The organism is Polaribacter sp. Hel1_33_78, from assembly GCF_900106075.1.
Taxonomy (GTDB): Bacteria; Bacteroidota; Bacteroidia; order Flavobacteriales; family Flavobacteriaceae; genus Polaribacter.
Genome location: NZ_LT629794.1, coordinates 288,358 through 403,700 on the forward strand (window position 1 = coordinate 288,358; position 115,343 = coordinate 403,700).

General features: G+C 32.0%; 91 protein-coding genes and 1 tRNA gene (2 of these 92 only partly in view). 52 read left to right on the forward strand and 40 right to left on the reverse strand.

The genetic code is table 11. The features are described 5' to 3' along the window. From BLT88_RS01405 to BLT88_RS01435, 7 genes are all read left to right on the forward strand, one after another. On the forward strand, positions 1–1,370 hold the 3' portion of the coding sequence (locus tag BLT88_RS01405) for a rubredoxin (RefSeq protein WP_036784244.1). 64 nt of this gene lie to the left of the window's left edge; 1,370 of the gene's 1,434 nt are visible here — the last part of the coding sequence; its start codon lies beyond the left edge, outside the window; its stop codon occupies positions 1,368–1,370. 58 nt (positions 1,371–1,428) lie between these two features. After that, entirely contained in the window at positions 1,429–2,160 is a 732-nt protein-coding gene (locus tag BLT88_RS01410) for a Crp/Fnr family transcriptional regulator (protein ID WP_231960044.1), read from the forward strand. 323 nt (positions 2,161–2,483) lie between these two features. Next, complete coding sequence (locus tag BLT88_RS01415; RefSeq protein ID WP_091952519.1) at positions 2,484–3,869, forward strand: CmpA/NrtA family ABC transporter substrate-binding protein; 1,386 nt, start codon at positions 2,484–2,486, stop codon at positions 3,867–3,869. A 22-nt stretch (positions 3,870–3,891) separates the two neighbouring features. Continuing rightward, positions 3,892–4,998 (forward strand): ABC transporter permease, encoded by a 1,107-nt coding sequence (locus BLT88_RS01420; protein WP_091952521.1) that lies wholly within the window; start codon positions 3,892–3,894, stop codon positions 4,996–4,998. Positions 4,999–5,075: 77 nt separating this feature from the next. Continuing rightward, positions 5,076–5,936 (forward strand): ABC transporter ATP-binding protein, encoded by an 861-nt coding sequence (locus BLT88_RS01425; RefSeq protein WP_091952523.1) that lies wholly within the window; start codon positions 5,076–5,078, stop codon positions 5,934–5,936. Beyond that, the gene (locus BLT88_RS01430; protein ID WP_036784233.1) at positions 5,933–6,763 is read left to right on the forward strand and encodes an ABC transporter ATP-binding protein; all 831 of its coding nucleotides are present in this window, start codon (positions 5,933–5,935) and stop codon (positions 6,761–6,763) included. The genes BLT88_RS01425 and BLT88_RS01430 overlap by 4 nt, the downstream gene beginning before the upstream one ends. 121 nt (positions 6,764–6,884) lie before the next feature. Further along, entirely contained in the window at positions 6,885–8,159 is a 1,275-nt protein-coding gene (locus tag BLT88_RS01435; RefSeq protein ID WP_091952525.1) for an alginate export family protein, read from the forward strand. A gap of 130 nt (positions 8,160–8,289) precedes the next feature. Here BLT88_RS01435 and rsmI read toward each other — a convergent pair whose 3' ends face one another. Further along, positions 8,290–8,961: a 16S rRNA (cytidine(1402)-2'-O)-methyltransferase gene (gene rsmI, locus BLT88_RS01440; protein ID WP_091952527.1), complete on the reverse strand. Its 672-nt coding sequence runs from the start codon at positions 8,959–8,961 to the stop codon at positions 8,290–8,292. Positions 8,962–8,963: 2 nt separating this feature from the next. Continuing rightward, positions 8,964–9,323, reverse strand: coding sequence for a cupin domain-containing protein (locus BLT88_RS01445; protein WP_036784224.1), 360 nt, complete (start codon positions 9,321–9,323; stop codon positions 8,964–8,966). 181 nt (positions 9,324–9,504) lie between these two features. On the opposite strand from BLT88_RS01445, the gene aspS reads away from it, so the two are divergent. The 4 genes from aspS to BLT88_RS01465 are packed head-to-tail and all read left to right on the forward strand — an operon-like array spanning position 9,505 to position 14,420. Further along, positions 9,505–11,259 carry an aspartate--tRNA ligase gene (aspS, locus tag BLT88_RS01450; RefSeq protein WP_091952528.1) on the forward strand — a complete coding sequence of 585 codons (1,755 nt, stop codon included), beginning with the start codon at positions 9,505–9,507 and terminating at the stop codon, positions 11,257–11,259. A 45-nt stretch (positions 11,260–11,304) separates the two neighbouring features. Continuing rightward, positions 11,305–12,009, forward strand: coding sequence for a DUF6503 family protein (locus BLT88_RS01455; RefSeq protein WP_091952529.1), 705 nt, complete (start codon positions 11,305–11,307; stop codon positions 12,007–12,009). 2 nt (positions 12,010–12,011) lie between these two features. Then, positions 12,012–13,787, forward strand: a complete 1,776-nt coding sequence (locus BLT88_RS01460; protein WP_091952530.1) for a chloride channel protein — start codon at positions 12,012–12,014, stop codon at positions 13,785–13,787. Positions 13,788–13,832: 45 nt separating this feature from the next. Continuing rightward, on the forward strand, positions 13,833–14,420 hold the full coding sequence (locus tag BLT88_RS01465) for a hypothetical protein (RefSeq protein ID WP_231960046.1): 588 nt from the start codon (positions 13,833–13,835) through the stop codon (positions 14,418–14,420). A 12-nt stretch (positions 14,421–14,432) separates the two neighbouring features. Here the strand turns inward: BLT88_RS01465 and BLT88_RS01470 are convergent, their stop codons facing one another. Further along, positions 14,433–14,963, reverse strand: coding sequence for a hypothetical protein (locus BLT88_RS01470; protein WP_091952532.1), 531 nt, complete (start codon positions 14,961–14,963; stop codon positions 14,433–14,435). Next, positions 14,956–15,936 (reverse strand): glycerophosphodiester phosphodiesterase, encoded by a 981-nt coding sequence (glpQ, locus tag BLT88_RS01475; protein WP_091952534.1) that lies wholly within the window; start codon positions 15,934–15,936, stop codon positions 14,956–14,958. The genes BLT88_RS01470 and glpQ overlap by 8 nt, the downstream gene beginning before the upstream one ends. A gap of 33 nt (positions 15,937–15,969) precedes the next feature. Here glpQ and BLT88_RS01480 point away from each other — a divergent pair, with 33 nt between their 5' ends. Both BLT88_RS01480 and hflX read left to right on the forward strand, forming a co-directional pair. Continuing rightward, positions 15,970–16,209: a hypothetical protein gene (locus tag BLT88_RS01480; RefSeq protein WP_091952536.1), complete on the forward strand. Its 240-nt coding sequence runs from the start codon at positions 15,970–15,972 to the stop codon at positions 16,207–16,209. 372 nt (positions 16,210–16,581) lie between these two features. Continuing rightward, a complete protein-coding gene (hflX, locus tag BLT88_RS01485; RefSeq protein ID WP_091952537.1) occupies positions 16,582–17,793 on the forward strand; it encodes a GTPase HflX in 1,212 nt (403 codons plus the stop codon). Positions 17,794–17,890: 97 nt separating this feature from the next. On the opposite strand, the gene BLT88_RS01490 is transcribed toward hflX, so the two are convergent. The 6 genes from BLT88_RS01490 to BLT88_RS01515 all read right to left on the reverse strand — a co-directional run bounded on the left by BLT88_RS01490 (position 17,891) and on the right by BLT88_RS01515 (position 22,292). Next, positions 17,891–19,006, reverse strand: a complete 1,116-nt coding sequence (locus BLT88_RS01490) for a CNNM domain-containing protein (protein ID WP_091952539.1) — start codon at positions 19,004–19,006, stop codon at positions 17,891–17,893. 108 nt (positions 19,007–19,114) lie between these two features. After that, a complete protein-coding gene (locus tag BLT88_RS01495; RefSeq protein WP_091952541.1) occupies positions 19,115–20,020 on the reverse strand; it encodes a DUF3078 domain-containing protein in 906 nt (301 codons plus the stop codon). Positions 20,021–20,078: 58 nt separating this feature from the next. Beyond that, positions 20,079–20,936 (reverse strand): DUF3078 domain-containing protein, encoded by an 858-nt coding sequence (locus tag BLT88_RS01500; RefSeq protein WP_091952542.1) that lies wholly within the window; start codon positions 20,934–20,936, stop codon positions 20,079–20,081. A 49-nt stretch (positions 20,937–20,985) separates the two neighbouring features. After that, complete coding sequence (locus BLT88_RS01505) at positions 20,986–21,495, reverse strand: DUF2480 family protein (RefSeq protein ID WP_036784201.1); 510 nt, start codon at positions 21,493–21,495, stop codon at positions 20,986–20,988. 38 nt (positions 21,496–21,533) lie between these two features. Then, on the reverse strand, positions 21,534–21,854 hold the full coding sequence (locus BLT88_RS01510; RefSeq protein ID WP_036784199.1) for a DUF59 domain-containing protein: 321 nt from the start codon (positions 21,852–21,854) through the stop codon (positions 21,534–21,536). A 12-nt stretch (positions 21,855–21,866) separates the two neighbouring features. Next, positions 21,867–22,292: a SufE family protein gene (locus BLT88_RS01515; protein ID WP_091952544.1), complete on the reverse strand. Its 426-nt coding sequence runs from the start codon at positions 22,290–22,292 to the stop codon at positions 21,867–21,869. 180 nt (positions 22,293–22,472) lie between these two features. On the opposite strand from BLT88_RS01515, the gene BLT88_RS01520 reads away from it, so the two are divergent. Continuing rightward, positions 22,473–23,399, forward strand: coding sequence for a PfkB family carbohydrate kinase (locus tag BLT88_RS01520; protein WP_091952545.1), 927 nt, complete (start codon positions 22,473–22,475; stop codon positions 23,397–23,399). A gap of 65 nt (positions 23,400–23,464) precedes the next feature. Next, the gene (locus BLT88_RS01525) at positions 23,465–25,363 is read left to right on the forward strand and encodes a hypothetical protein (protein ID WP_091952547.1); all 1,899 of its coding nucleotides are present in this window, start codon (positions 23,465–23,467) and stop codon (positions 25,361–25,363) included. Positions 25,364–25,480: 117 nt separating this feature from the next. Here the strand turns inward: BLT88_RS01525 and BLT88_RS01530 are convergent, their stop codons facing one another. Together BLT88_RS01530 and fbp are read right to left on the reverse strand one after the other, a co-directional pair. After that, positions 25,481–26,089, reverse strand: a complete 609-nt coding sequence (locus tag BLT88_RS01530) for a superoxide dismutase (protein ID WP_091955609.1) — start codon at positions 26,087–26,089, stop codon at positions 25,481–25,483. Positions 26,090–26,339: 250 nt separating this feature from the next. Next, positions 26,340–27,350 carry a class 1 fructose-bisphosphatase gene (fbp, locus tag BLT88_RS01535; RefSeq protein ID WP_091955610.1) on the reverse strand — a complete coding sequence of 337 codons (1,011 nt, stop codon included), beginning with the start codon at positions 27,348–27,350 and terminating at the stop codon, positions 26,340–26,342. Positions 27,351–27,530: 180 nt separating this feature from the next. Here fbp and BLT88_RS01540 point away from each other — a divergent pair, with 180 nt between their 5' ends. From BLT88_RS01540 to BLT88_RS01555, 4 genes are all read left to right on the forward strand, one after another. Further along, positions 27,531–28,010, forward strand: coding sequence for a GNAT family N-acetyltransferase (locus BLT88_RS01540; protein ID WP_091952548.1), 480 nt, complete (start codon positions 27,531–27,533; stop codon positions 28,008–28,010). Between the two features lies 1 nt (position 28,011). Next, positions 28,012–29,265 carry an aspartate kinase gene (locus tag BLT88_RS01545; protein ID WP_091952550.1) on the forward strand — a complete coding sequence of 418 codons (1,254 nt, stop codon included), beginning with the start codon at positions 28,012–28,014 and terminating at the stop codon, positions 29,263–29,265. 54 nt (positions 29,266–29,319) lie between these two features. Further along, entirely contained in the window at positions 29,320–31,125 is a 1,806-nt protein-coding gene (locus BLT88_RS01550; protein WP_091952551.1) for a lysophospholipid acyltransferase family protein, read from the forward strand. A 141-nt stretch (positions 31,126–31,266) separates the two neighbouring features. After that, entirely contained in the window at positions 31,267–31,620 is a 354-nt protein-coding gene (locus tag BLT88_RS01555) for a phage holin family protein (protein ID WP_091952553.1), read from the forward strand. Here the strand turns inward: BLT88_RS01555 and BLT88_RS01560 are convergent. From BLT88_RS01560 to polA, 4 genes are all read right to left on the reverse strand, one after another. Beyond that, a complete protein-coding gene (locus BLT88_RS01560; RefSeq protein WP_091952555.1) occupies positions 31,617–32,576 on the reverse strand; it encodes an L-threonylcarbamoyladenylate synthase in 960 nt (319 codons plus the stop codon). The two genes, BLT88_RS01555 and BLT88_RS01560, sit on opposite strands and share 4 nt — an antisense overlap. A 39-nt stretch (positions 32,577–32,615) precedes the next feature. Beyond that, entirely contained in the window at positions 32,616–34,292 is a 1,677-nt protein-coding gene (locus BLT88_RS01565) for an RluA family pseudouridine synthase (RefSeq protein ID WP_091952557.1), read from the reverse strand. 167 nt (positions 34,293–34,459) lie between these two features. After that, positions 34,460–34,837, reverse strand: coding sequence for a hypothetical protein (locus tag BLT88_RS01570; RefSeq protein WP_091952558.1), 378 nt, complete (start codon positions 34,835–34,837; stop codon positions 34,460–34,462). Positions 34,838–34,846: 9 nt separating this feature from the next. Beyond that, positions 34,847–37,693 (reverse strand): DNA polymerase I, encoded by a 2,847-nt coding sequence (gene polA / locus BLT88_RS01575; protein WP_091952560.1) that lies wholly within the window; start codon positions 37,691–37,693, stop codon positions 34,847–34,849. 327 nt (positions 37,694–38,020) lie between these two features. On the opposite strand from polA, the gene BLT88_RS01580 reads away from it, so the two are divergent. Together BLT88_RS01580 and BLT88_RS01585 are read left to right on the forward strand one after the other, a co-directional pair. Further along, positions 38,021–39,244 (forward strand): metallophosphoesterase, encoded by a 1,224-nt coding sequence (locus tag BLT88_RS01580; RefSeq protein ID WP_091952561.1) that lies wholly within the window; start codon positions 38,021–38,023, stop codon positions 39,242–39,244. Positions 39,245–39,331: 87 nt separating this feature from the next. Further along, complete coding sequence (locus tag BLT88_RS01585) at positions 39,332–39,625, forward strand: co-chaperone YbbN (protein WP_036784158.1); 294 nt, start codon at positions 39,332–39,334, stop codon at positions 39,623–39,625. 90 nt (positions 39,626–39,715) lie between these two features. Here BLT88_RS01585 and BLT88_RS01590 read toward each other — a convergent pair whose 3' ends face one another. Then, positions 39,716–42,832: a DUF2723 domain-containing protein gene (locus BLT88_RS01590; RefSeq protein WP_091952563.1), complete on the reverse strand. Its 3,117-nt coding sequence runs from the start codon at positions 42,830–42,832 to the stop codon at positions 39,716–39,718. A gap of 170 nt (positions 42,833–43,002) precedes the next feature. On the opposite strand from BLT88_RS01590, the gene BLT88_RS01595 reads away from it, so the two are divergent. Further along, positions 43,003–43,074: transfer RNA gene (locus tag BLT88_RS01595), tRNA-Gln, on the forward strand. A 62-nt stretch (positions 43,075–43,136) separates the two neighbouring features. Here BLT88_RS01595 and thrC read toward each other — a convergent pair. The 4 genes from thrC to BLT88_RS01615 form a co-directional block, all read right to left on the reverse strand. After that, entirely contained in the window at positions 43,137–44,420 is a 1,284-nt protein-coding gene (thrC, locus tag BLT88_RS01600; protein WP_091952565.1) for a threonine synthase, read from the reverse strand. An 85-nt stretch (positions 44,421–44,505) separates the two neighbouring features. Beyond that, a complete protein-coding gene (locus BLT88_RS01605; protein ID WP_091952567.1) occupies positions 44,506–45,429 on the reverse strand; it encodes a homoserine kinase in 924 nt (307 codons plus the stop codon). A gap of 4 nt (positions 45,430–45,433) precedes the next feature. Continuing rightward, positions 45,434–47,872 carry a bifunctional aspartate kinase/homoserine dehydrogenase I gene (thrA, locus tag BLT88_RS01610; protein ID WP_091952575.1) on the reverse strand — a complete coding sequence of 813 codons (2,439 nt, stop codon included), beginning with the start codon at positions 47,870–47,872 and terminating at the stop codon, positions 45,434–45,436. A gap of 316 nt (positions 47,873–48,188) precedes the next feature. Continuing rightward, positions 48,189–49,754 carry a hypothetical protein gene (locus BLT88_RS01615; protein WP_036784146.1) on the reverse strand — a complete coding sequence of 522 codons (1,566 nt, stop codon included), beginning with the start codon at positions 49,752–49,754 and terminating at the stop codon, positions 48,189–48,191. A 131-nt stretch (positions 49,755–49,885) separates the two neighbouring features. Here BLT88_RS01615 and BLT88_RS01620 point away from each other — a divergent pair, with 131 nt between their 5' ends. The 8 genes from BLT88_RS01620 to BLT88_RS01655 all read left to right on the forward strand — a co-directional run bounded on the left by BLT88_RS01620 (position 49,886) and on the right by BLT88_RS01655 (position 61,338). Beyond that, positions 49,886–51,061 (forward strand): 2-isopropylmalate synthase, encoded by a 1,176-nt coding sequence (locus BLT88_RS01620; RefSeq protein WP_052107500.1) that lies wholly within the window; start codon positions 49,886–49,888, stop codon positions 51,059–51,061. A 122-nt stretch (positions 51,062–51,183) separates the two neighbouring features. Further along, positions 51,184–52,305, forward strand: a complete 1,122-nt coding sequence (gene leuB / locus BLT88_RS01625) for a 3-isopropylmalate dehydrogenase (RefSeq protein WP_036784143.1) — start codon at positions 51,184–51,186, stop codon at positions 52,303–52,305. A gap of 461 nt (positions 52,306–52,766) precedes the next feature. Then, a complete protein-coding gene (ilvD, locus tag BLT88_RS01630; protein ID WP_091952577.1) occupies positions 52,767–54,443 on the forward strand; it encodes a dihydroxy-acid dehydratase in 1,677 nt (558 codons plus the stop codon). Positions 54,444–54,490: 47 nt separating this feature from the next. Continuing rightward, on the forward strand, positions 54,491–56,224 hold the full coding sequence (gene ilvB, locus BLT88_RS01635) for a biosynthetic-type acetolactate synthase large subunit (protein WP_091952579.1): 1,734 nt from the start codon (positions 54,491–54,493) through the stop codon (positions 56,222–56,224). Between the two features lies 1 nt (position 56,225). After that, positions 56,226–56,756 carry an acetolactate synthase small subunit gene (gene ilvN / locus BLT88_RS01640; RefSeq protein ID WP_036784135.1) on the forward strand — a complete coding sequence of 177 codons (531 nt, stop codon included), beginning with the start codon at positions 56,226–56,228 and terminating at the stop codon, positions 56,754–56,756. 10 nt (positions 56,757–56,766) lie between these two features. Continuing rightward, positions 56,767–58,242 (forward strand): ketol-acid reductoisomerase, encoded by a 1,476-nt coding sequence (ilvC, locus tag BLT88_RS01645; RefSeq protein WP_091952581.1) that lies wholly within the window; start codon positions 56,767–56,769, stop codon positions 58,240–58,242. A gap of 76 nt (positions 58,243–58,318) precedes the next feature. Continuing rightward, on the forward strand, positions 58,319–59,581 hold the full coding sequence (gene ilvA / locus BLT88_RS01650) for a threonine ammonia-lyase IlvA (RefSeq protein WP_091952583.1): 1,263 nt from the start codon (positions 58,319–58,321) through the stop codon (positions 59,579–59,581). A 164-nt stretch (positions 59,582–59,745) separates the two neighbouring features. Next, positions 59,746–61,338 (forward strand): NADP-dependent glyceraldehyde-3-phosphate dehydrogenase, encoded by a 1,593-nt coding sequence (locus BLT88_RS01655; protein WP_091952585.1) that lies wholly within the window; start codon positions 59,746–59,748, stop codon positions 61,336–61,338. 110 nt (positions 61,339–61,448) lie between these two features. Here BLT88_RS01655 and BLT88_RS01660 read toward each other — a convergent pair whose 3' ends face one another. Then, positions 61,449–62,276: a universal stress protein gene (locus BLT88_RS01660; RefSeq protein WP_036784125.1), complete on the reverse strand. Its 828-nt coding sequence runs from the start codon at positions 62,274–62,276 to the stop codon at positions 61,449–61,451. 176 nt (positions 62,277–62,452) lie between these two features. On the opposite strand from BLT88_RS01660, the gene rimP reads away from it, so the two are divergent. The 3 genes from rimP to infB all read left to right on the forward strand — a co-directional run bounded on the left by rimP (position 62,453) and on the right by infB (position 67,089). Continuing rightward, positions 62,453–62,914 carry a ribosome assembly cofactor RimP gene (gene rimP, locus BLT88_RS01665; protein ID WP_091952587.1) on the forward strand — a complete coding sequence of 154 codons (462 nt, stop codon included), beginning with the start codon at positions 62,453–62,455 and terminating at the stop codon, positions 62,912–62,914. 11 nt (positions 62,915–62,925) lie between these two features. Continuing rightward, positions 62,926–64,182: a transcription termination factor NusA gene (gene nusA / locus BLT88_RS01670; protein WP_036784121.1), complete on the forward strand. Its 1,257-nt coding sequence runs from the start codon at positions 62,926–62,928 to the stop codon at positions 64,180–64,182. Between the two features lie 63 nt (positions 64,183–64,245). Further along, a complete protein-coding gene (infB, locus tag BLT88_RS01675) occupies positions 64,246–67,089 on the forward strand; it encodes a translation initiation factor IF-2 (RefSeq protein WP_091952589.1) in 2,844 nt (947 codons plus the stop codon). Between the two features lie 74 nt (positions 67,090–67,163). Here the strand turns inward: infB and BLT88_RS01680 are convergent, their stop codons facing one another. Then, complete coding sequence (locus tag BLT88_RS01680) at positions 67,164–67,532, reverse strand: SPOR domain-containing protein (RefSeq protein ID WP_036784117.1); 369 nt, start codon at positions 67,530–67,532, stop codon at positions 67,164–67,166. Positions 67,533–67,728: 196 nt separating this feature from the next. On the opposite strand from BLT88_RS01680, the gene BLT88_RS01685 reads away from it, so the two are divergent. The 13 genes from BLT88_RS01685 to BLT88_RS01745 all read left to right on the forward strand — a co-directional run bounded on the left by BLT88_RS01685 (position 67,729) and on the right by BLT88_RS01745 (position 84,174). Further along, positions 67,729–69,030 (forward strand): cytochrome c3 family protein, encoded by a 1,302-nt coding sequence (locus BLT88_RS01685; RefSeq protein WP_091952591.1) that lies wholly within the window; start codon positions 67,729–67,731, stop codon positions 69,028–69,030. Positions 69,031–69,112: 82 nt separating this feature from the next. Beyond that, complete coding sequence (locus tag BLT88_RS01690; protein ID WP_091952592.1) at positions 69,113–72,169, forward strand: TAT-variant-translocated molybdopterin oxidoreductase; 3,057 nt, start codon at positions 69,113–69,115, stop codon at positions 72,167–72,169. A 22-nt stretch (positions 72,170–72,191) separates the two neighbouring features. After that, positions 72,192–73,655, forward strand: a complete 1,464-nt coding sequence (nrfD, locus tag BLT88_RS01695; RefSeq protein WP_091952594.1) for an NrfD/PsrC family molybdoenzyme membrane anchor subunit — start codon at positions 72,192–72,194, stop codon at positions 73,653–73,655. 2 nt (positions 73,656–73,657) lie between these two features. Further along, positions 73,658–74,185 carry a DUF3341 domain-containing protein gene (locus BLT88_RS01700; protein WP_091952596.1) on the forward strand — a complete coding sequence of 176 codons (528 nt, stop codon included), beginning with the start codon at positions 73,658–73,660 and terminating at the stop codon, positions 74,183–74,185. 10 nt (positions 74,186–74,195) lie between these two features. Next, positions 74,196–74,744: a cytochrome c gene (locus tag BLT88_RS01705; RefSeq protein ID WP_172824226.1), complete on the forward strand. Its 549-nt coding sequence runs from the start codon at positions 74,196–74,198 to the stop codon at positions 74,742–74,744. Between the two features lie 27 nt (positions 74,745–74,771). Next, entirely contained in the window at positions 74,772–76,229 is a 1,458-nt protein-coding gene (locus BLT88_RS01710; RefSeq protein WP_091952597.1) for a quinol:cytochrome C oxidoreductase, read from the forward strand. Between the two features lie 37 nt (positions 76,230–76,266). After that, positions 76,267–77,277, forward strand: a complete 1,011-nt coding sequence (locus BLT88_RS01715; RefSeq protein WP_091952599.1) for a cytochrome c oxidase subunit II — start codon at positions 76,267–76,269, stop codon at positions 77,275–77,277. A 31-nt stretch (positions 77,278–77,308) separates the two neighbouring features. Next, positions 77,309–79,090, forward strand: coding sequence for a cbb3-type cytochrome c oxidase subunit I (locus BLT88_RS01720; RefSeq protein WP_091952600.1), 1,782 nt, complete (start codon positions 77,309–77,311; stop codon positions 79,088–79,090). A gap of 134 nt (positions 79,091–79,224) precedes the next feature. Then, positions 79,225–80,247 (forward strand): Holliday junction branch migration DNA helicase RuvB, encoded by a 1,023-nt coding sequence (ruvB, locus tag BLT88_RS01725; protein ID WP_091952602.1) that lies wholly within the window; start codon positions 79,225–79,227, stop codon positions 80,245–80,247. A 64-nt stretch (positions 80,248–80,311) separates the two neighbouring features. Beyond that, the gene (locus BLT88_RS01730; protein WP_091952604.1) at positions 80,312–82,039 is read left to right on the forward strand and encodes a SulP family inorganic anion transporter; all 1,728 of its coding nucleotides are present in this window, start codon (positions 80,312–80,314) and stop codon (positions 82,037–82,039) included. An 85-nt stretch (positions 82,040–82,124) separates the two neighbouring features. Further along, a complete protein-coding gene (locus tag BLT88_RS01735) occupies positions 82,125–83,531 on the forward strand; it encodes a rhodanese-like domain-containing protein (protein ID WP_091952606.1) in 1,407 nt (468 codons plus the stop codon). Between the two features lie 5 nt (positions 83,532–83,536). Beyond that, on the forward strand, positions 83,537–83,902 hold the full coding sequence (locus tag BLT88_RS01740) for a rhodanese-like domain-containing protein (RefSeq protein ID WP_036784089.1): 366 nt from the start codon (positions 83,537–83,539) through the stop codon (positions 83,900–83,902). Further along, complete coding sequence (locus BLT88_RS01745; RefSeq protein WP_231960048.1) at positions 83,884–84,174, forward strand: heavy-metal-associated domain-containing protein; 291 nt, start codon at positions 83,884–83,886, stop codon at positions 84,172–84,174. The genes BLT88_RS01740 and BLT88_RS01745 overlap by 19 nt, the downstream gene beginning before the upstream one ends. 137 nt (positions 84,175–84,311) lie before the next feature. Here BLT88_RS01745 and BLT88_RS01750 read toward each other — a convergent pair whose 3' ends face one another. After that, positions 84,312–86,654 carry a TonB-dependent receptor gene (locus tag BLT88_RS01750; protein WP_091952608.1) on the reverse strand — a complete coding sequence of 781 codons (2,343 nt, stop codon included), beginning with the start codon at positions 86,652–86,654 and terminating at the stop codon, positions 84,312–84,314. 367 nt (positions 86,655–87,021) lie between these two features. On the opposite strand from BLT88_RS01750, the gene BLT88_RS01755 reads away from it, so the two are divergent. Then, on the forward strand, positions 87,022–87,414 hold the full coding sequence (locus BLT88_RS01755) for a hypothetical protein (RefSeq protein ID WP_091952610.1): 393 nt from the start codon (positions 87,022–87,024) through the stop codon (positions 87,412–87,414). On the opposite strand, the gene arfB is transcribed toward BLT88_RS01755, so the two are convergent. The 4 genes from arfB to BLT88_RS01775 all read right to left on the reverse strand — a co-directional run bounded on the left by arfB (position 87,411) and on the right by BLT88_RS01775 (position 89,839). Then, the gene (gene arfB, locus BLT88_RS01760; protein WP_091952611.1) at positions 87,411–87,815 is read right to left on the reverse strand and encodes an alternative ribosome rescue aminoacyl-tRNA hydrolase ArfB; all 405 of its coding nucleotides are present in this window, start codon (positions 87,813–87,815) and stop codon (positions 87,411–87,413) included. The genes BLT88_RS01755 and arfB overlap by 4 nt on opposite strands. Continuing rightward, positions 87,816–88,472 carry an AAA family ATPase gene (locus BLT88_RS01765; protein WP_036784079.1) on the reverse strand — a complete coding sequence of 219 codons (657 nt, stop codon included), beginning with the start codon at positions 88,470–88,472 and terminating at the stop codon, positions 87,816–87,818. After that, on the reverse strand, positions 88,433–89,065 hold the full coding sequence (gene pnuC, locus BLT88_RS01770) for a nicotinamide riboside transporter PnuC (RefSeq protein ID WP_091952613.1): 633 nt from the start codon (positions 89,063–89,065) through the stop codon (positions 88,433–88,435). Before pnuC ends, BLT88_RS01765 begins: the two co-directional genes overlap by 40 nt. A gap of 147 nt (positions 89,066–89,212) precedes the next feature. Further along, positions 89,213–89,839, reverse strand: coding sequence for a 4'-phosphopantetheinyl transferase superfamily protein (locus BLT88_RS01775; protein WP_091952614.1), 627 nt, complete (start codon positions 89,837–89,839; stop codon positions 89,213–89,215). 64 nt (positions 89,840–89,903) lie between these two features. Between BLT88_RS01775 and ahcY the strand changes: the two genes are divergently transcribed. The 3 genes from ahcY to BLT88_RS01790 all read left to right on the forward strand — a co-directional run bounded on the left by ahcY (position 89,904) and on the right by BLT88_RS01790 (position 98,270). After that, positions 89,904–91,217, forward strand: a complete 1,314-nt coding sequence (gene ahcY, locus BLT88_RS01780; RefSeq protein WP_091952616.1) for an adenosylhomocysteinase — start codon at positions 89,904–89,906, stop codon at positions 91,215–91,217. A gap of 280 nt (positions 91,218–91,497) precedes the next feature. Continuing rightward, the gene (locus BLT88_RS01785; protein WP_091952618.1) at positions 91,498–92,928 is read left to right on the forward strand and encodes a DASS family sodium-coupled anion symporter; all 1,431 of its coding nucleotides are present in this window, start codon (positions 91,498–91,500) and stop codon (positions 92,926–92,928) included. 428 nt (positions 92,929–93,356) lie between these two features. Then, positions 93,357–98,270 carry an Ig-like domain-containing protein gene (locus BLT88_RS01790; protein WP_091952620.1) on the forward strand — a complete coding sequence of 1,638 codons (4,914 nt, stop codon included), beginning with the start codon at positions 93,357–93,359 and terminating at the stop codon, positions 98,268–98,270. 309 nt (positions 98,271–98,579) lie between these two features. On the opposite strand, the gene BLT88_RS01795 is transcribed toward BLT88_RS01790, so the two are convergent. The 9 genes from BLT88_RS01795 to lpdA form a co-directional block, all read right to left on the reverse strand. Then, positions 98,580–100,115 (reverse strand): YifB family Mg chelatase-like AAA ATPase, encoded by a 1,536-nt coding sequence (locus BLT88_RS01795; RefSeq protein ID WP_091952621.1) that lies wholly within the window; start codon positions 100,113–100,115, stop codon positions 98,580–98,582. A gap of 52 nt (positions 100,116–100,167) precedes the next feature. After that, positions 100,168–102,747 (reverse strand): phosphoenolpyruvate carboxylase, encoded by a 2,580-nt coding sequence (locus BLT88_RS01800; RefSeq protein WP_091952623.1) that lies wholly within the window; start codon positions 102,745–102,747, stop codon positions 100,168–100,170. A gap of 104 nt (positions 102,748–102,851) precedes the next feature. Continuing rightward, positions 102,852–103,226 (reverse strand): hypothetical protein, encoded by a 375-nt coding sequence (locus tag BLT88_RS01805; protein WP_143741121.1) that lies wholly within the window; start codon positions 103,224–103,226, stop codon positions 102,852–102,854. A 109-nt stretch (positions 103,227–103,335) separates the two neighbouring features. After that, positions 103,336–105,303, reverse strand: coding sequence for a protein-disulfide reductase DsbD (locus BLT88_RS01810; RefSeq protein ID WP_091952626.1), 1,968 nt, complete (start codon positions 105,301–105,303; stop codon positions 103,336–103,338). Further along, complete coding sequence (tilS, locus tag BLT88_RS01815; protein WP_091952627.1) at positions 105,303–106,619, reverse strand: tRNA lysidine(34) synthetase TilS; 1,317 nt, start codon at positions 106,617–106,619, stop codon at positions 105,303–105,305. Before tilS ends, BLT88_RS01810 begins: the two co-directional genes overlap by 1 nt. A 22-nt stretch (positions 106,620–106,641) precedes the next feature. After that, on the reverse strand, positions 106,642–107,463 hold the full coding sequence (locus BLT88_RS01820) for an alpha/beta hydrolase (protein ID WP_091952629.1): 822 nt from the start codon (positions 107,461–107,463) through the stop codon (positions 106,642–106,644). Between the two features lie 2 nt (positions 107,464–107,465). Next, positions 107,466–107,699: a hypothetical protein gene (locus BLT88_RS01825; RefSeq protein WP_036788497.1), complete on the reverse strand. Its 234-nt coding sequence runs from the start codon at positions 107,697–107,699 to the stop codon at positions 107,466–107,468. A gap of 92 nt (positions 107,700–107,791) precedes the next feature. Then, positions 107,792–109,132, reverse strand: a complete 1,341-nt coding sequence (locus BLT88_RS01830; protein WP_091952630.1) for an anthranilate synthase component I family protein — start codon at positions 109,130–109,132, stop codon at positions 107,792–107,794. A gap of 79 nt (positions 109,133–109,211) precedes the next feature. Further along, positions 109,212–110,612: a dihydrolipoyl dehydrogenase gene (gene lpdA, locus BLT88_RS01835; RefSeq protein WP_091952632.1), complete on the reverse strand. Its 1,401-nt coding sequence runs from the start codon at positions 110,610–110,612 to the stop codon at positions 109,212–109,214. Positions 110,613–110,747: 135 nt separating this feature from the next. On the opposite strand from lpdA, the gene BLT88_RS01840 reads away from it, so the two are divergent. Both BLT88_RS01840 and BLT88_RS01845 read left to right on the forward strand, forming a co-directional pair. Further along, positions 110,748–111,221 carry a heme-binding domain-containing protein gene (locus BLT88_RS01840; protein ID WP_091952633.1) on the forward strand — a complete coding sequence of 158 codons (474 nt, stop codon included), beginning with the start codon at positions 110,748–110,750 and terminating at the stop codon, positions 111,219–111,221. Between the two features lie 6 nt (positions 111,222–111,227). After that, positions 111,228–112,460: a glycosyltransferase gene (locus BLT88_RS01845; RefSeq protein WP_091952635.1), complete on the forward strand. Its 1,233-nt coding sequence runs from the start codon at positions 111,228–111,230 to the stop codon at positions 112,458–112,460. 32 nt (positions 112,461–112,492) lie between these two features. Here BLT88_RS01845 and BLT88_RS01850 read toward each other — a convergent pair whose 3' ends face one another. The 3 genes in view from BLT88_RS01850 to BLT88_RS01860 are tightly spaced (at most 60 nt apart) and all read right to left on the reverse strand, a layout consistent with a single transcriptional unit that may run on beyond the window. After that, on the reverse strand, positions 112,493–114,508 hold the full coding sequence (locus tag BLT88_RS01850; RefSeq protein ID WP_091952637.1) for a M3 family metallopeptidase: 2,016 nt from the start codon (positions 114,506–114,508) through the stop codon (positions 112,493–112,495). A 60-nt stretch (positions 114,509–114,568) separates the two neighbouring features. After that, positions 114,569–115,048 (reverse strand): 5-(carboxyamino)imidazole ribonucleotide mutase, encoded by a 480-nt coding sequence (gene purE, locus BLT88_RS01855; protein ID WP_091952640.1) that lies wholly within the window; start codon positions 115,046–115,048, stop codon positions 114,569–114,571. A gap of 2 nt (positions 115,049–115,050) precedes the next feature. Then, positions 115,051–115,343 carry the 3' portion of a 5-(carboxyamino)imidazole ribonucleotide synthase gene (locus BLT88_RS01860; protein ID WP_091952642.1) on the reverse strand. It continues 865 nt past the right edge of the window, so the window shows 293 of its 1,158 coding nt (coding positions 866–1,158); its start codon lies off the right edge, out of view; the stop codon is at positions 115,051–115,053.

The window sequence follows — 115,343 nt, forward strand, 5'->3', positions numbered from 1 at the left end:
ATATTTGCGATTCTGTCGAAAGTTTAGGGTTAAAAACGATTTCTTTTGGATCTAGACAAGATATTTTATTGCCTAAAAAAGTACAACGAGATGATCTTACTCAATTTGATAAACTAAAAATTGTAGAAATTGATGAAACTGGTGTAGAAAATATTGTTTCCTCTTATGTTTGTGCAGATATTTTTCCAAGTACTTCTTGGTTAACAGGAGATAGATACTTGTATATTTTAGAGCAATTTCGTTCTAAATCAAAATTGAAAATCAATATTACAGATCCAAAACAACGTTTAGTTCCATTGTTTACAGGACATATTAATTTTATTGCTTCAGAACACGAAGATTATTGGTATTTGTATGTGAGACTTCCAGATTGGAAAAAAACAAAAATGTATCCTGCATTAATTTATAGTTGGGATTTAGATAAAATTGAAGCTGCAATTGAAGATATTCTTCAGGAAGAACCAGAAACTATAGAAACTATTTTTGAGTTGGTAAGTGATGCAGTTGATACCAATAATAGAACCGTAGATAAACCTTTAGAAGTGCCTTTTTACCCTTTTCCATATTTTGAAGGAATGAATAAAATTGGAATGGATAAATATTGGTTGGGTTTGTATTGGAGAAATAACAAATATGACATCTCTTTTTTAAAGGAAATGTGCGAATTATGTTCAGAAAATAAGATTGGTAAAATTTCTATAACTCCATGGAAATCATTTGTAGTAAAAGGAATACCGAAAGAATCTAAATTAATATGGGAGAAATTTTTAGGTAAAAGAGGTATTAATGTTAGGCACTCAATGTTAGAATTAAACTGGCATTTGCCAGTTTCTAATAAAGATGCGTTAAATCTTAAGAAATATTTGGTTTCTAATTTCGATCAAAATGATATTAGTACATATGGTTTAACCTTTGGAATTACAGATTACAGCAAGTCTTTTTATTATTTTACATCTATTGTTGTTGAAAAAAATAAACAACCAGAAATGATTGGTAATTTTAAAACAAGAGATACCTATAATTTGTTGTATGCAAAAAATTTTGATCCAAATACGAGAGATTATATCTTACATGTACAAGATGTAGATAAGGTAGAATTACCAGGTTTATTAATGGAGTTAAGTCAACTTTATTTTGATCAGTTAGGAAATGAAAAAGAAGAAGAAATAGTAATTAAAGTAAAGAAAAAAACTACAAAATTAGAAGTCTATCAATGTCAAGATTGCTTAACAATTTATGATGACAGTTTTGGAGATATTACTCAGAATATACCACCAAAAACTATGTTTTCTGAATTGCCAGTATCTTATGAGTGTTCTCTATGTGAAGCTTCTAAAAACTATTTTAAGAAAATAGTATTAGTAAAATAAACAAAAAAAAATAACTTTAATTACAAAAGAATAAGAATTGATGTTACATCAAAATATAGTGTCAAATAATACAAGAAAAGTGGTTACAGACTTCTCTTGCGCTTCTTGTGTTAATGCTAATTGTCTGATAAATAAAAATTTAAATTATCTTTCCAATTCAGCTTTTGTTAAAAATAAGAAAACCTTAAAATGTAAGAAAGGGCAGCAATTTATTATGGAAGGAGCTTCTGTAAATGGATTGTTTTTTATTATTAAAGGAACTGTAAAGGTTTTTAGAACAGGTATTAATGGTAGAGAACAGATTGTGCGTTTTGCTAAAGAAGGAGAAATTATTGGGCACAGAGGTTTTGGTACAGAAGAATATTATTCTATAGGAGCTATTGCTTTACAAGATGCAATATTATGTTATTTCTCTAAAGATTATTTACAAGAAACTCTGTTAGAAAATCCTAAATTTTCTTATGATATGATGCTTTTTTATGCCAATGAACTAAACAAAAGCGAATCTAAAGTAAAGTCTATTTCTCAAATGACGGTTCGCGAACGTGTTATCGACACCTTATTATACATCAACAGAAAGTTTGGTAATTTAGGTGTTTTTTTAAACTTACCTCTTAGTAGAAAAGAATATGCAGATTATGCAGGAACTACGGAAGAGCAGGTTATCAGAATATTTTCTGTACTTAAAAAAGAAGATCTTATTACGGCAAAAGGAAAAAAAATTGGCATTAATAACCTTCAAGCTTTAAAGAACGAAATTAGTGAACATAACTACTATTTAGATTCATAAATAATATATTCTTGTTATTTCCGTGAAAACGAGAGCCCAAAATAAGTTTACAAAAAGACCTTTCAGTATTTATTAATTAGAAAGGTTTTTTTGCGCGTAGAAATAATCTAAAAAAATAACTAAGTATAAAATATAAGTAGTTTTATTTTATTTTAAATATTTGTATATCAAAAACTTAATATATAAATATGTTTTTTAATAGTTTTTAATATGTTTTAAAAAGAGGTTTGTTTATGGTTAATCCCATAAGTTAAAACTATGTCTGGGTATATATTTGTCAAAAAATAAGTATTAATACTTAGATTAATAAAAACTTACTAAAAATGAAATCTCTATTTAAAAAATCAACTTACATTTTACCTGCAGCAATGTTACTATTTGCTTGTGGAGGTAAAGAAACTAAAAAGACAACAGCAGCTGTTGAAGCAAAAACATCAAAAACAAAAACATTAGAAATTGAAAAACCACAATTAACTTTTGGTTTTATCAAATTAACAGATATGGCTCCTTTGGCAATTGCTAAAGAAAAAAGTTTTTTCGAAGACGAAGGGTTGTTTGTTTCTGTTGAAGCACAATCTAACTGGAAAAATATTTTAGACCGTGTTATTGATGGTCAATTAGATGGTTCGCATATGTTAGCAGGTCAGCCAATTGCTGCAGGAGCAGGTTTTGGTCGTCAAGCAAAATTAGTTACTACTTTTTCTATGGATTTAAATGGAAATGCAATTACAGTTTCTAATGATGTTTGGTCTAAAATGAAATCTCATGTGCCAAAAGATAAAGATGGTAAGCCAGTTCATCCAATAAAAGCAGAAGCTTTAAAACCAGTTATTACTGAGTATAAAAATTCTGGAAAAGCATTTAAAATGGGGATGGTTTTTCCTGTATCAACTCATAATTATGAAATTAGATATTGGTTAGCAGCAGCAGGAATCAATCCTGGAATGTACACAAAAGAAAATGTACAAGGACAAATTGATGCTGAGGTTTTATTATCTGTAACCCCTCCGCCACAAATGCCAGCAACGTTAGAAGCAGGTACCATTCATGGATATTGTGTTGGTGAACCTTGGAATCAACAAGCTGTTTTTAAAGGGATTGGAGTTCCGGTTGTGACAAATTATGATATCTGGAAAAACAACCCAGAGAAAGTATTTGTAATGACTCAGAAATTTATTGATGAAAATCCAAATACAGCAATTGCAGTTACTAAAGCTTTAATTAGAGCTGGTAAGTGGTTAGATGAACCAACAAACAGAAAAGAAGCGGTAAAAATCTTATCAATGTCACAATATGTTGGTGCGCCAGAAGCAGTTTTAGCAAATTCTATGACAGGTACTTTTGAGTTTGAGAAAGGAGATAAACGTGATATGCCAGACTTTAATGTATTCTATAAATACAATGCAACATATCCTTTTTATTCTGATGGAATTTGGTTTTTAACACAAATGAGAAGATGGGGACAGATACCTGATGCAAAAACTGCAGATTGGTATGCAAGTACAATTAAAGATATTTACAGACCAGATATCTGGAAAAAAGCAGCAGCTCTTTTAGTAGCTGAAGGAAACATACCTGCTACAGATATTCCTATGACCGATGGTTATAAGCCAGCAACAGCAGATTTTATTGACGGAACAATTTACGATGCAAAAGATCCTTTAGGATACATCAATAGTTTCAAAATAGGAAATAAAGACAAAAAATAACAATACCCCAGAAAATAATATTATGAAAGCAAGTTTAACACTAGGGAAGGTTTCTAATTTTATAGGATTAGGTTTTTTTACAACATTAAAAGATCTGTTTATAGGAAAACTAGAAAAAGAAGAATTTAAAAACTTTTTACGCAAGACTATAGTGCCACTTGCTTCCATTTTATTATTTATTGGTTTGTGGCATTTAGGAGCAAAGTCTTTATACAATATTGAGGCAGAATTTAAAATAGAAAAGGCTTTGGCAGATCAAGGTCAAGTTGCAGCAGATGCTTTAAAAGTTTGCATTGCTTCCGGTGAATCTAGTTGTGAACCAAATACATTGCCGTCTCCTGTTCAAGTTTGGAAATCGTTTCAATCTTTGTTAAGAGATCATAATATTATTACTGCAGATAAAGCTGCTTTTATAGAAAAGACAACAGTTTTAAATGCCAAAAGAGTCGCTGAAGGTAAAAATGCAATTACCTATACGGGAAGGCCTTCTTTTGTAGATCAAATTTTTAGAAGTTTACAAACAGTATTTGCTGGTTTTTTATTGGCGTTATTAATCGCTGTTCCCTTAGGAATTTTTATAGGATTGAGTCCAACATTAAAAAGTTCATTTAACTGGTTTATTCAAATTTTTAAACCAGTATCACCAGTTGTTTGGTATTTGTTAGTTTTTATGATTGTAAAAACATTGTTGATTGATTCTAATGAAGACAGTTCATTTACAATCTCATTTATAAGTGTTGGTTTATGCTCTATGTGGGCTACTTTGGTCAATACAGCAATGGGCGTTTCTTCTGTAGATAAAGATTATATAAACGTTGCAAAAGTTTTGAAATTAGGCACTTTTCAGAAAATTTTTAAAGTAGTATTACCCTCTTCCTTGCCATTAATTTTTACAGGATTAAAAATTACATTATCAGTGGCTTGGATGGTTTTAATTGCGATTGAACTTTTGGCACAGAGTCCTGGTTTGGGGTTGTTTGTATGGGAGGAATTTCAAAATGGAGCAAATGATTCTAACGCAAAAATTATTGTTGCCATGTTTGTAATTGGTATTATAGGTTTTTTATTAGATAGATTAATGTTAACGATACAAAATTGGGTTTCTTTTGATAAAACAAATGCAATATAAATGTGTAATTCTATAAAGATTAAATTGTAAAATAAAAAAATTCAATATAAAAAGATTCAATAATTAAATATTATAAAATGGCATATTTAGAATTAAATAATATTTACAAAACCTATGGTCAAGGGGATAGGGAAACAGAAATATTATCTAACATAAACTTGAAAATAGAAGAGGGAGAATTTGTCGCTATTGTTGGTTTTACCGGAAGTGGAAAAACAACTTTAGTAAACCTAATAAATGGTTTGTTAGCGCCTACAAGTGGTGAAGTTTTATTTAAAGGAGAGTCCGTGATTGGTGCAAGTCATGAACGGGGAGTTATCTTTCAAAATTATTCCTTACTGCCTTGGTTAACAGTTGAACAAAATGTCTTTATGGCTGTAAAAGAAGCTTTTCCACAGAAATCTAAATTGGAGTTAAAAACGATTGTTTCTGACTATGTAGAAATGGTGAGTTTAACACCAGCTATGCATAAAAGACCAAAAGAATTATCTGGAGGAATGCGTCAAAGGGTTGCCGTTGCAAGAGCTTTGGCAATGAAACCAGAGATGATAATTATGGATGAACCTTTAGGAGCTTTAGATGCTTTAACTCGCGGGAATTTACAAGATGAAATCTTAAATATTTGGGGTAAAGACAAAAGAACAGCGCTATTAATTACCAATGATGTAGATGAAGGAATTTATATGGCGGATAGAATTATTCCTCTTCGCCCAGGTCCAAGAGCAACTTTAGGACCAGAATTTAAAATTGATTTAGATCGTCCAAGAGATAAAACGGAAATGAACGATAATCCTAATTTTAAGAAAACAAGAAATGCTATTATTGAGTATTTGATGGATATTGGGAATGAGAGAAAATCTGAAGCTAAGGAAGAATTTATATTGCCAGATTTGCGTCCGAAAGATTTTGTTAATCAGTTTAAATATGGAATGATATGAGCACTATATTAGAACAAAAAAAAGCTAAAATCATTACTAATAATAGACTGTTTCATTCGAATGAAGTTATGCTGGATTTAAAAAATCTAAAAAAAGTGTATCCTACTCCGAAAGGTGATTATGTAGTTTTAGAGGATTTAAATCTTCAGATAAAAAAAGAAGAATTCGTGACTATAATTGGTCATTCAGGTTGCGGTAAAACAACAATGCTCTCAATGATTGCAGGGTTAAACCCAATTTCAGGAGGAAATATTTCTGTATTAGGAAAACATATACGCGGACCAGGACCAGATAGGGGTGTTATTTTTCAATCACCTAGTTTAATGCCTTGGATGACCTCATTACAAAATGTATTGTTGGGTGTAAATAAAGTGTTTCCTCACGGAACAAAAGCGCAACGAAATGATATTGCGAAATACTATTTACAAAAAGTAGGTTTAGAAGATTCTTTTCATAAAAAAGCAAGCGAATTATCTCAAGGAATGCAACAAAGGGTGGGTATTGCAAGAGCATTTGCGATTAAACCAAAAGTACTTTTATTAGATGAGCCTTTTGGAATGTTAGATTCTTTAACGAGAGGAGAATTGCAAGATATCTTAATTGAGATATGGAATAAAGAGAAAATTACTGCTGTTATGATTACGCACGATGTTGATGAAGCTATTTTTTTAGCAGACAGAGTTGTGATGATGACAAGCGGTCCCAAAGCAAAAATTGGTGATATTCTAGACATCAATTTTGAAAGACCAAGAACTAGAAAATCAGTTTTAGAACACGACGATTATTATACATATAGAAAGCACTTAATAGATTTTTTAGAGCACTAGATTTATTTGTCAGTTTTATTATGAGATTTATCATAATATAGGTGTGGAACTGGTCTTACCTTTGAAAGGTCAATTTTAAGTAATTAAAAACGAAATACTATTAAATTAAAATAAGAAAATAATGAAGAAACAATACGTAATTTTAGGATTAATGCTTTTATGCTTCCAATTTGCAAAAGCACAATTTACATTAGATGGCGAGTTTAGACCAAGAACAGAATATCGTCATGGATTTGGAAGTTTAATTCCAGATGCTGCTGAGGCTGGTTTTGGAATTTCTACTAGAGTAAGACTAAATACTAGTTATATGACTGACAATTATTGGGTATATGTTAGTTTGCAAGATATCATGGTTTGGGGAGAAAATAGACAGATTTTACCTTACGATCAGAACAATTCTTTTGCGGTTTTTCAAGCTTGGGCTGAAATTAAGTTAGGAGAAAATACATCAACAAAAATAGGGCGTCAAGTTCTTTCTTACGACGATCAAAGAATTTTAGGAGGCTTAGATTGGGCACAGCAAGGACGTAATCATGATGCCGCTTTACTGAAATATAAAAAGGACAATTTTATGTTAGATGTAGCATTGGCCTTTAACCAAGATTATTCGCATCCAACGGGTTTTGTTTCTGCAGGAACAGGCTACAATACCAAAGGTTTTTTCTCATATAAAACTATGCAAATGTTATATATGAAGAAGAGTTGGGATAAATTTTCTAGTAGTTTATTGTTAATGAATAATGGATTTCAAGAATTTGACGCAGACAATAATGCAGATGGCGTAAGTAACTTACAGACATTAGGAACGCATTTAAATTATAAAAACGGAAGCTTTGGATTCGCCGCAAATGCCTATTTACAGACTGGACAACGTCAAGGAGCATTAGATGTAAAAGGGGCTTATTTATTAGGATTAGACTTTAGTTACAAAGCAACGCCAAAAGTTAATTTAGGAGTGGGTCTAGAAATTATTAGTGGTAATGAGGGTGATGCAGGAGAAACAGGGGCATTCTTTCCATTATATGGGACAAATCATAAGTTTAATGGATTTATGGATTATTTTTATGTGGGCAACCATGCAAATTCTATTGGTTTAGTAGATTTTCATGTAAGCGCAAACTTTACTTTAAATAAATCTTCTAGTTTAATGGTGAAAGCATTAAACTTTAGAGGAGAACAAGCCTTAGCTAGTGGAGAAAAATCATTAGGAACAGAAATAGATTTGGTATACAAGAAGAAATTTAAAGGGTATGCTTTGCTACTTGGATATTCTCAAATGTTTGCAAACGAGGGAATGTATGAGTTAAAAGGAATTACTGAATCCGCAGCTGCAGGATCTCAAAATTGGGCTTGGGCAATGTTAGTCATAAAGCCTAAATTTTTAGGCGGTAAATAATTGATTATAATATTTTTTGAACAGAAAAAGGAGATAATTAAAAACAATCTCCTTTTTTTTGTTATAAATTTTTATTCTTCGGTTTAGAAAAAAAGAAATTAATTCAAAGAATTATAACTAGAAAAATAAATTATTTTTTGCCATCAACAATTATAACAATCTCTCCTTTTGGTGGTTTATTTGAATAATGTGCTAAAACTTCAGTGGCGGTTCCTCTAATTGTTTCTTCAAACATTTTTGTAAGTTCTCTAGAAACAGAGACCTGTCTGTCAGCACCAAAATATTCTACAAAATGTGCTAAGGTTTTTACTAGTTTATGGGGAGATTCATAAAAAATCATAGTTCTTTTTTCTTCCGCTAATAATAAAAACCGAGTTTGTCTTCCTTTCTTAACGGGCAAAAAACCTTCAAAAACAAACTTGTCATTTGGTAAGCCAGAATTTACCAAGGCTGGCACAAAAGCAGTCGCACCTGGCAAACAGTCTACTTCTATATTATTTTCTACACATGCTCTTGTGAGTAAAAATCCAGGATCTGAAATGGCAGGTGTTCCAGCATCAGAGATTAAAGCACAGGTTTCTCCGTTTTTTATCCGGTTGATAATTCCAATGATAGATTTGTGCTCATTATGCATATGATGACTGTGCATTTGTGTATCAATCTCAAAATGTTTTAAAAGTTTTCCACTGGTTCGAGTATCTTCTGCTAAAATAAAATCGACTTCTTTTAAGACACGAATTGCTCTAAAGGTTATGTCTTCTAAATTACCTATTGGCGTAGGAACTAAATATAGTTTACTCATAATTAAATGCTTTCGTAAGTTTCAACAGTGATATCTGCAACAATATCTCCCGTATGTTTAATAGAAAGAGGTTCAAACAGAACAATATGAACTTCTTCTTTTGCAATTGGTTTGTGTTCAACTCCTTTTGGAACAATGTAAAATTCGCCTTCGCTTAAAGAAATTGTTTTGTCTCTTAGTTCAATGTCTAAAGAACCTTTTATCACCATAAAACATTCATCTTCATTATCGTGTTTATGAAACAAAAACTCACCTTTTAATTTTGCTAATAATATTTGTTGCCCATTTAATTCACCTACTTTTTTTGGTGACCAATGGTCAGAAAATAGCTTGAACTTCTCTTGTATATTGATGACACTCATAAAGCAAATTTACAAAGAATTGAATGGATTCTGCGTTACCGATTGCAGCAATTGTTTGAGCTCTTTTTTGTTTAAAAAAAGCGAGTGCGAAAAGCGGGGTATTTCTCTTTAGAAATGAACGCCCAAAAAAGGCATATTTAATAGAAAATGTTTAGTTTTGTGGTTCATTAAAAGAAAAGAAATGTATAGAAGTCATTCTTGTGGCGAGTTAAGAGCATCGCATATCAATACAAAAGTAACCTTGGCGGGTTGGGTCCAGAAATCGCGTGATAAAGGGTTTATGGTTTGGGTCGATTTACGAGACAGGTATGGAATTACGCAATTAATTTTTGATGAAGAGCGCACTCCAAAAGACATGATGGAAAAAGCAAAATCTTTAGGTAGAGAATTTGTGATTCAAATTACAGGAACTGTAATCGAAAGAGAATCTAAGAATTCTAAAATGTCTTCAGGAGATATTGAAGTATTGGTTTCTAAGCTAGAGATTTTAAATGCATCTATTACGCCGCCTTTTACAATTGAAGATAAAACGGATGGAGGTGAAGACATCAGGATGAAATACAGGTATTTAGATATTAGGAGAAATCCGGTAAAAGACAGTTTAATATTTCGTCATAAAGTTTCGATGGAAGTTCGAAAATACTTGTCTGATCAAGAATTTATTGAAGTTGAAACGCCTTATTTAATTAAGTCTACTCCAGAGGGAGCAAGAGATTTTGTAGTTCCTTCTCGTATGAATGAAGGTCAGTTTTACGCATTACCGCAAAGTCCTCAAACATTCAAACAATTATTAATGGTTGGCGGAATGGATAAATATTTTCAAATTGTAAAATGCTTTAGAGATGAAGATTTGCGAGCAGACAGACAGCCAGAATTTACACAGATTGACTGTGAAATGGCGTTTGTAGAACAAGAAGATATTTTAGCTGTTTTTGAAGGACTAACACGTCATTTGTTAAAAGAAATTAATGGAGTTGAGGTCGCAGAATTTCCAAGAATGCTCTATGATGATGCAATGAAATTGTATGGAAATGACAAACCAGATATTCGTTTTGGAATGAAATTTGGAGAGTTAAATGAAGTTACACAACATAAAGATTTTGGTGTTTTTAACAGTGCAGAATTAGTTGTTGGTTTTGCAGTGCCGGGAGGAAATACCTATACTAGAAAAGAAATAGACAATATTATAAAATGGGTTAAAAGGCCACAAGTTGGTGCTTTAGGAATGATTTATTGTCGTTTAAACGAAGATGGAACATTTAAATCTTCTGTAGATAAGTTTTACGACCAAGTAGACTTGGCTAAATGGGCAGTAATTACAGGGGCAAAACCTGGAGATTTAATATGTGTTTTATCTGGAGAAACAAATAAAGTAAGAGCACAATTATCTGCGTTAAGAATGGAATTAGCAGAACGTTTAGGATTGAGAGATCCAAAAGTATTTGCGCCACTTTGGGTTATAGATTTTCCTTTGTTAGAATTAGATGAAGAAACGGGTCATTACCATGCAATGCACCATCCATTTACGTCACCAAAACCTGGGCAACTGGAATTGTTAGATACAGATCCAGGAGCTGTTAAAGCAAATGCGTATGATTTGGTTTTAAACGGGAATGAAATTGGGGGAGGTTCTATTAGAATACATGATAAACAAATGCAAGCAACAATGTTGAAGCATTTAGGTTTTTCTGAAGAAGATGCCAAAGCACAATTTGGCTTCTTAATGGATGCATTTGAATATGGTGCACCACCTCATGGAGGTTTGGCTTTTGGTTTAGACAGATTGGTTGCTATTTTAGGAGGACAAGAAACGATTCGTGATTTTATTGCCTTCCCAAAAAATAATTCAGGAAGAGATGTAATGATCGATGCGCCAGCATTTATAGATGATGATCAACTAAAGGAATTAAGTTTAAAACTCGATATTCAATCATAAAATTTTAAATCCTGCTTTTGCGGGATTTTTTATTAATTTAAACACATGAAAAAAACGACCACTCTTTTACTACTACTTATTTCAATTACTTCATTTTCTCAAAAACTTACAGGCAATGAGTTATTAGAAAAAGCGATTCAATTTCATGACCCAAAGGGAAATTGGGAAACTTTTAAAGGAGAATTTTTTGTGACGATGGAAACGCCAAAGAATGCTTCAAGAAAAAGTACTATTAAAATAAATCTTCCCGAAGAATATTTTTTAGTGAAAGCTGTTAGAGATACAATTGTTACAGAATATATCATTCAAAAAGGCGATTGTAGTATGTCAATTAATGGAAACATAAATCCGTCTGAAGAGTTAAAAAATAGGTATAATCTAAATTGTGAACGTGCAAATATGTATAAGAATTATTATACTTATTTGTACGGTTTACCAATGAAACTGAAAGATGATGGGACCATTATCCATCCAAAAGTTGAACGTAAAAAGTTCCAAGGAAAAGAGTATTTGGTTTTAAAAGCGACTTACAATAAACAGGTTGGTAAAGATACTTGGTACTTTTATTTCAATCCAAAAACGTATGCGATGGAAGTATATCAGTTTTTTAAAGAGAAAAAAGACAGTGGAGAGTATATTTTATTATCAGGATTAGAAATTATAAACGATATAAAAATGCCAAAAAATAGAGCTTGGTATTATAATAAAAATGACGGTTATTTAGGTACCGATATTTTGATTTCAAAGTAAGAATGCCAACAACAAAAAAAATATATAGAAAAATTCTAATTTGGAGATATAGATATATTTCTGAGCGACAATTTATTTATATTTTAAGTGTATTAGTAGGTTTCTTGGCAGGTATAGGAACTTTTATTTTAAAAGATTTAACCTTTTTAATAGAAGAGGGTTTGCAAGGTAATTTAATTAAGGAATATCATTATGCATTTTATTTTATTTTCCCGATTATAGGTTTATTTTTAGTTTTTGGGATTAAGAAATTTATAGTAAAAAGAAATATTGGTCATGGAATTTCGACCACTTTACATGCTATTTCTAGAAGAAACGGAATTATAAAGAGGTATCAAATATTTGCGTCTTTAATTACAGCGCCAATTACGGTTGGTTTTGGGGGTTCTGCAGGGCTTCAAGGACCTGCTGTAAGTTCTGGAGCCGCTTTGGGTTCTAATGTTGCACAATTGTTTCATATGAACTCTAAAACAAGAATGTTATTAATCGGTTGTGCAACAGCTGGGGCAATGTCTTCTATGTTTCAAGCGCCAATTGCAGCCATTATTTTTGCGGTAGAAATTTTTAGTTTAGACTTGGCTTTTGCATCTTTGGTTCCTTTGTTGTTGGCATCAGTTTCCGCAGTCATTACGACCTATTTTTTTGTAGGAACCGATGTGTTATTTAGATTTAAATTGGTAGATGTTTTTGAAGTAAAAGATATTCCTTTTTATGCTGCCTTAGCTTTTTTAACAGGAATTGCATCTGTCTATTTTTCTAAAATGTATTTTAAAATAATCAACTTTTTTGAACAGTTTAATAGTCCGTTTAAAAAATTGTTAATTGGTGGAATTGCAATTGGAATTATGCTCTATTTAATTCCGCCTTTATATGGTGAGGGATATGGGTTAATTAATAATTTATTAAAAGGAAATACAGCAGCAGCGCTTAAAGACATTCCTTATAATCTAGATTTAGAAAATGTATATGTCGTTGTTTTAATGTTGCTATTAATTGCCATTTTTAAAGCAATTGCAATGACAACTACTTTTGCTGCCGGTGGGGTTGGAGGAATCTTTATTCCGACACTTTTTATGGGAAGTGCTTTAGGAAATGCTATTGCAAAAGTGATTAATCACCTTGGTTTTTTTGTGTCTGAATCTAATTTTACATTAATTGGGATGACAGGTTTAATGGCCGGTGTGCTCCATGCGCCATTAACTGCTATTTTCTTGATTGCAGAAATAACAGGTGGGTACGAGTTATTTGTTCCATTAATGTTGGTTTCAGCCATCTCTTTTGCTTTTACAAAATATTTTGTATCCAACTCAATTTACACGGTAGAATTGGCAAAGAAAGGGCAATTAATTACGCATAATAAAGATAAAAACGTAATAATGTTGATGAGGATTGATAACCTTATTGAGCGGAATTTTAAATCAATTACACGGGAAATGACGCTTGGTGAAATGCTTAAAAATTCGGTTGCAAAATCAAAAAGAAATATTTTTCCTGTTTTAGATGAAAAGAAACATTTTTTAGGAATTGTGTTATTAGATGATATTAGGCCTATGATGTTTGACCAATCTCAGTATCACAAGACCTACGTTTCAGATTTCATGAAATTGGCTCCTGCCATTATTTTTCATGATGATACTGTTGAAGATGTAATGAAAAAGTTTAAAGAAAGTAGTGCTTGGAATTTACCTGTAGTAGAAAATGAAAAGTATGTTGGTTTTATTTCAAAATCGAAATTACTTACTGCGTATAGAAATAAATTAATAGAAGTAACTGCTTAATTACAATAAATATTAAAAATGAGAACAAATAGTTTTACCCAAAAAATGAGTAAAAAATCTAATACAGAATTAGAGCAGATTATTCAAGAAAAAAAGAACTATACGCAAGAAGCATTACAAGCAGTAATTTGGGAACTTGAAAATAGAAGACTAATTAAGAAAGGTGAAATTAAATTAGAAGAAACTTCGCAAAACCAAGATGTTCAAATTTTTGAAAAATTTAATGAAAATAAAGAAAGTTCTATTGAAGAACTTGAATTACCAATTTTGTATTCAAAAAAAGCAATACAAGGTTTTACCATTTTCTTTAGTACTCTTTTTGGAGCTGTACTTTTAATGTCTAATTTAAAGGCTGTAAATAATTACAAGGCTAGATTTCAGGTACTTGTTTTTGGAATTGGATATACTTTACTTTCAGCCGTAGTTTTGCATTATCTTCCAAAATCTTTTTTTACTACTTTGATTTTTAATCTTATTGGATATGTGATCTTAACTGAATTTTTTTGGAATACAAAGTTGGGTAAAGATGCTCAATACAAAAATAAAAAAATAAAAAAACCCCTCACTATCTCATTATTAATTTTATTATTTCTAATACTTCTTCAATTTTTGCCTTTAATTTTGGTAGAATAAAAAACACTTAAACTAATTCCAAGGCTCTTTAATAGTTTCTAATTGTTTTTGACTTATCATAGCTGTTTTTGCCTTTTGATCAGTTTCACCAATTAGTAAACTAGTATATAAAAGAAAAACCATTTTAATATCTTTCTCATCAGAAACTAACAATTGTATAAATTTTTCATCAGAAAGAGATTCATCAAATTCAGCTATTTTTTTATTGTTTTTATAAACTGATTTCTTCTTTTTGTAATGAATTTTAATTTCATAAATAGTTGAATCAATTTCAATTTTATAAATAGTATTTCTTTTATTTTGAGAGATTAATATTAAGTCTTTTTCATTATTATCTTTAATCAGATAAACCATTCTCCATTTCCAAAATTGAAACTTTTTTGTGATGAAATAAATCAATTCTTCTGCTGAATTTTGAACTTCGGCACAAGTTTTTCCAAATTCCATAAACCAAAAAGAGCTATAGATTATTTCTTTGTTATCAGCTTTAAAAACTTTTAGTTCGTTATTAAAATGAGATAGTTTATAAATAATTTTATTCATGTTTATTTTTTTTTAAAAAAGCAACTACCAAATCAGGGAAGTCTGCAAAAGCACCATCAATATTTGCATCGATTAAAAGCGTTTGCATCATTTCTTCAAAGTTAGAAAATTCACTTAAAGCATCTGCTCTAAATGTATATGGGTGGACTTTTAATCCCAATTTATGAGCATCAGAAACTAAAGAAGTAAAGGTGAATTTCCCATTAATTTTTTCTGATAAAATTTGTTTGTACCAAGGTCCAATTCCATCTGCATACGTTGCAAAATGTTTCAGTTGTTTTGTTTGTTCAGGTAATTCTATTAACTGAACTAAAAATAATTCAGACTTCAATTCTTTTCTAATTTTCTCTAATGCATTAGCATCAAAACATTGTAAGATACAATTGTCTAATTTGCTATTATAGCCATAATGTGATAGTACTTTTAGAACAATTTTGGGTAAGTCTTTTCCTTCCTTTTGATGAAAACTAGGTTTTTTAATTTCAGGGTAAATTCCAATGTTCTTTCCTGTTGATTTATTTAGCCCTTGAATTAATTCTATTTCTTCTTGCAAAGAATTGAGTTTAAAATTTCCTTTTCCTTTTGGAAAACGATTTTTATAAACTTGCTCTCCCGTTTTTGTGTCAATACGTTCAGTAACACACAAAGTTTTTAACTCATCAAAGTTAAAATCGATGACATAAAAACGATTGTCTTTTCTTTTTCTAGTTGGAAATTTTGTGACAACATCGCTTATGTCATCTAAATAAATATCATGAATAACCATAGGAATATCATCTTTGCTCAATACTAAATCTTGCTCAATAAAATCAGCGTTCATTGCATGTGCCATAGCTTTTGCTTCTAAGGTATGTTCTGGTAAATACCCACAAGCACCTCTGTGTGCAATGACAATTTTTTGATTCATGGGTTCATATATTTTAGCTGTTTTTAAGTCAAATATAATTATTAGTAAAAGAATGCTTTTCTTTATTCTCTAAAAATTTAACTTTTGTAAATTTACAAGATGAAATTAGCGTTAAAAATAATGTTTGTTATCTTTTTAGTATGGATGACAATTGGGTTTTATCTCATAAACATAGAGCATCAAAAAGCACAAGTTGTAATGGGTTTAGGTGTTTTTTACTTTTCTTTTTTGTTAATGCCACTTTTTATTTATTACAGATATAGAGATGGTAAATACAAGAAATATATTTTAAATGATGAAAAGTTGATGAAAGCTTTTAGAAATCAAGAAAAAGATTGATTCTTCTTTTGGAGGCAAAATTATCATCAATATCAAATAAATTTTCTAGCGCATAAAACGCAATAGTTGTTATTCTTTTTTCTTTTATTGAAGCTATTGACGGAATCATAAATGTGATTTGGTATTAAAAATAGTTGAAGGTTATAGTAATTTCATAACCTTAAATACATGTTTTATTAACATTAAGACTTGCTAAATTTATTTTTAGAAAACTACTTTTGCCAAGTGTAAAGGCGGATTGGGAAAATCACTATTAAAAAGAGAAAGTATAATACAATAGATAGTAAAATTTGAATTAATTAGTTAAGACCTCAATTTCTATTGAGGTTTTTTCTGTTTATAAAACAAGATTTGTTTGTACTTTTGCAATGTATGATAGATCAAAAAGAAGCCATTTCTGAGAAAGCCGTTTTAATAGGGGTAATTACGCAGCAGCAAGATGAATCTCAATCTCAAGAGTATTTAGATGAGTTAGAATTTTTAACATTAACTGCTGGCGGTGTTACTGTAAAACGTTTTGTTCAAAAAATGGAAAAACCAAACCCTAAAACTTTTTTAGGAGTTGGTAAATTAGAGGAGGTAAGAGATTATATTGAGTCTAATGGTATTGGAACTGCAATTTTTGATGACGAATTATCGCCAGCCCAAATAAGAAATATAGAAAAAGTTTTAGATTGTAAAATATTAGATCGAACTAATTTAATCTTAGATATTTTTGCGCAAAGGGCACAAACCAGTTCTGCAAAAACACAAGTAGAATTGGCGCAATGTCAATATTTATTGCCGCGTTTAACAAGACTTTGGACGCACCTTGATAAACAAAAAGGTGGTATTGGGATGCGTGGACCTGGAGAAACTGAAATTGAAACAGATAGACGTATAATTCGTGATAAAATTACAATACTAAAAAAGAAATTACTGACCATTGATAAACAAATGGCTGTTCAGCGTAAAAATCGTGGAAAAATGGTACGTGTTGCTCTAGTAGGTTACACTAATGTTGGGAAATCTACTTTAATGAACGTAATTAGTAAAAGTGATGTTTTTGCTGAGAACAAATTGTTTGCAACTTTAGATACTACGGTTAGAAAAGTGGTGATTAAAAACATTCCTTTTTTATTGACAGATACAGTTGGTTTTATTAGAAAATTACCAACACAATTAGTTGAGTCTTTTAAATCTACTTTAGACGAAGTGCGTGAAGCGGATTTGTTGTTGCATGTGGTTGATATTTCTCATCCAAATTTTGAAGACCATATTGCTTCGGTAAACACCATTTTAGATGATATAAAATGTGGAGACAAACCAACTTTAATGGTATTCAATAAGATTGATGCGTTTGCACATGAAACAATTGAGGAAGATGATATCGTAACAGAGAAAGGAAAAGAGCACTACACTTTAGAGGATTGGGAAAAAACTTGGATGAATGATTTAGAAATAGAATCGATTTTTATTTCTGCATTAAATAAAGATAATCTAGAGAATTTTAAAGAGAAAACCTACCAGGAGGTAAAGAAAATTCATATTCAACGCTTCCCTTATAATGATTTTTTATATCATGAATATAAAGTGGAAGAGTAATACCTTTAAGAATAATATTAAGTAATTAAAAAACTCATAATGTTTTTTTACAATACAGAATTCAAGGTTCTAGCTTCATTAGAAAATTGGAGTATGTTTATTCGTCCTTTTTATTTTCAATAATTCCCATTCTTTTGGCTCTATCTTTCCACGATTTTCTTGCATAAGATTGTAAATCTGCAACAGAGTCAGTTTCATCCATAATTTCTAATCCAAGCAAGGTTTCAATGACATCTTCTTGAGAAACAATTCCGCTAACAGAACCATATTCATCAACAACCAAGGCAATATGTTCTTTTTCTTTAATAAGTTTATCGAATAAATCAGGAATCGATTGTTCTCTGTTAGTAATTAAAATATTCCTTTTTATTGTAGCTAATTTTTCTGCACCCTTACCATTAATTATAGATTCTAATAAACTTCCTTTTAAAAAATATCCAGTTATTTCATCATGGTTTTCTTTAAAAACAGGAATTCTAGAAAAACGTAAATTTTTGTGTTCTTGATAAAAAGATTCGATAGTTTGGCTTTCGTCAGCTATTTCTAAAACCGTTCTTGGTGTCATTACATCATTTACCTTTATCTCTTTAAAACCCAATAAATTTCTAATAACCTTACTTTCATTTTTTTGAAAAACACCATCCTTTTCCGCCATATCTGTCATCACCAAAAAACCTTCTCTACTTAAAATACTACCATGACCTTTTCCGCCAATCAATTTTGTTGTTAATTGAAGTATCCATAAAATTCCTGTGTATTTAAGCGGAAAAATCATCACTTTTAAGGCTTTAGACGTGAATTTTGACAACTGTTTCCAATAGGTTGCACCTATTGTCTTTGGAATAATCTCTGAAGCTACTAATATCAAAATAGTCATAATTGTTGAGACAATACCCACCATTACATCTTCAGTTATTTGAATTCCAAAAATGGTTCTAACTTTAGTTCCATAGACTTCTATATAGGCAACTTTTGCTTGAACACCTACTAAGATTGCTCCTACTGTATGTGCAATCGTATTAATTGTTAGAATGGCAATTAAAGGCTTATCTACATCTTTTTTTAATGTTTCTAATTCATTAGCAAACTCAAAACCTTCACTTTTTTTAAGATTTATAAAAGTTGGAGTTATGCTTAGTAAAACAGCTTCTAGAATTGAGCATAAGAAAGAAAAGAAAATAGAAACTGTTGCGTAAATTATTAATAATGTCATTACATAAATTTAGAATACAAAAGTAGGAAATACCAATTTAACCTTAAAATTCAAGAAAATAAAAACCTCAAGAATTTCTTGAGGTTTTATACATAATATTTTTAGCTTCTAGAGAGAATAACTTAATCCAAATAACCAATACGATTGTAATTTGTTATCTGCATCTGCTAAATCAACACTTTGAAAATTTGCAGCTTCTTGTCTATTATTACGCAAACCAAACTCAAAACCTAAACCAATACCTTTCCAAATTGTGTAACCAAAAGAGTTGGTAAATGTCCAGTTAGATAAATCTCCATCTTTATAGCTTTGAAACATCGATAAATTAGATTTTACACTTAAACCACCATATTTATTGGTATAATCTGCAACAACTTTTGCTCCTAAAGAAGAGTTAAAAACCGTATCTCCACTACTAAAAACAAAATTGTAGTTTCCTGGATGCATTACTACAACTAAATGGCTAGTTGGTGTCCAAGTTAAACCAGCACCAATATCTAAATAACCAGGATCATTAAAGTTATCTAATAAAGTAGTTCGGTATTCACCTAGAGCTGAAAGCGCCCATTTTGTACTAATTCTTCTACCATATAAAGATGAAATTGTAAAAACATCTGATGCAGTTTCAAAAGCATCGCTATCTGTATCATCGTCTCTGTTGTCAATTTTTACCCAACCAAGGTTTACAGCTCCAGAGTTTCTCCAGAAAAATTTATCTTCAATTAAGTTTGCATACCCATTTACAGTAATACCTATATTACCGGCAGATGTATTTGGAGCTGCTCTGGCATACCAATTATTAAAGCCAGATAAGCTCGCACCAATAGTTCCAAAAGCACCTTTTCTCCAACCTAGAAGAGCATTTATTTTACCTTGAATTGCTTTTGCTTTAGTTTGTAGTTTTGAGATAGAGTCTTTTTTAGAAGCTAACCCTTTTTTTAATTCTTCAGCTGTTTGAGCTTTGGTTGAAAAGCTGATAAAGAATACTAGTAATAAGATAGATAATTTTTTCATTTTTTTTCATTTTCTAAACATAAAAATACGATTTTTTTTTTGTGTAAAAATAATCGCATCAAAAAGTTACTTTTTCATGAAATCGATAATTCACGCCCAAACCAAATAATTGTCTAAATTGAATTCTGCTTGAAGCATTATCATCAATAATTGTATGAAAAGTCATATGCATTTTAATATGCTTATTTATTTTAAAACGGATGTTGGTTTGATAATCAAGATCAACATTCCCAATATTTGCTAAATAATCTGAATACATAGTTAAAATGTTTTCCATTTCAACATTTTCCATCAAAGTTGTTTTATAATAACCAGATAAGTTAAACCCCAAACTAAATGCCGTATTTCTACCTTCTTCGACACCAAACTGACCAGAAAAGAAATCATTTACCAAGGTATATCTAGTTGTTGCAGGCGCAATATTTAGGCTTAAATCATCAGATTTCTTCCATAACATCCCTGGTCCAAAAGTTAAATAAGCAGGTGATAAAAATTCCGAAACTAAAATTTTAGGTTCTTTTTTGTAATCAAAACCTTTCGTATATTGTGTTTTAAAGTTACCAATAAAAGAAAAAAACCAATATTTTGAGGTTTTAAAACCATATAAGGTGTTGAATTCAAAACGATCATCTGTTTTGCGAAACCCTTTTTCGCTAATATGATTGATACCATAACCGCTCATAATTCTACTATCCCAGTTTACATTTCCTTTTTTGTAATTAAAATCGTAGTTGATGTTAAAGTTCCCAGCTATTGTATTTTGACCACCGGATGCCCAATTAGAAAATGAAGATTGATTAAAAATGAATGCAAATCTCCCTTGAATTTTCCATTTAGGAATAGGAAGCGTATCCTTTTTTTGTGCGGAAAGATTAACAGAAAATAAGAGAAATAAAAGGATTGTAGTTTTCTTCAAGTGTATTTTTTGGAAAAGTAAAAATAACAATATCTCTTAAAAGTTAAAATTATTTTTTGGATTTATAAAGAGGGACTGTAGAACAAGCTTCACCAAAAAGAATAGATTTTGCTATTGGTTGTAGTTTTGCTATTAAAAAAGCAAAAGCAGAATTTGGTATTGGTTTATCTGCACAACCTTTTATAATAACGGGTTTGTCTGCGAAATCTTTAAAATCTAAAAAGCTTATTAACTCTTGATAAATTACAGTTTCTAACAATTCTAAATTACCGATTACAACTTTGTTTGCAAAAGGCGTTAATTCTGATGAGACCAACATAAAAGCCCAAGAGGGAATAATCGCATCTACAGAGCAAGTAACAGCTACAAAAGAATTTTTATACTGAGACCAATCATGATTACTAATTGCTTCTCTAAAATCTTTTTCTTTTAAAATGATTTCTTGAAACAACCAATCTTTAATATCAAAAAGAGTTCTTTTTCCTTCTGGATAAATTTCTTCAAGATCAAATGTTTTGAGTTTACTATTCGCAACTCTATTTAAGATTTCTTCTGGCATTTTTTATAGTCGTTTCAACGTTTTTTTATCCAAATCTTTTAAAGCATTCCTAACTCTAGCTTAGCTTCTTCACTCATCATTTCTTGTGTCCACGTAGGGTCAAATGTAATTTCAACTTCACAGTTGTTAATCTCTTTTAAAGTTTTCACTTTATCTTCAACCTCTCGAGGCAATGATTCTGCAACAGGACAATTCGGTGATGTTAACGTCATTAATATCTTTGCATTGTTTTCTTCTGAGACAAAAACATCATAAATTAACCCCAGTTCGTAAATATCTACCGGAATCTCGGGGTCATAAATAGTTTTTACAACTTTTATTATTTTATCACCAACTTCCTCTAATTCTTTATCTGTCATTTTATTTAAATCTTAATTATGCAATTTTGTTTGTTGCGCAATTGCATACATTTTTATTTGTTTTACCATAGAAACTAAGCCATTTGCTCTTGTCGGAGAAAGGTGTTCTTTCAATCCAATTTGATCAATAAAATTAGTTTCAGCAGTTAGAATATCTGCAGGTTTTTGGCCTGAGTAAACACGTAATAACAAGGCTACAATTCCTTTTGTGAGTATTGCATCACTATCAGCGGTGTACTTTATAGTATCATTTTCTAGCTCAGAATACAACCACACTTTAGATTGACAGCCATTAATTAAATTTTCATCTAATTTATATTGAGCCTCGATTATAGGTAAAGATTTACCAAGATCTATAATATATTCATAGCGTTCCATCCAATCATCAAACATAGAAAACTCATCAATAATTTCTTCTTGTATTTCTTTGATAGTCATTTTTTAAACTTATTTTTGTGGAATCGAAGATACCTTTTGTCAAAGGCAAAAATACGATAAAAAAGCATTAAAAATGCTTGATACATAGAAAGTAAATAGATTATTAATTTTGTTAGTTAGTATTAATACATATTAATTAACGTATTAAATTCCTTCCCTTTGGGAAGTTGAGATAAGCACATGAGTAAATTATTAGCAGTAGGTACTGTAGCATTTGATGCAATTGAAACTCCTTTTGGTAAAACCGATAAAATTCTTGGAGGTTCTGGAACTTTTGTGGGTTTAGCAGCAAGTCAATTTGGTGTAGAAACAGGAGTTGTTTCCGTTGTTGGTGGAGATTTTCCAGCATCATATTTAAATATGATGAATAACAAACGAATCAATACAGACGGTATTGAAATCATCAAAGAAGGTAAAACATTTTTTTGGAGTGGTAAATATCATAACGATATGAACTCTAGAGATACATTAATTACGGAATTAAATGTTTTAGAAAATTTTGAGCCTGTTGTGCCAGAGAATTTTAAAGATGCAGGTATTTTAATGTTGGGTAATTTACACCCCCTAGTGCAAGCAGGAGTTTTAGATCAAATGACCGAGCAACCAAAATTGATTGTTTTAGATACAATGAATTTTTGGATGGATATTGCCCTCGCGGATTTGCATACTGTTTTAAAAAGAGTAGATGTAATTACCATTAATGATGAAGAAGCTCGTCAGCTCTCTGGAGAATATTCTCTGGTAAATGCTGCGAAGAAAATTCATGAAATGGGCCCAAAATATGTGGTTATTAAAAAAGGAGAACACGGTGCTTTGTTATTTAATGAAGGCAGTATGTTTTATGCGCCAGCATTGCCTTTAGCAGAGGTTTTTGACCCTACAGGGGCAGGAGATACCTTTGCAGGTGGCTTTTGTGGATATTTAGCAAAAACAGAAGATATTTCTTTTGAGAATATGAAGAACGCTATTGTTTACGGTTCTAATTTAGCCTCATTCTGTGTTGAGAAATTTGGTACAGAACGTATGCAAGAGTTGACAAGTGATGAAGTAAAAGAGCGCTTGCAAGCCTTTAAAGAGTTAACACAATTTGATATAGAATTATCATAAATAAGAATCCGCGTTTAAAAACGCGGATTTTTTTATACATAAAATACAACTAAATAACCGAATAAATGAGTGATGCTATTAAACATGAATGTGGAATTGCGCTGGTTAGATTAAAAAAACCATTACAATTCTATAAAGATAAATACGGTTCCGCTTTTTACGGAATTAATAAAATGTATTTATTGATGGAGAAACAGCACAATCGTGGACAAGATGGAGCTGGTTTTGCAAGTGTAAAATTTAATGTGGAACCAGGTACAAGATACATTAGTAGAGTTCGTTCAAACAAGCCAACACCAATACAAGATATTTTTGCTCAAATTAACGGTCGTTTAAACGGTGTTTTAGAGGAAAATCCTGACAAAAAGGATGATGTAAGATGGCAAGAAGAGAATATGCCATATGTTGGAAACTTATTTTTAGGACATGTACGTTATGGTACTTTTGGTAAAAATTCGATAGAAAGTGTGCATCCTTTTTTACGTCAAAGTAATTGGAAACATCAAAATTTAATTGTTGCTGGAAACTTTAATATGACGAATTCTAAACAAATGTTAGAAGAGTTAGTATCTTTAGGTCAGCACCCAAAAGAGTTTACTGACACCGTTACAGTGATGGAAAAAATTGGACATTTTTTAGAAGATGAAGTGTCTAAATTATATCAGCAAGCAAAGAAAAAAGGATTTAATAAGAGAAACGCATCACCTTATATAGAAGAGAATTTAAGTCTAAAAAAAGTACTAAAAAGATCTTCTAAAAATTGGGATGGTGGTTATGCGATGGCTGGTTTAGTTGGTCATGGAGATGCTTTTGTATTAAGAGATCCTAATGGAATTAGGCCTACTTTTTTTTATGAAGATGAAGAGGTTGTAGTGGTTGCTTCAGAAAGACCAGTTATACAAACGGTGTTTAATGTTAAGATTGAAGAGGTCCAAGAATTGGAAAGAGGTCATGCATTAATTATAAAAAGAAGTGGTAAAGTTTCTGTCAAAAAAGTCTTAGAGCCCAGAGAAAATAAAGCTTGTTCTTTTGAGCGTATTTATTTTTCACGAGGAAGTGATGCAGGAATTTATGAAGAACGCAAAAATTTAGGAAAATATGTGTTCCCAAAGATTTTAAAATCAATAAATTCTGATATTTCAAATACGGTTTTTTCTTATATACCGAATACAGCAGAAACTTCTTTTTACGGAATGACCGAAGCTGCTGAAGATTTATTGAATCAACAAAAAACTGCAAAAATATTAGCAGGGGGAAAAAATTTATCTGCAGATAAAGTAACTGAAATTTTATCTGAAAGAGCACGTTTTGAAAAAATTGCGATTAAAGACGCAAAATTAAGAACTTTTATTGCTGATGATAATTCTAGAGATGATTTGGTAGAACACGTTTATGATATTACTTATGGTGTTGTAAAACCTACTGATAATCTTGTTATTATTGACGATAGTATTGTTCGTGGAACAACTTTGAAGAAAAGTATTATTAAAATTTTAGACAGATTAAGTCCTAAAAAAATAGTGGTTGTTTCTTCTGCGCCACAAATTCGCTATCCAGATTGTTATGGAATTGATATGGCAAGAATTGAGGCCTTTATTGCTTTTAAAGCTGCTCTGGAGTTATTGAAAGATCATAATAAATATGATATTGTAGACGCTGTTTATGAAAAATGTAAAGCACAACTGTCTAAAAGTGATGAAGAAATTGTAAATCATGTAAAGGACATATATAGCCCATTTACCCCTGAAGAAATATCAGCCAAAATTGCCGAAATGTTAAAAACCGAAGATATTAAAGCAGATGTTGAGGTTATTTATCAATCTATTGAAGGTTTGCATAAAGCATGTCCTGATAATTTAGGAGACTGGTATTTTACGGGAGATTATCCAACACCTGGAGGTAATAGAGTTGTAAACCAGGCGTTCATAAACTTTTACGAAGGCAGTGATAAAAGATCTTACTAGCTTTTAAATAGTTAATAAAAAAGCATCCAATATATTGGATGCTTTTTTATTTATATTAGAATTTTAATAGAATCACTGTTTTACATTCGAGTGAGATATTAAAACTAATTATGCCACTTATTTTGCTTCCGCGTAACGTTTTTCAACTTCATTCCAGTTAATTACTTTAAAGAAAGCATCAATATAATCTGGTCTTCTATTTTGATAGTTTAAATAGTAAGCGTGCTCCCAAACATCTAATCCTAAAATAGGGGTTCCGCCACAAGTTACACCTGGCATTAATGGGTTGTCTTGATTTGGTGTAGAACAAACTTCTACTTTTCCTCCTGGAAGTACACATAACCAAGCCCAACCTGAACCAAATTGTGTTGCTGCGGCTTTAGAGAAAGCTTCCATAAAAGCATCTTTAGTGCCAAATGCATCCTCAATAGCCCCTTTTAATTCTCCTGATAAGTATCCTTTCCCTTCAGGATTCATAACTGACCAGAATAAAGAGTGATTGTAAAATCCACCTCCATTATTTCTAACAGCACCATTGCTCATGTCTAAATTCGCAAGAATATCTTCAATAGATTTTCCTTCTAAATCAGTTCCTGCAACTGCTCCATTTAATTTTGTTGTATATCCATTATGATGTTTTGTATGGTGTATTTCCATAGTTCTAGCATCAATATGTGGTTCTAATGCATCATAAGCATACCCTAAATCTGGTAATTGAAAAGCCATAATTTTTTTATATTTAAAATTGATTAAATTAATTTTTATTGACAAATTTAAACATTAAAAAATAGTTTTACAAGAAGATCTAGTTTTGATAATTGATAGTGATATAAAGATGGCTTATTTTGATATATAAAAAGAGTAAACAAAGGCGTTAAAAAACCAATCTAAATCAGCCTTTTAAAGTTGATTATTATAGAAAGGTTCCAATATTTTTTTTGTATTTAATTGTTGATTTGTTTTATTTCACAACTATTTATTCTCCATGGGCGCGCATGAACTCTTCTACTTTTTCAACCATGTTCTTGCTTCCACAAACAAAAGGAACTCTTTGATGTAATTCTGTTGGGATAACATCCATAGTTCTTATATAGCCATCAGAAGATTTTCCATTGGCTTGTTCTGCAATAAAAGCCATGGGATTGCATTCGTATAATAAACGGAGTTTCCCATTAGGGTTTCTAGATCCTTTCGGATACATATAAATTCCACCTTTAATCATATTTCTATGAAAATCAGAAACCAAAGAACCAATATACCTACTTGTGTAAGGTCTTTCTCCTTCTTCCTCCTGACAGTATTTAATATATTTTTTTATCCCTAATGGAAAGTCTAAATAATTCCCTTCATTTACAGAATAAATATTACCATCTTCTGGAAACTGCATGTTTGGGTGGGATAAATAAAAAGAACCAATGGCTGGATTTAATGTAAAACCATTGACTCCATGACCAGTGGTGTAAACTAACATAGTAGAGGTGCCATAAACTACATACCCAGCAGCAACTTGCTCACTTCCTTTCTGTAAAAAATCTTTTAGCTGTACCGGTGTTCCTACAGGAGTTACTCTTCTGTATATAGAAAAAATAGTTCCTACAGAAACGTTTACATCAATATTTGAAGATCCATCTAAAGGATCAATTAAAACAACATATTTATTTTGATGTTTTTCATCTTGACTGTTTATGCTTATAAAACTGTCTTCTTCTTCACTTGCAATTCCACAAACAATATTTCTTTTTGTTAGAGTTTGAATGAATTTTTCATTGGCGTATACATCCAACTTTTGTTGGTCTTCACCTTGAATATTTGTATCGCCAGCAGTACCAAGAATATCTACTAAACCAGCTTTATTAACTTCGTGATTTACTACTTTTGCAGCTAATCTTATAGAATTGATAAGTCTAGAAAGTTCTCCCGAACTAAATTGAAAAGAAGATTGATTTTTAATAATAAACTCTCCTAAAGTTTCTTTTTGTCTAGTCATTTTTTTTTGAGATAAATTGATTTTACAAAGATGCTGATTTTTTACTAAATCGATTTCGTAAAAATGGGTTTTCTTTTTTAAAAAAAAGTTAATTTTTAACAAATCAAAAATAAATGTTCAAAAACATGAGATATTTTACCGTGATTTCAAAACGACTATCTTTGACAAAATTTTTATAAGATGAGTTTTATTATAAGAGAAGGGCAAGAAAAAGATGTACAAGCTGTTTTAGATTTAATTATTGAGCTAGCAGTTTTTGAAAAAGAGCCAGATGCTGTAGAAATTACTGTTGATGATTTACTAAGAGACGGTTTTTCTAAAGAACCAAAGTTTAAACTTTTTGTTGCTATAGAAAGTGGTTTAGTTATCGGTATTGCCTTATTTTATGAACGGTATTCAACTTGGAAAGGAAAAACAATTCATTTAGAAGATTTAATGGTTACTAAAAGCAAACGAAAGATAGGTGCTGGGAAAGCCTTATATACAGCAGTTTTAAAATATGCTCATCAACATCATTTTAATAGAGTTGCATGGGAAGTAATTGATTGGAATGTAAATGCAATTAATTTTTACAAAAGTACAGGGGCTGTCTATTTAAAGGATTGGTCTGTGGTACAAATGAACAAAGAGGGTTTAGAGAAATTTATTCAAAACAATTAAAATGAAGATTTTTAAGTTTGGAGGTGCTTCGATAAAAGATGCAGAAAGTGTAAAAAATGTTGCCAACATTATTAGAACCGAAGTAGCTAAAGATACTTTAGTTGTTATTTCTGCCATGGGAAAAATGACAAATGCGTTTGAAGATGTTGTAGAAGCTTATTATAATAAAACAGAAAATTTACCCAAGAAGCTTAATTTTATAGAGGATTTTCATAAAAATATTATGAATTCTCTTTTTGATAAAGAGGATACAGTTTATAAAGATATAGCTATTCTTTTTGGCGAACTTGGCTGGTTTTTAGCAAGAAACACTTCACAAAGATCTAATTATGTGTATGATCAAATTATTTGTTTTGGTGAGTTGTTATCTACTAGAATTGTAAGTGCATATTTATCTAAAATAGGAATAGATAATTGTTGGTTTGATGTGCGGAATTATATAAAAACAGACAGTAATTATCGCGATGCTAAAGTAGATTGGCAACTTACAGAGGAGATTATTTCTAAAAAAGTTGATACTTCTAAACTAAATATTACCCAAGGTTTTATTGCGGCGAATGATACTGAAAATTCGACTACTTTAGGTAGAGAGGGTTCGGATTATACAGCAGCTATTTTTGCCTATTGTTTGCATGCAGAAAGTGTTACCATTTGGAAAGATGTTGATGGTGTTTTAAATGCAGACCCAAGAGTTTTTGCAGAGACTACTTTGTTAAAACAAATTTCTTATGAAGAAGCTATTGAAATGGCTTTTTATGGGGCTTCTGTAATTCACCCTAAAACATTGCAACCTTTGGAGAGGAAAGAAATTCCTTTATTGGTTCGCTCTTTTTTAAATCCAAAACAAACTGGTACTAAAGTTTCTAAAGGAAGCAGTTTAAGGCCTTACATTCCTTGTTTCATTGTTAAGAAAGATCAGATTTTACTATCAATTTCGGCATTAGACTTTTCTTTTATGGTAGAAAATAATATCAGTTATATTTTTCAAAAATTACATGATTATCAATTAAAAGTAAATTTAATTCAAAATTCAGCAATTAGTTTTTCTGTTTGTATAGATAATAAATTTAACAAATTTGATGTCTTTTATAACGAGTTAAAAAAACAGTTTAAAATGGATGTTCAAAAGGAAGTTGATTTGTATACCGTTCGCCATTTTGATGACAAGGCTATAGCAGTTATAGAAGCAAAAGGGAAGTCATTACTTACGCAAATAAACAAAGAAACTTTTCAAATAGTTTTAGAACCGAATTAAAAAAGATTGCTTTATTTTTTTCACTATTTTTGCTGACAGGTCTAATTTTCACACATGGCATTAGTAACATCTAAAGAAATTGCACAAGTTATTGGTTTCGAGAAGCTTGGTTTTCTCGGTACATTTACAGGTTGGTTACTTATAAAAATTTTGAGGATTTCTGTAATAAACAGCATTTATAATAAGAATAAAGATAAACCTGTTTTAGATTTTTTAGAGGGTGTTATTGACGAGTTACAAATTGAATTTGAAGTACCTGAAGAAGATCTTAAGAGAATACCAAAAGACGGTCCTTTTATTTCGGTTTCGAATCATCCACTGGGTGGAGTAGATGGAATTTTAATCTTGAAATTGTTATTAGAACATCGTTCTGATTATAAAACTCTTTCTAATTTTTTGATTCACAGAATTGAACCATTAAAGCCTCATACAATTGCTGTAAACCCCTTTGAGGATCATAAAGATGCTAAATCTAGTATTGGAGGAATTAAACAAGCTTTAGGTCATATAAAAGCAGGGAATTCGTTAGGTGTTTTTCCCGCTGGAGAAGTTTCCACTTTTAAAGAAGGTAAGTTAATGGTCGATAAGCCCTGGGAAGAAGGTGCTGTAAGATTAATAAAAAAAGCTGAAGTACCTATTATTCCAATTTATTTTCACGCCAAAAACAGTAAGTTTTTCTACATGTTAAATAAAATTAGTGGAACTTTAAGAACGGCAAAATTACCATCCGAATTGCTTAATCAAAAAAATAAGATTATAAAAATAAGAATTGGTAAACCAATTTCTGTAAAGGATCAGAAAGAATTTGAAAACATTAACGCTTTTTCTGATTTTATAAGGAGGAAGACATATATGTTGGCCAATCCGTTTGAAAAAAAGAATAAGATTTTATCTACAGAAAAAATAAAAATAAAAAAATCTTCGAAAGAAATTACGCCTCAAAAAAGTATCGATTCCTTTGCTAAAGAAGTAGATGTTTTAAGAGAAAATAATGGAAGATTATTAGAAAGTAAAAATTATGAAGTTTTTTTTGCCAAGGCAAAACAGATACCCAATTTACTTCATGAGATAGGACGGCTGCGTGAAATTACTTTTAGAGATGTTGGTGAAGGAACAAAAAAATCTATTGATTTAGATAAGTATGATCGGTATTATTATCATATGTTTTTATGGGATAGAAAAGCTAATTGTTTGGCTGGATCTTATAGAATGGGTCTAGGAAAAGAGATTTACAAAAAGTATGGCATTAACGGTTTTTATGTGCAAACTTTATTTAGAATTGAGCCAGAATTGCATCAAATGATGGAAAACACCATAGAAATGGGACGCGCTTTTATCATAAAAGAATATCAACAAAAGCCAATGCCTTTATTTTTGCTTTGGAAAGGGATTGTGCATGTAACTCTGCGTTATCCAGAACATAAGTATCTCATGGGCGGTGTTTCTATAAGCAATCAGTTTTCAGACTTTTCAAAATCGTTGATGATTGAGTTTATGAAATCTCATTATTACGATCCATATATAGCTCAATATATTTACCCAAAGAAAGAATTTAAAGTAAAATTAAAGGATGATGACAAAGATTTTGTGTTTGACGCGACCAAAGCAGATATGCAAAAGTTTGATAAAATTATTGATGAGATTGAACCCGGAGCACTAAGGATTCCCGTTTTAATTAAAAAATATGTGAAGCAAAATGCACGTTTAGTTGCTTTTAATGTAGATCCAAAATTCAATAATGCAGTTGATGGGTTAATGTATATTAAAGTTGCAGATATACCCGAAAGTACCGTAAAACCAGTAATGGAAGAGTTTCAGGCAGAACTAGAACGGAAAGCTGCTGACCTCCAAAAGGCATAGTTGTATTTATTTTAGTTTAGAGGTAAAATGGCTTGTTTTTAGTAAGTCTGCCAAAAAAGCAGCTTTTATATTTGGTATAATTTTAGCTTTACAGATTCTATATTATTATTTCTATGCAGGTAGGAATTTAACTTAAATATTATGAAAACCTTTTTAAAAATTTTATTAACGGCTTTAGCAGTGATTGTTTTAGCTAATATTTTACCAGGAGTAACAGTAACTAGTTATGTAACTGCAATTATTGTTGCAGTTGTAATTTCGTTATTAAATATGTTTGTAAGACCGCTTTTGGTGTTTTTTACATTACCAGCGACCATTGTAACTTTAGGCTTATTTTTATTTGTAATAAACGCAATTATTATTTTATTAGCAGATAAGTTAATAGATGGTTTTGCTGTTTCAGGATTTTTTACAGCCTTCTTTTTTAGTATTTTACTGTCAATTTTTAGGTCAGTTTTGTTCTCACTTTTAAAAGAAGATAAGCCTAATTATTAATGAAATGCCGCTCTTTGTAAACGATCATTAACAGATTTCCCTAAACCAGTATCTGGTAATCTTTCTGCAATAATAACATCTAAATTCAAATGATCTAATTCATGCAAAGCATCATATAATTTTGCTCCAGCTTCATGTAAATCTTTATTTTTAGATAAGATAATTTCATAAGAAATAGCATCACTTTTATAAGAAGTATTAAAAGTTAAAATTCCGATTTTTTTATTTGGATATTTTTTAATTTCCTTAGTAATTGAAGAAGTTAAGATTGTTCGTGTTAGTGGAGAATAATGTTTGTCTAACATTCCTGGAGCATCAGGATTTTCTTTCTTTTTATTTTTTATTCGAACAGCACCAATTACAGCTTCAATATCCTCCAAAGCTAAAGCTCCTAATCTGTAAATAATTGGTTCATCATCCTCAAAACCTATAATGGTAGATTCAATTCCATTTTTACAAGAACCGCCATCTAAAACCATTTTTATATCATTTTTAAAATAACGTTCTACATGAGCTGGTTTTGTTGGGCTAATGTTGTTAAAAGGATTTGCACTTGGAGCCGCTAAAGGAAATGGCAATTGGTTTAAAAGGGTTATCGTTACAGGATGATTTGGTACACGCACGGCAACCGTATCTTTGCCCGCAGTAATAATATCAGGAATATCTTTGTGCTTTTTTAAGACCAAGGTCATAGCGCCTGGCCAAAAATGTTTTGCTAAGATTTTTGCTTTCTTAGGAACTTCAGAAACAATCGTTTCTAAAACATCAACAGAGGAAATATGTACAATTAAAGGATTAAAAAAAGGGCGCTTTTTAGTTTTAAAAATACATTTAATCGCTTTCTCACTAAAGATATTTCCTGCTAAACCGTAAACGGTTTCAGTAGGTATGGCAACCAGTTCTTCGTTGGTTAACAGTGTGATTGCTTTTTGTATGTCTTTAGAAATAATGCTCATAATTCATTTGCAAAATTACGGATTAAATTGATTTATTTTTTAAAAATCAGCAGCAACAGTAAAACTCATTTTTTTATTTGTGAATGGATGCATAAATTCAATAAATTCAGCATGAAGGTGTAATCTATTTGTCTTTTTTCCATACAAATCATCACCAATAATTGGAGTATTTAAGCCGTCTTTATGTGCGGCATGTACTCTTAATTGATGCGTTCTACCTGTTATAGGGTAAAAATAAACACGCGTTTTTCCATTTTCTCTTTGGATGACTTCCCAATTTGTTTTCGCATTTTTTCCATATTCGAAATCTACTAGCTGTTTAGGTCTATCTTCTAAATCAACACGTAAAGGCAATTTTATTGTTCCTTTATTTTCCGATAAATTTCCATCTAATAAAGCCACATAACGTTTTTTAATGGTTCTATTTATAAACTGACCTTGTAAAATTTTATTAGCTTCTTTTGTTTTGGTCAATAATAAAATTCCAGAGGTAGACATGTCTAAACGATGCACAATTAAAGGACCTTTTGCAGCAGGGTATTTTTCTTTAATTCTGCTATAAACAGAGTCATTTATTTCTTTACCAGGGACAGACAATAATTCTGTAGGTTTATGAACAACAATTAAAACATCATCTTCATAAATAATTTTTAGTTCTTGTTTATCGGCTAGGTTTTCTAATAATAAATTATCATCCATGACTACCCCATTGAGCATGTGCGATAAAATAGGTTTACATCGACCCTGACAAGCAGGATAATAGTTTTTATGTTTTCTTATGGCTAAATTTGGTGAAATACCCCACCAAAATTCTGCCATTACAATCGGCTTTAAATCGCTAGCAAAAGCATAATTTAATAATTTTGGGGCGGAACACTCTCCTGACCCTGCGGGAGGTTTTATTGCTGGATTAGCAAAAATATCTAACAAATTTTTATGCTCTTTTTGTTGATTTAAAAACGAGTATTTACTAAATAATGTTTGTTGTAAATAGTTAGATTTTTCTTTTCGTTCTTTTCTAAGAGCAGTAATTTTATCTTCAAAAATGATTAGTTTTTTGCTGTTTTTTTCAAGTTTAAGATCATAATATTCTTGCAGTTCTTTATATAAAAATTGATCATTATAACTTTCTTGCATTAATTTTTTTGTCAGAGCTTTAAACTCTAAATCATCTAAAATTAAAATTGCATTTTTCTTATGAAGTTTTCTGCTAGATTTAGAAAGCTTCATTTTCTTTCTCTGATTTTCTAAACTTTCAGCAATCGTTTTCTTAAGTTTTGTTTGCGTTTTTTTTAAAGCTAAATAAGCTTTATTACTTTCCAGAATAGTTAATTGATTATTAATTTCATCAATTTCTATTTCCCCTTTTATATAAAAACTACCTTTTGTTCTCATGTTAAAAACAGGAGGAACAAATTTTTTCGGCAAACTTTTATCTGCTAATTTTCCAGAAAAAGCTGCGAGATACCCAATTTCATTTTGTTGGTTTTGAACAACTAATACTCCAAACATTTTTCCAATTGGTAAATCAGTTTGAGATGCATCTAATCCAAAGTTATGGGTAAAATCAGTTTGAGATTCTAAATAATCTTGTAATTCTTTTACTGCAATTTTTGCAAGCAAATGTGGTTCATAATAAAACGGAAAGGTAAACTTTTTTGGAGTTTTTATTCCTGCTATAGAAGTGGTGAAATTTTGAAAATATGTCGAATCCAAAAAACAATGATTTTTTTATAAGTCAAAGGTAAAGTAAAAGGCGGAATTAAAAATCGATAAATTTATAGTGTTTTCAAAACATGAATTGTTAGAAAGAAATCCTCATTCTGTTTAATCTTTGACTGCTACTCTAAACTTTAAGTACAATAATTTTTCAGACTCTTTTATCAACTAGCACATGGAGAAAATAGTAAATCTGTAGGGTTATCAATATCGTATAAATATGTATATCCTTTTGATTCCTTCTTACAAAAAGGTTCTAAAAAATTTATCATTTTTATAAAGCCTTCAATAGTTAAAATGCAGAAAAACGTTTCTTTATCTTTTGTTAATATGCCTTCGTCAGATTTGAATAATCCAAAAATTAGATTGTAGTTAGTGGTGTTTATAAAATCTATTTGCGATAAATCTAGTTTTTGTTTTTTTTCAATTATTATTTCTTTTAAAAGATCTCTAAATAGAATTGCTTCAGCCTTGTTAAAGTCGAAGAGACGAACAATGTTTTCGCCTAGACCATTTACATTTTCAATATAATCTAATTCCATTTTTATTTTTTAATGAGCCTCCAACCAATTTTCTCCTATTCCCATTTCAACATCTAATGGAACACTCATTTTAAAAGCATTTTCCATTTCGTATTTTATAATTGGCTGTATCATTTCTAACTCGTCTTTATGTGCATCAAAAACCAATTCATCATGCACTTGCAATAACATTTTTGATTTAAAGTTTTCTTTCTTAAAACGATTATGAATATTAATCATTGCTAGCTTTATAATATCTGCAGCAGAACCTTGGATAGGTGCATTTACAGCATTTCTTTCCGCACCACTTCTAACCATAGCATTTCTAGAATTGATGTCTTTTAAATACCTGCGCCTGTTTAAAACCGTTTCTACATATCCGTGCTCTCTGGCAAAATCTACTTGTGCAGACATGTATGCTTTTAATTTTGGATAGGTTTCATAATAGGTTTCAATTAGCTCTTTAGCCTCACTTCTAGACAAATCGGTTTGGTTGCTCAATCCGAATGCTGAAACGCCATAAACAATTCCGAAATTAACAGTTTTTGCATTACTTCTTTGTTCACGAGTTACTTCATTTAAAGGAACATTAAATACTTTAGCAGCGGTGGAAGCATGAATATCCTCTCCATTCTTAAAAGCATTGATCATATTTTCTTCTTCACTTAAAGAAGCGATAATTCGCAATTCAATTTGAGAATAGTCTGCCGCTAATAAAACATAATTTTCATCTCTTGGGATAAAAGCTTTACGCACTTCACGTCCGCGTTCTGTTCTAATAGGTATATTCTGCAAATTAGGGTTGTTAGAACTTAAGCGCCCAGTTGCAGCAACAGCTTGCATATATTGCGTATGAATCCTTCCAGTTTTTGGGTTTACTTCATTTGGCAATGCATCTACATAGGTACTTTGTAATTTTTTATATTGACGGTATTCTTGAATATCTCTTATAATTTGATGGTCTTTTGCCAAGAAGGATAAGATGTCTTCACCGGTTTTGTATTGCCCAGTTTTTGTCTTTTTTGGTTTGGCCACCAATTGCATATTCTCAAACAAAACAATTCCTAATTGTTTAGGCGAAGCAATATTAAATTCTTCTCCTGCTTGCTCGTAAATACTCTTTTCTAATCGGTTTATATCATCAGTCAATGCAACGGATAATTCTTTTAAGAAATCAGAATTCAGATTTATGCCTTCAATTTCCATTGCTGTTAGAACAGAAACTAGCGGCAATTCAATTTGATTAAATAGCTTGGTCACATTTCCGCTTTCTAATTCTTTGGTAAAATGTTCTTTTAATTGAAGCGTAATATCTGCATCTTCAACAGCATATTCTGTTTGCTCTTTAATAGAGACTACTCTCATAGAAAGTTGGTTTTTCCCTTTTTTACCAATCAATTCTGTAATTGATACTGGTTGATAATTTAAATAGGTTTCTGCCAGCATATCCATAGTATGGCGCATATCTGGATTTATCAGATAATGGGCAATCATGGTATCAAACAATTTCCCTTTTACTGGCATATTATAGTTTGATAAAACTTTGATGTCATATTTTAAATTATGACCAATTTTTTCAATTTCTGATTCAAAAAACGGTCTAAATTCTTCTAGAATCGTTTTCGTTTCTTCCTGATTTTCTGGGAATGCAACATAATACCCTTTCCCAATTTCAAAAGAAAAAGCGATTCCAATTAATTCAACTTCTAAGGCTTTTAAACCAGTCGTTTCTGTATCAAAACAAACTGAATTTTGTTGCATTAATTTGCTAATTAATAATTTTCTAGAGAATGGAGAGTCTATATGTTGATAAAAATGACTCGTATTTTTTATGGTTTTAAATCCGGATGCAACTTCGGCTTCAGAAATACTTCCGGTTCCGGGAGCTGCAAATAAATCAAATTGTCCTTCCGGACTTGAAACTGCTTTTTTAGGGGAAACGTTTGTTTTTTCTTTTGTAGAACTTTCTACTGAATTTGTTTTTACTGCATTTTCAATAGCAAAAGTTCTGGTGAAGTTCGTTAATAAATTTCGAAACTCTAATTCGTTAAAAAGCTCAGTAACTTTCTCAATATTTGGCTGATCTAATTCAAAATCTTTGGCATGAAAAGATACAGGAACATCTAACATAATGGTTGCTAGTTGTTTCGAAAGTAAGCCCAATTCTTTAGCGCCTTCTACTTTTTCTTTCATTTTTCCTTTTAGCTCATGCGTGTTCGCGAACAAGTTCTCCATAGAACCATAAGTGGCTAAAAATTTCTTTGCAGTTTTTTCTCCAACGCCAGGTAAACCTGGGATATTATCTGCAGAATCGCCCATCATTCCTAAAAAATCAATAACTTGTTCTGGTCTTTCTACTCCAAATTTTTCTTGTATTTCTGGTACTCCCCAAATATCGTAACCACCTCCAAAACGAGGCTTATACATAAAAATATTTTTTGAAACTAGCTGTGCAAAATCTTTATCTGGAGTAACCATAAAGGTTTTGTACCCTTCTTTTTCGGCTTGCTTAGAAAGGGTTCCAATAACATCATCAGCCTCAAAACCTTCTTTTACCATAATAGGTATGTGCATGGCTTTTAGAATCTCTTGAATGTATGGCACTGCAATTTTAATTGCTTCTGGAGTTTCGTCTCTGTTGGCTTTGTAGGCTTCAAACATTTCTACCCTATCTACACTTCCGCCTTTGTCAAAACAAACTGCTAAATGATCAGGTCTTTCTCGTTTTATTACATCTAATAGAGAGTTCATAAAACCCATAATGGCAGAAGTATCTAATCCTTTGGAATTAATTCTCGGATTTTTTATAAATGCGTAATATCCTCTAAAAATTAATGCAAAAGCATCTACTAAAAAAACTCTTTTTTGATCTGACATTGTATGTTAAATTGTGGAATATAAAACTACGAAACTTAATTTGGCTGATAAAATAGTATTCGTGATTTTATGAATCAAAAAAAATAAATAATTTAAGCAAAGAAAAAGTATGATATATATGCTTGGATGATTTGATAAAAGATGAATATATATATATATAAAAGACCAAAGAAATTAAAAAAAAACTAAAGCTCTGAGAATAAATCATAAGGGAAGCTCAATTTAATTATAAACTTAAACTCATAAATTTTCGGCATTTATTGTTAAACTCTTCTAAAAACTAAATTAGTAAACCATTAAAGAATTAAATTTGTAAAAACTTTTTTTATGTCACGTTGGATTTTCCCATTAATTATTATAACGATATTAATTATTGTAGTTGAAATTTATACATTTCAAGCATTTAAAATAGTTTTAAAAAGTAAAATTGTACGTTATTCCTTTTTATTAGCTAGTGTTGCGGTATATATCAATTTTTTTAGTTTAGTATTAACCTATTCAAGAAGCGATGGACAAACACCTCAATTTCAAATGGCCATGGGCTTGTTGTTAACCGCTTCTATTCCTAAATTAGTGATTATCATACTTCTTTTTGGAGAAGACATTTATCGATGGATTTTAAAGCTAATTTCTGCAATTTCAAATGGAGAAACTAAATCCTTAGAAGGAAGAAGAAAATTTATTTCGCAATTAGCCTTAGTGCTTGCTGCATTGCCGTTTTCTGCTTTCGCTTATGGTATCATTCAAGGAAAATATAATTATAAAGTAATAAAACACCAGCTATCTTTTGATGACTTACCGGAGGCTTTCGATGGCTATACAATTACACAAATTTCTGATATTCATTCAGGTAGTTTTACCAACAAAGAAAAAATACAGTATGGTGTTGATTTAATCAACGAACAAAAATCTGATTTAATGTTATTTACAGGAGACATTGTAAATAATACAGCAGATGAAATGACTGATTGGATAGATGTTTTTTCTCAGCTAAAAGCGAAAGAGGGAAAATATTCTATCCTAGGAAATCATGATTATGGAGATTATATGGATTGGGGATCCCCTTCAGATAAAATTAAAAATTTTCAAGAGGTAAAAAACATACACAAAAAAATTGGTTTTGATTTGTTGTTAGATGAGCATCGTTATTTAGAAAAAGGCGGACAAAAAATTGCGCTTTTGGGAGTAGAAAATTGGGGGAAAGGATTTAACCAAGCAGGAGATTTGGAGAGAGCGTCAGCAAATATTAAAAAAGAAGATTTTAAGATTTTAATGAGTCATGATCCCAGTCATTGGGAATACAAAGTAAAACAAGACAAGTTTAATTATCAATTAACTCTAAGTGGGCATACGCATGGTTTGCAAATGGGTATTGAAATTCCTGGCTGGTTTAAATGGAGCCCATCGAAATATGTTTACAAACAATGGGCTGGATTGTATCAGGAATTCGGTAGATATATTAATGTAAATAGAGGTTTTGGATACCATGCATTTCCTGGAAGGGTTGGTATTTGGCCAGAAATTACAGTCATAGAACTGAAAAAAGCCTGATAATCAGCTTATTCAATAAGATTTATTATATTTGTGGATTAAAATTGAATAGTTTAGTGATTTTAATTTCATTAAAAATTTTATGTTATGACAAAATTTGGAGAATTAATTAGTGTCGATAAACCTGTTTTAATTGATTTTTATGCAGATTGGGATGAGGTTGAAAATAGTATTGATACCTTAAGGGACGTTGCTGCAGCTTTAGGAGATAGAGCAAAAGTGATAAAAATTGATATTAAAGAAAATGAAACACTAGCAGATGCTCTGCGGGTTAAAGGAAATCCTACTTTTATGATTTATAAAAATGGAAAAATGAAATGGCGCCAAACAGGTTTTCAAGATGCTAATACTTTAATTGGTTTGGTACAACAGTACGTTTAAAATTTAGTTTCAGAATATATAAATTAAAAAAAGCCCAATTCTAAAGACATTAATATGTTTTGAATTGGGCTTTTTTATACTTTTTCTTAATTATTCTTCTTCTGGCATAATATGACTAAACAAACTAATTGTTTTGTTAAAATCTTCTTGCAGCTCTGTTGTAAAAGCCTCATCCGTGTCATATTTAGTAACTTGATCTATGATTCCTCGATATAAATATCTAAAAGTCATATCAAACTCATCAAAAATCATGTCAAATTCTTCTGCAGAAAAAGTACTAAACCATACTAATTTATCTTTAAACAGGGTGATTAAAGTCTTTGCAGTTGCTCTTGCTTTTTCTTTTTGTCCCAGTTTATAATACATTTCTGGGTATTCCATGGATAAGCTGTAGTGATCAAAATCTTTAATTGGTAATTTCTCAATCGATAAATCTAATACTTCTAAAGCATTTAAAGTATCGCCTTCTTTTGCAAAAGCAGCAGATAAACGCATTAAGCTATTTCTTAAAGAAATTGCATTTCTTTTAGTTTGCTCGTCTAAATAAATTTTACCATCATTAATATTTCTCCAATTCCATTTTTGTACATTTTTGTACATTTTTTGGGCATCTATTCTGCCAATATCAAATAAGCTTAATTCTCTTTGTAATTCTCCTTTTTGATTATATGTTTTTGTAGGTGTTTTTATTGGTACAAATTTAAAAGCAACACCATCGAGTTGTAAATAATCTTTTAACCAAATATATTCACTATCCGTATTAGAACCACCAGTAAAATAAATTGGACGTTCCCAATTAAAATTATTTAGAATATCTAGCATTAAAAGGGTGTTCTTAGCCAAAGCTCTGTCCACAGTAATATCAATATAAGGGACAATTTTATCTGCATCTTTTTGAGCTACAATTCCGTATTTTAAAACATTTTCTTTGTTAACAGGAATTCTTATTTTATTAGTTGGAAGCATTTTTTCAGGATTTCCATCTTCATCTAAATCATAAAAAGTTTTCTTACTATCACTTCTAACCCATTTCATATAGGTCTTTAAATCGATAACAGAATCTTTTAGATTCGGAAATAATTCTTGAAAATAATAAGCAACATCTAATGTTCCATACTTATATTCATCATGTGTTAATTGCGATGGAATAGGAGGTGCGTTATAAGTTGCGCGTTTCATTTGATCTATATACCAATCGGTTTGAAAAAGACTTGTATTGACCAATTTTACATCTGTTCTAATGCCTTCTACTTCTTGCATATACCACAGAGGAAACGTATCATTATCGCCTATGGTAAACAAGATTGCATTTGGGTCACAACTTTCTAAATATGCTTGAGCATTTAAATGAGTTGTGTATCTATTTGAGCGATCGTGATCATCCCAGTTTTCAAAAGCCATTAATGATGGAACTGCTAAAAAAGAAATAAATGTTACTGCAATAGCTATTAATTTTTGAGGACCAAAACTTTTCAAATAGTCATACAAAGCAAGCACGCCAAAGCCAATCCAAATGGCAAAAATGTAGAAACTTCCTACAATTGCATAATCGCGTTCTCTTGGCTCAAAAGGTTTTGGATTTGTGTAAAAAATGATCGCAAAACCAGTAAAAGCAAAAAACAAAAAGAGAGCAAAAAAGTTTTCTTTATCCCATTTTATTTGATACAATAAACCTATGATTCCTAGAAGCAGTGGTAAAAAATAATATTTATTTCGACCTTTATTTTCTAAAACTTGAGGAGGAAGTTTCTCTTGAGACCCTAATCTAACTTCATCAATAAAGTCAATTCCACTTAACCAATTACCATTAAAAATATCTAAATTACCTTGAATATCATTTTGACGCCCAACAAAGTTCCACATAAAATATCGGCCATACATATAACCAAACTGAAAACTCATCATAAACTTAATGTTCTCGGCAAAAGTTGGCCTACGTTTGCTGTTTTCAGGAATACCAGCAATGGCTTTGTACATTTTTTCTGAAGCAGGGTTTACCATTCTTGGAATAAAACCTTTGTGTTTATCAGACCAATTAGGAAGTACATCTTTATAAACATTTACAATAACATACTTACCATCTTTTTTTTCATACTTAGGTTTATCATCCTTTGTAGGGTTTGTAGCGTTTTGCTCTCTGCTATACGTATTTGAGTAGTATGTATCGTAAAAAACGTTTGCATCTCCATATTGTTCTCGTTCATAATACGCTAGTAATTCACGAGCACTTGATGGATTGTTTTCGTTAATAGTTGTATTTGCATTGGCTCTTATGGGCAACATCATCCAAGAAGAAAAACCTACCATAATAAATAATAGAGAAAGTAGTAATGTATTTGCAGTTACTTTTCCTGTTTTTCTGGTGTATTTCAATCCAAAATAGAACAATGCAACTAAAATAATTGCAGCAATTATAGATCCTGAATTGTAAGGCAAACCAATCGAATTAACGAAAAATAATTCTGAAGCGCTAAAGAATTTTAAAGTGAACGGAAATATAAACTTAAATACAAGTAACAAAACGAATACAGAAACAAAAGTAGCAATGGCCATTGTTTTTAGGTTAATAGTTTTAAAGGTTTTAAAGAAATATAACATGACAATGGCAGGAATTACTAGGAGAGAAAGTATATGAACTCCAAAAGATAATCCGACAACAAAACTTATTAAAATCAACCATTTATTCCCCCTTGGGTGATGCAATTCGCTTTCCCACTTTAAGCCTAGCCAAAATAATAAAGCCATTAAAAATGAGGACATTGCATACACTTCTCCCTCAACAGCACTAAACCAAAAACTATCAGAAAATGTATAAGTTAAAGAACCAACTAAACTACTGCCAAGAATAGCGATATATTTTCCGTCTAAGATTTCACCCGTTTTTGAAGCCAATTTTTTTGCTAAATTGGTAATTGTCCAAAACATAAATAGAATGGTAAAAGCACTTGCTAATGCAGACATAAAGTTGACCATTTTTGCAATTTCAGTAACTTCAGAAGTAAACATAGCAAAAAAGGCTCCTAACATTTGAAAAAGAGGTGCTCCTGGAGGATGCCCAACTTCTAATTTAACAGAAGTCGATATGTATTCTCCACAATCCCAAGCACTAACAGTTGGCTCTATAGTTAGTGTATAGGTAATTAATGCAATGGCAAATGCAACCCATCCTAAAATGATATTCCATTTTTTAAATTTTTCTGATGTCATAATTTACTAAATAATCTATGGCGAATTTACTAATAAATATGTTTAAAAGTAGGTTCTACAAACTTTTCTAAATACAGAATACCTCATAAAAATATGTTAAACTTAAAAATAATAAAAAAATGTTTGTAAAATTAAAAGATTAGATTAGATTTGCACCCGCAGAAAAGCATTGGCCTATGGTGTAATTGGTAACACACCGGTTTTTGGTACCGACATTCAAGGTTCGAGTCCTTGTAGGCCAACAAAAAGACCCTAATAAATTTAATTTATTAGGGTCTTATTTTTCTAATAGTTTTTGATTAGATTATTTCATTAAAAAATCTTTCAAGTCTTGATAGCTAGCTGCTTTTATTGAAACTTTTTTCTTATTGATTATTTTCTGAATTTGCTGTGGTATTTCAACTTTAACAGGCAGTGTTGCTTCAACAACATCTAAAAATTTCACTGGATGTGCAGTTTCAAGAAAAACACCAAATTCGTTTTCTTTTAATCCATGTTTTTTTAAACCTAAATAACCAATTGCTCCATGGGGCTCTGCAACATATCCAGATTTTGTATAAATTTCTTTCATTATAGCTTTAGTTTTATCATCCTTAAAACTGTATGAAGAAAAGGTGTTTTTAAGAGCTTCTATGTCGTTATTAAATAATTCTTGTATCCTAATAAAGTTACTTGGGTTTCCAACATCCATAGCATTAGAAATTGTTGCTTTTGAAGGTTTAGGGTTGTAAACACCCTCTTTTAAATAATTAGGAACTGTATCATTTACATTCGTAGAGGCCACAAAATGTTTGATTGGTAGGCCCAATTTTTGAGCCATAACCCCTGCACAAATATTTCCGAAATTTCCGCTAGGAACTGAAAATACGAGATCTTTATGTTTTTTATGTAATTCTTTATAGGCAAAGAAAAAGTAAAACATTTGTGGTAACCAGCGTGCAACATTTATAGAATTTGCAGAGGTTAGTGCTTTTTTAATTTCTTGATCTAAAAAAGCAGTTTTTACCATTTCTTGACAGTCATCAAAAACTCCATCTACCTCTAAGGCTGTAATATTTTGACCTAAAGTAGTTAATTGTTTTTCTTGGATATCACTTACTTTTCCTGAAGGGTATAAAATAACAACTTTAACACCTTTTGCACCTAAAAAACCATTGGCAACAGCACCACCTGTGTCTCCAGAAGTAGCTACCAGAACTGTAACTTCATCGTCATTGTCTTTATTAAAGTACTCTAAACATTGAGACATAAATTTTGCCCCAACATCTTTAAATGCCATTGTTGGTCCGTGAAACAATTCTAAAGAAGCTATGTTGTCATCGACCTTAACTAGAGGAAAATCAAATGAAACCGTTTTTGCAACAATTTCTTTTAGTTTTTTAGTAGGAATCTCATCACCGACAAACTGTTTAATTACTTCGTAGGCAATTTCATGATTTGTAAAATCAGAAATATTATTAATAAAGTCTTCAGGCAGTTTAGTGATGTTATCTGGGAAATAAATTCCTCTGTCTTTTGCTAACCCTTGAATAACAGCGTTTTTAAAACTTGTTTTTGGTGATGTATGATGTAAACTGTAATAGTTCATTTATTGTTTGTTAGTAATTTCGATAGAAACGAATATCTTTTTATTCAGTGAGATTTCTCTAGTTACGCTTCCTTCTTAATGATGGTTAATTTATTATTTTTATTCCTTCTTGATTTACTTTTGAAATAAACATTTCAAAATCAATTTCGGTATTTTTATAACTTTCTTGGACGCTATTATACACCTTTTGTGCAACTTCATCGCCTTTACATAGGGCAAAAATTGTTGGTCCAGAACCACTAATTCCCGCACCTAAGGCTCCTGCCGCAATCGCACTGCTTTTTACTTCATCAAAAAATGGAATTAATTTTTTGCGAGTAGGTTCTGCAACAACGTCTATTAATGAATTACTTATTAAATTGTAATTATCGGTATATAAACCGCTAATTAAACCTCCAACATTTGCCCATTGAGTCACTGCGTCTTTTAATGAGATTTTCTCTGGCAAAACTGCTCTAGCATCTTTTGTTTTTATCGCTATTTGTGGATGAATGGCAACAACTCTCAATGCAGTTGGAACCGGTAATTTTATAATTTCTAAAGGATCATAACTTCTTACCAAAACAAAACCTCCGAATATAGCGGCAGCAACATTATCTGCAATTGGGGTTCCACAAGCAACTTTTTCCCCAAACATTGCAAATTTTGTGAGTTCTAGTTTAGGAAAAATATTTCCTAATAATTGATTTGCACCAAAAGCAGCACCCGCAGCACTTGCAGCACTGCTTCCTAACCCACTTCCTGGTGAGAAGCCTTTATGAATTGTGAGCTCAATTCCAAAATCAGCGTTTACTTCACTTAACATTTTTTTCACAACGGTACTTGCTGCATTTTCGTCAACATTATAGGTTAAATCTGCACCAGTAATATTGGTTATCTTAACTCCTTTTTTAGCTGTTTTTGTAAATGTCATCTCATCTCCAATAGCATCCACAGCAAAACCCAACGAATCAAATCCACAAGAAACATTAGCAACAGTCGCAGGGGCAAATATTTTTAAATAATCCATGTTTTTATTGATTTGAAATTCTAATTACATCTGCAAAGATACCAGAAGCAGTAACATCTGCACCTGCACCGGCCCCTTTTATTAACAATGGATTTTCAGGATATCTATCCGTAAAAAATAAAACAATGTTATCACTTCCCTCTAAATTATAAAAAGGATGATCTACAGCGATATGTTGCAGACCAACATTTGCTTTTCCATCAATAAATTCTGCAACATATTTTAAACGACAGTTTTTATCATTTGCTTCTTTAAAAATTTGCTGAAAATGAGCTTCATTTTTTGTTAGTGAATTATAAAAATCTTGATTGTTTGTAGTTTTTAAACTTTTGTCTGGTAAAAAAGCATTATTAGAGATGTCTTCTAATTCTAATTGATACCCACTTTCTCTTGCTAAAATTAAAATTTTTCTAGCAACATCAACTCCGCTTAAATCAATTTTTGGATCAGGTTCTGTAAAACCTTCTTTTTGTGCTTGAGCAACCACATCATGAAATGTTGAGGTCTCATTAAAATTATTAAAAACAAAGTTTAAACTTCCAGATAAAACAGCTTGAATTTTATGAACTCTATCTCCAGAATTAATTAAGTTTTTAAGTGTATCTATAATTGGTAAACCCGCGCCAACATTCGTCTCAAACAAGAAAGCTGCATTGTATTTTTTAGAAACACGTTTTAACGTTTTGTAATTGTCAAAACTAGATGCACACGCAATTTTGTTACAAGTAACCACCGAAATACTTTCACGCAAATACTTTTCATACACTTCAGAAACTTCCTGATTTGCGGTATTATCTATAAAAACACTATTTCTGTGATTGCTTTCTTTTACTTTTTTATAAAAGCTATCTAAGGTCGCTGGCTCTCCGTTTTCTAGGTTTTCTTTCCAGTTACCTAAGTTAATACCGCTATTATCAAAAAACATTTTTCTAGAATTAGCAATTCCAATTATTCTAATATTTAATTTTAAGTTGTCTTTTAAAAATTTCTTTTGTTGTTGCAATTGGGCTAATAATCGTTCTCCAACATTACCTACACCCGTTATAAATAAGTTTAGTTGTTTCGTTTTTTCTTCAAAAAACTGCTCATGTAAAGTATTTAAAGCTTTTTTTGCATCATATTTGTTGATCACAGCAGAGATGTTTTTTTCTGATGAACCTTGCGCAATTGCTCGAACATTTACATTGTTCCTTCCTAAGGCACTAAACATTTGTCCGCTTAAACCTTGGTAGTTTTTCATACTTTCGCCAACAACAGCAATTATTGCCAAATCATTTTCTATTATAATTGGCTTTATTTTTTTTCTTTCTATTTCTACATTAAAAGTTTCGTCTAAAAGATTTTTTGCTTTTGAAGCATCATTTTCATACACCCCAACACAAATTGAATGTTCTGATGAAGCTTGTGTTATAAAAACAACATTTATTTTTTGTTGAGAAAGTGTTTCAAACAACCGTTTAGAAAAACCAGGAATTCCAATCATTCCACCACCCTCTAAGGTAATTAAGCTAATGTCTTCGATATGTGAAATTCCTTTAACTTCATTGCTGTTTTTTGGGTCTTTACAAATTAAGGTTCCAGAACTTTTTGGATCAAAAGTGTTTTTAATTCGAATCGGAATTTCTTTACGTAAAGCTGGTTGGATTGTTGGCGGGTATAAAACTTTTGCCCCAAAATGCGACAGTTCCATAGCCTCTTCATAAGAGATTTCTGAAATTGGAAATGCTTGTTTTACAACTCTTGGGTTTGCAGTAAACATACCGCTAACGTCTGTCCATATTTGTAATTCATCAGCATTTAAAGCAGCGGCATAAATGGAGGCAGAAAAATCTGATCCACCTCTTCCTAGTGTCGTTGTCTCTCCTTCAATATTTGATGAAATAAAGCCGCCCAAAACAGTAACTTGATGCTCATTTTCTTCAAAAAAGGATGTAATATTAGTATTGGTAATTTTAAAATTTACTTGGGCATGTAAGAAGTCATTATTCGTAATTACTAATTGACTACTTTTTTTGTGAGTGGCATCAAACAGCTCCTTGGCAGCATTTGCAATGATGTATGAAGAGAGTTTTTCTCCAAAGCTAGAAACTTTTGCAAGTGTTTTATCGGACAATTCTTGTAGTAAAAAAACACCTTCATAGATCGATAATAACCGATTAAATAGAGCAGTAACTTCTTTGCTTACCTCTTTATTATTTGTAGAAATTAAATCATCAATAACCTGATAATGTAATTCCTTAATCGTTTCTAAAATTTCAATAGCGCCTGTAATATCCTTTAAAGCTTCATTCGCTCCAGCTAACAAATTGTCTGTAGTTTTTCCGAATGCAGAGACAACCACTGCGACTTTGCTGCTTTTTGATGTGTTAAAGACGATGTCTAAAACTTTTTTTATGTTTTCTGAGTTGGCTACAGACGAGCCTCCAAATTTTAATACTTTCATCTTTTATGATAGATAGATTGTGTAATTATTTTTATAATTGTTTTTTTTGTTTTTGCAAAACAATAAATAACCTGAGCGATATAAATATAGAATAACCCCTAAAGGGTTGTAGTTGTAGTAGTTGTGCGAATATAAGCGTGCGTAGAAACACAAAATAAGGCCGTAGTTTTAGAAGCGTTTATATTTATTTTATAATAATTCACAGTACAAAAATAGAGGTATTATTTATTTTGATTGGTTTTAGTGGATATTTTTTTAGATTTCTCTTGAATTAATGTGATTTTCGCAAAAAAAACAATGCCAAAATCAAAAATTATTATTGTTTAAGTTTATTTTTTATTTTTTCTTTAATTATAATGGCAATAGGTTTGTTTTGTATTTTACTCTCTAACCATGATAAAATATCTAAGTATAAAAAAGCTCTTTTTTCATAAGGATGCTCTTCGTACTTTTTTAATTTAGTATGAATTTTCTTGAATTCATTTTTTATTTCATGCGGAAAAACATCACTTAAATCTCGAATAGAAGTTAGAAAAACTTTTTGTACTTCTTGTAGGTTTTCCATTTTGAGTAAAAACTTATAAGTGTCTACAAACTGTCTTTCTAAATCATAATCTAAACCACATTCATAATGTGCAATCAAATTTAAAACCCTTGCAAAGCACTGTAAATCTTCTGCGGAACCTAAATTTTTAGACTTTATGATTTTTTGTAAATATGCTATACAAAGTTCATTTTTACCCATTCCAAAATACAAACAAGCAATCTTATAATATAGCATAACTATGTAATGATTGTCGAGTCTGTTTCCGTAATTTTCAATTTTGTTGTTAATAATCTCAACTAAATATTCACCCTCAGAAAAAGTGGCTTCTAAGAAGTGTAGGTGCAACTTATTGGCGTATAAATATTCAAATATTAAAAGTTCTGTGTTTGTGTTTATCGGAATGATTTTTTGCTCAACTTCTTCTTCAAAAGAAGCCAATTCTTTTTTGAAAGTAGCTCTTTTTTGCACAAAAAAGGAAGCCTCTAATAGGTAGTTTTTGCCTTTTAAGTAAAAAACAGGATGTAAGGAAATATATTTTTTATCTTCCTTAAATAAATCTACCCATTTTCTAGCATATTTATAGCTATGTAAAAAATCTTGACATAGAAAACTAAACCATAAATGAGATTTGTATAGCCATAATTTCTCTCTAAAACCAAAGGTTTCAAAATCATATTTTGGAAGTTTACTATAAAAATAGTTCTTTATAAACTCTAATTCTTTATTGTTTTTTACATATCCATTTTGCAATAAATAACTGTATAGTTGTAACGATAAATTAGACAATTTACTTGCAATTACATTTTGCTGACTTAACGTTTTCGCTTGAATTGAAAGCAGGTCTGCTCTATTACTTAAACTTCTGGTAATGTATTGTGTTTCAATTACTTTCTCCAGTTCTACAATTTCGTAAGCAATGTTTTTTTCTTCATTTTCTAAAGCTAAATTTTTAGCTTTATCCAATAGCTTTAAACTTTGCTTATACAGTCCTTTTTGATATAATACAGTTGCAAAATCTAATTGCTCTCTAATTTGAATTCTAATATTTTTATGAGCAGGATTCAAACGCAGACTGATTAATATCTGCTTGTATAAATGAGCTTTTAAATTAGAAAGTTGTTGCTTCGTAACAATACCACTATTGATAATTACTTTTTCATCATATACTTTTAATTTTTCTAAAAATTTAAAAAGCGAAAAAAACTTTGCATCTACATTACCCTCTAATCTACCAACATAAAGGTTAAACTGTCTTTTTTCAGATTTTGTTAAAGATTTAATTAGGACAAAAAGAGCATCATTTTGATGATTGGCTAATGTAACAATTTTACTCATAAATTACTGATAATTAAATAGTTGTATTTTCAATAATTGCATTAGAAATCGTACAAGTTAGTATGTGAAAATATCTATTGAGATTGCAATATATACATTTGATTAAATATAAAGATAATCTTTACAAAGTTATGCAGGATAATAAGGTACACATTTTTGATACAACACTAAGAGATGGGGAGCAAGTTCCTGGTTGTAAGTTGGATACGAAACAAAAATTGGTAATAGCAGAAAGATTAGATTTACTTGGTGTAAATGTTATAGAAGCAGGTTTTCCAGTTTCAAGTCCAGGAGATTTCAATTCTGTTGCTGAAATTGCTAAAATTGTAAAAAATGCTACAGTTTGTGGTTTAACAAGAGCTGTTGAAAATGATATAAAAGTAGCTGCAGAAGCATTAAAATACGCAAAATATCCTCGAATACATACCGGTATCGGAACCAGTGATTCTCATATACAATTCAAATTTAATTCTACCAGAGAAAAAGTAATTGAAAGGGCGGTGAAAGCAGTTTCATATTCAAAATCTTTTGTTGATGATGTAGAGTTTTATGCAGAAGATGCAGGAAGAACAGATAATGAGTTTTTGGCAGAAGTTTGTGAAGAAGTAATTAAAGCAGGTGCTACCGTTTTGAATATTCCTGATACAACAGGTTATTGTTTGCCCGAAGAATACGGAGCAAAAATGAAATATCTACGTGAAAATGTAAAGGGCATTGAAAACGTAATTCTCTCTTGTCATTGTCATAATGATTTAGGAATGGCGACAGCAAATTCTATTGCAGGGGTTATTAACGGAGCGCGTCAAATCGAATGTACCATTAATGGAATTGGAGAACGTGCAGGAAATACAGCATTAGAAGAAGTGGTAATGGTGTTAAAACAGCATCCATATTTAAACCTAGAAACAAGTATTAATTCAAGATTGCTGTATGATACAAGTATTATGGTTCGCGAAAGCATGGGAATGCCGGTACAACCAAATAAAGCAATCGTAGGGGCTAATGCATTTGCTCATAGTTCTGGAATTCATCAAGATGGCGTTATAAAAAACAGGGAGACTTATGAAATTATGGACCCTGAAGATGTTGGTGTTACAGAAAGTGCCATTGTTTTAACCGCGAGAAGTGGAAGAGCAGCTTTAGCGTATAGAGCTAAAAAAATAGGATATGAATTAACTAAAATTCAGCTAGACATCGCCTATAAATCTTTTTTAGAAACTGCGGACAGACAGAAAGAAGTAAAAGATGAAGATATGCATGTAATTATGAAAGAGGTTAATAAAATTTCTAAAATTGCAATGCTGTAAAATAAGGAATTAAACGAGGCTGATTCTTCAAAAGAAGTTATACGAGTTCGAACTTTTTATCCATTTATTATTTTTAATTACCTTTGATAAAGTGAATTTTTTTTAAAGATTAGAAAAGTAAAATGAAATTAACAATTGCTTTAATTCCAGGAGACGGAATAGGTCCAGAAGTAACTGCTCAAGCGAAGAAAGCATTGGAAGCAGTTGCAGAAGTATACAACCATATTTTTTTATATACAGAAGCTCAGATGGGGGCCTGTGCTATTGAAGCAACAGGGAATCCTTTGCCAGATGAGACGATAAAAATTTGTAAAAAGGCAGATGCTATTTTATTTGGTGCAATTGGAGATCCAAAATATGATAATGATCCAACCGCAAAAGTAAGACCAGAACAAGGCTTATTGCGTTTGCGGCAAGAGTTAGGTTTGTATTGTAACGTGAGGCCAGTAAGGGCTTACGAGAAGTTAATTAAAAACTCTCCTTTAAAAAGAGAGGTAATTTTAGGTACAGACATCGCAATATACAGAGAGCTAAGTGGTGGAATTTATTCAGGAAACAAAGAATTAAGTCAAGATAAACAATCCGCTTTTGATGTTTGCTCGTATACTGTTGAAGAAATTTCTAGAGTAGCACATTTGGCTTTTAAAGCGGCACAAAATAGAAAGAAGAAAGTAACTTTAGTAGACAAATCAAATGTGTTAGAAACCTCTCGTTTGTGGAGAAAAACAGTTACAGAGATTGCTAAAAAGTATGAAAATGTTGAGTTAGATTTTATGTTTATTGACAACGCAGTCATGCAAATTATCTTAAACCCTAAACAATTTGATGTAATTCTTTCCGAAAATTTATTTGGTGATATTCTTTCAGATGAGGCCAGTGTAATTGCTGGTTCAATCGGTTTATTGGCGTCTTCTTCAATTGGAGAAAAAACAGCGCTGTTCGAGCCAATTCATGGTTCTTATTCTCAAGCAAAAGGAAAAGACATTGCAAATCCTCTGGCATCAATTTTATCCGCAGCAATGCTATTGGAACATGTAGGTTTGCATGAGGAAGCAGATGCAATTCAAAGAGGCGTTGAAAAATCGTTGGCTTTGGGTATAACTACAGAAGATATAAAGGGCAAAAATCAATATTCAGCATCTACATCAAAAGTAGGTCATTTCATTGCTGATTATATTGCAAATCAAGAAGACAGTAATATGAATTTTCAAAATATTCATATGGGGCAAAGTACTATTATTTAGTCCTTTTTTTAGACGCTATTTCCAGTTTTCATTCCTTGTTTTTTTGAAAAGACAAAAAAACTTCAAACAGACCATTAGATCATAGCTAGACTAGTTTATCAACTTTAGTCAATAAAAAGATTGAATTAGTTATGTCCTTAGATAAAAATTTATAATATTTGATAAATGAAAAAACAGATTATAAATATTATTTCTATTATCATAGTCATCGTAATTAGTGCGACATGATCAGGAAGTGATATTTATAACCTAACATTAAATAGAACCTTCTTGTAAAAAAGAAGGTTTTTTTATGAATTTATTTTTATGATTGAGTGTCATAATTAATTACATCTAAGTATTTGATTTAAAGTTAATTATGTAGTTAATTTAATACCTGAATTTAAAGAGTTTTATTGAATGTTGTAAGTTTAAAAGAGGGAAACTTAGTAATTTAGACAACAAATTGAAGAATACAGTAAATGAATCTAAACAAACATAGTAGCAGATTAACGCAAGATGAATCTCAACCTGCCTCACAAGCAATGTTATATGCCGTTGGTTTAACAGATGAAGATATGCAAAAGGCACAAGTTGGTATTGCAAGCACAGGTTATGACGGTAACCCTTGTAATATGCATTTAAATAATTTGGCTGCAGAGGTAAAAATTGAAAGCAAAATTGCTGGTTTAGTCGGTTTAGGATTTAACACGATTGGAGTTTCAGACGGAATTTCTATGGGGACTTCTGGCATGAATTACTCATTAGCTTCAAGAGATATTATTGCAGATTCGATTGAAACAGTGATGAATGCGCAGAGTTATGACGCATTAATCTCTGTGGTGGGTTGCGATAAAAACATGCCTGGAGCTGTAATTGCAATGTTGCGTTTAAACCGCCCATCCATAATGATGTATGGAGGTACAATTGCATCAGGGAATTACAAAGGAAGAAAACTTAATATTGTTTCTGCTTTTGAGGCTTTAGGTCAAAAAGTCGCAGGAGAAATTGAAGAGGAAGAGTATAGAGAAATTATAAAAAGAGCAATTCCAGGAGCCGGTGCTTGTGGAGGAATGTATACAGCAAATACAATGGCTTCTGCCATAGAATGTATGGGCTTTGCATTACCTTATAATTCATCAATTCCCGCAGAAAATCCGAATAAATTATCTGAAGCAGAAAGAACTGCTTTGGCAATAAAAAACTTATTAGAATTAGATTTAAAACCTTTGGATATTATCTCTAAAAAATCTTTAGAGAACGCTATTGCTATTGTAAATGCTTTAGGGGGGTCTACAAATGCCGTATTACACTTTTTAGCAATTGCACATGCTGCTGATATTGAGTTTACGTTAGAAGATTTTCAAAGAGTAAGTGACCGAACACCATTAATTGCAGATTTAAAACCATCAGGAAAGTACTTAATGGAAGATGTTCATGGAGTTGGTGGAACGCCTGCAATTATGAAGTATTTATTAGATAATGGTTATTTGCATGGTGATTGTTTAACAGTAACTGGTAAAACATTAGCGGAGAATTTAGCAAGTGTTGAAGCAATGGAATTTGATGAGCAAGATGTAATTTATCCAAAAGATAAAGCGTTAAAATCATCAGGAAATATTCAAATAATCTATGGAAACCTTGCATTAGAAGGAGCCGTTGCAAAAATTTCAGGAAACGAGGGATTATTGTTTGAAGGAAAAGCCGTTGTGTATGATGGTGAGCAAGCTGCAAATACTGGAATTTCAAACGGAGAAGTAGAAAAAGGAGATGTAGTTGTTATTAGATATGTAGGCCCAAAAGGAGGTCCTGGAATGCCAGAAATGTTAAAACCAACTTCGTTAATTATGGGAGCAGGTTTAGGAAAATCGGTAGCTTTAATTACAGATGGACGTTTTTCTGGAGGAACCCATGGTTTTGTAGTTGGTCACATAACACCAGAGGCACAATCAGGAGGAGCAATTGGAATTTTAAAAACGGGAGACATCATTAGAATTAGTGCGGAAGACAACTCTATAAATGTTTTAATTTCTGATGAAGAACTGGCAGCAAGAAAAGAAAATTGGGTGGCACCGGCATTAAAGCATACTAAAGGAATCTTATACAAATACTCAAAATCAGTAGCATCAGCGTCTAAAGGATGCGTTACAGACTTATAAAAAAAGATCGATATTCTTAAATACGCAGGAATTTAAAATAAATAAATATGGAAACACAAACCATACTAAATAAAAATACTTCAACAAACGTTACAGAAAGAATTTCTGGTAGCGAAGCAATCGTAAGATGTTTAATAGAAGAAGAGGTGAAAATAATTTATGGATATCCTGGAGGAGCAATCATGCCAGTCTACGATGAATTATACAAATATCAAGATAAAATTCATCACGTATTAACACGTCATGAGCAAGGAGCAACACATTCAGCACAAGGGTTTGCACGAATTTCTGGAAAAGTAGGTGTTGCAATTGCAACTTCAGGTCCAGGAGCAACCAATTTAATTACAGGTATTGCAGATGCGCAAATTGATTCTACTCCAATGGTGTGTATTACTGGTCAAGTTCCTTCTCATTTATTAGGTTCTGATGCGTTTCAAGAAACGGATATTGTTGGTATTTCTACGCCAGTTACAAAATGGAATTGTCAAGTAACAAAAGCTTCACAAATTCCTGGAGCAATTGCCAAGGCATTTTATATTGCAAAAAGTGGTAGACCAGGACCAGTTTTGGTTGATATCACGAAAGATGCTCAATTTGAAGAATTTGATTTTTCATATGAAAAATGTACGAAAGTAAGAAGTTATATGCCAGTTCCAAAAACGGCACAAAGTTCTTTGGAAGCGGCTGCTAAAATTATCAATGAAGCAAAAAAGCCATTGATTGTATGGGGACAAGGTGTAATTTTAAGTGAAGCTGAACAGCAGTTTAAACACTTTGTTGAGAAAGCGGGTATTCCAGCTGCTTGGACAATTTTAGGAGCTTCTGCACTGCCAACTTCCCATCCTTTAAATGTTGGTATGTTGGGCATGCATGGTAATTATGCACCTAATAAATTAACAAATGAATGTGATGTTTTAATTGCAATCGGAATGCGTTTTGATGATCGAGTTACAGGTAGTTTAGATACGTATGCGAAGCAGGCAAAAGTAATTCACTTTGAAATTGACCCGGCAGAAATAGATAAAAATGTAAAAACAGATGTTGCCGTTTTAGGGGATGCAAAAACAAGTTTAGAAGCTATTCTCGCTTTAATAAATGATAACTCTCATACTGCGTGGCATCAAGAGTTTAAAGATTTATATAAAATTGAATATGAAAAGGTAATTAAAGGTGACATTCATCCAACGAAAGAAGGATTAACAATGGGAGAAGTTATCAATCAAATTAATATTCAGAGTAAAGGAGATGCTGCAATTGTCACAGATGTTGGTCAACATCAAATGATTGCTTGTAGATATGCAGATTTCAACAAAACAAAAAGTAATATTACTTCTGGAGGATTAGGCACCATGGGTTTTGGATTACCGGCAGCAATTGGAGCAAAAATGGCAGCTCCAGAACGTGAAGTGGTTTCAATTTCTGGTGATGGAGGTTACCAGATGACCATTCAAGAATTAGGTACTATTTTTCAGCAAAAGGCAGCTGTAAAAGTAGTGGTTCTAAATAATGATTTTTTAGGAATGGTAAGACAATGGCAACAGTTATTTTTTGATAAGCGATATGCTTCTACAGAAATGGTAAATCCAAATTTTGTTGCTATCGCAGAAGGCTATTATCTGAAAGCTAGAAAAGTTACAAAAAGAGAAGATTTAGCAGAAGCGGTTAAAGAAATGATGGAAAGTAAAGAAGCTTACTTTTTAGAAGTTTGTGTAGAAAAAGAAGGGAATGTATTTCCAATGGTTCCTTCAGGAGCAAGTGTTTCAGATATAAGATTAGAATAATATGAGTGGAGAAAAGCAGCAATATACGGTATCAATATATACAGAAAATAATATTGGATTGTTGAATAGAATTTCAGCAATTTTCCAAAGAAGGCATATAAATATTGAGAGTTTAAATACCTCTCCATCAGAAATTGAAGGTGTTTCTAAATTTACGATTGTTGTGAACATGACAGAAGTAAATATTAAGAAAATCTTAGGTCAAATAGAAAAGCAAGTAGAGGTTATTAAAGCGTATTTTCATAATGAAGAAGATACCATTTATCAGATTTCGGGCTTATTTAAAATTAAGTCTGAATTGTTGTTTGAAGAGCGCCAAATTCAAAATATTATCAAAGAAAGTAACGCTAGAATTGTTACAGTAAATACAGATTTTTTTGTCCTTGAAAAATCAGGAAGGAAAGAAGAATTGGTTCAGTTACACAAAAAATTAAGTGTTTTTGGTATTATGCAGTATACGCGTTCAGGACGTATTGCGGTTACCAAAGAAGAAATGAAAATATCAACATTGTTAGAAACATACAACAACTAAATAAATAAAAATGTCAAATTATTTTAACACATTAACATTAAGAGAAAAATTAGAGCAGTTAGGAAAATGCAGGTTTATGGACGCTTCGGAATTTGAAGATGGCGTAGATGCATTGAAGGGAAAGAAAATTGTTATTGTAGGTTGTGGAGCGCAAGGCTTAAATCAAGGTTTAAATATGAGAGAATCAGGTTTAGATATTTCTTACACCTTAAGACAAGCTGCTATCGATCAAAAAAGAGAGTCTTATATCAACGCAACTTCAAATAATTTTGAAGTAGGCACGTACGAAGAGTTAATTCCTACTGCAGATTTAGTGTTGAATTTAACACCAGATAAACAGCATACAAATGTAGTTCATACGATAATGCCTTTAATGAAAAAAGGAGCAACCTTATCGTATTCTCACGGTTTTAATATTGTTGAAGAAGGAATGAAAATTCGTGAAGATTTAACGGTTATTATGGTAGCGCCAAAATGCCCTGGATCCGAAGTTCGTGAAGAATATAAAAGAGGGTTCGGAGTGCCAACCTTAACCGCAGTGCATCCAGAAAATGACCCAGAAGGAAAAGGTTGGGCACAAGCTAAAGCGTATGCAGTTGCAACGGGAGGAAACAGAGCGGGAGTTTTAGAATCTTCTTTTGTTGCTGAAGTAAAGTCAGATTTAATGGGAGAGCAAACTATTTTATGTGGTTTGTTGCAAACAGGAGCAATTTTATCTTTTGATAAAATGGTTGAAGAAGGAATTGAAGCAAGTTATGCGGCTAAATTGATTCAATATGGTTGGGAAACTGTAACTGAAGCTTTAAAACATGGTGGTATCACAAATATGATGGACAGATTGTCTAATCCTGCTAAAATAAAAGCTTTTGAAATTTCTGAAGAATTAAAAAATATTATGCGTCCATTGTTTCAAAAACATATGGATGATATTATGACGGGTCATTTCTCTAAAACCATGATGGAAGATTGGGCAAATGATGATAAAAACTTATTAACTTGGAGAGCTGCAACTGGTGATACTGCTTTTGAAAAACAACAAGTTACAGAGCAAGATATACCAGAACAAGAGTATTTTGATCACGGAACATTATTAGTTGCTTTTGTAAGAGCTGGTGTAGAATTAGCTTTTGAAGCAATGACAGAGTCTGGTATTATAGATGCTTCTGCCTATTATGAATCTTTGCACGAGACACCATTAATAGCAAATACAATTGCTCGTAAAAAATTATATGAAATGAACCGTGTAATTTCGGATACTGCAGAATACGGTTGTTATTTATTCGATCATGCTTGTAAGCCTTTATTAACTGATTTTATGAAAACGGTTAGTACAGATCTTATTGGTAAGAAATTTACAGATTCAAATGATGTTGATAATCAAGAATTAATTAGAGTAAACGCTATTATTAGAAGTCATCCTGTTGAAAAAGTAGGAGCAAAATTAAGAGCTTCTATGACGGCAATGAAAGTGATAAAATCAGCATAGTTAAATAAAGATTTTAAATTTTATAAATACCTGTCAGATCTAAATACCTGACAGGTATTCTTATTACCTTTTAATAATGGAAACTAAACAAACCTATTTCCCTAGCTTAGATAATGTAAAGGCAGCTTCTGAAAATTTAAAAGGGGTTTCTTCCAAAACTCCTTTAAGTAAAAACTTCAATCTTTCAAAAGAATTAGAAGCAACTATTTTGTTTAAAAGAGAAGATTTACAAGTGGTAAGGTCTTATAAAATAAGAGGAGCATATAATAAAATGTCTTCTTTAAGTGTTGCTAAAAAACAGCGCGGAATTGTTTGTGCAAGTGCAGGAAATCATGCGCAAGGCGTTGCTTTGTCGTGTAAGTTATTGCAAATAAAGGGTACTATATATATGCCTTCTCCAACACCAAATCAAAAAATTAATCAGGTAAAAATGTTTGGTGAAGATTTTATTGAAGTCGTTATTGAAGGCGATACTTTTGATGATGCTTTTAATGCCGCAAAAATCGAATGTGATTCAACAAATAAAACCTTTATCCATCCTTTTAATGATAAAAAAGTAATTGAAGGGCAGGCAACAGTGGGTTTAGAAATTTTAAATCAAACTGATAAAAAAATAGACTATGTTTTTGTCGCTATTGGCGGTGGTGGTTTGTCATCTGGCTTATCCTCTATGTTTAAATGCTTATCATCAAAAACCAAAATTATTGGCGTAGAACCAGCAGGAGCTCCCTCTATGTTAACATCTATTAGAAACAAAAAAAATACAACTTTAGAAAAAATAGACTCTTTTGTTGATGGAGCGGCTGTTAAGCGGGTTGGGGATTTAAATTTTGCAATTTGTCAGCAAAATTTACATGATATAATTACAGTTCCAGAAGGTAAAATCTGTCAGACTATTTTAGATTTGTACAATAAAGATGCCATTGTAGTAGAACCTGCAGGCGCATTAAGTATTGCGGCTCTAGATTTTTTTGCTGATGAAATTAAAGGCAAAAATGTAGTTTGTATTGTAAGTGGTAGCAATAATGATATTACAAGAACGGCAGAAATTAAAGAACGCGCATTATTATACGCAAATTTAAAACATTATTTTATAGTAAAATTTCCTCAAAGAGCCGGAGCATTAAAAGAATTTGTAGCGGAAATTTTAGGACCAAATGATGATATTACTCATTTTGAATATACCAAAAAGAATAATAGGACAAATGGTGCTGCTGTGGTTGGTTTAGAGTTAAAATCTTCTCGAGATTTACAACCTTTAATCCATAGAATGAAAGAAAGCAATTTCTTTGGTGATTACCTAAATGACAAGCCTGATTTACTTCAGGTTTTAGTGTAGTGTGTATTTAATATTTCCATCAAAACAACCAAAATTTCGAAATGCTTTTCGTTACTAAATGAACATTTAATTGAAATTATGAAGGTAATTCTCTCTTATTTTTCGTTAATTTGGTAATAGAAATCTCAATAGAATTAATTAGGGTTTTGATTTAAAAGCAATTTATGAGCAAACAATTTACAGAAATTCCAGAGGCATATAAAATCACGTCACTTTTGCATCAAAAAACATATTTAGTTAATGGTGAATTAAAAGAGTGGAAGGGCGCATTTACGGAGGTTTATTCCACAATTTCATCAACCAAAGAATACCAACCAACTTTACTAGGAACGGTTCCAAATTTAACAGGAGAGGAAGGTTTAGAGGCTTTAGATTCTGCTTATAAGGCTTATGATAAAGGGCAAGGTTTGTGGCCAACAATGAGGGTTATAGATAGAATTGAATGTATGGAGGAATTTGCAGAGCAAATGAAAACCAAACGAGATGAAGTTGTAAAGCTATTAATGTGGGAAATTGGAAAATCGTTACCAGATTCTGAAAAAGAATTTGATAGAACCATAGAATATATTTACGATACAATTGAAGATTATAAGAAAATGGACAGAAATTCTGCTAAGTTTGAAAAACATAGCGGAGTGCATGCACATATTAGAAGGGGTCCTTTAGGGGTAGTTTTTTGTTTAGGGCCGTATAATTATCCTTTAAATGAAACGTTTGCATTATTGATTCCTGCTTTAATTATGGGGAATACAGCTGTTTTTAAACCTGCAAAACATGGCGTTTTATTATTGTCTCCGCTTATGGAAGCTTTTCAGAATAGTTTTCCAGAAGGCGTTGTGAACGTAATTTATGGTAGAGGTAGGGTTTTGGCTACGCCTATTATGAAAACAGGTAAAGTAGATGTGTTAGCCTTAATAGGGAACAGTAAATCTGCAAACGCGATACAGGCAAACCATCCTTTTAAAAACAGGTTACGTTTAGTGTTAGGTTTAGAGGCTAAAAATCCTGCAATTGTATTACCAGATGCAGATTTAGATTTGGCCATTGATGAGTGTATTTCTGGAGCAACATCTTTTAACGGACAGCGATGTACTGCATTAAAAATAATATATGTGCACGAGCATATTGTTACTAAATTTAACAAACGATTTGTAGAAAGAATAGATGCTTTAAAGTTTGGAAACCCTTGGGAAAATGGGGTAAAATTAACACCATTGCCAGAACCAGGAAAACCTTCTTACATTCAAGAGTTAATTGATGACGCTGCTGCAAAAGGAGCAGAGGTGATTAATAAAAAAGGAGGGGAAGCCACGGAAAATTATATTTTCCCAGCAGTTTTATATCCGGTTTCTAAAGACATGAGAGTGTTTCAAGAAGAACAATTCGGACCAGTAACGCCTATTGTCTCTTTTAAAAACATTCAAGAACCTTTAAATGATATGGCAGAGTCTAATTATGGCCAGCAAGTAAGTGTTTTTGGTAGCGAAGTAAAAACATTAGCACCATTAATTGATGCGTTAGTAAACTTGGTGTGCAGAGTAAACTTAAATAGTGCTGCTCAACGTGGACCAGACGTGTATCCTTTTACGGGAAGAAAAGACTCAGCAGTAGCAACTTTAAGTGTGCACGATGCATTGCGTTCTTTTTCTATTAGAACGTTTGTAGCTTCAAAAGACACGCCGTACAATAATGCAATTTTACAAGAATTGTTAGACAAGAAAAACTCTAATTTTATCAATACAGATTACCTTTTGTAATAAACTTTGAAATTATAAAAATTAAAAAAACCTCTTTAAACTGAAATTATTTCAGTCTTTTGAGGTTTTTTTGATACCACAAATAAGGTCTCTGCGCATTAATTTTTCAACTAAACTTTAATTGTTAGCATTGGTTTTAAAGCTTTTTTAGATAAATTTTTGGTGACACTTGGCGAAAACAAATGCGATAAACCACTCCTGCCATGCGTGCACAGAGCAATTAAATCGGAGTTAATGTCTTTCGAGAAATTTAAAATTCCTTTTTCTACAGAGGTATCATTGTAAATATTTATCGAGTGTTTAGGTAAACTATAATCTTTAATAAAATCCAATACTTTTTCTTTAGCCTCCCTCGTGCTCTCAAAATTTGATGGTGTATTAACTTTTAATAAATGAATTTTACTATTAAACTGCTCAGCAAAATCGATAAACTTATTAAAAACAGCTTTATCTTCTTTTTTAAAATTAGAAGCAAAAACTAAGTTTTTTAATTTAAATTTTTTAGCATCTCTTTTTACAATAAGTACAGGTATGGTAGAGGTTCTTGCCACTTTTTCGGTGTTAGAGCCAATCATAATTTCTTCAAACTCAGAATGTCCTTTAGAGCCCATTACAATTAGATCTGCATCAATTTTCTCAGCATATTTTTTTATCCCTTCAAACGGATTATTTTTTTTGATAAAATATTCGACCTTAATATCTTCAGAAAAAAAATTCTCTTTATATTCTAAAACTTTTTCTTTTGTTTTTCTAAGATATAACATACTTTCAGGGATGCTAAATTTACTGTTTGAACCCATGTCTATAACGCCAGAAGGAAGTTCGATCATATGTATAAGATATACTGTAGCGCTGGTTTTTTTAGCAATTTTAGCGGCCATTTTTGCAGCATATTCTGATGGTTTAGAAAAGTCGATTGGGACTAGAATTTTTTTCATAAGTCAGCATTTTAAGTAGAAATAATTACTATACATAAAGTTACAAAAAAATAATGAATTAGAGTTGGTTTGGTAAATCATAAACAATTCGTATATTTGCAGCGAAAATTATATTAGATGAAGAGGGAAGGGGACTTAAAAGTCCCCTCTTTTTATACTTCATTTTAAGGTTTAGGATGATTCAAACAGCGGTAAAAGACTTAGTAGACGAAGCATTGGCACTTAACGAGTCATTGTACTTAATAGATTTATCGATCTCTGAAAACAACAAAGTTCAAGTTGTTGTAGATGGTGATATGGGTGTTCCATTAAGTGAATGTATAAGAATAAGTAGAAACATAAATGATAATTTAGATAGGGAAGAAGAAGATTTTTCTTTGGAGGTTACTACGCCGGATATCGCACATCCATTAAAAGTAAAAAGACAATATATTAAGAATTTAAATAGAATTCTTAAAGTAAAAAATGCGGAAGAAGAGTTTGAAGGAACTTTGGTAGCCGCTGATGAAGATAAAATTGTTTTAAACTGGAAAGCAAGAGAGCCAAAACTCATAGGGAAAGGAAAAGTTACCGTTCAAAAATCGGTGACTATAGAGTATAAAGATATTATAGAAGCAAAAGTGAAGATTGTATTTTAAGCAAAAATGTAATGGAAAATATAGCGTTAATTGATTCGTTTTCAGAATTTAAAGATAATAAAAGTATAGACAGAGTAACATTAATGTCTATTTTAGAAGAAGTATTTAGAGCGACCTTAAAACGTAAGTTTGGTTCTGATGATAATTTTGATATTATTATCAATCCAGATAAGGGAGATTTAGAAATTTGGAGAAATAGAGTGGTAGTCGCAGACGGTTTTTCTGAAGATGATAATGAAGAAATAGAATTAGCTGAAGCACGATTAATTGAGCCGGATTTTGAAATTGGTGAAGATGTATCTGAGGAGGTTAAATTAGTGGATCTAGGAAGAAGAGCCATTTTGGCATTGCGTCAAAACTTAATTTCTAAGATTTATGAACACGATAGCACAAATATTTTTAAGCATTTTAAAGACTTAGAAGGCGAGTTGTATACTGCAGAGGTGCATCACATACGTCACAATGCAATTATTTTGTTAGATGATGATGGTAATGAAATTGTCTTACCGAAAAGCGAGCAAATCCGTTCAGACTTCTTTAGAAAAGGTGATTCTGTAAGAGGCGTTATAAAAACAGTAGAATTAAGAGGGAATAAACCAGCAATTATATTATCTAGAACCGCACCAGCATTTTTAAATAAATTGTTTGAACAAGAAATTCCTGAAGTTTTTGATGGTTTAATTACTGTTGAAGGTGTAGCAAGAATTCCTGGAGAAAAAGCAAAGGTAGCGGTAGATTCTTATGATGATAGAATTGATCCGGTTGGAGCTTGTGTTGGGGTTAAAGGGTCAAGAATTCATGGTATTGTTCGTGAATTAGGTAATGAGAACATAGATGTTATCAACTATACCAAAAACGAACAATTATTTATTTCTAGAGCATTGAGTCCAGCAAAAGTAACCTCTATGGAAATAGAATTGTTCGACGAAGAAAAGAACGGTAAAAAAGGACGTGTAAGTGTACTTTTAAAACCAGAGGAAGTTTCAAAAGCAATCGGTAGAGGTGGTGTAAATATCCGTTTAGCTAGTGAGTTAACGGGTTATGAGATAGATGTTAAGAGAGAAGGACTTGAGGAGGAAGATGTAGAGTTAACCGAGTTTACAGATGAAATTGAAGACTGGGTTATTATAGAATTGAAAAAGATTGGTTTGGATACTGCAAGAAGTGTCTTGGAAACTAGTGTTGCTGAATTGGTGAAAAGAACCGATCTAGAAGAAGAAACTATTTTAGATGTTCAAAGAATTTTGAAAGAAGAATTCGAAGAATAATCAACAATATAAAATTAAAGTAAAAAGTATAATTTTACAGAATTAAAGGCTAAAAAATAATATATGTCTGAAGGCAAAACAATGAGGCTTAATAAAGTTCTAAGAGAATTAAATATTTCTCTTGATAGAGCAGTAGAATATTTAGCAAAAAATGGTCATGATATAGATGCAAGACCTACAACTAAAATTTCTAGTGATATCTACCAAGTTTTACAAGATGGCTTTGAAACAGATGCAAATAAAAAAGCTGCATCCAAAGAAGTTGGCGAGGAAAAACGTAAAGAGAAAGAGGCAATTCGTTTAGAGATAGAAGCTAAGTTAGAAAAGAAAAGAGCAGAAGAAGCTAAGAAAGAAGAAGTCTTAAAAGCCAAAGCAGATAAATTAGAGTTTAAAACTGTAGGTAAAATAGATATCGACAACGTTGGTAAAAAATCAGTTGTTAAAAAAGAAGAAGAAGTTATCGTTGATCCGATAGCAAAAGAAGAAGCTGTGGTTGTTGAACCTAAAATAGAACAGCCTGTTGTTGAGCCAAAAGCGAAAGAGGAAGTTTTTGTTGAGCCGAAAATAGTGCAGCCTGTTTCTGAAACAGAAAAAGTTAAAAAGCCTGTTTCTGAAATAGAAAAAGAAGCTTCTAAGGTTGAAGAAAAAACGCCTTCTAAAAAAGAAATTTCTAAGACAGAGGAAAAAGCAGAAGAGGTTACGGCAGAAAATGCAGAAGCGATTAAAACACAGTATAAAAAGTTAGATGGACCTAATTTTACAGGTAAGAAAATTGATTTAAAACAATTTGACAGACCAAAAAAGAAAAAACCTGAAGTTAAAAAAGATGCAAATGCAGACGCTAAAAAGAAGCGTAAGCGTATCAGTAAACCAGGTGCGCCGGGTACTGCTAATACGAGAACAGCTCCAGGTAGAGGGACTCCAAGTAGAGGCGGTTCAGGAACTGGTAGACCTGCATTTAGGCCAAGAGGAGCTCAAAGGCCAGTAGTAAAAAAGGTTGAGCCAACAGAAGCAGATATTCAAAAGCAAGTTAGAGAAACACTAGAAAAGCTTCAAGGAAAATCGAGTAGAGGAAAAGGAGCAAAATACAGAAGAAATAAAAGAGATGCCCGTAGAGAGCATTCAGATGCTGAATTAGAAGCACAAGCATTAGATAATAAAATATTAAAAGTAACAGAGTTTGTTACGGTAAGTGAAGTGGCAACAATGATGGATGTTCCTGTAACAAATATCATTTCGGCATGTATGTCTTTAGGAATGATGGTAACTATGAATCAGCGTCTAGATGCAGAGACATTAGTGATCGTTGCAGAAGAATTTAACCATAAAGTAGAGTTTGTAGGTGCAGAGGTAGAAGAATCTATAGAAGAAGTAGAAGACAAGCCAGAAGATTTAGAAACGCGTGCGCCAATTATTACAGTAATGGGTCACGTAGATCATGGTAAAACTTCTTTACTAGATTATATCAGAAAAGCGAATGTAATCGAAGGCGAAAGTGGTGGAATTACTCAGCATATTGGAGCTTATTCAGTAAAAGTTGGCGATCAAAATATTGCATTTTTAGATACTCCGGGTCACGAGGCTTTTACAGCAATGCGTGCGCGTGGAGCACAAGTAACGGATTTAGTTATTATTGTGGTTGCAGCAGATGATGATGTAATGCCACAAACCAAAGAAGCAATCTCTCATGCGCAAGCAGCGGGTGTGCCAATTATATTTGCAATCAATAAGATTGATAAACCGAATGCAAATCCAGATAATGTAAAAACACAATTATCTTCAATGAATTTGTTGATTGAAGAATGGGGTGGAAACATTCAGTCTCAAGATATTTCTGCTAAAACGGGAGAAGGAATTCCTGAATTATTAGAAAAAGTTTTATTAGAAGCAGAAATTTTAGAATTAAAAGCAAATCCTAATAAAAATGCAGTTGGAGCAGTTGTTGAAGCTTTATTAGATAAAGGTAGAGGATATGTTTCTACCATTTTAGTACAAGCAGGAACTTTAAAAATTGGAGATTACTTGTTAGCAGGTAAACACAGTGGTAAGGTAAGAGCAATGTTTGACGATAAAGGAAACAACTTAAAAGAAGCTGGACCATCTGTGCCAGTATCTATTTTAGGTTTAGATGGAGCGCCACAAGCAGGAGATAAATTTGTTGTTTTTGATGATGAAAGAGAAGCGAAACAAATTGCTTCAAAACGTTCTCAATTGCAACGAGAGCAATCTGTAAGAACACAAAAAACACTTACTTTAGCTGAAATTGGACGTAGAATTGCACTTGGAGACTTTAAAGAATTAAACATTATCTTAAAAGGAGATGTAGATGGTTCTGTAGAAGCTTTGACCGATTCGTTCCAGAAATTATCAACAGAAGAAATTCAAGTTAATATTTTACATAAAGGAGTTGGAGCTATTACAGAAAGTGATGTGTTATTAGCAACAGCCTCAGACGCTATTATTGTTGGGTTTAATGTTCGTCCGCAAGGAAATGCAAGAATGATTGCAGATAGAGAAGAAGTTGATATTCGAACATATTCTATTATTTATGATGCTATTAACGACTTAAAAGACGCGATGGAGGGTATGTTGTCTCCAGAGATGAAAGAAGAAGTAACAGGTAATGTAGAGATTAGAGAGGTGTACAAAATTTCTAAAGTTGGTAACATTGCTGGTTGTATGGTGATGTCTGGTAAAATATTCAGAGATTCTCAAATTAGAATTATTAGACAAGGTATTGTTGTTCATGAAGGAGTATTATCATCTTTAAAACGTTTTAAAGACGATGTTAGAGAAGTCGCCAAGGGTTATGATTGTGGTCTTCAACTTAAAAATTACAATGATATTGTAGAAGGAGATGTTATTGAGGCATACAAAGAAGTAGCCGTTAAAAAGAAGTTGAAATAAACGTCCTTTATAAGAAAAGTAAAAACGCCAAAATCATTTTTGATTTTGGCGTTTTTTGTGCACTATTTTTAAGCTTATTTGCCCAAAGGAATCACAATTAATCCTGAAAATTTTTCTGAAAATCCAACCATGGCTTTATCTGCCTCTAATTTTGTTTTATAATTTCCAACTTGTACTTTCCAATATGGTTGTTCATAATCAAGCTTTGTGAATACTTTAGGGTAATTTAGTCTAAATTTACTTTGTAAGCTTCTTGCATTAGTTTCATTACCGTAATATATCTGAACCCTAAAACCATACCCATACTTTTTGTTAAAAGCTCTTTTTTGGGCGATCAAGTTTTTAATTTGTTTACTAGTATTTGTCTTGTTTTGAGCAGAAAAAGAGAAACAACCTGCAATTAATACAAAGATAAATACGTTTACATAAGATTTATTTTTCATTCTAAAATTCGTTTCTACAAAAGTAACGAGTTGTCTTAGAATAAATTTGATAAATTATTATTTAGAATTATTATAAATTAATAGTTAACGTTCCTTTAACTTTTCAAAATGTAGGAAGAAGTAGTACTTTTGACGGACTGTTCAAAAATCGTTTTGGGCCATTTTATACACAATACTAAAATTATAGTTTGTAAATATGAAAAGTGTAGCATTTCAGAGTAGACTAATATCAGTATTTCTTAAAAGTCTTACATTACTTTTAATTTTTGGGTTTAGCATTTCTTCGTATTCCCAAGAGATGGATGAGGCTCGTCAGAAAGAGGGTAGAAAATTATTTAGATCTTTATGTGCATCTTGTCATAAATTGGATAAGAAACTAGTAGGTCCTGCTTTAGGAGCAGTTGAGGAGCGTAGAGAAAATGATTGGTTAAAAGCCTGGATAAAAAATAATGCAGAGTTTCAAAAAGTAAATGCTGAAGCCTACGAAGCAGCTCAATACAGCGCAACAGCTATGAATGCTTTTCCTCAGTTAACAGATAAAAATATAGATGATATTTTATACTATACAACTGTTGGTGAAATCAAAAAGGCGCCAGCAGCGGGTGAAGTTTTAGTAGGGGGACAAGTGTTAGAGAAAAGTGGTGCTCCAGATTGGCTAATTTATATTTTAGCAGCTGCTATTGTAGTTGCGTTTTTAATGATTGCTAGTTTGCTAAAGCAAGTAAGTGAGTTAAAAGGGAATAAAAAACCAGCAATACAATCGAATTTAAGAAGAGATTTACAAGAGCTTTGGGTAGGTGTTAAAAACAATACTTTCTTAAAAGTATTATCTACAATATTTTTATTATTGATAGGAGCCTATATTGTATTTGGAATGTTGTTCAGTGTTGGTGTAGATCAAGGGTATCAGCCAATTCAACCTATTGCATTTTCTCATAAGATTCATGCTGGAGATAATAAAATTGATTGTCAATATTGTCATTCATCAGCAAAGCATAGCAAGCATTCAGGGATACCTTCTGTAAATGTATGTATGAATTGTCACAAAGCTATTGCCGAAGTTGCAGAAGGAACTGAGATTCAATGGAACGGTCAAACATACGGTAAAACTCAATTAGATCAAGAAATTGCAAAAGTTTACAAGGCCGCAGGTTGGGATCCAGAAGAATTAGAATATACAGGAAAAGAAAGACCGATAAAATGGATTCGCCTTCACAATCTTCCAGATTTTGTCTATTATAATCATGCACAACACGTAACGGTTGCAGGTTTGAAATGTCAGAAATGTCATGGCCCTGTGGAGGAGATGGATGAAATGTACCAGTATTCCTCATTGACAATGGGTTGGTGTATCAATTGTCACAGAGAGACAAACGTAGATTTAAAAGGAAATGAATATTACGCTAAGATTCACGACGAATTGGCAAAGAAATACGGAGTAGAAAAAGTTACTATATCTCAGTTAGGGGGATTAGAGTGTGGTAAGTGTCATTACTAAAGGAAGAAATAAAAAATTCAAAAATTAAAAAATCTCGAGAATTTTTTCTCAATTTTTTAAATCATTAAATAAAAAAGTATAAATGGCTTCAAACAAAAAATACTGGAAAAGTGTTGAAGAACTAAAAGATAGTTCTGTTGTTGAAACGCTGAGTAAAAATGAGTTTGTAGAAAATATTCCTACAGATGATTTTTTAGGTGATAAAGAAACACTTGAGAATTCTTCTACTTCACGTAGAGATTTCTTAAAGTATATTGGTTTTACAACAGCTGCAGCATCATTAGCGGCATGTGAAGGACCAGTTGTAAAATCTATTCCTTACGTAGTAAAACCAGACGATATTATTGCGGGTGTTGCAGATTGGTACGCGACGTCTATGGCTGATGGGTATGATTTTGCAAGTGTGTTAGTTAAGACACGTGAAGGTCGTCCAATTCAAATAATGCCAAATAAAGAAGCAAACGGAACAACAAGTGCTAGAGTTCAAGCAGCAGTTCTTTCTTTATACGATGAGAAGATGCGTTTAAAAGAACCAACTAAAAATGGTGATGCTATTTCTTGGGCGGAAGCTGACTCGGAAATAGGACAAAAATTAACTATTTTTAAAAAAGAAGGGAAGCAAGTTGTTTTATTAACTGGAACAATGGCAAGCCCGTCAACAGATAAAGTTGTTGGTGAATTTTTAGCGAGTTATCCAAATGCAAAACATGTTATTTATGATGCAGTTTCTGAAGCGCCCTCAGCAGACGCGTTTGAAACAATGTATGGTAGAAGAGCTTTGCCAAATTATAAATTAGAAAACGCAGAAACAATTGTTTCTTTTGGTGCTGATTTTTTAGGCGATTTTCATGGAGGTTTTGAAAAAGCGTATGTTGCTGGTAGAAAACCAGAATCAGGTAAAATGTCTTACCATGTTCAGATAGAAAGTAACATGTCTCTTACAGGAGCCAATGCAGACAAACGTATAGTTGCAAAACCATCGGATGTTGTTTTTGCCTTATTGAACTTATATAATGAAATTACAGGTAATTCTATAGTATCGAACGCCACACCTATTGATAGTGAAATTAAGGAATTAGCAAAATCACTTAAAAAAGCCGGTTCTAAAGGTGTTGTAATGACGGGTATTAATGATGTGAATGCACAATTAATATCTTTAGCAATTAACAATGCTTTAAATAGTGAAGTTTTAGATAGCAAGAACTCATTAAACATTCGTCAAGGAAGTTTTAACCAAGTTCAAGAGGTGATTTCAGATATGAAATCTGGAAAGGTTAGTGGTATTTTTACGGTGAATGTGGATCCTTCTTATTCATTACCAAATGCAGCTGAATTTACAGAAGCATTAAAGAAAGTAGATTTAAAAGTAGCATTGTCTATAGAGAATAATGAGACTGTAGATGCAATGGAATATGCTTTACCAACGCCACATTTCTTAGAGTCTTGGGGAGATACTCAGTTCTCTGAAGGGAATTATGGTTTAATTCAACCTACAATTCAACCATTATTCAAAACACGTCAAATACAAGACACATTATTAAAATGGTCTGGAAGTTCAACTTCATATTATGACTATTTAAAATCTTTCTGGTCTACAGAAGTTTTGGATGGATCTTCTTGGAATAAAGCTTTACATAATGGTTTTTACAATAAAGTTGTTTCTTTAGGAACAGAAAGTCCAAGAGATATTTCAATTGCAGAAGTTGCAAAATTATTAAAGAAAAGTACATTAACTTCTGGAATGGAGTTGAATTTATATATTAAAACTGGTTTAGGAGACGGTAAACAAGCAAACAATCCTTGGTTGCAAGAATTTCCAGATCCAATTACAAGAACATCTTGGGATAATTATTTAACCATGTCTATGGCAGATGCTAGAGATTTAGGTTTTTCTAATCCTGTTAAAGATAATGGTGCTATTGATGGCGATTATGCCAAAGTATCTTTAAATGGCGTTGAAGTTGTTGTTCCAGTTATGGTGCAACCAGGACAAGCAAAAGGTTCTGTAGGATTGGCTTTAGGTTTTGGAAAAACTTTCGGTTTAAAAGAAGAAATGCAAGTAGGTGTTAATGCATATCCTTTATACAAAGGGGGTAATAACATTCAATATAATGTTGCTATTGAGAAAGAGGATGGAACGCATCAATTTGCTTGTACACAAGTACAAAAAACAATTGCAGGTCGTCATGACATCCTAAAAGTAGCATCATTAAAAGAATACAATACAGTAGCGCCTAAAGACCACCATCACGGTTGGAACAAGCCTGCATATGTATCATACGATCATAAAGAAGTTGAGGCAAAAACAATTGATTTATGGGATGAGCACAATAGAGAAATAGGTCATCACTTTAATTTATCAATAGACTTAACCTCTTGTACGGGTTGTGGTGCATGTGTTGTTGCATGTCATGCAGAAAATAATGTACCTGTTGTAGGTAAAAATGAAGTTAGAGTTGGTAGAGATATGCACTGGTTGCGTATTGATAGATATTACTCTTCAGAAGTTGAAACTCGAGAAGAAGCTAAAGAAATGGGCTTAAGCGGTGGAGACTTATATAAAGCTTTAGAAACTGAAGCAGAGAATCCTGAAGTTAGTTTTCAGCCAATGATGTGTCAGCACTGTAACCATGCTCCATGTGAGACGGTTTGTCCAGTAGCAGCAACATCACATGGCCGTCAAGGTCAAAACCAAATGGCATATAACAGGTGTGTAGGTACAAGATATTGTGCAAACAACTGTCCATATAGAGTTCGTAGATTTAACTGGTTTAATTATTCAAATAATAACGAGTTTGACTTTAACATGAACAACGAATATGGTAAAATGGTATTGAATCCAGATGTTGTTGTTCGTTCTAGAGGAGTTATGGAAAAGTGCTCTATGTGTATTCAAATGACACAGGCAACAATTCTAAAAGCTAAGAAAGAAGGTAGAACTGTAAATACCGATGAGTTTGAAACAGCTTGTTCGTCTGCATGTACAACAGGAGCTATGGTTTTTGGAGATGTTAATAAAAAAGAAGATAAAGTAGCTGCATTAGCAGCGGATAAGAGAGCTTATAACGTGTTAGATTATTTACAGACAAAACCAAATGTAATCTATCAAGTGAAAGTTAAGAATACAAACGAAGCGTAATCAAAAACTAAGATATAAAAATATGTCTCATTACGAAGCACCCATAAGGGAACCTTTAGTATTAGGTGATAAAAGTTACCACGATATTACCGAAGACATTGCAAGACCTATAGAAGGTGCTGCAAATAAGAATTGGTATATAGCATTTTATATTTCTTTAGCAGCAATGCTATGGGGATTTGGATGTATCTTCTACACAGTAGGAACTGGTATTGGAGTTTGGGGATTAAACAAGAACATTGGATGGGCTTGGGATATTACGAACTTTGTATGGTGGGTAGGTATTGGTCATGCGGGAACTTTAATTTCTGCAGTACTTTTATTATTCCGTCAAAAGTGGAGAATGGCAATTAACCGTTCTGCAGAAGCAATGACAATTTTTGCGGTTTTTCAAGCAGGATTGTTTCCAATTATTCACATGGGACGTCCTTGGAATGCATATTGGGTGTTACCGCTTCCAAATCAATTCGGATCATTGTGGGTGAATTTTAATTCTCCATTATTGTGGGATGTTTTTGCAATCTCAACGTATTTATCGGTATCACTAGTTTTTTGGTGGACAGGTTTATTACCAGATTTTGCAATGATTCGTGATAGAGCTGTGAAGCCTTTTCAAAAGAAAATTTACGCATTATTATCATTCGGTTGGTCTGGTAGAGCAAAAGATTGGCAACGTTTCGAAGAAGTATCTTTAGTGCTTGCAGGTTTAGCAACACCATTAGTTCTTTCTGTGCATACAATCGTATCTATGGATTTTGCTACTTCAATAAACCCTGGATGGCACTCAACTATTTTTCCTCCATACTTCGTAGCAGGAGCAATCTTTTCCGGATTTGCAATGGTTCAAACGTTATTAGGAATCATGAGAAAGGTGACAAACATGGAAGATTATATTACTCGTATGCACATTGAATATATGAATATTGTAATTATTCTTACAGGTGGAATTGTAGCGGTAGCGTATGCAACTGAATTCTTCATCGCATGGTACACAGGTTCTCCTTACGAAAACTATACGTATTTATCTGTAGGGGCTGCAACGGGTCCTTATAAATGGGCATTCTGGTCGTTAATTATATTTAATATTATTACGCCTCAACTATTATGGATAAAGAAATTTAGAAGAAGTTTTATCATCACTTTTATTATTTCTATAGCTATTAATATTGGAATGTGGTTTGAGCGTTTCGACATTATTGCAATTGTATTAAGTAAAGGTCATTTACCATCAACTTGGTGGCGTTTTGAGCCTACATTTGTTGATGTGGGTATCTTTATTGGAACCATAGGTTTCTTCTTCGTATTGTTTTTATTATATGCAAGAACGTTCCCTGTAATCGCGCAAGCGGAAGTAAAAACAATACTAAAATCTTCTGGTGAGTTTTACAAGAAGAGAAGTGAACAAGGAATTCCTACTAAACCAGCAATTGTTGTTTTAAAGTCAGGGAATAAAAAGAAGGATTCTGATAACAATTTAAACGGATAATTATGGAAGCATCAAAAGTTATTCACGCATTTTATACCGATGACGAAGTATTGTTGGATGCGGTTAAAGCTGTAAAAGCAGAACACCATCATATCGAAGAAGTATTTTGTCCATTTCCAGTGCATGGACTAGACAAAGCAATGGGGTTAGCTCCAACAAAATTAGCAATTACGGCTTTCATGTACGGAATTACGGGTTTAGCTTTTGCAATTTGGATGACAAATTACATTATGATTGAGGATTGGCCACAAGATATTGGTGGTAAACCAAGTTTTTCATGGTTTGAAAATATGCCAGCATTCGTGCCAATTATGTTCGAATTAACAGTATTTTTTGCAGCCCATTTAATGGTAATCACTTTTTATATGAGAAGTAGAATTTGGCCGTTTAAAGATGCTGAAAATCCAGATCCTAGAACTACAGATGATCATTTTTTAATGGAAATTCCAATTCACAATAATGAAGAAGTATTAACTTCTTTGTTATCGAAAACTGGAGCTGTAGAAATTAATATCGTAGATAAGCACTAATAAATAGATAATGAAGAATTTTAAATTAATTATCGCCTTAGTAGTTTTTGCAAGTATTATTTCTTGTAATGACAAAACAACAAGACAGTCACAATACATGCCAGACATGTATGAATCTGTTCCTTATAACGCGGATGGTGCAGAAGGATTAGGAGGAGAACCTGTGAATAGTAAACCAGTAACTGGTACTATTCCAAGAGGAGGAACTCCTGCTTATGATATTCCAGATACTATGGAAGGTTATGAAGAAGCTAAAACAGCTTTAAAATCACCTTTAGAAGTAAATGAAAAGAATTTAACTAATGGGAAGAAAATGTACACAATTTATTGTGTCTCTTGTCATGGTAAAAAAGGGGATGGTAACGGTTATTTATCAACTTCAGAAAAATTTTCTGGAATTCCAAACTATAAAGACAGAGACATCACAGAGGGAAGTATTTATCATGTATTAATCCATGGTAAAAACTTAATGGGTTCACATTCCTCTCAACTAACATACAAAGAACGTTGGCAAATTGTTCAACACGTAGAAGTATTACGTGCTGATTTGTTAAAATAGAATACAAAAAGATAGAATACGAAAGATATGTATCAATTCTCAGGTAAATTAAAAACATTCTCATTAGCACTAATTATTTTTGGTGTTGTAGGAATTGCATTCAGTTTTTATAGTGGTTCTCAAAAAACTATAGAAGATGCAAAACATGCAATAGAAGCTTCTAACAGTGATGCTCATGGTGGCGCACATGGTGAAACAGCTGCCCCACATGGAGAAGCTGTCAACCATGATACGCATGCTGAAAAAACAGATAAAGAAGCACATGCTTCAATGATTGAAGCACACAGTGAAGTTGATGCTGTACATGGAAATTCACATGATAATGAACATGCAGAACACGTTTTACATCAACTACAAAATAGACCTTGGTCAGCATTTTATGTAGCTTTATTTTTCTCTTTAGGAATAACATTATTAGTTTTAGCTTTCTATGCGATTCAAAGAGTTGCACAAGTTGGTTGGTCCGTTGTTATTTTAAGAGTAATGGAAGCTATTACAGCAAATCTATTACCAGTCTCGATTATAATGGCATTAGTTGTTATTGCTTCGGTAATGCATTTGAACCATCTATTTCCATGGATGGCAGAAGGTACTGTTGATCCTACAAGTGATAATTATGATCCAATTGTAGATGGCAAATCTTGGTGGATGAATTCTACAGGTTTTCTATTAAGAAGCATTGCGTATCTTTTAATATGGAATGCTTATAGATTCTTTATTAGAAGGAGCTCTATTAAAGAAGACACTGCAAATGATGGTAATAAAACATATAAGAAAAATTATAACGCATCCGTTATTTTCTTGTTCTTGTTTATGATCACAGAATCGATGATGTCTTGGGATTGGATTATGGGTTTAGATCCTCATTGGTTTTCAACATTATTTGGTTGGTACGTATTAGCTTCTTTATTAGTAAGCGCATTAACTGTAATAGCGTTTTTTACAATTTATTTGCGTGCTAAAGGTGCTTTACCTCACGTAAATGATAGTCATATTCACGATTTAGCCAAATTTATGTTTGGTTTCTCTGTGTTCTGGACGTATTTATGGTTTTCTCAATTTATGTTAATTTGGTATGCAGATATTCCTGAAGAGACTACTTATTTTGTTGCAAGATTTACAGAGTATAAGTTACCTTTTTTAGGAATGGTTGTGATGAATTTTGTTTTTCCGATACTATTATTATTAAATAGTGATTTTAAAAGCAAGCCTTGGTTTGTGTTTATCGGAGGATTCGTAATTTTAGCAGGTCATTATATGGATGTATTTATCATGGTTATGCCCTCTACAGTGGGTGCACAATGGTATATTGGTATTCCAGAGATAAGTGCTTTATGTTTCTTTATTGGATTATTCATTTATACCACTTTAAATGCATTTTCAAAAGTGAGTCCAATACCAAAAGGAAATCCTTTTTTAGAAGAAAGTAAACACTTTCATTACTACAATATTGAGCATTCAGGAGAAGAATCAGGAGATCATTAATAAATAATTGAATTAAAATAATTAAGACGATAAATATATGTTAGCGCTATTTTATATTTTTATAGGCATTGCAATCGGAGTTAGTTTCTGGCAAATTACCAGAATCATGAACCTGAGAGATGTTATTGCTACTGACGAGGATAATAGAAAACAAGGAAAGTATTCGCTATGGTTTATGGCATTTTTCTATGCAATGATGATTTATTGTTTAATCTTCATGAATGTAATAATGTTACCAGAATCTGCTTCTATTGAAGGGGAACACGATGACATCTTATTTAATATTACCTTTTGGTTAATTGGGATTGTACAATTTATCATGCAATTTTTAATTTTTTACTTTACATTTAAGTACAGAGGAAGTAAAGGAAGAAAAGCAAAATTTTATGCGGATAGTCATAAATTAGAAATGATTTGGACTATCATTCCGGCGGTAGTTTTAGTAGTTTTAGTATCATATGGTTTATGGCAATGGAATAACGTAATGGATTTATCGGATGCCGAAGATCCAATTGTTATAGAAGTTTACTCTCAACAATTTAGATGGGATGCGCGTTATGCAGGTGATGATAATACTTTAGGTCTAGGAAACGTAAATTATATCAAGGGTATAAATACAATGGGTGTGGATATGTCTGACAAAAACGCATCAGATGACAAGCAGGTTACTGAATTATATTTACCCAAGGGAAGAAAGATTCATTTCAAGTTCCGGTCTCAAGATGTTTTACACTCGGCTTATATGCCACACTTTAGAGCTCAAATGAATTGTGTACCAGGAATGGTGACAGAGTTTGGTTTTACGCCAAAGTTTACCACAGAAGAAATGAGACAGAACCCTGAGGTTATTGCAAAAACTATCGGAATCAATAAAATTAGAAAGTCCAAAGGAGAAGAAGAACTTTATGAGTTTAATTACTTGTTATTATGTAATAAAATTTGTGGGGCTTCACACTACAACATGCAAATGAAGATTACGGTTGTAGAGCAAGAAGATTATGACGAGTGGATTGCAGAACAACCAACTTTAGCATCAATTATTAAATAATAAATTTAAAGACACTACAAATTAAAAGATTATGTCAGAACATCATCATAAAGAAACATTTGTAACCAAATATATTTTTAGTCAAGATCATAAAATGATTTCTAAACAATTCTTGGTTACAGGAATGTTTATGGGAATGATAGCCGTTTTTATGTCTATGTTATTTCGTTTACAGATAGCTTGGCCAGAAACATCGTTTACAATCATTGAAGCATTCTTAGGTTCTCATCAAACCAATGGGGTTATGGATCCAGATTTTTACCTTGCTTTAGTAACAATTCATGGTACTATTATGGTATTCTTTGTTTTAACGGCAGGCTTGAGTGGAACATTCTCAAATTTATTAATTCCATTGCAGATTGGAGCTAGAGATATGGCTTCTGGATTTTTAAATATGATTTCATATTGGTTATTCTTTGTATCGAGTGTAATCATGGTAATTTCATTATTTGTTGAAGCAGGACCGGCGTCTGCAGGTTGGACAATTTACCCTCCTTTAAGTGCTTTACCACAAGCTATTCCAGGATCTGGAGCAGGTATGACATTGTGGTTAGTGTCTATGGCTATTTTCGTTGCATCTTCGCTAATTGGAGCCTTGAATTATATTGTTACAATATTCAATTTAAGAACAAAAGGAATGAAAATGACAAGGTTGCCATTAACAATGTGGGCATTTTTTATCACTGCAATTATTGGTGTAGTTTCTTTCCCTGTTTTATTATCGGCAGCTTTATTGTTGATTTTTGATAGAAGTTTTGGAACATCATTTTATTTATCAGATATTTTTATTTCTGGAGAAGTATTGCATTATCAAGGAGGATCGCCAGTATTATTTGAACACTTGTTTTGGTTCCTAGGTCACCCAGAAGTATACATTGTATTGTTGCCAGCATTAGGAATAACATCAGAGATTATTTCAACAAATTCTAGAAAACCAATTTTTGGATATAGAGCAATGATTATGTCTATTATGGCAATTGCATTTTTATCGACGATTGTTTGGGGGCATCACATGTTTATTTCAGGAATGAATCCTTTCTTAGGATCAGTATTTACATTTACAACGCTATTAATTGCAATTCCATCAGCGGTAAAAGCGTTTAATTATATTACAACTTTGTGGAAAGGTAATTTGCAGTTAAATCCTGCAATGTTATTCTCTATCGGATTAGTTTCAACATTCGTAACAGGTGGTTTAACGGGTCTTGTTTTAGCAGATTCTGCGCTAGATATTAATATTCACGATACCTATTTTGTGGTTGCTCACTTTCACCTGGTGATGGGTGTTTCTGCAATTTTTGGAATGTATGCTGGTATTTATCATTGGTTTCCAAAAATGTATGGTAGAATGATGAATAAAACATTGGGGTATTGGCACTTTTGGATTACAATTATTTGTGCTTATGGAGTTTTCTGGCCAATGCATTTTATTGGATTAGCAGGTTTACCGAGAAGATATTATTCTAATACTGCATTTCCAATGTTTGACGATTTACTTCAGATAAATGTAGTTATTACACTTTTTGCTTTAGTAGGTGGTATTGCTCAAATAATCTTTATTGCGAACTTTTTTATCTCAATGTATAGAGGAGCGAAGGCAACTCAAAATCCGTGGAAATCTAATACCTTGGAATGGACTACACCAGTAGAACATATTCACGGAAATTGGCCAGGTAAAATACCAGAAGTTCATAGATGGGCTTATGATTATAGTAAAAGAGTAGATGCAAATGATGATGATAGCGATTATTTACATGGTCAAGATTTTGTGCTACAAACTACACCTTTATTAGAAGGAGAAGAACAATCTTAAAGTTCTGATTTTATCCGTTTAATCAACGGTATCTTATCATAAAAATTTAAAAACCTTTCCTATTTGGAAAGGTTTTCTCATTCTCTGGTAAAAGGTATATTTAACCTGATTCAAAATCTCTTATATTTGTAAGTATGAATGAAAACTTAAATCCTGATAACAGTCATTTAACAAATGAAGATATAGACGTAGAAAAAAAATTACGCCCACTATCTTTTGATGATTTTACAGGACAAGACCAAGCTTTAGAAAATCTGAAAATATTTGTTGAGGCAGCCAATCAAAGAGATGAAGCTTTAGATCACACCTTGTTTCATGGCCCTCCAGGTTTAGGGAAAACTACGTTGGCACATATTTTAGCAAACGAATTACAGGTAGGTATTAAAGTTACTTCTGGTCCAGTTTTAGATAAACCGGGTGATTTAGCCGGACTGCTCACAAATCTTGATGAACGAGATGTTTTATTTATTGATGAAATTCACAGATTAAGTCCAATTGTAGAAGAGTATTTGTATTCAGCAATGGAAGATTATAAAATTGATATTATGATCGAATCTGGCCCTAATGCTAGAACTGTTCAAATCAATTTAGAACCCTTTACTTTAATTGGGGCTACAACACGATCAGGATTGTTGACTGCTCCAATGAGAGCTCGTTTCGGAATAAGTACAAGACTACATTACTATTCAACAGAACTGCTAACAACAATTATTCAAAGAAGTGCACATATTTTAAAAGTGCCAATTTCTATGGAGTCAGCAATTGAAATTGCAGGAAGAAGCAGAGGTACTCCAAGAATTGCGAATTCTTTGCTGCGTAGGGTAAGAGATTTTGCTCAGATAAAAGGAGATGGATCTATAACCATTGCAATAGCAAAATATGCATTAAAAGCATTAAATGTTGATGCTCACGGCTTAGATGAAATGGATAATAAGATTTTGGAGGTGATCATTGATAAATTCAAAGGAGGACCCGTAGGAATTAGTACTATCGCAACTGCGGTTTCCGAAAATACAGAGACTATTGAAGAAGTATATGAACCTTTTTTAATTCAGCAAGGTTTTATTATGAGAACTCCAAGAGGGAGAGAAGTTACAGAATTAGCCTATCAGCATTTGGGTAGGACAAAAGGCAGAGATCAAGGAGAATTGTTTTAAAAGGCTAATTATGATTCAATAATTTGTGCTTAACAAAAAGTTCACAGGCAAAGTCTAAGAATTCATGAATATCAAAAAAGTTATACCAATTTTAGAGTGGTTACCAAACTACAATAGATCTCTTTTTAAAGGAGATTTAGTTGCAGGAATTACTGTGGGTATCATTTTAATTCCACAAGGAATTGCGTATGCATTAATTGCTGGTTTGCCACCAATTTATGGGCTGTATTGCGCATTAGTTCCGCAGGTTATGTATGCTATCTTTGGATCTTCAAGACAGGTAGCTATTGGTCCTGTTGCAATGGATTCCTTAATTGTTGCAACGGGTGTATCGACTTTAGCATTAGCAGGTTCAGAAAGCTACATTGCCATCGCTATTCTGTTAGGTTTAATGGTAGGTACTATTCAATTTATACTAGGAGTTTTTAGTCTAGGGTTTATTGTAAATTTTTTATCAAAACCAGTAATTACTGGATTTACCTCTGCTGTAGCCCTCATAATTGGGCTGAATCAATTCAGAAATTTATTGGGTGTAGATTTTATTCAAAGTGACCAAATTCAATATGTTTTAGAAGATATTTGGTTTCAAATGGCAACCTTTAAGAAGCCCACAACAATAATTGGATTGATATCGGTTATCACTATTATTATTTTCAGAAAGATAAATAAAAAAATTCCGAATGCCTTAATCGTTGTAATTCTTGGGATTGTAATTATGAAATATTTTGGAAAAAGTTTTAATGATGTTTCAATCGTAAAAGGTATTCCGTCAGGATTGCCAGTTTTCGGGATTCCTGAATTTGATTTAGATCTTATAAGAGAGTTGTTTCCAATTGCATTAACTTTAGTCATGGTGGGTTATTTAGAAACTATCTCTATTGGAAAGTCTTTGGAGGCAAAACAAGACGAATATAGAATAAGACCTAACCAAGAATTAATTGCTTTAGGGTTAAGTAATATGGTTGGTTCTTTTTTTAAATCTTATCCAACAACCTCAAGTTTTTCTAGGTCAGCAATCAATCAAGAAAGTGGTGGAAAAACAGGAATGGCAGCACTCATCTCTGTTGTCATGGTTATCATTACATTATTATTTTTAACCCCATTATTTTATCATTTACCAAAAACAGTATTGGCTGCAATTATTATTGTTGCCGTTTTTGGATTGATAAATTTCAAAGAAGCTATTTTTTTATGGAAGGCTAATAATTTAGATTTTTGGTTGATGTTATCCACTTTTTTAGCAACCTTGTTATTAGGAATTGAATACGGAATTATAGTCGGTGTTGGTTTGTCTTTGTTTGTTCTAATTTACAGAACATCAAGACCTTATGTAACTGAATTAGGGAAGGTTCCAAACTCAAATTTTTACAGAAATAAAAATCGTTTTGAAGAAGTAATTATTGAGGATGACATTTTAGTTTTTAGGTTTGATGCTCAGATATTTTATGCAAATTCAAGTTATTTTAGAGATAATTTAGACGAAATGGCAGCCCAAAAAGGAAAGGCATTAAAATTGATAGTATTGGATGCAGAGAGTATTAATAGAGTAGATAGTACGGGAGTAGAAATGTTAAAAGAACGCATTAAGTATTATCAGAAAAAAGGGGTAGTTTTTTATTTTGCAGGTGTTAAAGGCCCCGTAAGAGATGATTTTTTTAGAAGTGGTATTTTAGAGATTATAGATATCAATCATTTTTTTAGGAAAGCAAATCAAGCGGTAAAGTTTTATAAAACTGGCAATAGAAAACAGCAAGAGAAGTATTCAAAGTATATACATCAAGCATACAAATAGGTTATAATTTGGATGATAAATATCATTTAAAATAGTTAAACTTAAATGTAATTTTACCGGTTAAAAATCGCGGTAGTTAAGAATTATGATAATAGAACAAATTTATACAGGCTGTTTAGCACAAGGGGCTTATTATATAGAAAGTAAGGGAGAAGTAGCAATTATAGATCCATTAAGAGAAGTGCAAGATTATGTAGATAAAGCAGCTATAAATAATGCAAAAATTAAATATATTTTTGAAACCCACTTTCATGCGGATTTTGTTAGTGGTCATGTTACATTAGCAGAAAAGACAGGAGCAGCAATTGTTTTTGGACCTTCAGCAAAAACCAATTTTGAGGCAATTATTGCAGAAGATGATCAGGTTTTTAAAGTTGGAGATATTACTATAACTGTATTACACACTCCAGGTCATACAATGGAAAGTTCATGTTTTTTATTGAAAGATAAAGATGGTAAGGATCATGCACTTTTTAGCGGAGATACATTGTTTTTAGGTGATGTTGGTAGGCCCGATTTGGCTCAAAAAGGAGAGCTTACAGAAAAAGATTTAGCAGGTTTTTTATTTGATAGTTTGCGGAATAAAGTAATGCCTTTGGCAGATGAAGTTATTGTATATCCTGCGCATGGAGCAGGTTCTGCTTGCGGTAAAAATTTAAGCAAAGAAACGATTGGTACAATTGGGAATCAAAAAGAAACCAATTACGCATTAAGAGCAAATATGACCAAAGAAGAATTTGTCAAAGAAGTTACTGATGGATTGTTGCCTCCTCCTGCCTATTTCCCTCTAAATGTGAAGTTAAATAAAGAGGGATATAAAAATATTGATGATATCATCAAAACTTCTGCGAAACCTTTATCAGTAAAAGATTTTGAACTGATTGCAAACGAAACGGATGCTATAATTTTAGATGTTAGGCATCAATCAGAATTTATAAAGGGATTTATTCCTCAATCAATTTTTATAGGAATTGATGGTGGTTTTGCGCCTTGGGTGGGTGCTTTAATAAAAGACATACAGCAACCAATTTTATTGGTAACACCTCAAGGAAAAGAAGCAGATACAATTATACGTTTGTCCAGAGTTGGTTTTGATAATGTATTAGGGTATTTAGACGGAAGTTTTGCTTCTTGGCAAAAATCGGAGAAAGAAATTGACACTTTATCATCTGTTTCAGTTGAAGTTTTAGAGCAAAAAATAAATGAAAACGCACTCGTTTTTGATGTAAGAAAACCAGGAGAATTTGCAAGTGAACATATTAAGATAGCAGAAAGTACCCCGTTAGATTTTCTAAATAAGCATATTTCTGAATTCCCAAAAAAGGAAGAATTTTATGTGCATTGTGCGGGTGGTTATCGATCTGTAATTGCAGCTTCAATTTTAAAAGCTCGCGGTTTTCATAATGTCATTGATGTCGCAGGGGGTTATGCAGCTGTCAGAAATACAACGATAGAAAGAACAGCAGCCGTTTGTCCGTCAACTTTAAAATAAATAAAATGAAAAATTTTTTAATCTTTTTTTTGATGAGTTTCTTTTTCATCAATTGTAGTGCACAAGAAGAAATAAAATCAATTTCTACGATAGAATTAAAAGTCTTACTCAAAAAAGGAAACACTCAGTTATTGGATGTTAGAGCACCAAAAGAAATAGAACAAGGATTTATAAAGACCGCAAAATTTGCTAATTTTTTTGATGCTAATTTTTACACAAAAGCGGTTAAACAATTAGATAAAAGTAAACCAGTTTATTTGTATTGCAGAAGTGGCAATAGAAGCGGAAAATCAGCAAAAATACTCAAAAAGGAAGGTTATGAGGTTTATAATATTTTAGGTGGATACAATCAATGGAAACAAGAAAATTAAGAATGATGACAACAGCAATTCAAATAGAAAATTTAAAATGTGGTGGTTGTGCAACGACTATTAAAAAAGGATTATTAAGTTTGAACGCTGTAAAAGAGGTAACAGTGGATGTTGAGAATTCAATAGTTTCAATAATTTCAGAAAATGACGATTTAGAAACTATCAAAGAAAAATTAGCTAAATTAGGGTATCCAGAAGTTGGTTATAAAAATACAGTTTTACATAAGGCAAAGTCTTTTGTGAGTTGTGCGGTAGGTAGAATAGATCGATAAAAACGAATGATTTTAACCTGTTTATAAGTAATTCACTAATACCTTTCTAATGAAAAGTCAATTACAAAAAGCATTGTTAATGATAAAATCCCAAGTGTAAACTTGGGATTTTATTTGTTTTATAGAAAAGTTACTTTCTAAAACTTAAAAGTAACTCCAACTAAGAAGTTTCTAGTTGCTTGCGGATAATAACCAGCACCATCTAAAGTAGTAGTTTGATTTGCGGCAGACCAAGTATCATCGTAAGTGTAATAGTAACCCCTATCTACATATTCTGTATTAAAAAGGTTATTTATCAAAGCAGAAAACACTACGGATTTAAATATTTTAGCAGGTTTAATTTCATAAACAACATTTAAATCAGAAGTAAAAAAGCTATCTAAAACATCGTTACTAGAAACGGTACTGCTAAAATTACTCATAAACTGTTTGCCAACAAATTTAGATAAGAATGAAATTTGTAAGTTTTCTAAAGGATTGTACAAAAATATATTTCCAACAACGATATCAGGAGAAAAAGACAAATTTGTATTTCCTAAATTTTCTAGTTTCCCATCTATTTGAGCAATAAGATTTTTGTTTTTATTTGAGCTAAAAGCGACATTTGGTTTCATAGAGAATTTATCAGATAATGTAAGATCAGCATCAATCTCTAAACCAAGTCTGTAACTATTACCAGAAGTTGTTCTTATGGGTGCACCAACATCATCGATAGCGCCAGTTAATACCAACTGATTTTTATAATCCATGTAATAGATATTGGTGTTTAATTTGATGTTTTCTTTTTTCAAACGCCATCCAAATTCTAAATCATTTAACGTTTCAGGAGTTGTAACTCCACTTTCAAAATCATTTCTTTTGGGCTCTCTATTGGCAACTGCAAAAGAGGTATATAAATTATTGTAATCGTTAATTTTATAAGTCAATCCAAACTTAGGGTTAAAAAAGTTAAAGCTAGCATCAACATTAATATTTGCCAAGTCAGAAGTAATTCCTTCTGTTAGATAGTTTACAAATCTTCCTTGCACATCTGCATAACCAGAAAGTCTCGTATTAATTTTAAACGTTGCTTTTGCAAAAATTGAGAAGTCTGTTTTTTTAGCGTCAGAAAAGTAATAACGATCTCTTATATTAGTGTTTTCAGCTAAACGTTCTCCCCAAATAACTTCACCAAAATGATCTCCAGTATAACGAGAATAGGATATTCCGGAAATGAAATTCAGTTTATCCGTTTTATAATTTGTGTTGAAATTTACCACATAAAAATCGTTGTCTAACCAACGTCTTACAATAACATCTGTGCCATCAACGATTAAATTATTAAAATCACTAGCAGCTTCCTCTTCTTTAAATTGCTCAAAAAATCCAGCACCTTTTGTGTAGTTCAAGGCTAAATTTGTAGACCAACTTTTATTCAATTTTTCATTCCAATGCAATTGATAATGATTTTGTTGATAGTCATCAACTTCATTTTCATAGGTGTATGGGTTTTGTTTTCTGTCTGTTTCTAGTTGAGTCGCATCTAAGCCAGCCCATGCTTGGTATGTTATCTCTTTTCCACCAAAAGTAACTGCTTTTATTAACGTATTTTCATCCGTATAGCTTCCTTGTAAATAGTAGGATTTTAAATCTGCAAAAGCCCTGTCGATGTAGCCATCAGAGTAAATATTAGATAAGCGTCCAGCAATTTCTATGTGGTCATTAAGCTTACCAGTGCTAAATTTTACGGTATGTTTTCGTGTTCCGAAAGAGCCAAAAGAATTAGAAATTTCTCCAAAAGCCTCTTTAGAAAGAGCATCCGTTAAAATATTTAAACTTGCACCAAAAGCACCAGAACCGTTTGTCGAGGTTCCCACTCCACGTTGTAATTGTAAATTCTCTGTAGAAGAAGCAAAATCGCTTAAGTTCACCCAAAAAGTTCCATGGCTTTCTGGGTCATTGTATGGAATTCCGTTTATAGTAACATTAATTTTTTCTCCATTAGAACCACGCACACTCATGTAGGTGTAACCAACTCCTGCACCAGCATCAGAAGAAGAAACGACAGAAGGCATGTAATTTAGTAAAATAGGAATATCCTGTCCTAAATTACGTTTTGCAATTTCCCGTTTTGAGAGGTTAGAAAATGTAACCGGAACATCTGCACTTGCCCGAACTGCAGAAACCAATACTTCCTCAAGTACAGTAGAATTTGGCAATAAATTAAAATTAATTTCATCACTTTTAGTCAGGAAGATTTCTTTTAAAACCGTTTTGTAACCAATAAATGAAACTTGAATGGTATAATTTCCTTTAGGAAGATTTACACTGAACTTTCCGTCAAAATCTGTGGAAGTTCCTTTCTTGGGCTCTTTTACCAAGATAGTTGCTCCTAATAAAGATTCATTGTTTTCATCTACAACTTTTCCTTTAAGTGTAAATGTCTGGGCGTTTGCAAGTATGCCTGCAAACAAGAATAAAAAAAAGGTAATTTTTTTCATTTTAAAAAAATTTAAAACGAATAAAAAGAGGTAATTATTCTTGTAATTAATATTGAATAATTGTTGTGTGAAGTACTGCTTCACTTTTTTGCACTCGTTCAAAAAGATTTATAAATCTGTTTGAACGCTTGCTTCCTAAACAGCATTACCTGTTCTAGGTTCAATGGGTATGATCTCAGCCTTTAAAAGTTGAAAAGTAAGAAAGTTAAAAGCTGTAAAGTCTATGAAGACTAAAAACTGATGACTAAAAATTACCAACTAAAATTAGCACCCCTTTATGAGAACGGTGCAAATGTAAATTGGAAAGTTGGAATAAAAAATAACAAACGTATTTTTTTGTAGCTTTGGTTTCAATTAAAAAGACAAGATGGCTTTAAAAGGATTAGATACTTGGCACGATTTTGTGCTACAGAAAAAGCATAAAAATTTAAGTGATTTTATAGATAGGAAAGCTGTGTTGTATTCTCCAGTAGTTTTTAAACCCATAGAAGGTAGTTTTATGGTTGAGATGTATTTAAAAGCAGCAGCAGAAATTATTGCAAATACTAATTTTAAATATGTTAGAGAAGTTTGTGATGATGAAAATGCCATGCTAGAATTTATTACAGAGATTAATGGTATTACGGTGGAAGGAATCGACATGATTAAATTTACTAAAGAAGGGAAGTTAAAAGAAATTAAAGTAATGATCCGACCTTTAAAAGCTCTTAATATAGTGCACCAAGAGATGGGTGCATACTTAGCAAAAATGAATTCTTAATCTAATTTTGGCTTTTTTCTCAAAACCTTTTTTACAGAAATTCTTTTTTTATTCTCTGCTTTTCTTTTAACTGATGCTTTGCTAGGTTTTGTTGCTTTTCTCTTTTTAGGGCGAATTAAATTGGTCTTTAATAATTCTAAAAAACGTTGAATAGCAATGTTCTTATTTCTATGCTGAGAGCGCGTTTCTTGACAAGATAAAATTAATAAATTTTCTTTTGTTAATCTGGATACAAGCTTGACTTTTAAAAGTTCTTTTTCTTTATCAGACAAAGAATTAGAGTTTTCTAAATCAAAAGTTAGTTCAATTTGAGAAGATGTTTTATTTACATGCTGTCCGCCAGCACCAGAACTTCTAATGGCTTTAAAATGGAGTTCTTTTATAATTTTTACCGCATTCATTTAGTAATCTATAGATGTTCCAAAATCTGTATTTTGATGCAAAAAGTGCATGTCAATATCGATTAAGGAATCAGAGAAAGAATACAGTTCTTCTTTATTTTCAATAATTTTATCAATAGCTTCGGTTGCTTTTTTTAAACGAGTTTCTTTGTCTCCTTTTAAAAGAACATAAGGTCGGTTATGTTTTCTCAAAGCATTCTCAAAAGCCTTGAACATTTCTAAACGCTGCTCAGGTCTGTCTCGTAGATCATCTTCTTCCCAAGGTGTATCAATATAGGTCAGTAGGTATAAATCATACTGATTTTCATTAGCTGATTTATCTAAGTCACTATCTACGAAACCCCCGTAAAACTCTTCTGAATAGACCTTAGTTTCTAATAGATCTGTGTCACAAATAAGTACTTTATCTGCTTTTTTAGCTAGCTTATTTTCTAGTTTCATTTGCCCAATTGCAATCGGAATTAAATCCTCTGCCTCACAAGTTTTTCGCTCATTATTCCATTTTTCTTGAAGGTACTCACGTGCAAATTCTGGCGCCCAGACAGTATTATAATAACGAGCTAATTGACGAGAAAGTGTTGTTTTTCCCGAAGATTCAGGGCCAAATAAAACAACTTTTACAAGATTAATGGGTTTTTGTCTAAGTTTTTTTTCCATGCTAAATAACCAAATATTGCTATAAAAGTAAATCCTAAGTATTGAAAACTCGTAAAGGTAAAACCTTTATAAAAATACAAAGGTACAGAAATGATGTTTCCTGCAATCCAAAACAACCAATTTTCTATTTTACGTTTTGCCATTAACCACATGCCTACAAAGAAAATTGCAGTTGTAATGGTGTCTGCATACGCAACCCAAGAAGTCCATTTGTCAAAGACTTTGTATACAATAAATACAAAAACTAAGGTGGAAAAAAAGATATAGATGGATGTTTTTTTCTCTATTTGTGTGGTTCTTGAAATTGGTGTAACATGTGTATCATCAACTTTACGTGTCCAAATATACCAACCATAAACGCTCATTATAAAATAATATCCGTTAATCATCATATCACCTAAAAGCTCCCATTTTAAGAGCAAGTAAACGAATATTGATGTGCTAATCATCCCTGTCGGAAACACCCATATTTTATTTTGTTTCGAAAACCAAACAGATAAAAAACCAAAGATAACCGCTATAATTTCTAGAGTGGTTTCTGTTGTTGAGTAGGTTTTGTATTGGCTAAAAAGTAAATTAAAAATTTCTGTCATGCAGCGTTATAATGGTTTGAAAGCAGAAATCAAAAGTAATAAGTTCTTGTAAGATTTTATGATATTTTTTGATATTTAAGAGAATTTCTTTCAAAGTTAATTTTAGATTTTTTGAAATGGCGATATATTAAAATGTTACAATTTTTTTTAATATGCAAACACGCAAGTAAATCCCTCAAACTCTAAAAACTCGATTTTATAAGAAGCCTCTTCACCATTAAAACGGATTTCTCCTTTGGTTTTTTTGTCTTCAAACTTAAAATCATCAACAAATATATGATGTAAAAATAGTAATTTTTTCTTTCCGTAAATTTTATATAAACTCTCTTTAGCTCCCCAAACAATGGTTAGTTTGCTTATTAAAGCATCAACATTGGCAATGGTTTTATATTCTTCAAATGGTGTGAACTTATGAGCGATTTTTAAAATTTTTTCTCGCTGTTTTTCAACATCAATACCTACAGGAAGGTTGTCTGAAAAAATAATAGCAGTAAATGTAAAAGAATGAGAAATAGAAATATATCTTCCAGCGTCTAAATGTGGTTTTCCATAAGCATCGTAGTCTAAATCAGCATCTGTTAAACCTACTTCTTTTAATAAATGGCGAATACTTAAAAACCCTTTTTGATGTATATCAGATTTCATCCCATCTAATCTTGCCGTATTCTTTTCTGTTAAAGAGATTCCATTCTTCAATTCTTCTATAGATTCTTCAATCTTCCAAATGAGGACTTTAGTAGTAGGGCTAACCGTTAATGTTTTGTAAAGAGCCATATTTTTTAAAATGGATGTCGTAACTTTGCAGCTCGAAAAAAATTAGAATATAAATATACATAATATGAGTACAAAAACCGCTTACGTGCCAAATAAAGTTAAAGATATTTCTTTGGCTGCTTGGGGTAGAAAAGAAATTGAATTGGCAGAAGCTGAAATGCCAGGCTTAATGTCTTTGAGAGAAGAATACAAAGATAGTCAACCATTAAAAGGTGCAAGAATTGCAGGGTGTTTGCATATGACAATTCAAACTGCGGTTTTAATTGAAACTTTACAAGCTTTAGGGGCAGAAGTTACTTGGAGTTCTTGTAATATTTTTTCTACACAAGATCAAGCTGCTGCTGCAATTGCTGCTGCCGGAACAGCTGTGTATGCTTGGAAAGATATGACAGAAGAAGAGTTTGACTGGTGTATAGAGCAAACCTTATTTTTTGGAGAAGACAAAAAACCATTAAACTTAATTTTAGATGATGGTGGAGATTTAACAAATATGGTTTTGGATCGTTATCCAGAATTGGCTGCGGGAATCAATGGTTTATCAGAAGAAACGACAACAGGCGTTCATAGATTGTATGACAGGGTAAAAGCAGGAACTTTGCCAATGCCAGCAATTAACGTAAATGATTCTGTTACGAAGTCTAAATTTGATAATAAATATGGATGTAAAGAGTCTGCAGTAGATGCAATTAGAAGAGCAACAGACATTATGTTAGCCGGGAAACGTGTAACGGTTTGTGGTTATGGTGATGTAGGTAAAGGAACAGCAGCTTCTTTTAAAGGAGCAGGTTCTATTGTAACGGTTACAGAAATCGATCCTATTTGTGCTTTGCAAGCTGCAATGGACGGTTTTGAAGTAAAGCGTTTAGAAACTGTTATTGCAAATTCTGATATCATTATTACCACTACCGGAAATAAAGACATTATACAAGGGCGTCATTTTGAGGCAATGAAAGATAAAGTGATTGTTTGTAATATTGGCCATTTTGATAACGAAATTGACATGGCTTGGTTAAACAAAAATCATGGAAATACTAAAGATACCATCAAACCGCAGGTTGACAAATATAACATCGCTGGTAAAGATATTATCATTTTAGCGGAAGGACGTTTGGTGAACCTAGGTTGTGCAACTGGGCATCCAAGTTTTGTAATGTCTAACTCATTTACAAATCAGACTTTGGCTCAAATAGAATTGTGGACAAATAGAGATGCTTATGAAAACGAAGTGTATATGTTACCAAAACATTTAGATGAAAAAGTAGCGTATTTACACTTAGCGAAAATAGGAGTAGAGTTAACAGAATTGCGTAAAGACCAAGCAGAATATATTGGTGTTACACAACAAGGACCTTATAAACCAAAACATTATAGATATTAGTGCTTATTTGATCGAAAGCGCAAACAATATTCATAGAAGTACAAAACCCTTGCAGCAAATTGTAAGGGTTTTTCTTTTTTGGGCGTTTTAACAGGCTATCCACTATATCTTTTTTTCGTTCCTCAAAAAAGGATGCCATTGCTATCCTTAACGCAATACTTTTAGACGATTAATGAAGTTTCTGCGACAGCTAGTAAAATTTATTTTTTAATCAAAAACGAATGTAGATGTTTTTCAAAGGTTTCTTTTTAGTATTTTGCAGACGCTTAATCAAACTACAATGCAACCCACAAAAAAAATAGGACTATTTTTAGGGCCAATTATATTTTTTCTTATTCAGTTTTTACCCATAACGGTTGTTTCAGAAAAAGCAGATGCAGTAATTGCGGTAGCCATTTGGATGGTTATTTGGTGGATTACAGAAACCGTAAACATTGCAGTTACAGCTTTGTTGCCACTTATTTTATTTCCGCTTTTAAAAGTGATGGAAATTGCAGACGTTGGGGCAAATTACGGAAGTCCAATTATCTTTTTATTCTTTGGTGGTTTTGTATTAGCATTAGCTTTAGAGAAGGTAAAGCTGCATAAAAGAATTGCCTTAAATATTATAAAATTTACAGGAACAACGCCTAATAAAGTTGTGCTAGGTTTTATGATTGCTACTGCTTTTATGAGCATGTGGATTAGTAATACAGCATCAACAGTAGTAATGTTGCCAATTGCAATATCAGTCATCAAACTATTAGTAGATGACAGCGACGGCTTTACAAAAGGCGATAAAAATTTTGCGCTAAGTATAATGCTAGGAATCGCTTTTGCGGCAAATGCTGGCGGAATTGCAACGGTTATAGGCACACCACCAAATTCGGTTTTAATAGGTTTGTTAGAAAATCAATATAACATCCAAATTTCTTTTTTAACTTGGATGAGTTTTGGCTTACCTTTTTCTATCATAATGGTTGTTGCGGTTTATTTTGTTTTGGTAAAATGGATGTTTCCTTGTAAAGATATTTTGTTTACGGCATCCGCAAATTTAATTTCTGAGGAAGTTAAAAAACTTGGAAAAGTATCAAAAGAAGAAAAACGTGTTTTGATCATTTTTGCAATTACTGTTTTTTTATGGATAACGAGAACAATTGTGAATACACTTTTTCCAGGGTTAAAATTATCGGATACTGTTATTAGTTTAATTGGTGCAGTTTCTTTATTTGCGATCCCTATGAATTTAAAAAAGGGAAACTTTATCCTTCAGTGGAAAGACACCGAAAAATTGGCTTGGGGAATTTTAATTCTATTCGGAGGAGGTTTGGCACTCGCAAAAGGAATGGCTTCCAGCGGTTTAGTTGCATTGATTACAGATACCATTGCTGCAGGAAATTTTAATGTTTTAGCAACCGTTGCATTGCTAATTGTACTCATGTTATTTATGACCGAGTTAATGAGTAATGTTGCGTTAGTCGCTGTTTTGGCGCCTGTGGTTGCAGGAATTGCAATTGGGTTAAATATTCCTATATTAAATTTATTAATTCCGGTTACAATGGCAAGTAGTTGTGCTTTTATGTTGCCAATGGCAACGCCACCAAATGCTATTGTGTTTGCAAGTGGTTATGTAAAAGTGAATGAAATGGTCAAAGCAGGTATTGTATTAAATGCCATAGCTGTTGGTCTGTTGATTTTGTATTATCAGTTTGTGATTCCCTTGTTTTTTTAATGAAAGTTTCTAAGGGATTTAAAAACCAATTAAGCGCAATTTCAGAAGATGCTAAGTAAACGAAGTACTCATTAGTAGCATTTTTTATCGTTCAGGCATCCACTCCCTCGTAATGGCTTTTTGGTGTTTTAGATTATTCCCAAAGTAAAAAGGACAGTGGCGTTTTAAAAAACAATTGTTACACTATACAAAAGAACGGTATTTTATATCAATAATTTCTCCTAATTTTAACCAAAACGTTTTAATTGCCTTTGTAGCTTCTCCAGTTTTTATTCACTTAAAGTTGCAAGTAAGTGCGTTTTTTGATTTTATTGTACTCATTAATGAGGTTATTTAATCTCATTAATGAGTAGTTGTTTTTATTTTTTTTCTTAGATATTGCATTAATATAATGTTTAACGTTTGTTAGACCAATTAAACCCCTAATTATGAATAAAAAAATTAACTTCGTTTTTCTTGACGATTTATTAAATAAACACCTATTAAGCGTCCTTTTTGTAACCTTACTTTCGCTTAAGTCCTTTGCTCAAACAAATACTGTTACTTATTTTGAAGATTTTGATTCAAGTGGTATTCCAACAGATTTACCTGCTAATGGATATTGGACGTTTCATAATGAAATTGATCCCACCCAAACTTCTTGGGAGGACTTTATTCCAGGTGACGGATTTGCATATATAACTGTGGATGCAAATACGTCCAATGATAATGATCCAAATGGTATTTATCCATTTCAAACTCTGGAATTTGGAGGGGTTGGTGAAAATCATCGTCTCGAAGTAAGAATGAAAGGGGCGGTTGTTGATGGTGGTTTAGTTTCATTCCTTTTTACCTACAAACAAGAAGGTTCAATATTTAATGAAGTAGATCTTGAATTAGTCGCAGATGATGCTGCTACAGCTTCGCATAATACCTTACCTTCAGATGGAGGGTGGACAGAGGCAAGGTTTAATACATGGAGAAATGCTAATGAGAATACAAGTGTTCCTTTTACAGGAACTAAAAAGGCTGTTGTAAATCAACAAAACGAAAAAATATCTCTTATTGATGGTGAATTTCATACTTATGCAATAGATTGGAGATCAGATAGAATAGATTTTTTTATAGATGATATTTTACAAGAATCAATTAATACAGACGTTGCTACAGGAGTATCAGAAGTTATTATTGGTTTTAGAGATCTACCTTGGGCAGGTGATTTTAATTGGAGTGGCACACATACCTTGGAGGTTGATTATCTAAAAATAGAGCCTTTAGAACCTGCAACAGTAGCGCAAAATGATTCTTTTACAGTGAATGAAGATACAGAATCAGATTTAGATGTATTAGCTAACGATGTAGCAAATGCAACTATAACGTCTTATGATGCCTTCAGTGCAGAAGGATATCCAGTTTCCCAAACAGCTTCAATATTAACTTATATTCCATCAGGAGGATTTGTAGGAATAGATAGTTTTACGTATTCAATTGAGGATGAAAATGGAGATTCATCTACAGCAACGGTAACAGTAACAATTGAACCGGTAGAATCAGTAAATGGAGTACCATATGCAAAAGCAGATGCAATAACAGTTGCTCAAAACACTACCACTATTTTAGACGTATTAGCAGATAATGGATCTGAAGCGGATTACTTTGGAACAGATGGTGCGTTTGATAATGGATTAACCTTATTTGATGGAACACTATCAGGAGTTAGCGAGCAAGGAACTATTACCGTAGATACTAAAAGCACAGACAGTCCATTAGATGATAGAATTATTTACACACCTAATAATGGTTTTATAGGAGTAGATCACTTTTATTACAGTATTACGGATGCAAGCGGAGATACTGCAATCGCTCAAGTAACAATTACGGTAACAGAAATAAATACACCAACAGCACAGGATGATGCTGCAACCGTAGCACATGGTGTAACAATACCAATAGACGTTTTATCCAATGATAGTTTTGGGTTAGATGGTCAGGCAACAAATGATGCATTAACAATTAATGTAGCTACTAATATAAATGGAGCAACCATCGCTGTAAATGCTGGTAAAATAGACTATACTCCCGCAAGTAACTATATTGGAATAGACATATTTACGTATATAATTACAGATGGAAGTGGTGATACAACAACAGCAGATGTAACAATAACGGTAACCGGAGCAGCTGTAGTTGACGAACCTAATGTATTGTCAGCAAAACGTGATGAAGTAAGTGTAGCACAAAATAGTACAGATAATGAAATAGCTGTTTTATTAGACAACGGATTTGACATAGATAGCTTTGGATTAGATGGAGCAATAGATAATGGCTTAACATTTTTAGATGGAACGCTAACCGGCCTAAGTGAACAAGGAACAATCATTGTAGATACTAATTCTTCAGATAGTCCATTAGATGATGTAATTGTTTACACACCAAATACAGGTTTTGTAGGAGTAGATCATTTTTATTATATGATTACAGATACAACAGGAGCTTCTTCCATAGCACAAGTAGCAATCACGGTAACAGAAATAGATACACCAACAGCGCAAGAAGATGAAGTATCAGTATTACAAGATAGTGGCGTAACTTCTATAGCAGTATTATCTAATGATAGTTTTGGATCAGATGGAAGAAATGAAACAAAGTTTTTAGAAATTGATTTATCTTATTCTAGTGCAAATTTAGCATCAGGGATAGTTGTTAATGGTGATAACGTAGATTACACAGCAGCAGACGGTTTTACAGGACAAGAGACATTTAGGTATACTATTTATGATTTTGATGGACAATCTAAATCTGCAATAGTAACAATAACAGTAGGTGCTTTAAGTACCAATGATTCACCAAAAGCACAGGATGACGCAGTTATATTTGCACAAGATAGTTCAGAGAATATTATCAATATTTTAGATGATAATGGATCTGGAGCAGATAATTACGGATTAGGTGCTGCACATCCAAGCCATCCAATATCACTTGTAGCATTTTATTCAAAAGAGGGAGGGGCGTTAGAATTAGACGGAACAACTGTAAAATATACACCAAGAACAGGTTATGTTGGAGAAGATACTTTTGATTATTTGATTACAGACGAAAATGGAGTTTCTGACAGAGCTACTGTAACAATTAATGTAACTGGTTCAGTAGCAAATGGTCTTACGGCAGTAGCTGATGAAGTAGCAGCTGTAGAAGGTGTTACAAGAACTATAAATGTATTAGCAAATGATGTTTTCGGAACAGCATTTTTAGAAACGGTAGTGATTAGTAATGAATCTGGTGAAGTAACCATCACTGTAAATTCTGATAATACTTTAGAATATACATATACAGTTGCACCAGGAGCAACTTTTACAGGAACAACAGATACTTTTAACTACACTATTATTGATGCCAGTACTGCTAATGAATCAACAGCTACCGTAACGGTAACGATTCAAGCAGCAGATGCAGTAAATGGCGTACCAGAAGCAAAAGGGGATGAATTGGAAGCAGTTCAAAACACAATAAGTAAATTATTTGTATTAGCAGATAATGGATTTGGACCAGATGAATTTGGTACAGATGGTCCTCATAGTGCACCATTATCGTTTATCAATGGATTATCGTCTGGAAAAAGTGTTAAACAAATAGAAAGCGACGAAGCTTCAGTAAACAATCTTGAAGTTAAGGTGGATGCTGGAGTTTTCTATATTGAGTACACACCAGTAGCAGGTTTTACAGGAGAAGATAGTTTCTATTACATGATTACAGATGCAAGCGGAGATAATTCTCTAGCACAAGTATTTGTAACGGTAACAGAAATAGATACACCAACAGCGCAAGAAGATGAAGTATCAGTATTACAGGATAGTGGCGTAACTTCTATAGCAGTATTATCTAATGATAGTTTTGGATCAGATGGAAGAAATGAAACAAAGTTTTTAGAAATTGATTTATCTTATTCTAGTGCAAATTTAGCATCAGGGATAGTTGTTAATGGTGATAACGTAGATTACACAGCAGCAGACGGTTTTACAGGACAAGAGACATTTAGGTATACTATTTATGATTTTGATGGACAATCTAAATCTGCAATAGTAACAATAACAGTAGGTGCTTTAAGTACCAATGATTCACCAAAAGCACAGGATGACGCAGTTATATTTGCACAAGATAGTTCAGAGAATATTATCAATATTTTAGATGATAATGGATCTGGAGCAGATAATTACGGATTAGGTGCTGCACATCCAAGCCATCCAATATCACTTGTAGCATTTTATTCAAAAGAGGGAGGGGCGTTAGAATTAGACGGAACAACTGTAAAATATACACCAAGAACAGGTTATGTTGGAGAAGATACTTTTGATTATTTGATTACAGACGAAAATGGAGTTTCTGACAGAGCTACTGTAACAATTAATGTAACTGGTTCAGTAGCAAATGGTCTTACGGCAGTAGCTGATGAAGTAGCAGCTGTAGAAGGTGTTACAAGAACTATAAATGTATTAGCAAATGATGTTTTCGGAACAGCATTTTTAGAAGCGGTAGTGATTACTAATGAATCTAATGAAGTAACCATCACTGTAAATTCTGATAATACTTTAGAATATACATATACAGTTGCACCAGGAGCAACTTTTACAGGAACAACAGATACTTTTAACTACACTATTAAGGAGGACGGTACTACTAATGAATCAACAACTACCGTAACGGTAACGATTCAAGCAGCAGATGCAGTAAATGGCGTACCAGAAGCAAAAGGGGATACATTTTCAGTAGTTCAAGGAATAATGAGTTCATTAGCTGTATTAGCTGATAATGGATCAGGAGTAGATAATTTTGGTTCAGATGGAGAAAATACAACAAACCCATTAAGGCTTTTTAATGGAACAACAGAAGGTAAAAGTGTTAAACAAATAGAAAGAGAAGCTCAGGGAAGCAGTGCATTTAACAATCTTGTAGTTAATTCAGGTAAGATTGAGTACACACCGGTAGCAGCTTTTATAGGAGAAGATAGTTTTTATTATAAGATTGTAGATGCAAGTGGAGACGAATCAATAGCACAAGTAACCATTAATGTTACTTCTTCAAAGTCTTCAGGGATTGTAACTACTGACGCAGTAATCAAAGACCTTCAAGTATATCCTAATCCGTCAAAAGGTGCTTTTAAAGTATTAGTTTATAGTGAAAAGGCAGAACAAGCTTCTGTACTATTATTTGATGTTACTGGTAAAGTGGTGTATAACAAGAAACAATTACTTTCTGCAGGGAACAATACAATGAACTTACATGTAAATGTGCAAACAGGTATTTTGTTTTTAAAGGTGTATACAGATAACACCAACTTTGGAACTAAAAAGATTTTATTTGAATAGGTTAATAATACTTGTAAATAAAAAAAAGAGGAACTGAAAAGTTCCTCTTTTTTTGTGAAAAAAATCCATTTAAGAATGGGCATATTTCGATACAAACTTTTATTCAAGTTATAGAGGATTCTTAAAAAATTAAAGAAAGACAAGGTTTTTTAAAAAAATGATGCACTATGTAAAGAAATAATTAGTAATACACTTCTTAAAATTAAATAGAAAAAGGAAAAAATACACCTAGAATGCGTGTACGAGATAATTTTAATCATAGTTGGGTGGACCTTTACTATTGGTATAAATAATATAGAAAGCAAATATCTACCCCAACCAACCCTCTCTGTCTAAACTTCTGTATTGTATAGCTTCTGCAATATGATTTGGAGAAATATCTTTTTCATTTGCCAAATCTGCAATAGTTCTAGAAACTTTTAAAATTCGGTCATAGGCTCTTGCAGAAAGATTTAATTTTTCCATCGCCGTTTTCAAAAGGGTTAAACTTTCTTCTGATAATTTACAATACGCACGAATTTGTTTTACACTCATTTGAGCATTATAATGCACGTTTTCAAAATCTTTAAAACGTTCAGATTGAAGTTCTCTTGAGGCAGTTACTCGTTTTCTGATGGCTACACTAGATTCTCCTTTTCTTTCTTCTGATAATTTAGCAAAAGGAACAGGAGTAACTTCAATATGAATATCGATTCTGTCTAATAAAGGTCCAGAGATTTTACTTAAATATCGCTGCATTTCTTGTGGGGAAGAAGTCATTGGCGAATTTGGATCGTTAAAATAGCCTGATGGACTGGGATTCATGCTTGCTACCAGCATAAAGCTACACGGATAGGTTACTGTAAATTTTGCTCTAGAAATGGTCACATCCCTGTCCTCTAAAGGTTGACGCATTACTTCTAAAACATCTCTTTTAAATTCTGGTAATTCATCCAAAAATAATACACCGTTGTGTGAAAGTGAAATTTCTCCTGGTTTTGGGTATTGACCACCACCAACAAGGGCAACATTTGATATAGTGTGGTGTGGGCTTCTAAATGGTCTTTGAAACATTAAGCCATTATTCTTTGTTTTACCAACTACAGAATGAATTTTTGTGGTTTCTAGTGCTTCATGCAAAGTCATTGGTGGTAAAATGGATGGTAATCTTTTTGCTAACATTGTTTTTCCTGATCCTGGAGGCCCAATTAAAATAATATTATGCCCGCCAGCTGCAGCGATTTCCATACATCGTTTTATAGATTCTTGTCCTTTTACGTCAGAAAAATCAAATTCAGGAAAATCAATATTTTTATAGAATTCTGCTCTCGTATCTACAATAGTAGGTTCAATTTTTTTATCACCGTTAAAATGGTTGATTACTTCTAAGATATTTTCTACGCCTAAAACTATTAGATTATCTACGATTGCCGCTTCTTTGGCATTTTCTTTAGGAAGAATTAAATATTTAAATCCTTCTTCTCGGGCTTTAATGGCGATGGGTAAAGCACCTCTTATAGGCTGTAAACTTCCGTCTAAAGAAAGTTCGCCCATAATAATGTAGTCGTTAATATTGTTAAATTTTATTTGATTTGAGGCAGCAAGAATTCCAATAGCAAGTGTTAAATCATAAGAAGCACCTTCTTTTCTGATATCGGCAGGCGCCATATTTATAATAATTTTCTTACCAGGAAGTTTGTAGTCATTATTACTTAGAGCAGCAGAAATTCTATAAGAACTCTCACGGACAGCATTGTCTGGCAGACCAACTAAATGATATCCTATTCCTTTGTCGATATTTACTTCAACCGTAATTGTGGTGGCTTCAATACCAAATACGGCAGAGCCATAGACTTTAACTAGCATTCTTTTTTTTCTTTAAAAATAGAGAAAAAAAGAATGCTATTAAAATTTAATTTTAAGCAGAGTTTCTACTTGCATTAATATTACCAAATAAAGAGCGCATCACCATTTTTTCATAAACTTCTATTTCTTTGATGTTTCCATCCGTTTTTTGTAAATCTTGAATTTGCTTTAAGGCATATTGTTGTATTGTTAATAATGGTAATACAATGTTTTCTCTCATTTCTATAGACGCTTTACCTATTGGAAAATTTTCCATTAATTCTTGATCTCCAGTAAGTTTTAAAAATAACCTTTTGGTAGTCTCATATTCTTTAAAAATTAATTTCCAGAATTCACCAAAAACTGAATCATCGGCCATATAAGCAGTTAAGCCAAAGAATGATTTTGTTAAACTCATCATACTGTTTTCTAACAGTGTTTTAAAGAAATCTGAAGCATTATAGAATTCAATAATTTCATCAAATCGACCTGCTTCTTCATATTTTTTTAATGCTGTTCCAACCCCAAAAAATCCAGGTACATTTTGTTTTAATTGACTCCAACTTCCAACAAAAGGAATCGCTCTTAATGCTGAGAAATCTAAAGTGTCAGAATTTGAACGTTTACTGGGCCTGCTGCCAATATTAGTTTTTGCATAATATTTTAACGTACTCATTTTTTCTAAATACGGTAAAAATTGTGGATGATTTTTAAAGTTTACATACGTTTTATAACTAGTATCCGCTAAATCTTCTATGATTTCTCGGTGTTTATCATTTAATTGATCTTTCGTAAATACTTCATTTTTTATACCAGAACTTATTAATTGTTCTAAGTTAAATTGAGATGAGTTTAAGGTTCCAAAATTAGAACTAATTGTTTGACCTTGAATGGTTAATTGAATTTCTTTGTCTTCGATAGTAGGTCCTAAAGAAGCATAAAATTGATGTGTTTTTCCTCCACCTCTTGCAGGTGGTCCTCCACGTCCGTCAAAGAAAATTACTTCAATATCAAATTCTCTAGAGATTTTAGTAAGTGCTTCTTTTGCCTTAAAAATTCCCCAATTTGCCATTAAATACCCCCCATCTTTGGTTCCGTCAGAAAAACCTAACATTATAGTTTGTTTGTTTTTTCTTTTCGTCAAATGATATCTATAAGCTTGGTTAGAATATAAGGTACGCATAACATCACTAGAGTTTTCTAAATCATCTACAGTTTCAAAAAGCGGAATTACATCTACAGGTAATTCGTTTTCAAAGCCACATAAATTTAACATCGCAAAAGTTTGCATGACATTTAATGCTGATTGGTTGTTGCTAATAATGTACCTATTTGCACCACGTTCACCATTTCTTGCTTGTATGGTTTTTAGCGCATAAATAGACTCAATAGTTTTTACAGACATTTCATCAGATAAAATTTTAGGATCGATATTTCCTTTCACCAATGATAAAATTAAAATCTGTTCATCTTCAGATAAATGATGATAGTTTTTAGGGAAGGTTGTGTCTCCATCAGCAGCTAAATCATCTACAATTTGTGTAAATGCTTTGTGATGCACTCTACTATCTTGTCGGATATCTAAGGTTGCAAAATGGAAACCAAAAATTCTTACTTTATTAATAAAATCATTTAATTCTTCGATAAATAAAGAATTATGCTTTGTTTTTACAATTTCTCTTGCTGCTTCTAATTCTGATAACAATATTTTTTGCGAAAAATTAACTTTCTTGTAACTTCTAACAACGTGTTTGTACAAGCGTTTTTCCACTTTTGCTAAAATTTCTTGAACACCATCAAAAGTAAAACGTCTTTTTAAACGTTTAACATCTCCATAGTAACTTCTCAAAATTGATTGGCGCAATCTTTCTGCAACATCTAAAGTGATTTTTGTTGTTACAAACGGATTTCCATCTCTATCTCCACCTGGCCAAAAGCCAAGGTCAATAATTTCATTTTCTAAAGGTTCTCCATCATAAATATGTTGTTGAACATAGTTGTATATTTTACTTATAGAATGATAAAATACATTTTCTAGATACCAAATTAAACTTATCGCTTCGTCATAAGGAGTCGGTTTTGCCTTCTTATAAAAAGGCGTCTTTCCTAACTGAGCTAATAATTTTTTGATGAGTAATAAATCATCATTTTGTATGGCTTTATCTAAATCTGTAATAATACCTAATACAGAACCTGGATAAAATTGAGTTGGATGCGCTGTTAAAACGATACGTACTTTAAAATCTTCTAAATGCTTTTTTAATTCTTCTTTTTTTTCATTTAAAATTGCAATTTCTTTAGAATTACGAAGCGTACCAATACCGTCCATATTATTCACAATAGGAAAAGCAGCGTCTTCAATAGCATCAAATAAAACAACTTGACGTTCAATGTATTGTATAAAGAGAAAAAGTAAATCTTTTTTATTTTGGTCTGAAGGATTTTCTTGATATTTCTGAAAGAACAGGTCTACAATTTCTGTAGGATTATTTCCATTATCAAAACCGTTTTTACATATTTCATGAAAAAGAGGTAATAAGACACCGGTATTGCTTATCGTGTCAAATGGAAGTGTCATAAAAATGCTGTTGTAAATTTGATATTTAGACAACACATTATCATTAAATCTAGTTAGTTTTGGTAATCTAGCCATTTTTTTCAAAAGTTTAAGTTGTGAAATTACAAAAAACCAAAAATAAAGAACCTAGGTTTTTGCTAATAATGTCATTAAAAATTACGAAAACGATGGAAATTTGATTAGATTTTTTTCAATTGTTTATTTTTTTGTTTTTTTAAGAAATAAGGTTGAATTCTATTTTCAATACGATGCAAATTCCATTGCGAAGGGTCATTCTTGTAATTAATTTCTCTCGCTAGTCTATTGTTTTGATATCTTTTAAGATCATCTAATTTATAGATTGTTGGTTTCTTTTTCATGCCTTTAAATTCAAAAATACGGTGTACGCTTGGAACAGAAAAACTCTGGGACATTGGGAATTCTGCCGAGGGAAGTATTGTTACGAAAAATTTGAAAGCTGAAAAACCTAATCTCTTTTTTAATGCATCATAAGTATTTAAATCCTTGTTATCAAAATTGAGAGTATAAATGCTTTGAGATGTATTTACATTCATTTCGGTCTTTTGTTGCGCACTCATAGTGATGCTAAATAGCAAAATTATAAGTAAATAGAAGTATTTTGTCTGCATAACTCTTAGATGATTATTTTGTGTAAATATAAAATTATTTTTCATAAAAGGTTGTTAGTCCTTCTTTTAGCCAATTATAATATGTATCTCTATCCGTATATTGTTGAGTGTTATTTAATATTTCTAAATCAGGACTTAATAGAACATAATAAGGTTGGGATGCATTCTTAAAATTAATTACCTGAAAAGTAGACCATTTATCACCAACAGTTTTTATCTTCTTAACTTTTCCATTTTTCTTCAAATAATCGAATTGCTGTTCTTTAGGCAACTGTTTTTCATTATCATCTACATATAACGAAATCAATATATATTCATCTTTTAAGATTTCATAAATATCTGGTTCACTCCATACATTCTCTTCCATTTTTCTACAGTTTACGCAGGCCCAACCAGTGAAGTCTAACAAAATTGGTTTATTACTTTCTTTAGCAGCAACCATACCTTCATCAAAATCTTTATAACAGTTTAAACCTAAAGGGCAATCACTCTCTTGTTCGTAAATACTATAAAATTGTGGAGGCGGAAAGCCGCTTAACAAACTTAAATTCCAAGTAGGATTTTTTAAAACACCAGGAGAAATATAAATAATAAACGAAATTATTAAAATGCCAAAAGATATTCTTGAGAAGGATAATTTCTTGATAGGGGAATCATGAGGAAATTTAATTTTAGCAAATAAATAGAGCGCTAATCCAACAAAAATCACAATCCAAATTGCTATAAAAACTTCTCGCTTCAGTAGATCCCAATGTGCTACTAAATCGGCATTGGATAAGAATTTAAATGCCAAAGCCAATTCTAAAAATCCTAAAACCACTTTTGTGGTATTCAACCATCCACCAGATTTTGGTAAAGAATTTAACCAACTTGGGAATAGTGCGAATAAAGCAAAAGGTAAGGCTAATGCCAATCCAAATCCTGTCATACCAGCCGTTAACTGTGTTGCTCCTCCATCAGAAGTTAAAGAGCTCGCCAATAAAGAACCTAAAATAGGGCCTGTACAAGAAAAGGAAACAATTGCCAAAGTTAATGCCATAAAGAAAATTCCAATAATTCCGCCAATAGAAGAAGCAGAATCCATTTTATTTCCCCAAGAACTTGGTAGTGTAATTTCGTAAAACCCGAAGAAAGAAAAAGCAAAAAATACTAACACCACAAAAAAGAAAATATTTAACCAAACATTGGTAGAAATTGTGTTAAGTATTTCTGGATCTAAATTGTCTAAAAAATGAAATGGAAGGCTTAATAAAATATAAATAAATACAATAAAAATCCCGTACAATATCGCATTAAAAACACCTTTCTTATTGTTTATTGATTGTTTAGTGAAAAACGATACTGTTAAAGGAATCATGGGAAAAACACAAGGAGTTAACAATGCTAACAAACCGCCAACAAAACCTAATAAAAAGATACTAAATAAACCATTTGAACTTTCTGTATCTGAATCTGTAGAATTCTTTAAAAGTGATGTGTTCTTTAAATTAAGCTTTAATTTTTTTGTAAGATTTGTGCTTTTTTCGTCAATTGAAATTTCTTCTTTTGAAATGTTTCCGGTTAAGGAAAAGGAAAAGTTTTCATCGACATTGATACAAGCAGTTTCACAAACTTGACCAAAGAAATTTAGTCTTATTTCTGAAATATCTTTATTGGTAAGTTGAATTCTTTGGGTAATAATTGCCTTGTCTTTAAAAACAATTTCTTCTTTTTCCCATGTTTCAGAATATTTTTTAAAAGTGTCTTGTTCATCGGCTTTACCAACTAGTTTATAACCAGATTCACCTTCAAGGATTGTAATTTCTAAAGGTAAAGAAGCTTCATCAGGATTGTATTGTGAATATAAATACCAACCTTTAAAAAGTGTTGCGGTAAAAATAAGGTTATACTCGGTTTCTGATATTTTTTGAATAGACGTTTCTATTTTTATTGGCTCGTTTGCAGTTTGTGCTTTTAAAAATAAAGAGGATAAAAGGATAAAAAAGGTGATGAATTTCTTCATTATTTTGAGGTTATTTTTAAGATGTTTTTAGAGGAATTTTTAACCGATAAGCGTCTGTCTTGTCTATGGTTAATGATCCAAATAATTTCATTGTTCGCATTGCAAAGTAACCAAGTATTTTCTTTTTGAAGAAGAGAAAACTTCTCGTCTTTAAAATATTTACTCAACTTCTTTTTCCCTTGCATTCCAATGGGATAAAAATAGTCGCCATTTTGCCATTTTCTTACTATTAATGGATATTTTAATAAATCTTTATCCACGTAAATGTGCTGTTTGTCTTCCATTGCTATTTGCTGAACAATATTAAAGCTTAAAGAGATAGGATTTGTAATCTCTTTGTGATTTTCTGATACAAGATAAATTTTTTCTTGACGATTTTCATCATCACCTATTTTACTCAACATTAAAAACGCTCTGTCTTTTAATAGTCGATGTGTTTTAGAGTAAACCTGTTTTCCTGATTGCGCAGAAACTAGGCTGTAAACATCATTCCACTCCGTAAAATTGTACTCTTTTAACAGTTGATACAAATATGCTTTGGAGTGCGATAGTTGACGTATTTTATCAATGTCAATTTTTAAAATTGAGTTTTCAGATGTGATAATTTTTGCTGAAATATCAGCAATTCTATCTTCAATAATTTGTTTGCTTTGTTGTAAATGTTTTGATGTTTTTGAAAACGTTTCTAGTACATTTGGATTTATTTCTTTTAAAATAGGAACAATTTGATGTCTAATTTTATTTCTAATATATTTTATTGAAGCGTTACTTGCATCTTCTCTCCATTTAATATTGTTGGCTTTTGCGTAGGCTAATATTTCTTCTCTAGAAAAAGCTAAAAGCGGACGAACAATATTTCCGTTAATTTTTGGAATTCCTGTAAATCCATCAAGACCTGATCTCCTTGTCAAATTAATGAGAAATGTTTCTAAATTATCGTCTGCGTGATGAGCCGTTAAAACAAAGTCAAAATTATGTTGTGCAATTAATTCTTGAAACCAATGATAACGTAATTCTCGGGCAGCAATCTGAGTCGAAAGTTTCTTTTCTTTTGCAAATTCTTCAGTAGTAAATTTTTTTGTAAAAATCTGATTAGACGTTTTTTGTGAAAATAATTTGACGAATTCCTCGTCTAAATCACTTTCTTTTGCTCGAAGTTGAAAATTACAATGTGCTAAAGAAGTAGTGAAATTTAACTCAAATAAGAGATGAGCTAAAACCACAGAATCTAAACCACCAGAAATAGCAATTAATAGTTTTTTGTCCTTTAAAAAAGGAAAATTTATATGGATATGTTCTTTGAATTTTTGCAGCATTTATGCTTCAAAAATACGGAAATTAAAGTTGAAAATTTAGCCAGTTTACAACATCTTCTAGCATTTCTTCTTTGCACAAATCGTTTTGTAATTCATGATAACCATTTTCATACAGTTTTAGAGTTGCTTTATCAGAATTATTCGCAAATTCCTGCGTTCCTCTATAATCAATAATTTTATCACCTGTTCCATGTAATAAAAATATTGGAGTCTCCAGTTTACTTGCGTTTTCAATGGCCCATTTTCCGGAGTCAATAAAAGTTAAAGAGAAGTTAGGACTAATTTTAGCATGCACTAAAGGGTCGTTTATATACTTGTCAACTTCTATTTTTTCTCTAGAAATATCATTAGCATCTAACTCATTTCCCATGGTTATAGATGGCGCAATTTTTTGCAACAATTTGCCAACAGCTAGTTTAATCTTTGGTGGTTCAAAAGCCAATTTTAAAAACGGACTTGTAGCAATAATTCCTTTTAAGTCATGCTTTTTTTTGAGGGCATAATTGATAACAGTATTGCCACCCATAGAGTGGCCGTATAAGAAAATTGGTGCATCAGGGAATAATGCCTTTGCTTTTTCAATGGTCTTAGAAACGCTTTCTAAAACAGCTTCAAAGCTCGGATTATGACCACGCTTTCCAGTTGTTTTTCCATGTCCAAAATGATCGAAAGCGACAACAGAAAAATCATTTTCATTTAATTTTTTGGCCACATGTTTATAGCGTCCAGAGTGTTCGCCCATGCCATGCACCAAAACGATAACAGCTTTTGTGTTTTTTGCTTGCCAATATTGCCCGTAAAAATTGGTTTGATAAATATGAAAATTGAATTCTTTGTGCATCATAATTAGTGTCTTTTTAACCAAACTCTAATTTCTTTTCTTAAAGATTGTTCTGGTTTTGGTAGCGGAATTGTTTTTCCAAATTGCTTACTTCTATTAAACTTAGAAAAAGTTACTTTAAGTTGTTTCCATTCTGCAGGATACATTTCAAGAAACTTGTTAAACATACTTTGTTCAGTTTGTTTTTCTTTGAGTTTATCAAAAATCAGTTGAAATTTTTCTTCTTGGTTGATAATCATTGAGTAAATATAGTTAAAAAAGATTTCTATTTTTCTTGAAATAAGTTCAGTAGAATTAAAAGGAATAATTGAATTTAAAATTAATAATTTTACTAGGAGTTTAGCAATACATATTTCATTGCTTTTGCTTTTAATAAGCACTCTTCATATTCTTTTTCAGGAATAGATTTAGCGGTAATTGCGCCACCAACAGAATAAGAAATGTATTTATGTTCTTCATTATACAGAATACTTCTTATAACAACATTAAAATCGAAATTCCCATTAGGGGTAAAGTAACCAACCGTTCCTGAGTACAAGCCACGTTTTGTTTCTTCTAAATCTTCAATTATTTTCATTGCAGAAATTTTTGGAGCTCCTGTCATACTTCCCATAGGGAACGTGTCTTTTATGACATCTATGGGATGCGTCTTCTCTTCAATTTCTGAAACTACGGTAGAAATTAATTGATGCACTTGTTTAAAAGAATATACTTTACATAACTCTTCAACTTTTACAGTTCCTTTTTTTGCGGATTTAGACAAATCATTTCTAACCAAATCTACAATCATTACATTTTCTGAACGTTCTTTTTCATCTCTATGCAAATCAAGTGCAATTTGTGCATCATCAAACGCACTAATTAATCTTTTTGCAGTTCCTTTTATCGGTTGAGTAATTATTTTTCTTCCTTCTTTTCTAAGATATCTTTCTGGAGTTGCTGATAATAAATATTGATGTTCCATTTTAAAAAATACGGCAAATGGAGCTTCAGAAATTTTGTTTAAATCATTGTAAACTTCCAAAGGATTTATAGTGCTATTTTCGGCGTAAAATTCTTGACAAAAATTGGCTTCGTAGATATTTCCTTTTTTAATATGGTCTAAAATTTTGTTTACTTTCTGGTAGTATTCATCTTTGTGAATTCGGAGTTTTATTTTGATGTCATTTTCCAAATTTTCAGAGGTAGTATTTGGACTCTGTGAAACAATGGCTTTGATAGAATCTACATTTTTGTGATACTTTTTTATAGTTTCAAAATCATTTTTAATTTCATCATCCACCATCTTTAAGTAGTGAAATTCGATACTATTTTCTTTAATGAAAATTAATTTTTGTGGTTGAAAAAAGTACAAGTCCGCAAAATCTAAACCATCAAAATTATTCGAAGAAAGTAGTTCAACATCATTTTTTACATCATAAGAAATGTATCCAAAAATATAATCTTTAGTTAGGGTTTGATATTCTTTTAATTTCTCAAATGCATTTTGATAATCTGTTTTAATAGCGGTAAACTCCTCGAGGGCTAAAACACAGTCAAAACTTGAGTACTGTTGTTTATAATTGTTAGAATCTAACCAAATTGCAGTTTCAAACTGTTGCGACCAAGAAAGTAAATTTGTTTTAAATTTAGCTAGTTTGTCAGCAGAAAAAGTACGAATTGTTCTTTGCATATGTTTGGTAAAAATACTCGAAAGTTTTAGAAACAAAAAAACCTCACAAGTAGTGAGGTTTCTATTTGGTATTTATATTTTATGCATTTAAAGGTTTACCGTCCCAAGCAGCTTTTGCAGCTTCTTTTACAGCTTCAGAATAGGTTGGGTGACCATGACAAATTCTTGCTAAATCTTCAGCAGAAGCTCTAAACTCCATGGCAACGGCAGCTTCCATAATTAAATCTGCAACACGTGCGCCAACCATGTGAACTCCTAAAATTTCATCTGTTTTTTTATCAGCTAAAACTTTAACAAAACCATCAATATCGCCACTTGCACGAGATCTTCCTAAAGCTCTCATAGAAAATTTACCCGCTTTATAATCAATGTTTGCTTCTTTTAATTCGTCTTCAGTCTTACCAACTGCAGCAGCTTCTGGCCAAGTGTACACAATACCAGGAATTAAATTATAATTAATATGAGGTTTCTCACCCGCTAAATATTCTGCGACAACAACACCTTCTTCCTCTGCTTTGTGCGCCAACATAGCACCTTTAACAACATCACCAATTGCATAGATAGAATCAATATTAGTTTGCAAATGGTCGTTTACAGAAACTTGACCACGTTCATTTACTTCAACGCCAATTTTTTCTAAACCTAAACCTTCTGTATATGCTTTTCTTCCAACGGAAACCAAACAATAATCACCAGAAAATTCAATTTCTCTATCTTTTTTATCGGTAGCTTTTACAACAACAGTATTTCCACTTCTTTTTACAGAGGTTACTTTATGACTGGTCGCAAATTTAATCCCTTGTTTTTTAAATACTTTTTGCAATTCTTTAGAAACATCTGTATCCATTCCTGGTACAATTTTGTCCATATATTCAATTACGGTAACATCTGCTCCCAAACGTTTGTATACAGAACCTAATTCTAAACCAATAACACCTCCGCCAATAACAATTAAATGCTTCGGTACTTCCGGAAGTTTTAACGCTTCAGTAGAGGTAATTATACGTTCTTTGTCAAGAGAGATAAAAGGTAAAGTTGATGGTTTTGAACCTGTTGCAATAATGATATTTGTTCCTTCAATTATTACTGAAGTGCCATCATTTTTTGAAATCTTTACATGCGTAGCATCTTGGAAAGAACCTAAACCTTCATAAACATCAATCTTATTTTTGTCCATTAGATACTTAATTCCACCAGTTGTAGTTTCTACAACTTTCGCTTTTCTTTCAACCATTTTGCCAAAATCGAAAGAGGGATTTTGAACAGAAATACCATGCTCTTCAAAATGATGAACAGCATCGTAATAATGGTGTGAAGAATCTAGTAAAGCTTTAGAAGGAATACAACCTACATTTAAACATGTACCACCTAAAGTTGAATATTTTTCAATAATTGCTACTTTTTTACCTAATTGAGATGCTCTAACTGCAGAAATGTATCCTCCAGGACCAGAACCAATTACAATAATATCGTATTTCATGAGTGCGTTTATTTTGTGTAATCTTTGACCTTACGGTTTGGTTTTCAATAATAGTTGACAAAAATACGGATATTTTCACAGAATAAAGTGAGAATTTAGTAGTTTTACTATCTTATACATCTTAAAATTTATCCGATGGAAATACTTAAAAAATTAGGTTACTTTTTGTTATTCGTTTTCATTATTGCTCAGTTTTTTGGACCTGAAAAAAATGAAGGAGATTTAGCTTCTGTAGATAGTTTTATTGCAGAAACAAATCCGCCAGAAAATGTAAAAAATATTTTTGAAACTACTTGTTACGACTGTCATTCAAGTAAAACAGCATATCCTTGGTACAATAATATTACGCCTGTAAATTATTGGCTAGCAAGCCATGTTAAAGATGGTAAAAAGCATTTGAACTTTTCTAAATGGAACGAATATTCTTTAAAAAAGAAAGAGCATAAAATGGATGAGTTGTATGAAGAGGTTGCAGAAGGAGAAATGCCTTTAAATTCTTATACTTGGACGCATTCGGAAGCTAATTTGTCACAAGAGCAAGTTGATGCAGTAGTTACTTGGGGTAAAAAAGTACAAGCAGATTACAAGCGACAAATGAATACTAAGTAATCGATTTTGCAGCAGGTTTTAATTATTGGATATGTTTGGGTAGAACCCAATTCTTCTGCTGCAGGAAGTAGAATGCTGCAACTTATTGAGCAGTTTTTAAAACAAAACTGGAAAGTAACTTTTGCTTCTCCAGCCCAAAAGAGTGAGAAGGCAGCAAGTTTAGGTTCTTTAGGAATTGATGAAGTTTCTATTGAATTAAATAATACTTCTTTTGATGATTTTATAAAAGATTTACAACCAACTATTGTATTATTCGATCGTTTTATGATGGAAGAACAATTTGGCTGGCGAGTTGCAGAAAATTGTCCAAATGCATTGCGAATTTTAGATACTGAAGATTTGCATTTTTTGCGAAAAACAAGACAGCAACAATTAAAAAAAGGACAAGAATTTACAACGGAAGCGTTGTTGAAATCAGAGGATACTAAAAGAGAGATTGCATCCATATTAAGATGTGATGTATCTTTAATCATTTCAATGTTTGAAATGGATTTATTGAAAAATGTTTTCAATATTGATCAAAGAATTTTATTTTATTTACCTTTTTTGTTAGATAGAATTGATGAGCATCAGCAAAAGAAATGGAAATCATTCGAAGAAAGAAATCATTTTATTTTTATCGGTAATTTCTTTCACAAACCCAATGTTGATGCTGTTCTTACCTTAAAAAAAGAAATTTGGAATGAGATTAGAAAACAACTTCCAAAAGCAGAAATCCACGTTTATGGCGCGTATATAACTCCTCAAATACAGCAATTACACAATAAGAAAGAAGGTTTTATTATTAAAGGTTTTGCTGAAGATGCAAAAAAAGTTGTTGAAAACGCCAGAGTTGTTTTAGCCCCTTTACGTTTTGGAGCCGGCGTAAAAGGAAAATTAACTGAAGCTATGATTTGTGGAACGCCAAGCATAACAACTGCAATTGGTGCAGAAGGTATGTGTGGAGATTTTCCTTGGAATGGTTTTATAGAAGATAATTTTTCTGAGTTTGCGCTAATGTCAGCAGAAATCTATAGAAACGAATCAACTTGGAAAAATGCACAAGAATCAGGTGTTGAAATCATTAATTATATCTATGATAAAGATACGTTAAGTCCTCTTTTAATGAATCATATAAATGAAATTCAAGAGAATTTAGAAAAGCATAGGGCAACTAACTTTTTAGGGAGCTTGTTACAACATCAGACGCTGCAGGCCACAAAATACATGAGTAAATGGATAGAGGCTAAAAATCAGTAAGTATTTTTTAGATTAAAACTATGTATAGCATTTTAAACCAATCCTGCTCGTTTTAGCAAGGCATCAGGTTTCGGTTCTTTACCTCTAAAGCGTTTGTAAAGGTCCATAGGTTTTTCTGTTCCGCCTTTTGATAATATATTTTCTTTAAATTTTGTTGCCACTTCTTTGTGGAAAATTCCTTTTTCTAAAAAATATTCAAAAGCATCTGCATCTAAAACTTCTGCCCATTTATAAGAATAATATCCGGCAGAATAACCTCCTTGAAAAATATGAGAAAACGCTGTACTCATACAATTTTCTATAATATCCGGATATAATTTTGTGTCTGCAAAAGCTTCATTTTCAAACTCTTTTACTGATGTTATTTCTGATGGATTTTGACCATGCCACTGCATGTCTAAAAGTCCAAAACTTAATTGACGTAAAGTTTGCATTCCTTCATGAAAGCTTGCAGATTCTTTTATTTTTGCTACATATTTCATAGGGATAACTTCACCGGTCTCGAAATGTTTTGCAAATAATGCTAAAGCTTCTTTTTCAAAACACCAATTTTCTAAAATTTGACTTGGTAATTCTACAAAATCCCAAGAGACAGATGTTCCAGATAAGCTATTGTATGTTGTGTTTGCTAACATACCATGCAATGCATGACCAAACTCATGAAACAAGGTTGTGACTTCGTTAAAAGTTAACAAAGAGGGTTTTGTTTCCGTTGGTTTTGTGAAATTACAAACAATAGAAATTTGTGGGCGTTCGTTGATTCCGTTTTTAATTTGTTGTGATTTATAGGATGTCATCCATGCACCGTTTCTTTTCCCTTTTCTTGGATGAAAATCTGCATAAAAGACAGCAACAAAGTTTCCATTTGTATCCGTTACATTATACGTTTTTACATCTTTATGATAGGTGTCTATATTAAAAACTTCTTCAAATTTTAGGTCATACAACTTACTTGCAATTGTGAAAACACCACCAATTACATTTTCTAATTTAAAATAAGGTTTTAATAACTCTTGATCTAAATCAAACAACTCTTTCTTTAATTTTTCTGAATAATAAGCGCCATCCCATTTTTGGAGTTGGTCAATTCCGTCTAATTTTTTAGCGTAATTTTCTAAATTTTTAAACTCTTTTAGGGCTGCAGGTTTCGCTTTTTCTAGTAAGTTGTTCGAAAACTCAATTACTTTTTCTGGTGTTTCGGCCATTCTTTCTTCCAAAACAAAATGAGCATGTGTTTTATAGCCCAGTAAATTTGCTCTTTGATAACGAAGGTTTACAATTTCTAAAACTATTGCTTCATTATTAAATTCATTTTTTTGAAAAGCTTTTTTACCTGCAGCGATTGCCATTTTTTTGCGTAATTCTCTATTGTCTGCATAGGTTAAAAAAGGAATATAGCTTGGGTAGTCTAGTGTAAAAATCCAACCTTCTTTTTCTTTAGATTTAGCCATTTCTTTCGCTGCTTCTTTTGCGCTTTCGGGCAGGCCAGATAGATCTTTTTCGTTTGTTAAATGCATTTCAAAAGTATTGGTTTCTGCCAATACATTTTCTCCAAATTTTAGAGAAAAAGTAGAAAGTTGTGCATCAATTTTACGAAGTTTATTTTTGTCAAACTCATTTAAATTAGCACCATTTCTTGCAAAACTTTTATATTGCTTATCTAGAAGCATTGTTTGTTCTGCAGTTAAATCTAAAGTTTCTTTTTGATCAAAAACAGCTTTTACTCTTTTAAATAAATCTTCATTTAAAGTAATGTCATTTCCAAACGCTGTTAACCGAGGAGATACTTCTTGTGCAATTTTCTGAATTTCATCATTTGTTTCTGCAGAGTTTAGGTTAAAAAAAATACTGGTAATTCTATTTAATTTTTCACCTGTAAAATCTAAAGTAACTGTTGTATTTTCAAAACTTGGTTTTTCAGAATTATTTATAATTTCATCAATTTCTGCTTTTGCAATTTCTATTGCTTTTTTAATAGCCGGTTGAAAATGGCTATTAGAAATCTTTGAAAAAGGAGCGGTAGTAAAGTCTTGTAAAAGTGGATTCATATTTTCAATGAATTGATTTTAAAATTTGTAGGTTTAAAATAATACTTGTTGTGTGTAAAACTATTTTTTAACGCGCTTAGAAGCTTGTTCAACTTTTAATTTTAACCCTTCTTTATAAGTAATAATTTTATCTAAAACACATGTATCTGAAGCGCCAATAATTTGTGCAGCTAAAATCCCTGCATTTTTAGCACCATCCAAAGCTACGGTCGCTACAGGTACACCTCCAGGCATTTGTAAAATTGATAAAATAGAATCCCAACCATCAATAGAATTTCTGCTTTTTACAGGAACGCCAATTACAGGCAAGGGGCTCATACTTGCTACCATTCCAGGTAAATGAGCTGCGCCTCCTGCACCCGCAATAATTACTTTAACGCCTCTTAGATGAGCATGTTTAGAATACTCAAATAATTTTTCTGGAGTTCTGTGGGCAGACACAATATCTACTTCTATTTGTATATCAAAACTCTCTAAAATATCTATTGCTTCTTGCATGATTGGAAGATCAGAATCACTTCCCATTATTATTCCTACCATAATTATTTGCTTATCACTCTAATCGTTTCTTTTACTTTTTGTGCTATTTCTCTAGCTTTATCAACATCAGAATTTACAATTGTTACATGTCCCATTTTCCGAAAAGGACGTGTTTCTTTTTTACCGTAAATATGCGGTGTTACGCCATTAATTTTTAAAATTTCTTCTATATTCTGATAAATTACATTACCAGAAAAGCCTTCTTCACCAACTAAATTTACCATAATTCCGGCAACTTTACTGTCGGTATTTCCTAAAGGAAGATTTAATATAGATCTTAAATGTTGTTCAAATT

Bases quoted from the DNA above. Each gene is read 5' to 3' on its own strand.
- BLT88_RS01415 (WP_091952519.1), top strand. From the start codon at position 2,484: ATGAAATCTCTATTTAAAAAATCAACTTACATTTTACCTGCAGCAATG.
- BLT88_RS01420 (WP_091952521.1), top strand. From the start codon at position 3,892: ATGAAAGCAAGTTTAACACTAGGGAAGGTTTCTAATTTTATAGGATTA.
- BLT88_RS01425 (WP_091952523.1), top strand. From the start codon at position 5,076: ATGGCATATTTAGAATTAAATAATATTTACAAAACCTATGGTCAAGGG.
- BLT88_RS01430 (WP_036784233.1), top strand. From the start codon at position 5,933: ATGAGCACTATATTAGAACAAAAAAAAGCTAAAATCATTACTAATAAT.
- BLT88_RS01435 (WP_091952525.1), top strand. From the start codon at position 6,885: ATGAAGAAACAATACGTAATTTTAGGATTAATGCTTTTATGCTTCCAA.
- rsmI (WP_091952527.1), bottom strand. From the start codon at position 8,961: ATGAGTAAACTATATTTAGTTCCTACGCCAATAGGTAATTTAGAAGAC.
- BLT88_RS01445 (WP_036784224.1), bottom strand. From the start codon at position 9,323: ATGAGTGTCATCAATATACAAGAGAAGTTCAAGCTATTTTCTGACCAT.
- aspS (WP_091952528.1), top strand. From the start codon at position 9,505: ATGTATAGAAGTCATTCTTGTGGCGAGTTAAGAGCATCGCATATCAAT.
- BLT88_RS01455 (WP_091952529.1), top strand. From the start codon at position 11,305: ATGAAAAAAACGACCACTCTTTTACTACTACTTATTTCAATTACTTCA.
- BLT88_RS01460 (WP_091952530.1), top strand. From the start codon at position 12,012: ATGCCAACAACAAAAAAAATATATAGAAAAATTCTAATTTGGAGATAT.
- BLT88_RS01465 (WP_231960046.1), top strand. From the start codon at position 13,833: ATGAGTAAAAAATCTAATACAGAATTAGAGCAGATTATTCAAGAAAAA.
- BLT88_RS01470 (WP_091952532.1), bottom strand. From the start codon at position 14,963: ATGAATAAAATTATTTATAAACTATCTCATTTTAATAACGAACTAAAA.
- BLT88_RS01480 (WP_091952536.1), top strand. From the start codon at position 15,970: ATGAAATTAGCGTTAAAAATAATGTTTGTTATCTTTTTAGTATGGATG.
- hflX (WP_091952537.1), top strand. From the start codon at position 16,582: ATGATAGATCAAAAAGAAGCCATTTCTGAGAAAGCCGTTTTAATAGGG.
- BLT88_RS01490 (WP_091952539.1), bottom strand. From the start codon at position 19,006: ATGACATTATTAATAATTTACGCAACAGTTTCTATTTTCTTTTCTTTC.
- BLT88_RS01495 (WP_091952541.1), bottom strand. From the start codon at position 20,020: ATGAAAAAATTATCTATCTTATTACTAGTATTCTTTATCAGCTTTTCA.
- BLT88_RS01505 (WP_036784201.1), bottom strand. From the start codon at position 21,495: ATGCCAGAAGAAATCTTAAATAGAGTTGCGAATAGTAAACTCAAAACA.
- BLT88_RS01510 (WP_036784199.1), bottom strand. From the start codon at position 21,854: ATGACAGATAAAGAATTAGAGGAAGTTGGTGATAAAATAATAAAAGTT.
- BLT88_RS01515 (WP_091952544.1), bottom strand. From the start codon at position 22,292: ATGACTATCAAAGAAATACAAGAAGAAATTATTGATGAGTTTTCTATG.
- BLT88_RS01520 (WP_091952545.1), top strand. From the start codon at position 22,473: ATGAGTAAATTATTAGCAGTAGGTACTGTAGCATTTGATGCAATTGAA.
- BLT88_RS01525 (WP_091952547.1), top strand. From the start codon at position 23,465: ATGAGTGATGCTATTAAACATGAATGTGGAATTGCGCTGGTTAGATTA.
- BLT88_RS01530 (WP_091955609.1), bottom strand. From the start codon at position 26,089: ATGGCTTTTCAATTACCAGATTTAGGGTATGCTTATGATGCATTAGAA.
- fbp (WP_091955610.1), bottom strand. From the start codon at position 27,350: ATGACTAGACAAAAAGAAACTTTAGGAGAGTTTATTATTAAAAATCAA.
- BLT88_RS01540 (WP_091952548.1), top strand. From the start codon at position 27,531: ATGAGTTTTATTATAAGAGAAGGGCAAGAAAAAGATGTACAAGCTGTT.
- BLT88_RS01545 (WP_091952550.1), top strand. From the start codon at position 28,012: ATGAAGATTTTTAAGTTTGGAGGTGCTTCGATAAAAGATGCAGAAAGT.
- BLT88_RS01550 (WP_091952551.1), top strand. From the start codon at position 29,320: ATGGCATTAGTAACATCTAAAGAAATTGCACAAGTTATTGGTTTCGAG.
- BLT88_RS01555 (WP_091952553.1), top strand. From the start codon at position 31,267: ATGAAAACCTTTTTAAAAATTTTATTAACGGCTTTAGCAGTGATTGTT.
- BLT88_RS01560 (WP_091952555.1), bottom strand. From the start codon at position 32,576: ATGAGCATTATTTCTAAAGACATACAAAAAGCAATCACACTGTTAACC.
- BLT88_RS01570 (WP_091952558.1), bottom strand. From the start codon at position 34,837: ATGGAATTAGATTATATTGAAAATGTAAATGGTCTAGGCGAAAACATT.
- polA (WP_091952560.1), bottom strand. From the start codon at position 37,693: ATGTCAGATCAAAAAAGAGTTTTTTTAGTAGATGCTTTTGCATTAATT.
- BLT88_RS01580 (WP_091952561.1), top strand. From the start codon at position 38,021: ATGTCACGTTGGATTTTCCCATTAATTATTATAACGATATTAATTATT.
- BLT88_RS01585 (WP_036784158.1), top strand. From the start codon at position 39,332: ATGACAAAATTTGGAGAATTAATTAGTGTCGATAAACCTGTTTTAATT.
- BLT88_RS01590 (WP_091952563.1), bottom strand. From the start codon at position 42,832: ATGACATCAGAAAAATTTAAAAAATGGAATATCATTTTAGGATGGGTT.
- thrC (WP_091952565.1), bottom strand. From the start codon at position 44,420: ATGAACTATTACAGTTTACATCATACATCACCAAAAACAAGTTTTAAA.
- BLT88_RS01605 (WP_091952567.1), bottom strand. From the start codon at position 45,429: ATGGATTATTTAAAAATATTTGCCCCTGCGACTGTTGCTAATGTTTCT.
- thrA (WP_091952575.1), bottom strand. From the start codon at position 47,872: ATGAAAGTATTAAAATTTGGAGGCTCGTCTGTAGCCAACTCAGAAAAC.
- BLT88_RS01615 (WP_036784146.1), bottom strand. From the start codon at position 49,754: ATGAGTAAAATTGTTACATTAGCCAATCATCAAAATGATGCTCTTTTT.
- BLT88_RS01620 (WP_052107500.1), top strand. From the start codon at position 49,886: ATGCAGGATAATAAGGTACACATTTTTGATACAACACTAAGAGATGGG.
- leuB (WP_036784143.1), top strand. From the start codon at position 51,184: ATGAAATTAACAATTGCTTTAATTCCAGGAGACGGAATAGGTCCAGAA.
- ilvD (WP_091952577.1), top strand. From the start codon at position 52,767: ATGAATCTAAACAAACATAGTAGCAGATTAACGCAAGATGAATCTCAA.
- ilvB (WP_091952579.1), top strand. From the start codon at position 54,491: ATGGAAACACAAACCATACTAAATAAAAATACTTCAACAAACGTTACA.
- ilvN (WP_036784135.1), top strand. From the start codon at position 56,226: ATGAGTGGAGAAAAGCAGCAATATACGGTATCAATATATACAGAAAAT.
- ilvC (WP_091952581.1), top strand. From the start codon at position 56,767: ATGTCAAATTATTTTAACACATTAACATTAAGAGAAAAATTAGAGCAG.
- ilvA (WP_091952583.1), top strand. From the start codon at position 58,319: ATGGAAACTAAACAAACCTATTTCCCTAGCTTAGATAATGTAAAGGCA.
- BLT88_RS01655 (WP_091952585.1), top strand. From the start codon at position 59,746: ATGAGCAAACAATTTACAGAAATTCCAGAGGCATATAAAATCACGTCA.
- BLT88_RS01660 (WP_036784125.1), bottom strand. From the start codon at position 62,276: ATGAAAAAAATTCTAGTCCCAATCGACTTTTCTAAACCATCAGAATAT.
- rimP (WP_091952587.1), top strand. From the start codon at position 62,453: ATGATTCAAACAGCGGTAAAAGACTTAGTAGACGAAGCATTGGCACTT.
- nusA (WP_036784121.1), top strand. From the start codon at position 62,926: ATGGAAAATATAGCGTTAATTGATTCGTTTTCAGAATTTAAAGATAAT.
- infB (WP_091952589.1), top strand. From the start codon at position 64,246: ATGTCTGAAGGCAAAACAATGAGGCTTAATAAAGTTCTAAGAGAATTA.
- BLT88_RS01680 (WP_036784117.1), bottom strand. From the start codon at position 67,532: ATGAAAAATAAATCTTATGTAAACGTATTTATCTTTGTATTAATTGCA.
- BLT88_RS01685 (WP_091952591.1), top strand. From the start codon at position 67,729: ATGAAAAGTGTAGCATTTCAGAGTAGACTAATATCAGTATTTCTTAAA.
- BLT88_RS01690 (WP_091952592.1), top strand. From the start codon at position 69,113: ATGGCTTCAAACAAAAAATACTGGAAAAGTGTTGAAGAACTAAAAGAT.
- nrfD (WP_091952594.1), top strand. From the start codon at position 72,192: ATGTCTCATTACGAAGCACCCATAAGGGAACCTTTAGTATTAGGTGAT.
- BLT88_RS01700 (WP_091952596.1), top strand. From the start codon at position 73,658: ATGGAAGCATCAAAAGTTATTCACGCATTTTATACCGATGACGAAGTA.
- BLT88_RS01705 (WP_172824226.1), top strand. From the start codon at position 74,196: ATGAAGAATTTTAAATTAATTATCGCCTTAGTAGTTTTTGCAAGTATT.
- BLT88_RS01710 (WP_091952597.1), top strand. From the start codon at position 74,772: ATGTATCAATTCTCAGGTAAATTAAAAACATTCTCATTAGCACTAATT.
- BLT88_RS01715 (WP_091952599.1), top strand. From the start codon at position 76,267: ATGTTAGCGCTATTTTATATTTTTATAGGCATTGCAATCGGAGTTAGT.
- BLT88_RS01720 (WP_091952600.1), top strand. From the start codon at position 77,309: ATGTCAGAACATCATCATAAAGAAACATTTGTAACCAAATATATTTTT.
- ruvB (WP_091952602.1), top strand. From the start codon at position 79,225: ATGAATGAAAACTTAAATCCTGATAACAGTCATTTAACAAATGAAGAT.
- BLT88_RS01730 (WP_091952604.1), top strand. From the start codon at position 80,312: ATGAATATCAAAAAAGTTATACCAATTTTAGAGTGGTTACCAAACTAC.
- BLT88_RS01735 (WP_091952606.1), top strand. From the start codon at position 82,125: ATGATAATAGAACAAATTTATACAGGCTGTTTAGCACAAGGGGCTTAT.
- BLT88_RS01740 (WP_036784089.1), top strand. From the start codon at position 83,537: ATGAAAAATTTTTTAATCTTTTTTTTGATGAGTTTCTTTTTCATCAAT.
- BLT88_RS01745 (WP_231960048.1), top strand. From the start codon at position 83,884: ATGGAAACAAGAAAATTAAGAATGATGACAACAGCAATTCAAATAGAA.
- BLT88_RS01750 (WP_091952608.1), bottom strand. From the start codon at position 86,654: ATGAAAAAAATTACCTTTTTTTTATTCTTGTTTGCAGGCATACTTGCA.
- BLT88_RS01755 (WP_091952610.1), top strand. From the start codon at position 87,022: ATGGCTTTAAAAGGATTAGATACTTGGCACGATTTTGTGCTACAGAAA.
- arfB (WP_091952611.1), bottom strand. From the start codon at position 87,815: ATGAATGCGGTAAAAATTATAAAAGAACTCCATTTTAAAGCCATTAGA.
- BLT88_RS01765 (WP_036784079.1), bottom strand. From the start codon at position 88,472: ATGGAAAAAAAACTTAGACAAAAACCCATTAATCTTGTAAAAGTTGTT.
- pnuC (WP_091952613.1), bottom strand. From the start codon at position 89,065: ATGACAGAAATTTTTAATTTACTTTTTAGCCAATACAAAACCTACTCA.
- BLT88_RS01775 (WP_091952614.1), bottom strand. From the start codon at position 89,839: ATGGCTCTTTACAAAACATTAACGGTTAGCCCTACTACTAAAGTCCTC.
- ahcY (WP_091952616.1), top strand. From the start codon at position 89,904: ATGAGTACAAAAACCGCTTACGTGCCAAATAAAGTTAAAGATATTTCT.
- BLT88_RS01785 (WP_091952618.1), top strand. From the start codon at position 91,498: ATGCAACCCACAAAAAAAATAGGACTATTTTTAGGGCCAATTATATTT.
- BLT88_RS01790 (WP_091952620.1), top strand. From the start codon at position 93,357: ATGAATAAAAAAATTAACTTCGTTTTTCTTGACGATTTATTAAATAAA.
- BLT88_RS01795 (WP_091952621.1), bottom strand. From the start codon at position 100,115: ATGCTAGTTAAAGTCTATGGCTCTGCCGTATTTGGTATTGAAGCCACC.
- BLT88_RS01800 (WP_091952623.1), bottom strand. From the start codon at position 102,747: ATGGCTAGATTACCAAAACTAACTAGATTTAATGATAATGTGTTGTCT.
- BLT88_RS01805 (WP_143741121.1), bottom strand. From the start codon at position 103,226: ATGAATGTAAATACATCTCAAAGCATTTATACTCTCAATTTTGATAAC.
- BLT88_RS01810 (WP_091952626.1), bottom strand. From the start codon at position 105,303: ATGAAGAAATTCATCACCTTTTTTATCCTTTTATCCTCTTTATTTTTA.
- tilS (WP_091952627.1), bottom strand. From the start codon at position 106,619: ATGCTGCAAAAATTCAAAGAACATATCCATATAAATTTTCCTTTTTTA.
- BLT88_RS01820 (WP_091952629.1), bottom strand. From the start codon at position 107,463: ATGATGCACAAAGAATTCAATTTTCATATTTATCAAACCAATTTTTAC.
- BLT88_RS01825 (WP_036788497.1), bottom strand. From the start codon at position 107,699: ATGATTATCAACCAAGAAGAAAAATTTCAACTGATTTTTGATAAACTC.
- BLT88_RS01830 (WP_091952630.1), bottom strand. From the start codon at position 109,132: ATGCAAAGAACAATTCGTACTTTTTCTGCTGACAAACTAGCTAAATTT.
- lpdA (WP_091952632.1), bottom strand. From the start codon at position 110,612: ATGAAATACGATATTATTGTAATTGGTTCTGGTCCTGGAGGATACATT.
- BLT88_RS01840 (WP_091952633.1), top strand. From the start codon at position 110,748: ATGGAAATACTTAAAAAATTAGGTTACTTTTTGTTATTCGTTTTCATT.
- BLT88_RS01850 (WP_091952637.1), bottom strand. From the start codon at position 114,508: ATGAATCCACTTTTACAAGACTTTACTACCGCTCCTTTTTCAAAGATT.
- purE (WP_091952640.1), bottom strand. From the start codon at position 115,048: ATGGTAGGAATAATAATGGGAAGTGATTCTGATCTTCCAATCATGCAA.